At 48.3% G+C, this 115343-nt stretch carries 79 protein-coding genes and 1 tRNA gene (1 of these 80 only partly in view); 31 read left to right on the plus strand and 49 right to left on the minus strand.

Features of this window, described 5'->3' with window-relative positions; genetic code table 11:
• Positions 1-244: 244 nt before the first annotated feature.
• From HMPREF9944_RS02745 to HMPREF9944_RS02820, 15 genes are all read right to left on the minus strand, one after another.
• Positions 245-315 (minus strand) — tRNA-Gln (locus tag HMPREF9944_RS02745).
• Between the two features lie 73 nt (positions 316-388).
• The gene (locus HMPREF9944_RS02750; protein WP_008564313.1) at positions 389-1087 is read right to left on the minus strand and encodes a DUF4919 domain-containing protein; all 699 of its coding nucleotides are present in this window, start codon (positions 1085-1087) and stop codon (positions 389-391) included.
• Positions 1088-1179: 92 nt separating this feature from the next.
• Positions 1180-2481 carry a tyrosine--tRNA ligase gene (gene tyrS / locus HMPREF9944_RS02755; protein WP_008564314.1) on the minus strand — a complete coding sequence of 434 codons (1302 nt, stop codon included), beginning with the start codon at positions 2479-2481 and terminating at the stop codon, positions 1180-1182.
• 88 nt (positions 2482-2569) lie between these two features.
• Positions 2570-2821: a membrane protein insertion efficiency factor YidD gene (yidD, locus tag HMPREF9944_RS02760; protein WP_008564315.1), complete on the minus strand. Its 252-nt coding sequence runs from the start codon at positions 2819-2821 to the stop codon at positions 2570-2572.
• Entirely contained in the window at positions 2818-3219 is a 402-nt protein-coding gene (gene rnpA / locus HMPREF9944_RS02765) for a ribonuclease P protein component (RefSeq protein ID WP_008564316.1), read from the minus strand. Before rnpA ends, yidD begins: the two co-directional genes overlap by 4 nt.
• A gap of 17 nt (positions 3220-3236) precedes the next feature.
• Positions 3237-3983: a uroporphyrinogen-III synthase gene (locus HMPREF9944_RS02770; protein ID WP_008564317.1), complete on the minus strand. Its 747-nt coding sequence runs from the start codon at positions 3981-3983 to the stop codon at positions 3237-3239.
• Positions 3984-3989: 6 nt separating this feature from the next.
• Positions 3990-5009: a DUF4271 domain-containing protein gene (locus HMPREF9944_RS02775; protein ID WP_008564318.1), complete on the minus strand. Its 1020-nt coding sequence runs from the start codon at positions 5007-5009 to the stop codon at positions 3990-3992.
• 59 nt (positions 5010-5068) lie between these two features.
• Positions 5069-6325, minus strand: a complete 1257-nt coding sequence (gene metK / locus HMPREF9944_RS02780) for a methionine adenosyltransferase (protein WP_008564319.1) — start codon at positions 6323-6325, stop codon at positions 5069-5071.
• A 173-nt stretch (positions 6326-6498) separates the two neighbouring features.
• Entirely contained in the window at positions 6499-7626 is a 1128-nt protein-coding gene (locus tag HMPREF9944_RS02785; protein ID WP_008564320.1) for a hypothetical protein, read from the minus strand.
• A 446-nt stretch (positions 7627-8072) separates the two neighbouring features.
• A complete protein-coding gene (locus HMPREF9944_RS02790) occupies positions 8073-8876 on the minus strand; it encodes a gluconate 5-dehydrogenase (protein WP_008564321.1) in 804 nt (267 codons plus the stop codon).
• A 986-nt stretch (positions 8877-9862) separates the two neighbouring features.
• A complete protein-coding gene (gene rnc, locus HMPREF9944_RS02800; RefSeq protein WP_008564323.1) occupies positions 9863-10942 on the minus strand; it encodes a ribonuclease III in 1080 nt (359 codons plus the stop codon).
• Entirely contained in the window at positions 10932-12194 is a 1263-nt protein-coding gene (fabF, locus tag HMPREF9944_RS02805; RefSeq protein ID WP_008564324.1) for a beta-ketoacyl-ACP synthase II, read from the minus strand. Before fabF ends, rnc begins: the two co-directional genes overlap by 11 nt.
• 117 nt (positions 12195-12311) lie before the next feature.
• On the minus strand, positions 12312-12548 hold the full coding sequence (locus HMPREF9944_RS02810; protein ID WP_008564325.1) for an acyl carrier protein: 237 nt from the start codon (positions 12546-12548) through the stop codon (positions 12312-12314).
• 219 nt (positions 12549-12767) lie between these two features.
• On the minus strand, positions 12768-13805 hold the full coding sequence (locus HMPREF9944_RS02815; protein ID WP_008564326.1) for a glycosyltransferase family 9 protein: 1038 nt from the start codon (positions 13803-13805) through the stop codon (positions 12768-12770).
• Between the two features lie 77 nt (positions 13806-13882).
• A complete protein-coding gene (locus HMPREF9944_RS02820) occupies positions 13883-14485 on the minus strand; it encodes a DUF4254 domain-containing protein (RefSeq protein ID WP_008564327.1) in 603 nt (200 codons plus the stop codon).
• 729 nt (positions 14486-15214) lie between these two features.
• Here HMPREF9944_RS02820 and HMPREF9944_RS02825 point away from each other — a divergent pair.
• The 3 genes from HMPREF9944_RS02825 to mutS all read left to right on the plus strand — a co-directional run bounded on the left by HMPREF9944_RS02825 (position 15215) and on the right by mutS (position 18600).
• Positions 15215-15505 (plus strand): type II toxin-antitoxin system RelE/ParE family toxin, encoded by a 291-nt coding sequence (locus HMPREF9944_RS02825; RefSeq protein WP_238315295.1) that lies wholly within the window; start codon positions 15215-15217, stop codon positions 15503-15505.
• A 2-nt stretch (positions 15506-15507) separates the two neighbouring features.
• The gene (locus HMPREF9944_RS02830) at positions 15508-15819 is read left to right on the plus strand and encodes a helix-turn-helix domain-containing protein (RefSeq protein WP_044113324.1); all 312 of its coding nucleotides are present in this window, start codon (positions 15508-15510) and stop codon (positions 15817-15819) included.
• Positions 15820-15936: 117 nt separating this feature from the next.
• Positions 15937-18600, plus strand: coding sequence for a DNA mismatch repair protein MutS (gene mutS / locus HMPREF9944_RS02835; RefSeq protein WP_008564331.1), 2664 nt, complete (start codon positions 15937-15939; stop codon positions 18598-18600).
• A gap of 372 nt (positions 18601-18972) precedes the next feature.
• Here mutS and HMPREF9944_RS02840 read toward each other — a convergent pair whose 3' ends face one another.
• The 5 genes from HMPREF9944_RS02840 to rpoN all read right to left on the minus strand — a co-directional run bounded on the left by HMPREF9944_RS02840 (position 18973) and on the right by rpoN (position 24769).
• Positions 18973-19929 carry an aldo/keto reductase gene (locus HMPREF9944_RS02840; protein WP_008564333.1) on the minus strand — a complete coding sequence of 319 codons (957 nt, stop codon included), beginning with the start codon at positions 19927-19929 and terminating at the stop codon, positions 18973-18975.
• 46 nt (positions 19930-19975) lie between these two features.
• Positions 19976-21835, minus strand: a complete 1860-nt coding sequence (locus HMPREF9944_RS02845) for a 4-hydroxy-3-methylbut-2-en-1-yl diphosphate synthase (RefSeq protein ID WP_008564334.1) — start codon at positions 21833-21835, stop codon at positions 19976-19978.
• A gap of 26 nt (positions 21836-21861) precedes the next feature.
• Positions 21862-22368: a 5-(carboxyamino)imidazole ribonucleotide mutase gene (gene purE / locus HMPREF9944_RS02850; RefSeq protein ID WP_008564335.1), complete on the minus strand. Its 507-nt coding sequence runs from the start codon at positions 22366-22368 to the stop codon at positions 21862-21864.
• Between the two features lie 45 nt (positions 22369-22413).
• Positions 22414-23031: a phosphatase PAP2 family protein gene (locus tag HMPREF9944_RS02855; RefSeq protein ID WP_008564336.1), complete on the minus strand. Its 618-nt coding sequence runs from the start codon at positions 23029-23031 to the stop codon at positions 22414-22416.
• A 226-nt stretch (positions 23032-23257) separates the two neighbouring features.
• A complete protein-coding gene (rpoN, locus tag HMPREF9944_RS02860; RefSeq protein WP_044113264.1) occupies positions 23258-24769 on the minus strand; it encodes an RNA polymerase factor sigma-54 in 1512 nt (503 codons plus the stop codon).
• Between the two features lie 917 nt (positions 24770-25686).
• Here rpoN and HMPREF9944_RS02865 point away from each other — a divergent pair.
• From HMPREF9944_RS02865 to HMPREF9944_RS02875, 3 genes are all read left to right on the plus strand, one after another.
• Complete coding sequence (locus HMPREF9944_RS02865) at positions 25687-26958, plus strand: histidine-type phosphatase (protein WP_008564340.1); 1272 nt, start codon at positions 25687-25689, stop codon at positions 26956-26958.
• A 226-nt stretch (positions 26959-27184) separates the two neighbouring features.
• The gene (locus HMPREF9944_RS02870) at positions 27185-28657 is read left to right on the plus strand and encodes an alkaline phosphatase family protein (RefSeq protein WP_008564341.1); all 1473 of its coding nucleotides are present in this window, start codon (positions 27185-27187) and stop codon (positions 28655-28657) included.
• Between the two features lie 38 nt (positions 28658-28695).
• On the plus strand, positions 28696-29421 hold the full coding sequence (locus tag HMPREF9944_RS02875; RefSeq protein ID WP_008564342.1) for a nitroreductase family protein: 726 nt from the start codon (positions 28696-28698) through the stop codon (positions 29419-29421).
• Positions 29422-29470: 49 nt separating this feature from the next.
• Here the strand turns inward: HMPREF9944_RS02875 and polA are convergent, their stop codons facing one another.
• On the minus strand, positions 29471-32233 hold the full coding sequence (gene polA, locus HMPREF9944_RS02880; RefSeq protein ID WP_008564343.1) for a DNA polymerase I: 2763 nt from the start codon (positions 32231-32233) through the stop codon (positions 29471-29473).
• 104 nt (positions 32234-32337) lie between these two features.
• Here polA and HMPREF9944_RS02885 point away from each other — a divergent pair, with 104 nt between their 5' ends.
• A complete protein-coding gene (locus HMPREF9944_RS02885) occupies positions 32338-33315 on the plus strand; it encodes a polyprenyl synthetase family protein (protein WP_008564344.1) in 978 nt (325 codons plus the stop codon).
• A 680-nt stretch (positions 33316-33995) separates the two neighbouring features.
• Here HMPREF9944_RS02885 and HMPREF9944_RS02890 read toward each other — a convergent pair.
• The 7 genes from HMPREF9944_RS02890 to mnmG form a co-directional block, all read right to left on the minus strand.
• Positions 33996-35348: a WG repeat-containing protein gene (locus HMPREF9944_RS02890; RefSeq protein WP_008564345.1), complete on the minus strand. Its 1353-nt coding sequence runs from the start codon at positions 35346-35348 to the stop codon at positions 33996-33998.
• 99 nt (positions 35349-35447) lie between these two features.
• On the minus strand, positions 35448-36389 hold the full coding sequence (gene deoC, locus HMPREF9944_RS02895) for a deoxyribose-phosphate aldolase (protein ID WP_008564346.1): 942 nt from the start codon (positions 36387-36389) through the stop codon (positions 35448-35450).
• Between the two features lie 19 nt (positions 36390-36408).
• A complete protein-coding gene (locus HMPREF9944_RS02900; protein ID WP_008564347.1) occupies positions 36409-36732 on the minus strand; it encodes a nucleotide pyrophosphohydrolase in 324 nt (107 codons plus the stop codon).
• 254 nt (positions 36733-36986) lie between these two features.
• Complete coding sequence (gene dtd, locus HMPREF9944_RS02905; protein WP_008564348.1) at positions 36987-37439, minus strand: D-aminoacyl-tRNA deacylase; 453 nt, start codon at positions 37437-37439, stop codon at positions 36987-36989.
• A 19-nt stretch (positions 37440-37458) separates the two neighbouring features.
• Positions 37459-39306: an excinuclease ABC subunit UvrC gene (gene uvrC / locus HMPREF9944_RS02910; RefSeq protein ID WP_008564349.1), complete on the minus strand. Its 1848-nt coding sequence runs from the start codon at positions 39304-39306 to the stop codon at positions 37459-37461.
• 74 nt (positions 39307-39380) lie between these two features.
• Positions 39381-39911: an adenine phosphoribosyltransferase gene (locus HMPREF9944_RS02915; RefSeq protein WP_008564350.1), complete on the minus strand. Its 531-nt coding sequence runs from the start codon at positions 39909-39911 to the stop codon at positions 39381-39383.
• Between the two features lie 164 nt (positions 39912-40075).
• Complete coding sequence (gene mnmG / locus HMPREF9944_RS02920; RefSeq protein ID WP_044113266.1) at positions 40076-41950, minus strand: tRNA uridine-5-carboxymethylaminomethyl(34) synthesis enzyme MnmG; 1875 nt, start codon at positions 41948-41950, stop codon at positions 40076-40078.
• Positions 41951-42197: 247 nt separating this feature from the next.
• On the opposite strand from mnmG, the gene HMPREF9944_RS02925 reads away from it, so the two are divergent.
• Genes HMPREF9944_RS02925 through HMPREF9944_RS02935 form a run of 3 tightly spaced genes read left to right on the plus strand, consistent with a single transcriptional unit; the run spans position 42198 to position 45670 of the window.
• Positions 42198-42884, plus strand: coding sequence for a succinate dehydrogenase/fumarate reductase cytochrome b subunit (locus tag HMPREF9944_RS02925; RefSeq protein ID WP_008564352.1), 687 nt, complete (start codon positions 42198-42200; stop codon positions 42882-42884).
• Between the two features lie 38 nt (positions 42885-42922).
• Positions 42923-44905 (plus strand): fumarate reductase/succinate dehydrogenase flavoprotein subunit, encoded by a 1983-nt coding sequence (locus tag HMPREF9944_RS02930; protein ID WP_008564354.1) that lies wholly within the window; start codon positions 42923-42925, stop codon positions 44903-44905.
• A 6-nt stretch (positions 44906-44911) separates the two neighbouring features.
• Complete coding sequence (locus HMPREF9944_RS02935; protein ID WP_008564356.1) at positions 44912-45670, plus strand: succinate dehydrogenase/fumarate reductase iron-sulfur subunit; 759 nt, start codon at positions 44912-44914, stop codon at positions 45668-45670.
• Between the two features lie 608 nt (positions 45671-46278).
• Here HMPREF9944_RS02935 and HMPREF9944_RS02945 read toward each other — a convergent pair.
• Positions 46279-46884, minus strand: coding sequence for a hypothetical protein (locus tag HMPREF9944_RS02945; protein ID WP_008564358.1), 606 nt, complete (start codon positions 46882-46884; stop codon positions 46279-46281).
• A gap of 251 nt (positions 46885-47135) precedes the next feature.
• On the opposite strand from HMPREF9944_RS02945, the gene HMPREF9944_RS02955 reads away from it, so the two are divergent.
• The 13 genes from HMPREF9944_RS02955 to HMPREF9944_RS03015 all read left to right on the plus strand — a co-directional run bounded on the left by HMPREF9944_RS02955 (position 47136) and on the right by HMPREF9944_RS03015 (position 72356).
• A complete protein-coding gene (locus tag HMPREF9944_RS02955) occupies positions 47136-49079 on the plus strand; it encodes a sialate O-acetylesterase (RefSeq protein ID WP_008564359.1) in 1944 nt (647 codons plus the stop codon).
• A gap of 87 nt (positions 49080-49166) precedes the next feature.
• Entirely contained in the window at positions 49167-51716 is a 2550-nt protein-coding gene (locus HMPREF9944_RS02960) for a glycosyl hydrolase 115 family protein (protein WP_008564360.1), read from the plus strand.
• Between the two features lie 147 nt (positions 51717-51863).
• On the plus strand, positions 51864-53942 hold the full coding sequence (locus tag HMPREF9944_RS02965) for a cellulase family glycosylhydrolase (RefSeq protein ID WP_008564361.1): 2079 nt from the start codon (positions 51864-51866) through the stop codon (positions 53940-53942).
• 122 nt (positions 53943-54064) lie between these two features.
• The gene (gene xyl3A / locus HMPREF9944_RS02970) at positions 54065-56641 is read left to right on the plus strand and encodes a xylan 1,4-beta-xylosidase (RefSeq protein ID WP_008564362.1); all 2577 of its coding nucleotides are present in this window, start codon (positions 54065-54067) and stop codon (positions 56639-56641) included.
• Positions 56642-56775: 134 nt separating this feature from the next.
• Positions 56776-59922: a SusC/RagA family TonB-linked outer membrane protein gene (locus HMPREF9944_RS02975; RefSeq protein ID WP_008564363.1), complete on the plus strand. Its 3147-nt coding sequence runs from the start codon at positions 56776-56778 to the stop codon at positions 59920-59922.
• A gap of 19 nt (positions 59923-59941) precedes the next feature.
• Entirely contained in the window at positions 59942-61882 is a 1941-nt protein-coding gene (locus tag HMPREF9944_RS02980; RefSeq protein ID WP_044113274.1) for a RagB/SusD family nutrient uptake outer membrane protein, read from the plus strand.
• A 376-nt stretch (positions 61883-62258) separates the two neighbouring features.
• A complete protein-coding gene (locus HMPREF9944_RS02985) occupies positions 62259-65126 on the plus strand; it encodes a SusC/RagA family TonB-linked outer membrane protein (RefSeq protein ID WP_008564365.1) in 2868 nt (955 codons plus the stop codon).
• A 25-nt stretch (positions 65127-65151) separates the two neighbouring features.
• Positions 65152-66957 carry a RagB/SusD family nutrient uptake outer membrane protein gene (locus tag HMPREF9944_RS02990; RefSeq protein ID WP_008564366.1) on the plus strand — a complete coding sequence of 602 codons (1806 nt, stop codon included), beginning with the start codon at positions 65152-65154 and terminating at the stop codon, positions 66955-66957.
• Between the two features lie 18 nt (positions 66958-66975).
• Entirely contained in the window at positions 66976-68043 is a 1068-nt protein-coding gene (locus tag HMPREF9944_RS02995; RefSeq protein WP_008564367.1) for a DUF5627 domain-containing protein, read from the plus strand.
• A gap of 31 nt (positions 68044-68074) precedes the next feature.
• The gene (locus HMPREF9944_RS03000) at positions 68075-70258 is read left to right on the plus strand and encodes an endo-1,4-beta-xylanase (protein ID WP_008564369.1); all 2184 of its coding nucleotides are present in this window, start codon (positions 68075-68077) and stop codon (positions 70256-70258) included.
• 267 nt (positions 70259-70525) lie between these two features.
• Entirely contained in the window at positions 70526-71122 is a 597-nt protein-coding gene (locus tag HMPREF9944_RS03005) for a sugar O-acetyltransferase (protein WP_008564370.1), read from the plus strand.
• Positions 71123-71236: 114 nt separating this feature from the next.
• Positions 71237-72049, plus strand: a complete 813-nt coding sequence (locus tag HMPREF9944_RS03010; protein ID WP_008564371.1) for a hypothetical protein — start codon at positions 71237-71239, stop codon at positions 72047-72049.
• Positions 72036-72356, plus strand: coding sequence for an MGMT family protein (locus tag HMPREF9944_RS03015; RefSeq protein WP_008564372.1), 321 nt, complete (start codon positions 72036-72038; stop codon positions 72354-72356). The genes HMPREF9944_RS03010 and HMPREF9944_RS03015 overlap by 14 nt, the downstream gene beginning before the upstream one ends.
• 403 nt (positions 72357-72759) lie before the next feature.
• Here the strand turns inward: HMPREF9944_RS03015 and pckA are convergent, their stop codons facing one another.
• On the minus strand, positions 72760-74373 hold the full coding sequence (gene pckA / locus HMPREF9944_RS03025) for a phosphoenolpyruvate carboxykinase (ATP) (protein WP_008564374.1): 1614 nt from the start codon (positions 74371-74373) through the stop codon (positions 72760-72762).
• A gap of 242 nt (positions 74374-74615) precedes the next feature.
• Here pckA and upp point away from each other — a divergent pair, with 242 nt between their 5' ends.
• Both upp and HMPREF9944_RS03035 read left to right on the plus strand, forming a co-directional pair.
• Entirely contained in the window at positions 74616-75275 is a 660-nt protein-coding gene (gene upp / locus HMPREF9944_RS03030; RefSeq protein ID WP_008564375.1) for a uracil phosphoribosyltransferase, read from the plus strand.
• Between the two features lie 363 nt (positions 75276-75638).
• The gene (locus HMPREF9944_RS03035; protein ID WP_008564376.1) at positions 75639-76868 is read left to right on the plus strand and encodes an anaerobic sulfatase-maturation protein; all 1230 of its coding nucleotides are present in this window, start codon (positions 75639-75641) and stop codon (positions 76866-76868) included.
• 550 nt (positions 76869-77418) lie between these two features.
• Here the strand turns inward: HMPREF9944_RS03035 and HMPREF9944_RS03040 are convergent.
• From HMPREF9944_RS03040 to HMPREF9944_RS03065, 6 genes are all read right to left on the minus strand, one after another.
• Positions 77419-79752 carry a glycoside hydrolase family 3 N-terminal domain-containing protein gene (locus HMPREF9944_RS03040; protein WP_008564377.1) on the minus strand — a complete coding sequence of 778 codons (2334 nt, stop codon included), beginning with the start codon at positions 79750-79752 and terminating at the stop codon, positions 77419-77421.
• Between the two features lie 14 nt (positions 79753-79766).
• A complete protein-coding gene (locus HMPREF9944_RS03045) occupies positions 79767-81992 on the minus strand; it encodes a cellulase family glycosylhydrolase (RefSeq protein WP_008564378.1) in 2226 nt (741 codons plus the stop codon).
• 24 nt (positions 81993-82016) lie between these two features.
• A complete protein-coding gene (locus tag HMPREF9944_RS03050; RefSeq protein WP_008564379.1) occupies positions 82017-82406 on the minus strand; it encodes a hypothetical protein in 390 nt (129 codons plus the stop codon).
• Positions 82407-82466: 60 nt separating this feature from the next.
• On the minus strand, positions 82467-84086 hold the full coding sequence (locus tag HMPREF9944_RS03055) for a SusD/RagB family nutrient-binding outer membrane lipoprotein (RefSeq protein ID WP_008564380.1): 1620 nt from the start codon (positions 84084-84086) through the stop codon (positions 82467-82469).
• Between the two features lie 15 nt (positions 84087-84101).
• Complete coding sequence (locus tag HMPREF9944_RS03060; RefSeq protein WP_008564381.1) at positions 84102-87266, minus strand: SusC/RagA family TonB-linked outer membrane protein; 3165 nt, start codon at positions 87264-87266, stop codon at positions 84102-84104.
• A gap of 741 nt (positions 87267-88007) precedes the next feature.
• Entirely contained in the window at positions 88008-88367 is a 360-nt protein-coding gene (locus HMPREF9944_RS03065; protein ID WP_044113277.1) for a hypothetical protein, read from the minus strand.
• A gap of 76 nt (positions 88368-88443) precedes the next feature.
• On the opposite strand from HMPREF9944_RS03065, the gene HMPREF9944_RS03070 reads away from it, so the two are divergent.
• On the plus strand, positions 88444-92478 hold the full coding sequence (locus HMPREF9944_RS03070) for a hybrid sensor histidine kinase/response regulator transcription factor (protein WP_008564383.1): 4035 nt from the start codon (positions 88444-88446) through the stop codon (positions 92476-92478).
• Positions 92479-92833: 355 nt separating this feature from the next.
• Here the strand turns inward: HMPREF9944_RS03070 and HMPREF9944_RS03075 are convergent, their stop codons facing one another.
• From HMPREF9944_RS03075 to HMPREF9944_RS03110, 8 genes are all read right to left on the minus strand, one after another.
• Positions 92834-93394 carry a hypothetical protein gene (locus HMPREF9944_RS03075; RefSeq protein ID WP_008564384.1) on the minus strand — a complete coding sequence of 187 codons (561 nt, stop codon included), beginning with the start codon at positions 93392-93394 and terminating at the stop codon, positions 92834-92836.
• Between the two features lie 4 nt (positions 93395-93398).
• Positions 93399-94736 carry an argininosuccinate lyase gene (gene argH, locus HMPREF9944_RS03080; RefSeq protein ID WP_008564385.1) on the minus strand — a complete coding sequence of 446 codons (1338 nt, stop codon included), beginning with the start codon at positions 94734-94736 and terminating at the stop codon, positions 93399-93401.
• A gap of 205 nt (positions 94737-94941) precedes the next feature.
• The gene (locus tag HMPREF9944_RS03085) at positions 94942-95352 is read right to left on the minus strand and encodes a hypothetical protein (RefSeq protein ID WP_008564386.1); all 411 of its coding nucleotides are present in this window, start codon (positions 95350-95352) and stop codon (positions 94942-94944) included.
• Positions 95353-95515: 163 nt separating this feature from the next.
• Entirely contained in the window at positions 95516-96154 is a 639-nt protein-coding gene (pyrE, locus tag HMPREF9944_RS03090) for an orotate phosphoribosyltransferase (protein ID WP_008564387.1), read from the minus strand.
• A gap of 106 nt (positions 96155-96260) precedes the next feature.
• Positions 96261-96791: a hypothetical protein gene (locus tag HMPREF9944_RS03095; RefSeq protein ID WP_008564388.1), complete on the minus strand. Its 531-nt coding sequence runs from the start codon at positions 96789-96791 to the stop codon at positions 96261-96263.
• Positions 96792-96820: 29 nt separating this feature from the next.
• Positions 96821-97906 carry a Gfo/Idh/MocA family oxidoreductase gene (locus HMPREF9944_RS03100; RefSeq protein ID WP_008564389.1) on the minus strand — a complete coding sequence of 362 codons (1086 nt, stop codon included), beginning with the start codon at positions 97904-97906 and terminating at the stop codon, positions 96821-96823.
• 5 nt (positions 97907-97911) lie between these two features.
• Positions 97912-98979 carry a radical SAM protein gene (locus tag HMPREF9944_RS03105; RefSeq protein WP_008564390.1) on the minus strand — a complete coding sequence of 356 codons (1068 nt, stop codon included), beginning with the start codon at positions 98977-98979 and terminating at the stop codon, positions 97912-97914.
• Between the two features lie 91 nt (positions 98980-99070).
• Positions 99071-100738, minus strand: a complete 1668-nt coding sequence (locus HMPREF9944_RS03110) for a sigma-70 family RNA polymerase sigma factor (protein WP_008564391.1) — start codon at positions 100736-100738, stop codon at positions 99071-99073.
• A gap of 392 nt (positions 100739-101130) precedes the next feature.
• On the opposite strand from HMPREF9944_RS03110, the gene HMPREF9944_RS03115 reads away from it, so the two are divergent.
• From HMPREF9944_RS03115 to HMPREF9944_RS13100, 4 genes are all read left to right on the plus strand, one after another.
• Positions 101131-103392, plus strand: coding sequence for a thiol protease/hemagglutinin PrtT (locus HMPREF9944_RS03115; RefSeq protein ID WP_008564392.1), 2262 nt, complete (start codon positions 101131-101133; stop codon positions 103390-103392).
• An 836-nt stretch (positions 103393-104228) separates the two neighbouring features.
• On the plus strand, positions 104229-106046 hold the full coding sequence (gene argS / locus HMPREF9944_RS03120) for an arginine--tRNA ligase (protein WP_008564393.1): 1818 nt from the start codon (positions 104229-104231) through the stop codon (positions 106044-106046).
• 190 nt (positions 106047-106236) lie between these two features.
• Complete coding sequence (locus tag HMPREF9944_RS03125; RefSeq protein ID WP_044113281.1) at positions 106237-107169, plus strand: DUF559 domain-containing protein; 933 nt, start codon at positions 106237-106239, stop codon at positions 107167-107169.
• 213 nt (positions 107170-107382) lie between these two features.
• Positions 107383-107520, plus strand: a complete 138-nt coding sequence (locus tag HMPREF9944_RS13100; protein WP_172633972.1) for a hypothetical protein — start codon at positions 107383-107385, stop codon at positions 107518-107520.
• A 6-nt stretch (positions 107521-107526) separates the two neighbouring features.
• On the opposite strand, the gene rpsT is transcribed toward HMPREF9944_RS13100, so the two are convergent.
• Entirely contained in the window at positions 107527-107781 is a 255-nt protein-coding gene (gene rpsT / locus HMPREF9944_RS03130) for a 30S ribosomal protein S20 (RefSeq protein WP_008564396.1), read from the minus strand.
• A 217-nt stretch (positions 107782-107998) separates the two neighbouring features.
• Here rpsT and recO point away from each other — a divergent pair, with 217 nt between their 5' ends.
• Positions 107999-108718 (plus strand): DNA repair protein RecO, encoded by a 720-nt coding sequence (recO, locus tag HMPREF9944_RS03135; RefSeq protein WP_008564397.1) that lies wholly within the window; start codon positions 107999-108001, stop codon positions 108716-108718.
• A 20-nt stretch (positions 108719-108738) separates the two neighbouring features.
• On the opposite strand, the gene HMPREF9944_RS03140 is transcribed toward recO, so the two are convergent.
• The 4 genes from HMPREF9944_RS03140 to HMPREF9944_RS03155 form a co-directional block, all read right to left on the minus strand.
• Positions 108739-110289 carry a DUF6850 family outer membrane beta-barrel protein gene (locus tag HMPREF9944_RS03140; protein ID WP_008564398.1) on the minus strand — a complete coding sequence of 517 codons (1551 nt, stop codon included), beginning with the start codon at positions 110287-110289 and terminating at the stop codon, positions 108739-108741.
• A complete protein-coding gene (locus HMPREF9944_RS03145) occupies positions 110279-111553 on the minus strand; it encodes a DUF4876 domain-containing protein (RefSeq protein WP_008564399.1) in 1275 nt (424 codons plus the stop codon). The genes HMPREF9944_RS03140 and HMPREF9944_RS03145 overlap by 11 nt, the downstream gene beginning before the upstream one ends.
• A 96-nt stretch (positions 111554-111649) precedes the next feature.
• Positions 111650-114418, minus strand: coding sequence for a TonB-dependent receptor (locus HMPREF9944_RS03150; protein WP_008564400.1), 2769 nt, complete (start codon positions 114416-114418; stop codon positions 111650-111652).
• Positions 114419-115047: 629 nt separating this feature from the next.
• Positions 115048-115343, minus strand: partial view of a RagB/SusD family nutrient uptake outer membrane protein gene (locus tag HMPREF9944_RS03155; RefSeq protein ID WP_044113283.1) — the final stretch only. 1345 nt of this gene lie beyond the right edge of the window; the window shows 296 of its 1641 coding nt (coding positions 1346-1641); the start codon falls outside the window, past its right edge; the stop codon is at positions 115048-115050.

The raw sequence follows: 115343 nt of genomic DNA on the forward strand, positions 1-115343 counted from the left end.
TTCAAAGCAAATCGGTATATGATAGCAGGGAAGCAAGTAGCACATTTGCTGCATAAACAACGAAGCCCCGATGCGGTTTATCCCTTACCTCCTTCTTGTTTGTCCCCATCATTTATCAAGTGGGCTAACATCAAACGTCAATTCCTCCTCATGAATTCTTGAATGGGCCATCAATATAGGCCAAACAGCGGGGTAAAACGAAAAGCGTCGGATGATTGAAAACTCCATCTTCCGACGCTTTTTGTTGTCCCAGGCGGACTCGAACCACCACTGACAGAACCAAAAACTGTAGTGCTACCATTACACCATAGGACAATCTGCGCGCAAAGGTAGTGGTTTTTTCGCCTACCACCAAATTTTCAGCCGACTTTTTGCGGCTCCTTGCCCGTTACTTTCCCTTGAAAAGCAACGTCAGAAGCTCCATCTCGCGCGTGATATCGAAGTGAATGGTGGACTTATCATAGCGTTCGCTCACCCCACCAAGCGTGAGAATGTCGCAATGTCCCACCAATGCTTGCCCCTTGACACGTTGTATTCCAAGGTATTCGCGCAGTAAATGATATTCATCGGGCACTGATGTGACCACGAAAGGATGCGCATGTGAGCCGTCACCCGTGGCGGCAATAGCCTCAAGAAGCCGCTGGAAAACGAGCAAAGCGCCGTAACCTGTGTTCTTGGGAACAGGCGTATCTGTTGCAAAAGGCCAGCCATCGCGGCACAATTGGGCTTTGACAAGCAGGGCAGAGAGGTTGAGCGGATTCACAGCAAGCACTTTATCAGCCAGCTGAATGGCTTTGGCTGTTTCTTTATTCTGCAGGGCTTTATTCATTTTCTGCTCGTTGGCGTTTTCCTTTCCAAGGCTGATATAGCTCTGACCGCAGTAGGCCAGCACGCATTCCGCCATGGTCGGTGGCTGCTCGGGCGTTGGGGTTGCGACCCTTTCCACCAGCAATCGTATGCTGTCGGGACGCGAAGTGCAAAGCTGTTCGATATGTTTCCAGTCGGGCGTGATATAGTTTTTGGACGCCTGCGCCATGCTTGTGAGGGCGAGAATGAGGAACAACGAAGTGATAAATGGCCGTTTCATGTCGTGAAATTCAGGTTTATGGGACAAAGATATAAAAAAATCTGCAAGGTAATGTGCCCTGCAGACTTTTTTATCGTCATACAAATGAAATCTTATTTGACCGTGATAAGATAGTAATTCTTCTTACCTCGCTGCACAAGGAGATATTTTTCGTCGATGAGGTCGGCAACCGTTACGGGGCGATCGAAGGTATCGAGCTTTTCTTTATTGAGGCTCACGCCACCCCCTTTGACCAATTTTCGCATCTCACTCTTACTGGGGAAGATGTCCATTCCCTCTTGATTGAACACGTCTACAGCCGGTGAACCCAGCAAGGAGCGGTCAATGGTGTAGTGAGGTACGTCGTTGAAGACATCGTTGAGCGTTGCTTCGTCGAGCCGTTCCAAGCTTTCTTTGGTGGCTTTCCCAAAGAGTATGTTGCTGGCGGCAATGGCCATGTCGAGGTCTTCCTTTGAATGAACCATCGTTGTGACCTCTTCTGCGAGTCGTTTTTGGAGTGTTCGGCGGCCCGGGTCCTGCAGATGGTCGGCCACAAGCGCCTCAATGGTCTCCTTATCAAGGTCGGTAAAGATCTTGATATAGCGTTGGGCATCGTCGTCACTGACGTTGAGCCAGAACTGATAGAAGGCATATGGCGTCGTTCGATTGCGGTCGAGCCACACGTTTCCACTCTCTGTTTTGCCGAATTTCCGTCCATCTGCCTTCGTAATCAACGGACAGGTGAGACAGAAAGCCTCGGCTTCATTGCCCAAAGTGCGGCGAATCAGTTCGGTTCCCGTGGTCATATTGCCCCATTGGTCATTGCCTCCGAGCTGCAAACGCACGCCATGATGCTGATAGAGATAAAGGAAATCGTAGCCCTGAAGCAGCTGATAGGTGAACTCGGTGAACGAAAGTCCGTCGTGAGCTTCGCCGTTCAAGCGCTTCTGTACGCTGTCTTTGGCCATCATGTAGTTGACGGTGATGTGCTTGCCCACCTCTCTTGCAAAGTCAAGAAAGGTAAACTCCTTCATCCAATCGTAGTTATTGACCAGCTCAGCCTTGTTGGGTTCGCTGCCATCGAAGTCAAGAAACTTTGCAACTTGCCTCTTGATGGCCTCTTGATTGTGGTATAATGTCTCGGAATCCAGCAGGTTTCGCTCCTGACTTTTACCCGAAGGGTCGCCTATCATGCCTGTTGCGCCACCCACAAGCAAGTAAGGTTTATGGCCGCAACGCTGCAAATGGCGCAGCATCATGATGCCGCAAAGGTGGCCGATGTGCAGGGAATCGGCGGTTGGGTCGGTGCCCAAGTAAGCCGAAACCATGTGACTTTGCAGATACTCTTCCGTTCCCGGCATGATTTGTGCCAGCATACCACGCCATTTCAGCTCTTCAACGAAATTCTTTATCATGTTTTTTCCAATTAAAAACGCGGGAAGTTGCTTTCCAATCTATCCCACATTGTTTATTTATATGCTTGTCGGGGGCTGCTCACAGCACTTATGGCACGGGGTCATAACCGCTTCCGCCCCATGGATTGCACCTCAGAATGCGCCACACGGCCAATGCCAATCCCTTGAAAGGGCCGTGCTTCAGCAGTGCTTGTCGGGCGTATTCGGAGCACGTTGGCGTGAACCTGCACGACGGAGGTGTGAGGGGTGAGATGACATGTTGGTAGAACCAAACGGGCAACAGCAACAACCATACGAGGAGTTTCATTGCACCTTGCCATATCGTTTTAGCCATGTTCATAGCTTTTCACCAATGCGTTGCAACAGATTGACAACCTTTCGGGTGACGATTTCCGACGATTGGAGCTTGTCATCGAGCCAGATGAAGGCCATTACCATGCTTTTTCCGTCTTCCATTTTATCGGCCACGAACTGGCGATTTCGGCGATATGCCTCCCTTATCTGACGCTTTACGCGATTGCGTTTAACGGCTTGTTTGAAGCATTTCTTAGGCACACTGACCAGTAATTGCGTCTTGGGAAGCCGTTGTGGGCCATCTTCCGTCATTAGCATATAGACCACGCGTAACGGGAAGGCTGACATGGAGTGGCTTTTTCCGCCATTAAAGAGCCTGTCAATGGTCTTTTTACTACTGACGCGCTCCTCTTTGGGCAGTCTTTCCGAGTGAATCGTGACCATATCCACCTGTTAGGCTTTTATTTTTGCGCTTCCAAATAAGCCTTCAAGGCCGCCGTCATCGAGGGATATTCCTTACTGGGCGCCACAAGGTCGATGTGCAAGCCTTGCGCTTCCACCTCTTTGGCCGTCGCAGGCCCGAATGCAGCAATCTTAATGTCGCCTTGTTCGAAATCAGGGAAGTTCTTTTTGAGTGCTTTAACGCCCGTCGGACTGAAGAACACCACCATATCGTAGTCGAAAGCGGTCTTTTCTGCGGCCGAGAAGTCGTTGCTTACCGTGCTATACATCACACATTCGCTGTGTTTCAGCTTCTTATTGTCGAGCACATTCTTGATGTCATCATTGTGAACACTGCTCAATGGCACGAGATATTTCTCGTTCTTGTGCTTCAACATCAGCGGTATCAGCCCGTCAATCTTACCATTTGTGCCGAAAAAGACCTTGCGTTTGCGATACTGAACATACTTCTGTATGTAGAGAGCAACAGTCTCTATGAGGCAGAAATACTTCATATCTTCGGGTATAGTGATGCGTAATTCCTTGGCTAATTTGAAATAATTGTCGATAGCATGACGCGAAGTGAACACCACTGCCGTGTGATCAAGCAGGCTAATCTTCTGCTGTCTGAATTCTTTAGAGGAGATTCCTTCAACCTTAAAGAATGGTCTGAACACCATTTCCGTGCCATATTCCCGCGCAATGTCATAGTAAGGTGACTTGTCACTGGCTGGTTTTGGTTGAGAAATCAAAATCTTCTTTATCATTATATCCTAAAAATTGATTTTCAAATATGCGTTAATTGTTGCCAAGGTTCCCCATAAAGCGAGCACAGGCATGACTTCAAGGGTGCAAAAGTACAAAATATTCTGCACATAACTTCCGTTTTGTTTGAAAAAGATAAGATAGCTCTTGCAGAACAACATGATTTTAAGTAGGACGATAACCACAAAGGTATAGACCATAGCATGGTCTACTTGGAGACCGAAATAGGCCACCAATGTGCTCGCAGGGAATAGCAACAGGCCCTCTATCGACACGATAAAGAGAATCGACTTGAGCCATTGTTCGTTCCGCTTACGGTCGAAAAAGGTCAGATTGGTCACCGTGTAAATCACTATCTTCAATAGGAAATAAACCAGAAACGCACCAGAGAACCACCCGATTACTTGGTATTGGTCGACGATAAACGTGTCGCTAAGGGTGGCACGTGTGTGAAAAAAGAACAGCAACGCCAGCTGAAGACACGTCTGAAGCATCAAGAAAAACTGGAAACGAAGCTCGCTTGCCGTCTCAGTAACGGCCGTTGTCTCGCCGTGTTGCACGTAGAAGAAGTGCTTTGCCTGCCGTCCGATGAAGCCACGCGACTTTCTGAAGGCCACTATACCAATGACAAAGCAAGCCAAAAGAAGCCCCGTTATCACGTTGTCCGCTGCAACGGAATACGGAATGGGGTCTCCTGCAACGCCCATTCGCCCACCCGGTAGCTCAGGATGGAACAAAGGGGAACGCGAAAAGAATGATTCTTTGTAGTATTTCGGGAGACTCACGTCCCGCCAGCTCTTCCCTACGGGCTGACCCGGCAGGTGTAGCGTGTCAGGACGGCTGCTCCAATGAATCTCGCTCGGCTTGATATGGGCCTGAATGGCCGAATCTTGTTGGGCCGGCGTGGCGTTCTTGGGCAGCCAACTCAGCACTTCGGCCGGCGTAGGTTGCCGATGTACGAGCGCTTCGGCCTCGGGAACACCTTCCGACAGTGCTGCTTGTGCGATGGAATCTCCTTGTTGTATCATTCTATTATGATGAAAAAGGGACGGAAACACGCGCTTTCCGTCTCTTTCGGTACATGAATTTACAGATTAAATGCCTGTTTAATGTCGGCCACACGGTCGAGTTTCTCCCACGTGAACAGCTCCACATCGATGGTTTTCGGCTCATGATACCTGCTAGTAAAGGTCTTTTTCACCACTTCATTACGTCTTCCCATGTGTCCATAGGCTGCCGTTTCCAAATACATCGGCTGTCTCAGCTTCAACATACGCTCAATAGCGTGCGGACGGAGGTCGAACAGTCGTTCAATTTGCCTTGCAATCTCGCCATCGCTCATCTTTACGTTGCTCCGACCATAGGTATCGACATACACACTGACCGGTTTAGCCACGCCAATAGCGTAAGCCAACTGCACAAGCATCTCGTCTGCGACGCCCGCCGCTACCATATTCTTGGCGATATAGCGTGCAGCATAGGCCGCAGAGCGGTCAACCTTCGACGGATCTTTACCCGAAAAGGCTCCTCCACCGTGTGCTCCTTTGCCGCCATATGTATCAACTATGATCTTACGGCCTGTAAGTCCGGTGTCACCATGCGGACCTCCGATGACAAACTTACCCGTCGGGTTGACGAGATACTTGATATTGTCATTGAACAAGGCTAATACTTTCTCGCCTAAACGGCTTTTCACGCGCGGAATAAGAATGTTGATGACGTCTTCTTTGATTTTATTGAGCATAGCTTCATCATCATTGAGGAACGCATCATGCTGTGTACTCACGACAATCGTGTCGATTCGTTGCGGAATACCAGCGTCGTTGTATTCAATCGTCACTTGACTCTTGGCGTCGGGGCGTAGATAAGGCATCAATTTGCCCTCGTGACGGATTTCGGCCAGCGTACGCATCAGCAAATGTGACAGATAAAGCGACACAGGCATGTAGTCCTCGGTTTCGATAGTGGCATAACCAAACATCATTCCTTGGTCTCCTGCCCCTTGTTCGTCTTCATTTTGTCGGCTCACACCACGATTGATATCATCGCTCTGCTCGTGAATGGCCGTCAAAATGCCGCATGAATTGCCGTCAAACTGATACTCTGCCTTGGTATAACCAATCTTTTTGATGGTGTTTCGGGCGATGGTTTGCAGGTCGATATACTCCTTTGAGCGCACTTCGCCCATGATAACAACTTGTCCCGTGGTGCAAAACGTCTCGATGGCGCAGTGAGATTGCGCGTCGTAAGCCAGAAACTGGTCGAGCAATGCGTCCGAAATTTGGTCGGAAACCTTGTCAGGATGTCCCTCGGACACTGACTCTGAAGAGAATAAATAACTCATTTTCCATTACTTTTTAGCGTGGAACAACACCAAGTAACCGTAAAATCAGAGAGGATTTTGCAGTTTTAGCATTTTTTTATGTGGTTGCAAGCAGCCAAATTTTTCCACAATTGTTATACATAATCTATTAACTTGCTTGCAAAGTTACAAACTATTTTCCATATTGCAAAGGCTTATTGGCGAAAAATAGACACGACTTTGAAGTCTGTATAAGTGTTGAGTTTATTGGAGGGGATATAAAGTCCGTGATCAAATTCACCCACTTTGCTTGCGTCCGAAGCTGAAAATGTTTCCTTATAATCAAACATTCGAATCACTTTAGTGGGTGCACTGTCCGACGACATCAGTCCCCAACCGGCTCCACCCGTGGCAAGTACCACTGCAGCTCCACCAATAACACGTCCGATACTGCCTGCAATGCGCCCCACTTTATGCCTTGTTCGGGTGTAAAGTTCACTTCCTCCGTCAATGATTTTCAGCTTTGTCGGGTTGTTCACATTGTCGGCAATGGCATAACTTTCGGCACGTTTGGAAATCAATTTGGCCAATTTGTCAGTGATAACATTGTCATTGTCGCGCCGATAATTGTTGCGCAGGATTACTTCTTGCCCGTTTGGCAGATAGAAAGTAAAGTGATAACGGTTCAAGAGCCGGTCGGTTTTCTGTTCATCTTTGCGCATCGAGATGAGCGAAAAGGTGGAAATATACATCTTAGCAAAGCGGTTTGTATTCTCATTTGAGTAGAGATAAACCGTAGCTGCACGCATATAGCTGTTGTTTTCAGCCGGAATCAGCTTCTTCCCTATCGCTATCTTATAGTCAAAAAGCGGCCGCATCTCGCCCAAATGTTTGAAGAGTGCGTTGATGATTTCCGTCTCGTTACGGCTGTTGAGCTCTTGAAATTGCCGTTTGGTTGCCTTGCTTTCCAATGCAGTTCGTGCCACTTCGCCTTCTCCTTTGGCCACCATTGCCGCTGAAAGTTGCGAGAGATTGACGGCTGCACGCATCACAACGAAGAACGATTTGTCGGATAATTCCTCGCAATAAAGGTCAACTTGCCTCCCTGCCTGCACGGGCGAACTGGATTGCGGCTTGCTTGATTTGACGTTATTATCCTGTTGTTGTGCGTGCAGAAGCACATCGTGGGCCTGATCGGAAGCCATTTTCAGGGCCAAATTAACGGCAGCTGTCTTTGAAGAAGCATGGGTTGAGACGATGATGGATTGATATTGGTCGGCCGAAAAACCGAAAATGGGGAGTAAAGCCAATAGGCCTGCAATTAAAAATCGGTTGTGTTTCATTACGTTTTGTTCTTTATTGTACAGCGAAACAGGGACTTTGCACTGCTGAATACACCCTATGTCGCTGTAATCCTGATACGAATACGTTTGCAAAGTTATGATTTTTATGCCTTTCCACCAAGGAGTTTACCCAAAAATCTATGGTTACCAGCCCTCTACCCCTGCCATTTCATATTTAAATAGAGTTGATACAAAAGGAAACAACAGTGGTCAGACGCACAGGCCGTGTGCTCCTATACCCTCACGAAAGCCGTTTGATAGTACATAAAAAATGCAATAAGCATGTAGGGACACACGAATTGTGCGTCCCTACATCAAAATTGAAAAACATATACACGTGAATTATTGAGCGGACGCACGGTTCGTGCGTCCCTACATGCGGTCAAACGGTTTATCATATTGGCCTGATTACGGCCTGATTTCCGCACTCCTTGCTCCTCGTGGCCTTACGGTTGCTTGCCAATGTAGGCCAAGATGCCGCCGTCCACATAGAGAATATGGCCATTCACAAAGTCGCTGGCGTCAGAAGCCAAGAAAACGGCCGGTCCCATCAGGTCTTCAGGCGTTCCCCAACGTGCAGCCGGGGTCTTACTGATGATGAATCGGTCGAAAGGATGGCGGCTTCCGTCGGGTTGTTTCTGGCGAAGTGGAGCGGTTTGTGGCGTAGCTATGTAGCCCGGACCAATACCGTTGCACTGTATGTTGTGCTCGCCGAACTCCGAACATATATTGCGTGTGAGCATTTTCAGGCCGCCTTTGGCTGCCGCATACGCGCTGACTGTCTCGCGACCCAGCTCACTCATCATCGAACAAATATTGATAATCTTTCCGTGTCCCTTTCGTTTCATACCCGGAATGACGGCTTTTGAGACGATAAAAGGAGCGTTGAGGTCGATGTCTATCACCTGTCTGAAGTCCTCCACGCTCATCTCTTCCATCGGAATACGCTTGATGATGCCGGCGTTGTTGACGAGAATATCAATCGTTCCGAGCTCTTTTTCAATCGTATTGACGAGCGTTTTAACCTGCGATTCGTCGGTGACATCGGCAATATATCCGCGGGCATCGATGCCTTTGGCCTTGTAGTCGGCCAACGCTTGCGCAAGATGTTGCTCACTACGACAGTTGAATGCCACCTTTGCCCCAGCCTTTGCGTAGGCCTCAGCAATGGCAAATCCGATGCCATAAGCACCACCTGTGACCAAAGCCACCTTACCTTCTAAAGAGAATTTTTTTGAAAATGTGTCCATGATTTGTTTTTGTTTCGAGTTATTCGTAATATTTCTGCAAATATATATCATTTATTTTAAAATCTTGCCATAAATGAATGGAAATTTGTTTTGTAAAAAAATGTGCGCTAATTTTAACACTTCGGAGTGCCATGAAATAGAAATTAAAAGCAAGAATGACCGACCTCCGAACTCAATTATCCGTTTTTTACAAGCCGTTTTCCATCGTTTTACTTTTCCGTTCTCCTCATCGCAGTTGGCAATATCAGCCATATCGTCGTGCAATATCACCCACTTTACCGCGCAATATGGCTGACATTGTGCGGTAATATGGCTGATATTGGTTTTCAATATGATGTATGTAGGGACGCACGGCTCGTGCGTCCGCTCCCCGCTTCAGTTAACAATACACAAGTAAACGGGTGGACAAGTTAAATGCTCGTATGCATGTAGGGACGCACGGTCCGTGCGTCCGCTCATTAAACCACATGTATATACCTTTCAATGTTGATGGAACGGACGTACGAGCCGTGCGTCCCTACATGCTTATCATGACCGTATTACATAGGAAAATGATTGAAATAACCACACAAAACGACTGATTTCAGCTTGCAAAGTCCATACAATCGGTCTGCAAAACAGCGAGTTTTGCTTCGCAGATTGCATTGTTTTATTCAATCATTTGGTTTTTAATGGTTTATAAAAGCGTAAAATACGGCTTCTATTCCTAATCATCTGTGCTTCCGTTTCAAATACGCGAGTTATGCGAAAGCGTTTGTAAAAGAAAATCATAAAATCAAGATTATAGTTCCATATACTCATTTTTGATTTCCACCCCACCCCATTTTAATGGGAAAATAAACTGATTTGCACCCTATTTTACCTTCATTTTCTTCGCAAAAAAATAGAAAAAGCCATAAAATACGGCTATATTTTATGGCTTCTTCTATTGGTATCGCTATTTTATTTCATTCGGAAACGGAATAAAACAGCCCGTTTGAATATACTTATTCTTTGAAAGCGGCGGCTTCGGCAGCAGCAATGATTTCTTCATCGCTCTGCTTTCGCGCACTGATGTCGCTCAAATCGAACTCGTCTTTATCCTTTTCGGGTTTTTGTTCTGCCGATTCTTTCTCGGTTTTGTACATGGGTGAACGACGACGGTTGCGACTTGGCCTGTCCTCATAAACGGTTTCGCGGAACACGTTTTCGTGTTTTTCCTCCGGAAGTTTGTCATCTTTGCTTTGAGGAATGATGAAATTGTCGGCCTCATCCGTGCTCGGCACGTTCTCAACCGGCTCTTCTTCCATCTTTGTGCGGTCGGCTTTGGCAACGAATACGGCGTCAATGAACTTCGGTTCTTTGCGCAATCGCTCTAAAGTAAGCTTGCTGGCGAGTTGCTGACTCTCTTTTTTGCTGTAGCCAACACCGTTGCATCCGTCTACACCTTCAATGACAACCCGATAGTTGAACATCGGACTTCCGTTCTTGTCTTTACCTTGTTCGAGGATATTAAAGTCGAGACGAACGCGGTTTTTCTGGCTCCATTCGATGAGTTTGCTCTTGAAATTCACCTCTTTGTAGGCCACTTTGTCGATGTTAATCATCTGAGCAAGGATGCGGTTCTTCATAAAACGCATGCAAGCATCATAGCCCTTGTCGAGATAAATGGCCCCAACAAGTGCCTCAAAAGCATTGCCTCCCATGTAATTATTATGTGAAGAGCTACGCCCATTGCTAAGGATTAATCGGCTAATTCCAAGCTCTTTGGCCAGCTTATTCAGCGTTTCTCGCTGCACAAGTTTGGAGCGTGTGTTGGTAAGAAAGCCCTCTCTCTTACCCGGAAAGTGCTGGTAAACGATGTCACCTACAATGGCATCGAGGATAGCATCACCCAAAAACTCAAGTCGTTCGTTGTTAACTGGCTTCCCTTTTGCATTGCGTCGCATCACACTTTTATGCATTAATGCCAGCTTATAGTAGCTGATATCGTGTGGAAAAAAGCCGAGAATGGAACGTAAAGACGAATAAAGCTCCTTCTCTTTTCGGAAAGGAAGCCTTATTCTATCAATGATATTATTCAGCATATTTCTTGAAAACAACGCAGCAGTTATGTCCTCCAAAGCCGAAAGTGTTGCTCAATGCCGCACGCACTTCACGCTTTTGAGCCTTGTTGAAAGTGAAGTTTAATTTGTAATCCAGTTGCTCATCGTCGTCACCTTCTGCGTGATTGATGGTCGGAGGCACTATGTTATGCTTCACACTCAGCACACAAACCATCGCTTCAACAGCTCCTGCAGCACCCAAAAGGTGGCCGGTCATGCTCTTTGTTGAACTGATATTGAGTTCATAGGCATGGGCTCCAAAGACGTCTTTTATGGCTTTTGCCTCTGAAATATCACCCACTGGAGTAGACGTTCCATGCACGTTGATGTAGTCAATGTCCTCAGGTTGCAAGCCAGCATCCTTGAGTGCGTTCATCATAACAAGCTTTGCACCGAGGCCTTCCGGGTGAGAAGCGGTGATATGATGGGCGTCGGCACTTGCTCCTTCGCCTACCATTTCGGCGTAAATCCTTGCACCTCGTGCCTTTGCATGGTCCATTTCTTCGAGTATTAAACAGCCCGCTCCCTCTCCCATCACGAAACCATCGCGGCTTGCACTAAAGGGACGGCTCGCATGTTCGGGGTCTTCATTGCGCGTAGATAAGGCATGCATGGCGTTAAAACCGCCCACTCCGCATTCGCAGATGGCTGCTTCTGCACCGCCACTTACAATGATATCGGCCTTTCCCAAGCGGATAAGATTGAACGCATCAGCTAAAGCATTGCTCGAAGATGCGCAAGCACTGGTCGTAGTATAGTTGGGACCGTGGAACCCATACTGTATACTTATCTGCCCAGCAGCTATATCTGCAATCATTTTCGGTATGAAAAAGGGATTGAATTTAGGTCCATCAGCAACGTGTTGTCCGTAATATGTCACCTCATCTTGGAAAGTTTGAATGCCACCGATGCCCACTCCGTAGACCACACCGATACGGTTTAGATCCTCTTTCTCCAAATCGAGACCGGCATCTTTGATGCCTTGAGCGGCACTTACCATTGCCAATTGACAATAACGGTCCATCTTTCGGGCCTCTTTACGGTCGATATAGTCATTCAAATTCAAGTCTTTTACCTCGCAGGCAAACTTGGTTTTAAACAATGTTGTATCGAAATGGGTGATTGGTGCAGCTCCACTCTTGCCTTCAAGCAGGTTTTTCCAAGTCTCTTCTGGCGTGTTACCAACCGGTGTAACAGCTCCCAAACCTGTTACTACTACTCTTTTTAATTCCATATATATAAAAAATTGATTAGGGATTAGGGATTAGTGACCGGGCACAACAGGTTGTAACCCAATCCTTAATCACTAATCCCTAATCTTATGATTTGCAAAATAATCTAAGCTATCCTATTACTTTGCGTTTTCTTCGATGTACTTAATAGCATCACCTACAGTCTGAATGGTCTCTGCTTTGTCGTCAGGAATAGAGATACCAAACTCTTTTTCGAACTCCATAATCAGCTCTACGGTATCCAAAGAGTCTGCACCAAGATCGTTTGTGAAGCTTGCTTCGGGCTTAACTTCAGCCTCGTCAACACCGAGTTTGTCTACGATAATAGCTTTAACCTTGCTTTCAATTTCTGCCATAATAGTTAATTTTAAAATGATTATAAATTAATTTCTTAATGAAAAACTGCGTGCAAAGGAACAAATTTATTTTCAATTCCGCAAATATTTTATACAAAAAAGCACCTTACCTTGCACAAATACCCCCACATTGTGCAATAAATCACGCGTTTTTTCCATTTTTATTCCGTTATAATAGCCATGATTTTCCAATGTATATTGTCAATAATAGATGCCTTTTTAATCGAAAATACGTTGCACATGTACCACAATTTGTTCGTAATCGATATCGTTCATGCAAGCATAATCGCCTCGGAAACAAGGCTTATTGCCATAAACGGAACAGGGACGGCAGGGCATATCCAACTGAACGGCATCTGTTTTGCGTTGGTTCCAGCCCATGAAACCGGCGAAAGGATGCGTGGCTCCCCAGACACTTACCACTCTTGTGCCTACCAACGAGGCCAAGTGCATGTTGCCACTATCCATGCTTAACATCACATCTAAATGGCTCATGAGTATCAATTCGTCGCCTATTCCGTTCAAAAGTGCCGAAGCATTCATGCAATTGGCATAGTTCTTGGCCCACGCATCAAGCACTTCTCGCTCTTTCCCGCCACCACCAAAAAGGAAAATACGACAGGAAGGGTAAAGCTGAATGAGCTTTTCAATAACCTTTTCCATCTTTTCCAAGGGATAAATCTTACCCTTATGGGCAGCAAACGGGGCAATACCTATCCACCGCTGGAACTCCTTTTTCTCGCCTATTACAGTCGGAAGCCGACGCAGATTTCCCCCTTCGGTAGGGAAAACCGACTGAAAATCCAACTTTACGGGATAGCCCAAACGGGCCAATACCGCTGCATAGTTTTCAAAAGATGTGGGCTGCTGTACTTTTACTTTATCTTTTTTCCGACACAACAGTCGCTTTCCTTTGCGGTGTTTATCGATATGTGCCACGCGGAAACCACCGAGGAAGAAACGCAACCGCAGGTATTTTGTGCGCAACACATCATGGAAATCGGCTACATCGGTGAAGTTTTTTGCCAACAATCTGCGATAAAGTGCATTCAAACCGTTAAAACCTTGATATTCGTTTTTAATGTCGGCAGCCATGAAACGAATGTTATCGAGTCCTTCAAAGAATGGACGAGCAAACGGTTTGCTCAACACTGTAACACGAAGATCAGGATATTGGTGTGCCAACGAAGCCACAACGGGAAGCATCATGGCTACATCGCCCATGGCAGAAAAGCGGATAATGAGAAGATGTTTCATCGTATCAGACCCCTATTTCCTGCATGTTGCAGGGTGATTGGGTTAACATATCAATGTTTCGGCTATGTTTCTACCTCCTATTTCTTATATAACACGGGGTTCGTATCGGCATCGTTATACATCTTCATCTGCCGATATACCTTCATATATTTCCTACCTGCCGCAATATCCTCAAGCAATTGGTCGATGGCCGTACTTAAATCAACCTGCTGCTCCATTAAAACAGCCAGCTTAGCCTTGCACTTTTCAATGTGTTCGGCTGTGGCATCGGTACGCTCAGCCTGCTCTTTCATATGGTAAATCTTCAAGGCAAGAATGCTCAAACGGTCCACTGCCCAAGCCGGACTCTCCGTATTGATGCGTGCATTTGGCTGAACTTTCACCTCTTTATATAAGTCTCTGAAATACGAATCAATCTGTTCTACCAAGTCAGTTCGGTCTTGATTGCTCTTATCGATGCGTCTTTTGAGAGTCAAAGCCTCTGCAGGATCAATCCTGGGATCGCGGATTATGTCTTCAAAATGCCACTGAACGGTATCTATCCAACACTTCAGATAGAGGCGATTTTCAATGGTTCCCTCTTTAAAAGGGTTACAAATAGGGGCATTGATGTAGTCTTTTACGTGATAATCACCAATGGCTTGATTGAATATCTTGTTGCAATGTTGTGTGAAAGACATATGATTACTATCTATTTTACACTTAGGTTAATACTGCAAAAATAGATATTTATTTTCATAATCACAAATATTTATCCACAATAAGTGTTGATAAGCCTGCTGAAAAAGCATAGATAATCTTGTTTATAACTTGATTGTTATTCACAACCTTCCCCCCTCCCCCATAAATCTCGTGGATATCAACCCTCTTATACAGCAGTTTTCTTTTGCTTTTCCACGTTTTCAGCATTGAAATATTTATCAACTTATCAAATCATACCTATTCCGTCATTTAAGTGGAAAAGCTATATATGCCATTGATATTCATTGAAAAATAATCAATAATAGCGTTGATAACCGCTTATTTGATGTTGATAATGAAACAAGCAAATTATTCCTTGACTTTTTATCGACATATCCACACCCATTATTCTTACTCTTTTATTTTCTTTCTTTTAAAATATTGAAATATAAAAAGAATAAAGCGCCGGGCGTATCTTTCTAAAAATACAATACAAAGCTATAGTTAATGCTTTATAATTCCTATATCGTTTTGATTAAGTTTCCGTAACTTTGTAATCTCACCTCCTGTTGTCTAACTTTAAATGATAAACAAATAAAAGAATAATATAATTATGGAATAAATATATTCCATATTGTTTTGAGATATAAAATGAATTATTTACTTTTGCAATGGAACAATTAAGGGAAATATTCTACTCTGAATCGTACGAAACTTACTATAAGAAGTTGGATAAAAAGCTTCAAGAAAAGTTTGATTATGTGTCACATATAATAAGAACACAGCCTGTTGTAAATAGTAAGTTCGTTAAGAAGCTGGAAGGAAGTGACTTCTATGAGGCACGAATATCAATGGGAAGTAATGAATATCGTACTATTCTCTTTGCAATAGATGCTGAAAGTTTTAATCAATGTTCATGTGTTTTGTATTTGAATTCTTTTCAAAAGAAAGATAAAAAGCAATATAAAAGCGAAATAAAGAAAGCTGAAAAAATAATTAAAAACTATATGGAGGAATGATAATGATAACATTAAATAGAGACAAATTGGCTAAGTTGCGAACTTCAAGTGAGTATTTTAATGAGAAATATGGCGTGGAAGGAACACCTAAACGAAAGGATTTTGAAGCGCGTGCCAATACTTATTACTATGCCGAACTGCTGAGAGAGCAACGTAAAGCACAAAAACTTACACAACAACAATTGGCAGAAAAGATAGGAAAAAAACGAGAATATATCTCGCAAATCGAGCGAGGTAACAGCGATATGCAACTATCTACCTTCCTACAAATAGCCAATGCGTTGGGTTTAAGGTTTGCGATGGTCGTCGGTTGAATGGCTTTAAACTTCAAAAGACTATCAATCGTTAACGCTTCCTAAATTATATTCCCTTTCAATTGAATTTCAGTAATTTTGTACATTCAATGGAATTCAATCATTACGCGATAGATTATGGCAGCAAACGATAAGGGCCTGACGCCCATGATGAAGCAGTTTTTCTCGATGAAAGCCAAGCATCCCGGTGCATTGATGCTGTTTCGTTGTGGCGATTTCTATGAAACTTATGGCGAAGATGCCGTGGTTTCGGCGGGCATCTTGGGCATCACGCTGACCAAACGTAATAATTCTGCTGAGAATTCAGTGGAGATGGCGGGATTTCCTCATCATGCCTTGGACACTTATCTGCCTAAACTGATTCGTGCCGGCAAGCGTGTTGCCATCTGTGATCAGCTGGAAGACCCGAAAAAAAAGCGTGAACAAATCAAGGGAAAGAAGGGTCTTACGGAGATGGATAAGATGGTTAAGCGTGGCATTACAGAGCTTGTGACGCCCGGAGTAGCTATGACTGACACCGTATTGAACTACAAAGAGAACAATTTTCTGGCTGCCGTGCACTTCGGAAAGGCTTCTTGCGGCGTGAGTTTCTTGGACATTTCGACGGGAGAATTCCTCACAGGAGAAGGCTCATACGACTATGTTGAGAAGATGTTGGGCAACTTTCAGCCCAAAGAAGTGCTCTACAACCGTGAGCATAAAAAGGATTTTGAACGCTTTTTTGGTACGAAATACTGCGTGTTTGAAATGGATGACTGGGTCTTTTCCGACCAAAGTGCACACCAAAAACTGCTGAAACATTTCGGAACAAAGTCGCTCAAAGGCTTCGGTGTAGACCATTTGAAGAACGGAATCATTGCAAGTGGAGCCGTATTGGAGTATCTTGAACTGACCCAACACACACATATTAACCACATCACTTCGCTATCTCGCATCGAAGAAGAGAAGTATGTGCGTCTCGATCGCTTTACAATTCGCTCGTTAGAACTGGTGTCTCCGATGCAAGAAGACGGCAGTTCACTACTCAATGTCATTGATAAAACGGTCACAGCTATGGGCGGCCGAATGCTCAGGCGCTGGCTTGTTTTCCCCTTAAAAGACGTATTTCCCATCACAGAACGGCTGGATATCGTCGACTATTTCTTCCAAAAACCGGAGTTCAGGCAGCTTATTAACGAGCAACTTCACCGTGTGGGAGACCTCGAACGCATTATATCTAAGGTGGCAGTTGGACGTGTTTCGCCGCGCGAAGTGGTTCAGTTAAGGAATGCACTTGACGCTGTTAGGCCCATCAAAGAGGCTTGTCTTTATGCCGAAAATGAGGCTTTGAAGCGCATAGGAGAGCAGCTGAACCTCTGTGAAAGCATCAAAAATCGAATCGAAAAAGAGATACAACCCGACCCTCCGCAGCTGATTGCGAAGGGCGATGTCATAGCCGATGGTTGCAATGAAGAGCTGGATGAGCTGCGTGCTTTAAGCAAAAACAGTAAGGATTACGTGCTGAATATTCAGGAAAGAGAGGCAGAAAAGACGGGAATAACAAGCTTAAAAGTGGGTTATAACAATGTTTTCGGCTATTATCTTGAGGTACGTAACACCTTTAAAAGCAAGGTTCCCAACACATGGGTACGCAAACAGACACTGGCGCAGGCCGAACGGTACATCACACAAGAGCTTAAAGAATACGAAGACAAGATACTCGGTGCCGACGAGAAAATTCTTGCGTTGGAAGCACGCCTGTTCAGTGAGCTGATATTGGCCATGCAAGACTTCATTCCGCAGATTCAAATCAATGCAAACCTGTTGGCACGCATCGATTGTCTGCTGAGTTTCGCCAAAACGTCTGAAGATAACGGTTATATCCGACCTGTCATAGACGACAGCGAGGTGATAGATATCCGTCAAGGTCGCCATCCTGTGATTGAAACCCAGCTGCCTTTGGGCGAGCGTTATGTGCCCAATGACGTCTATCTTGACACGGAAAAGCAGCAAGTGATGATGATAACGGGGCCTAATATGGCCGGAAAATCGGCGTTACTTCGCCAAACGGCCCTCATTGTTTTGCTTGCTCAAGTGGGTTGTTTCGTCCCTGCTGAGCGGGCAAATATCGGACTTGTGGACAAAATATTCACGCGCGTAGGAGCCAGCGACAACATTTCGTTGGGCGAATCCACGTTCATGGTCGAGATGACTGAGGCTTCTAACATCCTTAACAACGTGTCTTCAAAGAGTCTTGTGCTGTTCGATGAGTTGGGAAGAGGCACAAGTACCTACGATGGTATCAGCATTGCGTGGGCCATTGTGGAGTATCTTCACGAACAACCTAAGGCACGTGCGCGCACACTTTTCGCCACACACTATCATGAACTCAATGAGATGGAAAAGAACTTCCATCGCATTAAAAATTATAACGTGAGCGTGAAAGAGATAGATGGCAAGATTATCTTCCTGCGCAAGCTGATGAAAGGTGGCAGCGAACACAGTTTCGGCATTCATGTGGCTGAGATTGCGGGCATGCCACGCTCAATAGTGAAGCGAGCCAACGTGATATTGAAGGAATTGGAGGCCGATAATGCCGGCGTAGGACGTGCAGGAAAGCCTAATACAGCCAAGATAGCAGAGCACAGAGAGGGCATGGAACTGAGCTTTTTCCGCCTTGATGACCCTGTATTAGAGCAAATTCGCGACGAAATCCTCGGCCTCGATGTGAACAATCTCACGCCTGTTGAGGCCCTTAACAAGCTCAACGACATCAAAAAAATATTGAACGGGAAGGCCTGAACACCCGTTTTTTCCATTCTAATGAATGGAGATGGAGTGGTTTATGGGTTCCTATTGGATTGCAACCAAATTTATCCTGCTTTTTTGTTTCATTCATCTTGCGATTTAATCCCAGCTATTTTGCCGTGTAATTTCAGCCATATTACACGCTAATATGACCCATTTTAGCGCGCAAAATGGGCCATATTAAAAAGCAAGATGCAAGTCGTTGATTATCAATATCGCCGTTACCTCAAACTGTTCGAATGCATGTAGGGACACACGGCTCGTGCGTCCGCTCTATTAATCTTATGCATTTATTTATTATTCCCCTTGAGCGGACGCACGAGCCGTGCGTCCCTACATACCGAACAACAATCATTGAAATGCAAACTAATTCTTATTTTGACGGTTATAAGCTGCTTTCATATTCTTTTCAAGCTGTTCTACCGAACTGGCACCTACGATGACGCTCGTCACTCCCTCTTGTTCGAGCACCCAATCAAGGGCTCTTTCGGCCAAGGAAAGTCCGTTTTCAGTGGCTTCCTTATTCCATTCGTGCAATTGATGCAGCAATTCGGGTGTCAATGCGTCGTGCTTTAAGAACTTTTCTTTGGCCATTCTGCTGTCAGTAGGTATGTTTCCATGAAGATAACGGTCAGTGAGTAGGCCTTGAGCCAATGGAGAAAAGCCGATAAAACCAATGTTTTTATGTTTGCAATAGTCGAGAATACCGTTGTCGATGACCTCCTTGTTAAGCATATTGAGCCTTCCTTGATAGATCAGTAGGGGCACATCGCGTTGTGACAAGTATTGATTTGCAAATTCAAATGCTTTCAATGGCCAACGACTGATGCCTAAATAACGCGCTTTTCCCTGTTTAACGATGTCTACCATGGCCTGCAACGTCTCTTCCATGGGCGTGTTCGGGTCGAAACGGTGGCTGTAAAAGAGGTCTACATGGTCGAGATGCATTCGCTGAAGACTTTGTTCAAGGCTCGCCATGAGGTGCTTTCGCGAGCCCCAATTACCGTATGGACCGGGCCACATGTCGTATCCTGCCTTCGTAGCAATGAAGAGTTCATCGCGATAAGGCCTGAAACTGTCGTCCATCAAACGTCCCATTGTCTCTTCGGCTGAGCCATATGAAGGTCCATAGTTGTTGGCCAAATCGAAATGAATGATGCCATGATCGAAGGCATAATGGGCAATTTGGCGGCTTCTTTCATAGGAATCGATGGCTCCGAAGTTGTGCCAAAAGCCCAAAGAAAGCTTAGGTAGCAAGATACCACTCATGCCGCAACGACGGTAAATGTCGTGTGTATAGCGTGAAACGTCAGCTGTGTACATGTTTGTTTCGTTTTGATGGACAATAAAAATGATGGGTTTAGGCCTTTTATTCGGCAGGCGTTCCTTGTTTGTTTTGGGCTCTGTCCTTCCGAATGAGGGCCAACAAGTGCTCTACGGCCACTTCTTGTGGAATGTTTTTCTCCACACAAACCTGTTTTCTGTATAGACTTACGCGGTTGATTCCTGCGCCTACGTAACCGTAATCGGCGTCGGCCATCTCGCCGGGACCGTTGACTATACAGCCCATAATACCTATTTTGAGTCCTTTCATGTCCTTGGTAGCTTCGCGAATGCGGGCAATCGTCTCGCGAAGTTCATAGAGCGTGCGTCCACAACCAGGGCAACTGATGTATTCGGTCTTGCTGGTTCGGAGGCGAGCTGCCTGCAAAATGCCGAATGAAGTGTCGGTGATGACGCTTTGAGAGAGGTCGCCATCGTTCATCAACCACAGTCCGTCGGTGAGTCCATCAATCATTAATGCGCCCATGTCTGCTGCCGCTTCGAGTTGAAAATCGCTCTTTTCGGCCGCTGTGTGCCGGTACATTTGGGCGAAGACGACGGGATTATGAACACCGTTCTCCCACATTTCGTGCACCAAGGCCCGCTGTTCTGCCGTCTTGTTTTGATGATTACTCGTGCAAACGACCACGATTTCGGGGTGCAGTTTAAGGCAAGTAAGATATTCATCTGTTGGTGTTCCGAATTGCAAAACAAGGAACTTTAGGTCGGCTTTCACCATACCTATGAACGGAATTGCAGTCACCGGGAAGATAGGATAGACGTTTGTTGTGTCGTTAAGTGCCATATATTGGTCGTAATCGAGAATGTATTTGCATCCTTTCTTACGCGCTTTCAGCTCCTGACCTACGTAGATATAATCTGCTTCCTGCTTGTTTTCGCTCGGTGAAGAAGCGATGACAACGGGCACATTGCTGCCACCTATGCCACAAACGGCACGGGTGAAGCGACGTTCGGGCTGCAACCAATTGAAGCTTTTTGCCTGCGTTCCGGGCACAAGAAGGTGGCCTTCGCGTCGCCCGATGTATTCAACAAGATGACGGGCAACAGGTATTTCGGCTGCAGGTTCCTCGCTTAGACTCACCCGAATGGTGTCTCCGATGCCGTCAGCCAGCAGCGCTCCGATGCCAACAGCACTCTTTATGCGTCCATCTTCTCCCTCTCCTGCCTCGGTAACGCCCAGATGTAGCGGGTACTTTATGCCCTCTTTTGCCATGCGATCTACCAGCAATCGCACTGCAAGAACCATGATAACGGTGTTCGATGACTTGATAGATATGACCACATTATCAAAGGATTCGCGTTTGCAAATGCGTAAGAATTCCATGCAACTCTCCACGATTCCCGCAGGTGTATCGCCGTAACGGTTGCGTATTCTGTCGCTTAAACTGCCGTGATTTACGCCAATTCGTACTGCAGTATGGTTGGCTTTACAGATGTTAAGGAATGGAACAAAGCGGTCATCTATCTTGTTTAACTCCGTAGCATAGGCCTCATCGGTGTACTCATGCACGATGAATTTGCGGGCAGGATCAACGTAATTGCCCGGATTAATGCGTACTTTCTCGGCGTAAAGTGCAGCAACATCGGCCACATTCGGGTTGAAATGAACGTCGGCAACCAATGGTGTTTGGTAGCCATCAGCACGCAGTTGCGCATTGATATGCTTCAGATTTTCGGCTTCGCGCGTGCCTTGTGTGGTCAAACGCACCAGTTCTCCGCCCGCTTCGATAATCTCTTCGGCCTGTCGGACGCATGCTTCCGTGTCGTTGGTGTTGGTGGTTGTCATGCTTTGCACGCGTATGGGGAACTCACTCCCCATATCAATGGCACCCACATGTACGGTGGTTGTTTCCCGTCGTTTGTATTGAAATAAGTCGATATTCATAAGATTGGTAGCTTGCTACGGCCGCTCTAATTACACTTATACTCGTATTTCACTGCCTTCAGCTTCTCATTTGCCTGCTCAATCTTATCACCTAAGACTGCTTTCCAAGCGTCGATCTTGGCTGCAATGGCCTCATCTGTGAGGGCAATCATCTGAGTTGCGAGGATAGCGGCATTCTGTGCGGCGTTCACTCCCACTGTTGCAACGGGAATACCCGGCGGCATTTGAATGATAGAAAGCATGGCATCGAGTCCGTCGAGCATGCCTTTTATAGGCACACCGATGACAGGAAGCGGCGTAGAAGCAGCGATAACGCCGGGCAAGGCAGCCGACATTCCGGCCGCAGCAATAATGACTTTAATGCCTCTTTGCTTGGCATTGCGGGCGAAAGTCTCTACGGCTTCGGGCGTACGGTGGGCAGAAAGTGCGTTCACTTCAAACGGAATAGCATTATCGTTGAGCCATTTACAGGCTTTTTCCATAACAGGCATGTCGCTTGTGCTGCCCATGATGATACTGATGATAGGTGTCATAATTGTATTGTTTTGATGAGTTTATTATTTACTTTCATTGATTTTCTATACCATGGCGATTGTCAGAAAGGCGAGAACGCAGCCGATAAACCACCCGACCACTATCTGTGAGAGCGAGTGTTGGCGTAACATCATGCGACTGGTGCCCACGATTCCCGAGAGAAAAAGAGTCAAACAGAACCACCAAATGGGGTCGAAGGTGAAGATAATGGCAAAGGCAAGCAGCGCACCTGTTACACCTCCGATGGCAGCTTCATGCACTGAGACCTTCCACCACGTGTTGATGAGGGCACAAACTACCTGTATTAACACGGCAGCCACAAGGATACTGCCCATGAAATGAGGGATATGAGCCATGCTCATAAGGTAGTAGCACACCGAATAGCACACGATAGAGATGACATAAGGCACCATTCTTCGCTCCCGAACGATAAGGTCGAACGGCTTCCATCCTTGATAATGGCGGTAAAGACGTATTAAAAAAGTGGGCAAAAGTATGGTGAACAGATAGACAAGACCCAGCACCGTGAGTTTGTACCCCCATGGCATGAGACCCAAATAACTGAAGAGAAACAACGCGGCAAGGCCCACCATGGGCAGGTAGAACGGTGTGAATACCATGCTGATGACGCGTGCTGCCAATATAATGTCTTTTTCTTTCATAGAATGGAGGCCTCCCCCGGCCCCTCCAAAGGAGGGGAGTGTGAGCTTGATGTTATTTATTGATAGACGATATAAGTTTCCTTCGATTCAAAACAAGGGTAGAGAACGAGCTTAAAGCCTGTTTTTTGTTTGTTATTATCAGTCATTGTTTGTTTTCAATTGTTTTTTCTTATGCGAAAATCCGACTGTTTCGGGTCTCCCCTCCTTTGGAGGGGTTGGGGGAGGTTCACCCTCTTCTCAATCTTGCCACGGGTATATTGAGTTGCTCCCTGTACTTTGCTATCGTGCGACGGGCTATCGGGAAGCCTTTTTCTTTCATCAGTTTGGTCAGTGCTTCGTCGCTTAACGGCTTACTTTTGTCCTCTTTTTCGATGACGGCTTTCAGGGCCATTTTTATCTTTCGCGTTGACATTTCCTCACCTTCTTCCGTGGTATAGGAGTCAGTAAAGAAGAAACGGAGGGGGAAAGTGCCCCATTTTGTCTGTGCATATTTGACGTTACTCACCCTACTTACGGTCGAAATGTCGAGTCCGGTCTTGTCGGCAATGTCCTTAAGTATCATAGGTCGCAGCTCGCTCTCGTCACCTTCTTGGAAGAAGCGCCTTTGCCAGTCGATGATGGCCTGCATGGTGAGCGTCAAAGTGCGGCGGCGTTGCTTTATAGCCTCAATGAAACCCTGTGCCTTGGCCACTTTTTCTTTGGCGTAGAGTAGGGCCTCTTTGGTTTGTCGGCTCATGCTTTTCTTGTTGTCGCGATAGGCTTTTACCATCTCGTTGAATGCAGGTGAGACTTTTAATTCGGGGATATTGCCTTGGTTGAGCGTGAAGGTCACCGTGCCGTCATCGTCGGTATCGATGATAAAATCGGGCGTTATCTGTTGCATATTGCGTCCTTCGGTCTCACCAAGTGAGGCTCCCGGCTTCGGATTCAGCTTGTGAATTTCGCGTTGAAGCGTCTCTGTTTGCGTGTCGTTCAGCCCAAGTTGCAACTTGATTTTATCCCAATGCTTCTTCTTGAAGGCTTCGAAACACTCTTTGAAAACGCGCTCCATGGCATCTAACAAGCGGTCGTTACGGCCATCTTCGCGCATTCGCTCCACTTGAAGCAGCAAACATTCTTGCAACGAGCGTGCTCCGATGCCCGCAGGGTCCATGCTTTGGAGTAGTTTTAACAGCTTTTCGAGTTCTGGTTCGCTGATGTCGATGTTGTGATAGATGGCAAGTTCGTCGCCAATCGTACCCAAATCCTTGCGCAGAAGTCCGTCGTCATCAAGGCTACCGATAAGATATTCCATCACGGCATGCTCTTTTTCGGTAAGCATGAGCATGTCCATTTGCTCCTTCAGTTTATCATAGAACGACGTTGTATCGCCGTAAACGGTCTCTTCATAGTCGGCATTATCATGGTTGTTGGCGTAGGGTAGGGGCATGGCATCATCACCTTCGATGCCTTCCAAGACCGAATCAAGGGCGTCCTGCCGCTCTTCTTTCTCGTTGAGGCTATCGAAATCGTCGGCTTCATTACCGTTTTCAAGTTCGTTTTCTCCCTCGTTTTCGGTCTGTCCCAAGTCATTTTCGGCCTTTTCCAAGGCCGGATTGTCATCGAGTTCAGCGTTGATATTCTCCTCAAGTTCGGTCAATGGCATCTCCAGCAGGTGCACTTGCAGCATCTGTTGCTGCGAGAGTCGCATCTGTTGTACCAGCTTTTGTTCCTGCGTTTGTATGAGTTTTTGAGCCATGATGTATGGAGATAGCCTTCAACACTTGCAAAGATAGAGATTATCATAGACAAATCAAAGCAAAAAGAGAAATAATTAAAAGTCTGTTTCCATCTTCTTTTCGATACATACGCGCTTGTTTGCCGATGCAATGTGGTGGTAAACAAGGCGCGAAAGAAGTGAGGAAGAAGACCTTTTTGTAAATATTCTCTCCCTGTTTTTAACACTTCGGGGACTGCTGAAATAGAAACGGAAGAGCAAAAAACCGGGTATTTCGTTGCAAGAATGCGCAGGCCGTTTTCTTGTTTCGCGGCCTTTGGAATACCATTTTCGCCATTTTGCGTTGCCATTTCACCTATTTTGCATCGCTATCTCAGTTGTTTTGCATCGCTATCTCAGTCATTTTACCTTGTTATTTCAGCCATTTCACCTTGTAAACCCACCCATATTGCTTCGCTTTTTGCCTGTGATTGCGCTTCGTTTCTTTTCGAATTGTGCAATTATTTGATGGTCAATAATTTGCAACTTGGCGAATATGGCGCGTATTTGTAGCCGAGGAGGCATTGGTTCTAAATGTGCGAGCTATGCGGAAGTATTTGTAAAGGAATTTAAAACCCACCCCCTACCCCTCCCAAAGGGAGGGGAGAGCGAGTTTGAGGAGTCTCCTTTGGTTTCTTAAAAGGAGGGAAGACGGAGTCCACATACGTGAAGCTGCGGGGAATGTAGGGACGCACGGCTCGTGCGTCCGCTCAAACAATCTCATAAAACCAAGTAATTCACATTCCTATTACATCACCTTGAGCGGACGCACGAGCCGTGCGTCCCTACATACGAAAGCCTTTCAAGCTCGCTCTCCCCTCCTTTGGAGGGGTCGGGGGAGCCTTTTTCTTTTTTATATATTGTATAATATGGCAAAAATTGCTTATCTTTGTAAGCGTATGAAAAGGAAAATCGTTATTATTTCGCTGATGGCGCTCTGCCTCGGCAGCTTTGCACAACAGGCAAAGCAGGACTTCAAGGCCGACAGGCTGCTGTCGGCGAGTAATTATCTGGCCTATCCCGGTCCGCTTCAAAAGACACTCACGCCCGCACCGAAGGGCTATGTGCCGTTCTATTTGAGCCATTACGGACGACATGGCAGCCGTTGGCTCATCGGTAACCGCGATTATCAACGACCCGTTCGCTGGCTTGAAAGGGCCGACTCGCTTGGAAAACTCACACCGAAAGGGCAGGAGGTGCTCGCCAAACTGCGCCGTATTAGTGAGGCCGCTCGTGGTCGTGACGGCGAATTGACACAGCTTGGGGCCGAGCAACACCGTGGAATTGCCGAGCGAATGATGCGGAATTTCCCCGAGATTTTCAAGGGAAAGACCCATGTTGACGCCAAGAGTACGACGGTGATTCGTTGCATTCTGAGCATGGAAAACGCGTTGCAGCAACTCGCGCGCATGAATCCTGCGTTGGAAATCAGCCACGATGCCAGCCATCACGACATGTATTACATGAACCACGAGGACACTGCTCTCTTCAAAACACGCATGCCCAAGGAGGTGAAAGCCACGTTCGAGGCTTTCAGAAAACGCCATTTTCATCCCGAACGTGTGATGCGTTTGCTCTTCAACGACGATGATTACTGGCAGAAACAAGTGGATTTTGGGAAGCTGTATGAGTTGCTTTTCAAACAAGCGGCTAATCTTCAGAGTACCGAACTGCGCCATTCAATGTCGCTTTATGACCTTTTTAACGATGACGAAATCTATGATATTTGGCAGGTAGGTAACGCATGGTGGTACATAAACTTTGGGCCTTCGCCACTCAACGGCGGCCGCCAACCGACTTCACAGCGCTATCTTTTGCGGAAGATTGTCAGTGAGGCTGACAGCTGTTTGCGCCTGAATCACCCCGGAGCAACGCTGCGTTACGGTCACGATACGATGGTGATGCCGCTGACATGTCTGCTGGGTTTGGACGGAACAGGGGTGCAAGTGGCCGACTTGGAGCAGCTTCCTGCAATCGGATGGAGCGACTATCGCATCTTTCCCATGGCCTGCAACCTGCAGTTTGTGTTCTATCGGAAGGCGGGAAGTGACGACATTTTGGTGAAAATATTGCGCAATGAGAACGAAGCAAAGCTGCCCATTAAGACCGATCTTTACCCATATTATCATTGGAAAGACGTGAGGGCGTATTGCGAAAGAGTGAGTCAGTAGACAAAAGGCCCACCCCCAGCCCCTCCCGAGGGGAGGGGAGAGCGAGCTTGAAAGGCCTTTTTGCGATGTAGGGACGTAGGGTTCGTGTGTCCGCTCCATGTGAATAACCCCCTTGAATGGCCTGCTTGGTGAATGTAGCGTGTTGAGCGGACGCACGAGCTGTGCGTCCCTACATGCAAACGGAGGCTAAGGCCAATTATAGAAAATACTAAAATCAATAAAAACAATGAAGAAATCACTTCTTATTTTGCTGCTGATGGTCTGTCCGTTCTTGGGTCATGCGCAGGTGAGCCGGCCCAAATTGGTAGTCGGAATCGTGGTCGACCAAATGCGGTGGGACTATTTTTACTATTACAACCGAGAGTTTTGTGCGGGCGGTTTCAAGCGTCTTTTGAGCGAAGGTTATCGCTGTCAGAACACAATGGTACCTTATATTCCCACCGTTACGGCCATTGGTCACTCGAGTATCTACACAGGTAGCGTTCCGGCTTTGACGGGAATACTCGGCAACAGCTTCTTTATCAATGGCGAAAAAGCCTATTGTTGCGGTGACGACAGCGTAGAAACGGTGGGCAGTAAAAGCAAGGAAGGGAAGATGTCTCCACGCAGATTGTTGGCTTCAACGATAGGCGATGAGTTGAAACTTGCTACGGATTTCAAGTCGAAAGTGGTGGGGGTGGCTCTCAAAGACCGTGCCGCAATCTTGCCGGCAGGCCATTGTGCCGACGCAGCCTACTGGTGGGACTCGAGTGAAGGCCGCTTCATCACGAGTACATACTACATGAACAAGTTGCCTGCGTGGGTGGAACAATTCAACAAGGCGCACCAACAAAAGAAAGGATTTGACGTGAAAAGTACGCCGAAGGGTATCACGTTGACCTTCGATATGGCCGAGGCTGCCCTGAAGAATGAGCGGCTGGGGCAGGGAACGGAGACCGATATGCTGACCGTGAGCATCTCTTCTACCGACATTATCGGCCACATTTACAGTACGCGCGGGCCCGAAATCCACGATGCCTACATTCAGTTGGACCGCGAACTTGACCGTTTTTTCAACACACTTGATGCGCAGTTGGGGCGTGGGAACTATCTTGTTTTCCTCACGGCTGACCATGGTGGTGCGCATAATCCTAATTTTATGCGAGCCAATAAGCTGCCTGCGGGAGGCTTTGAAGGCTGGACTTTGGTCAAAAAACTGAACAAGGAACTGCAGCAGGCAATGGGGACAACGGCAAATCTTGTGCTGGGTGAGAACGCATTGCGCGTTTATCTTGACCACAAAAGTATTGCCGAAGCAGGTCTTGATTTGCAGAAAGTGAAGGCCGAGGCCAAGCGGTTATTAGAACAAAAGCCTCATATTGCCTTTGTTGCCGACTATGAAAGTGTAGCTACACAACCTATTCCGCAACCCATTCGCGACCGGATCATCAACGGATATAGTCGTGAACGTGGGGGAGATCTGCTCATTGTGACTCAACCGGGCTGGATAAACAGCGTGTCGGACAGCAACTATAAGGGGACGAACCACGGTTTGTGGAACCCCGACGACAGTCATATCCCACTCGTGTTCATGGGGTGGGGCATCACGAAAGGGGAGACATTCCGCCCCACAAGTATGGCAGACATTGCACCGACCGTGTGTGGTTTGCTCCGTATTCAGATGCCCAATGCCTGTGTGGGCAATGCCATTCTGCCGTGAGTGTTCATTATTTCAACAAGATATAATTAGAATAAGAAATGAGTTTACAAGAGATTTTGAATCATAGGCGGGCCGTTCGGCATTTCGACTCGGTTAAACCGATCGATGAAACGACGGTGAAAAAGTGTATAGAATTGGCAAGTTTGGCTCCTACAAGCTCCAATCTGCAGCTTTGGGAGGCCTATCATGTGACCGATAAGCAGGTGTTGGAGCAATTGGTACCAGCTTGTCTGGACCAAAAAACGGCCCGTTCGGCACAGCAAATCGTAGTGTTTGTGACTCGTCAAGACCGGTATAAGCAGCACGCAAAGGCTGTGCTTGCCTTTGAAGAAGGCAATGTCAGGCGCAATAGTCCGGCCGAAAGGCAGGACAAACGCATCAAGGATAAGGCCATGTATTATGGGAAATTGATACCGTTTACCTATTCCCGGTGCCTCGGTTTGTGGGGACTTGTGCGCAAAGGGCTGGCACAATGCATCGGACTTTTCCGACCGATGACGCGCCAAATGAGCGAAGGCGACGTGCGAGTCAGCGTGCATAAGAGTTGTGCCTTGGTGGCCCAGACGTTTATGTTGGCCATGAGTGAAGCCGGATATGACACATGTCCGCTCGAAGGTTTCGACAGTTGGCGCGTGAAAAAGGCTTTAAAATTGCCCTATAACACGGAGATAAACATGGTGATTACCTGCGGAATACGCGTTCCGAGCGGCGTTTGGGGCGAACGTTTCCGCCTGCCTTTCGAAGAAACCTACCACAAAGTGTAATGTATCGTTCAGTCTCTTTCTACATGACTCACTTCACATTACACATTCATCAGTGGGCTTCGAGCCAGTTTTTTCCCCAACCTGCATCGACGGTCAGGGGCACTTTGAGTGTGTAGGCACCTTGCATTTCCTCCAAAACAATCTGCTCTACGCGTTCCTTTTCATCGGGATAGACAGAGAAGTTGAGTTCGTCGTGCACCTGAAGAATCATCTTTGACCGAATGTTTTCAGCCTTGAAGCGACGCCAAATGCGTATCATGGCAAGCTTGATGATGTCGGCTTCGGAGCCTTGGATAGGTGCATTGATGGCGTTTCGCTCTGCAAATCCGCGCACGGTGCCATTCTTTGACAGGATATCGGGCAGGTAACGGCGACGTCCGAACAGCGTTTCTGCATAGCCTTTTCGGCGAGCTTGCTCTTTAGCTTGCTCCATAAAAGCACGCACTTTGGGGAAGGTTGCGAAGTAATCCTCTATGAGTTTGCGAGCTTCATTGTTGTCAATTCCCATGCGTTGTGCCAGCCCATAGGTGGTAATTCCATAGATAATACCGAAGTTAGCTTGCTTGGCTTGCTTCCTTTCCGCAGCCGAAACGTCTTCCATTTTCTTGTGTTTTATCTTTGCAGCTGTGGCAGCATGGATGTCAAAACCCTCGCGGAAAGCTTCTATCATGTTGGCATCTTCGCTGAGATGTGCCATGATTCTGAGTTCTATTTGTGAGTAGTCTGCGGAGAAAAATAGGCAATCTTGCTCTGCAATAAAGCACTTTCTGATTTCCTTTCCGTCCTCACTTCGCACCGGAATATTCTGTAAATTAGGGTCGCTGGACGACAATCTTCCCGTGGAAGTGAGGGCTTGATTGAATGAAGTATGAATGTGTCCGGTGCGTTTATTGATAAGTTTTGGGAGCGCATCGACGTAAGTTCCGAGCAGTTTTTTCAGGCCCCTGTAGTCCAATATGTCTGCAACGATGGGGTGTTTTGTGCGAAGTGACTGCAGAACTTCCTCGTTTGTGACGTACTGTCCCGTCTTTGTTCGCTTCGGTTTCTCCATGATATTGAGCTTCCCAAAGAGGACTTCTCCCACCTGTTTTGGGCTGGATATGTTGAAAGTCTCACCCGCTTTGGCATAGATATGTTGCTCAAGAAGGTTCATTCTTTCAGTGAAAATGACCGACGTTTCGCGCAAGGCTGCGGTGTCGATGCGCACACCTTGGCGTTCCATATCGGCCAAAACGGGCACAAGGGGCATCTCTATATTCCAGAACAAGTCCTCGGTTCCCGTCTCTTTCAGCTTGGGTTCGAGCACGTTTTTCAGCTGAAGTGTGATGTCGGCGTCCTCTGCTCCGTATGCATAAACGTCTTTCGGGTCGAGTTCGCGCATTGACTTTTGATGCTTTCCGTGCGGACCTATGAGTTCATCAATATGGATGGTCTTGTAGTGAAGCAGCGTTTCGGCAAGGTAATCCATGTTGTGATGCAACTCGGGTTGCACGACATAGTGGGCCAACATCGTGTCGAACATCTTGCCTTGCAGCGTGACTCCGTAGTTCATCAGCACCATATAGTCGTACTTAATATTCTGTCCTATCTTCAAAATCGATGGGTCTTCGTAGATTGGTTTAAAGATATTAACATATTGCAACGCCTCTTCACGGTCGTTAGGAATAGCAACATAAAACGCTTGATGTGCTTCTACGGCGAAGCATAAGCCTACTAATTCGGCGTCGATTGGGCTGAGTGAAGTCGTTTCCGTGTCTAAACTAAGGACCTGTTTTGTCCTGAAAAAGTCACAAAGTTTGCGTGCTTCATCTTGATTATCAATGAGTTTATAATCGTGTTTTACGGTTTTAATGCTCTCAAAACTTGTATTTTCAGAACTAACTTGCCCATCGGTCGGATTTACGGCAAACAAATCGAGTTGCGGATTAATAGATTTTGGCTTTTGTTCAGCTTTGTTTAAGATTTTGTTCGCAAGCGTTTTGAATTCCAATTCAGCAAAGATTTCACCCAGTTTCTCCTCATCGGGCGATTGAAGTTTCAGTTCATCGAGATGGAGTTCCATAGGAACATCGGTCCGAATTGTGGCAAGGAACTTCGACATCTTAATGTCTTCGACTGCATTTTCCACCTTTTCACGCATCTTACCCTTCAGTTGATCGACATGCAAAATGAGTGATTCTGTCGAGCCAAACTCATTGATCAGCTTCACAGCTGTCTTCTCTCCGATCCCCGGACAACCAGGGAAATTGTCGGCAGAATCACCCATTAAGGCCAGCAAATCAATGACTTGTGCAGGCGTAGAGATGCCATATTTCTCTGCAATCTCATGTTCACCAATCACGTCATATCCGCCACCATGACGCGGACGATACATGAAAACGTTCTTCCGGATAAGTTGTCCGTAGTCCTTATCCGGCGTGAGCATGTAGGTTTCCACATTCTTTTCGGCGGCCTTGATGGCTAAGGTTCCGATTACATCATCGGCTTCGAAGCCGTCAGCTTGCAGGATAGGGATATGGAACGCCCGCAGGATTTCCTTGATAATCGGCACACTTTGTGTGATATCTTCAGGCGTTTCCTGTCGCTGGGCCTTATAAGCAGGGAAGGCTTCATGGCGGAAGGTCTTTCCGTGGTCGAATGCTACACCGAGGTAATCCGGCCGTTCTTTCGTGATGATTTCATGCAGCGTGTTGACGAAACCGAGTATGGCCGAGGTGTTGAGTCCCTTGGAATTGATGCGCGGCGCACGGATTAAAGCATAATAAGACCTGAATATCAACGCATAAGCGTCCAATAAGAATAGTTTGCTCATAGGTGTTTTGTTTGGTGTAAAATTACAAAAAAATTGGCATTAATCCTTGGTTTTGGCATCAATCCCGTAAAAAATGAGTATTTTTGTATCAAATTTAAGGAAGCATGGACCATTTATCTCTTATTAAACAGCCTATTTTTGGAGAGCTCGATGATTTTGTTTCGCTCTTCAATCAGTCGCTTTCGCACGACGATGGCATGTTGGCTCAGGTGTTGACTCACATTCGACAGCGGGGCGGGAAGCGTATGCGGCCGATGCTTATCCTGTTGATGGCCAAGAATTTTGGCCGAGTTTCCGGCACAACCTTGCATGCAGCGGTGGGCTTAGAGCTGCTCCATACGGCGAGTCTTGTGCATGATGACGTCGTTGATGAGAGTAGTGAGCGACGCGGTCAGGCCAGTGTTAACGCGTTATATGATAACAAAGTGAGTGTCTTAGTGGGTGATTTTATTCTTTCAACCGCCCTACTTTACGTCTCAAAAACACATTCCGAGGCTATCGTCAGACGCCTTTCCGAACTCGGACGTACGCTGTCTGACGGTGAAATCCTGCAATTAACGAACATTCAAAACAAGGAGATTACCGAAGAAGCTTACTACGAAATCATTCGCAGAAAGACTGCCGCTTTGTTCGAAGCCTGCGCAGCTATCGGTGCAGAGAGTGCCGGAGCGCGGCACGAAGACGTGGAGGCTGCAAAGCAATTCGGGCAAAATCTCGGTATTATCTTCCAGATAAGAGATGACATTTTCGACTATTACGACTCGAAGGAAATAGGAAAACCGACGGGAAACGACATGCTCGAAGGGAAGTTGACCCTGCCCGTTATCCACGCATTAAACGCAACTTGCGATGCCGATATGCTGGCTATTGCGCGTAAAGTAAAGGTGCGCGAGGTGTCGCAGGCTGAGATTGACCGCCTTGTTGCGTTCACCAAGGCCAACGGGGGCATTGAATATGCCGACCAACAGATGTGGAGTTTCCATGCCGATTGCATGAGATTCATTGACGAAAGGGTGGAGGATAGCGCCATAAAAATGGCTTTAAAAGCCTATCTTGACTTTGTAATTGAGCGGAAGAGCTGAGGAAGCCCCTCCCCCGACCCCTCCCCGAAGCGGGAGAGGAGTAGAATGCCTTGCCGATAGAGTGGGTTTTGCGTGGTAAGGTTAGTGTTGCTTCTTGGTAGTTTGAATTAGATTGATAATCAACGATTTATATTTGCATTCCAATCTCAGCCATTTTAGCGTGTAAAATGGGTGAAATTGGCGTGCAAAGTGGGTGAGATTGTGCGGTGAAGTGGCTGATATTGGAAAGCGGAAACATTTATATTGAAGTATGACGTGCATGCAATTTGCATGTAGGGACGCACGGCTCGTGCGTCCGCTTCATTAGAAATGAAAAGTAAATCGGTTTTTGGAAAACCATTCACGTGGGGCAAGTCTCCCATTTCAGTCGGCTTCGCCGAGAAATCTCACAAATCTATCCAAATCTTTCAAATCGTTTTGCATATCAATAGCTGTTAGATTTGTTTCGATTTGTAGGATTTCTGCCCGTATGGCACTCTTTTTTCCTCATCATTTATATGGGCTTATCGAAATGGACGCACGGGCCGTGCGTCCCTACATGCCTCTTGCCTGCAAATCATCTTGATAATAGGACTAATCTTAAAGGTCAAAGTTCAATGTTCAAAGTTCAAAGCCAAGGTCCCTACATACGCATGGGCAATCAATTTGTTCACTTGTTTACGCGTTAACTGTCAACTGAATTATTTGATTTCTCGCAGCTGATAATCCAGTTTCTTAATGGTTTCACCCGTCGTTGGATCGGATATGTCGATGTGATCTTTAAGGTCTTCGATGCGGTTGGAGGTCATTCCATAGCGCAATTTGTTTTGAAGGTCGACGATGGCGTATTGATTTTGTTTCTTGACGATGAAGAGATTGGGGTTTTCGGTAGTAGTGATTTTGTCGTAACCATAGGGGATAACCTGTTTATCCTCACGGTTGATGAGGGCCGTTTGCTGGTCTTTGGTGACGATGAAGTGTTCATCATCGTTGAGTCCTACCACGGAATTATATTTGAAAGGCAGGAGAATTTGCATGGAATTGAAGTCGACAACTGTTTCAAAAACGTCTTTATAGAGGTAGAGATAATGGTTGGTGAGCTCGCTTTCGTCATAGAATAGGTTGAGTGCAAGGCTCTTTTTGTCCATGTCGTAGAGCTGTTTTCCACTCTCGGACGACAGTTCTATGATGTTGAAAAGATAGGTAGGCTTGATGTTTTCGTATCGAAATGGGACGATAGTTTTGTTGTTCAGATCGATGATGCCATAGCGATTGTCTTTGCAGGCAATGAGATATGTGATACTATCCGGAAGAATAAACGCCAATTTTTCCAGTGGATTATCGTATTGAGGCATGATGATAGAACGTCCATTTCTATTGAGTAGTCCCCACAAATCACCCCTTCTATAGTTGTAGTATAGGATTGTTGCAAAACCTTTTTGGATTCCTATGGGTTCACGGTCATCGATAGTGACGCCTTTAATGATGTTTTCGGTATTGAAAAGATATTCAGGTGCGTTGTCTTTCATCATGACGAAGTAGTCGTTGGAATTGTATGTGATGTCGTCATATCGGGGTTCTATGATGAAATCTCCATCGCTGTTGCAGATGCCATACTTATTGTTTTTCACGATAAAGTAGCGCTTTCCGTCTTCAGAATACTTGTCTGTTGGTTTGATTCTTTGGTAGATTGGTGCCAAGATTTGCTTGCCCTCGTCGGTGTACAGGCCCAGTTTGTTGTCCTTGGTGACGAGGAAAAAGACGTAATCAACAAGGGAAATGTTACTGAATTCGAGGGGAAGTAGTTGTTTGGTGTTATTGTATGTTCCTTTTTTCCCGTCTTTTTTGACGATGAAATAGCCCAAATAGCGTTTCGAAATCGTTTCGGCATTGGTGATAATGGGCTTATGATTAGTGCCAATTAGGCTGTATTTACCATTGGATTGGCGGACGATTACAGCGTCTCCTTTATATTTCTTGATGGCTATCCGGGCTTGTGACTGTGTTGACAAGAGGGCTGCAAGGGCAAGAGTGAGGGCGATTTTCTTTTCCATTATCAGAATATTGCGAGGTTAGGGTAGGGAGGTTGCGTTTGAAGAAGGCAGAAACGCCTTCCTTTCTACTGCAGAAAGGAAGGCGTTTCGAGCCGTTTTTTAGAAGAATTTGGTTTCTTTCCCGAGGATTTCGCTGAGCAGGAGGTTGGTCAAGCGGCTGGTTCCCATGCGGAACCACTTGTTAGTGAGCCATTGTTCGCCAAGGACTTGCTGCACGATGGTGTAGTAGATGATGGCATCCATGACCGTGTTGATGCCGCCGGCAGGCTTGAAACCGATTTGAATGCCGGTCTTTTCGTGATATGCTTTGATGGCCTGACACATTACGTATGCGGCTTCGGGCGTCGCACTTACCTTCTCCTTACCGGTCGAAGTCTTGATGTAATCGGCCCCGGCATACATGGATAGCAAGGCAGCCTTCTTGATATTGCTGGCTGTTTCGAGGTCGCCGGTTTCGAGAATCACCTTCATCGGGGCGGCTCCACAGGCTTGTTTCATCTCCGAAATGTCGTCGCAAACGCCCTCATAGTCGCCACTTAGGAACTTGCCTACGGGCAGAACGATGTCTATTTCAGTGGCCCCGTCGGCCACAGCCAGCTGTGTTTCAGCCACTTTTACCTCCATTCGGGCCTGTGAGGAGGGGAAGTTGCCGCACACGTTGGTGATTTCTACGCCGTCGACCTCAAGACTTTTGGACACCAATTCGGTGAAAACGGGATAGACGCAAACGGCTGCAACGTGGGGAATGTCGGGATATTCGCGGTCGAAACGGTTGACCTTTTCCACCATGCGAAGCACTTTCTCCTCGGTGTCTGTGGTGCTGAGCGTGGTGAGTTCAATGCTTCCGAAGAGGAACTTCTTTACATTGAGGGTGTCGTTCTGCGGCACTTTCTCCTCAATAATCTGCTTTACGGTAGCCTGAACTTCGGCATCATTGAGGTTAGTTTCGTACATTTCAAGGGCTTTTTCATATTTGCTCTTGTCGTTGTTTTGCGTGTTTTCGCCTTCGTTTTGCGGCAAAATGGTCTTTGTGTATGTCATATTGTGTGTTGATTGATTGTTATTTCAGCTTATTGTTGTTCAGATGGCGGTCATGATCGCGTAAGGTTTTCTTGTCAAAACTCTTTTGCAGTTCGGTCGTGAGGTCCACTCCGGTTTGGTTGGCAAGGCAGATGAGCACCCAAAGTACGTCGGCCATTTCTTCACCAAGGTTGGCTTTCTCACCCGTTTTGAAGCTTTGTTCGCCGTATTTTCGGGCGATGACACGTGCCAGTTCGCCCACTTCTTCGGTGAGGCACGCCATGTTTGTGAGCTCATTGAAGTAGCGTACGCCATAAGTTTTAATCCATTCGTCGACGGATTGCTGTGCTTCTTTAAGGGTCATAGTGGTGTAATATAAAATACCTCGCCTTAAATAGCCTCACTCTCAGCCCCTTTCTGGAGAGAAAAGGGAGTGATATGCTTGCTAACTTGAGGTTATTTTATGGTTTTATACTCGTTTATTGTGACTTTTATAAGTTTGATATCGTTTCCAAATAAATGGAATATTCGTTCGCTTCTTTTATTTTTTATCTTTCATTTCCATTGGAAAAATCATATTATTCTCCTCCCTTTTCGGGGCGAGATTAGCAGAGAGGCTTACTCTCTCGCCTTACTATCCATGCAAATCGTGACGGGACCGTCGTTGATGAGTGCCACTTTCATGTCGGCTCCAAAGCTTCCTGTGGCGACGTTTCGACCGAGTTGGGCAGACAGTTTGGTACAGAAAAAGTTGTAGAGTGGCACGGATATGTCGTGTGTTGCGGCCCGAATCCATGACGGTCTGTTGCCTTTTTTGTAGCTTGCAAGCAGGGTGAACTGCGAAACAACAAGAATTTCACCTTGTATATCCATGATGGATAGGTTCATAACGCCTTGTTCATCGTCGAAGATTCTAAGGCCTATTATTTTGTGAATCAGCCAGTTAGCGTCGTCTTTTGTGTCGTTTTGCTCGATACCGACCAAGATAACGTAGCCCTTACCGATAGCTGCCGTGACCTGATTGTCGATGGTTACGGAGGCGTTGGTGGTACATTGAATGACGATTCTCATAGGGCAAATATACTAAAAATTATTTTGTTTCGGCTGTTTCCGGGTGAAAATGTTGATAAACGAGGGTGCCTTTCGCCTTTCCTAATATAGATATAATGGTTTGATTATCAGCTGCTTGTATCTGTTTCACGCTCTTTAGTTGCTTTAACAAAGCCTCTTTGCCTTTCGGACCGAGTCCTTTGATGTCGTCAAGTTCGCTATGTAGTGCGTGTTTTGAGCGTTTGTTGCGATGGAAAGTGATGGCGTAGCGGTGCACTTCGTCTTGTATTTGGGTGAGCACCTTAAAAAGTTCGCTCTTTATATCGAGTCCGATGGTCTGCGGAGGTTGGCCGTAAAGCAGTTCGTTCGTGCGGTGGCGGTTGTCTTTAGCGAGTCCGGCAATGGGGATATCAAGGTGGAGTTCGCCTTCAATAACAGCTCTGACGACGTCCATTTGTCCTTTCCCTCCGTCGGTAATGATGAGGTCGGGCAGGGGTTGCTGCTCTTTTAACATGCGACGATAGTGGCGACGGACGACTTCTTGCATGGAGGCATAGTCATCAGGTCCCGTAACTGTCTTGATATTATACTTGCGATAGTCCTTGCGAGAGGGTTTCATTTTCTTGTAAACAATGCAGCCTGCCACGGCATCTGTGCCCGAAATGTTGCTGTTGTCGAAGCATTCTATGTGATAAGGTAGCTTGGGAAGTTTAAGTTTGTTTTGCAGTTCCTTCATCAATCGGGTCTGTCTTTGCTCGGGATTGAGCTTCTCTGCCTGTTTCAACCGGTCGAACTTATATTGCTTCCCGTTCATTTCTGAGAGTTCAAGAAGGTGTTTTTTGTCACCTTTCTTAGGGATAATGAAGTCTGCATCTTTCATTCTCCACTCCATATCAAACGGAACAATGATTTCTTTGGCATGGCTGTTGAAACGCTCTCTTATATCAGGTATGGCCGTAATCAAGAGTTCTTCGTCACTCTCTTCCAGCTTTCTTTTATACTCGAATGTGAAGCTTTGGTTGATGGTTCCCTTGCGAACGTGTATATAATTAATGTAGGCATTCCGCCTATTGTCATCATCTACGATGGTGAATACGTCCACATCGTCAATCGTGTGACTGACGACTTCGCTCTTAGAAACAAAGTCATTGAGGAGTGATATCTTTCTTTTTAGGTCTTGAGCAACCTCAAATTTCAGGCATTCGGCATTCTTTATCATCAGCTCATAAAGTCGTTTTCCGACCTCACGTGTGTTTCCTTTGAGGATTTCGCGAGCTTGATTCATGTTCTCCTGATAGTCTTCATAACTCTGTTTGCTGATACATGGAGCATCACAATTGTGGATATGGTATTCTAAACACGGCTTGTATTTACCTTGTTGTATGCCTTCTTTTGTAATAGGTTGGTGGCAGGTGCGTGGCTTGTAAAGCTGTTTGATGATGTCAAGAATGGCATTCATGCTTCCGATATGTGGGAAGGGGCCATAGTAAGTTCCATAATTTTTGTTGATAGTTCGGGTCTTAAATATCCGCGGAAAGTATTCGTTGGTGATGCAAATACTTGGATATGTCTTTCCATCTTTAAGTAAAACGTTGTACCGCGGATTGTATTTTTTGATCAAACTGTTCTCAAGTAGGAGTGCATCTTCCTCTGTATTGACAACCGTATAGCTGATGTCTCGGATTTTAGATACCAGCACTTTTGTCTTAAATCGGTCCACTTCTTTATGAAAGTAAGAGGAGACACGCTGCTTAAGTCGCTTAGCCTTGCCCACATATATAATAATGTGGTCCTCATCATAAAACTGATAACTGCCCGGTTTGTCAGGCATATTGAGTACGATGTTCTTCAAATAGGCCAGCCTTTTTTCGTTTTCTTCGTATGTCATACCTGTACATTTCCTTTATATAAAGGGGAAGATTAGAATCTTGTTTCACGTGAAACGGACGTGATTTGTACTTTCTAAAACTTCAATAATGATGTTATTTCTACATCTTTGTCAAAGAGCTTTCGGCTATTCGGGAATTCTGAAGAAAGTTCTATAATGAAATTGCAATAGATTTTCTTTGGGTGGAACTTCTTAACAAGGTTACATGCGGCCTTCATCGTGCCTCCTGTTGCGAGTAAATCGTCGTGGAGAAGAATGGTGTCTTTCTCACTTATGGCATCTTTATGAATTTCTATAGTGTCTATTCCGTACTCTTTAGCATAACTTTCTTGAACGGTTTCACAAGGTAACTTGCCGGGTTTTCTACACAATACGATGCCTGCACCTAATTTAACTGCAACAGCTGAGGACATGACGAAGCCTCGGCTTTCTATCCCAACGATTTTTGTTATCTCTTTATCTTTATAAAGTTTAAACATCTCGTTAGTGATTTCGTTTAAGGCTTCCGGGCTTTTAAATAAGGTAGTAACGTCTCTGAAGTTGACACCTTTAATTGGCCAATCCGGAATGCAACGCAGATGGTCTAATAATAATTGGTTGTTCATGTTCTATTTTTATTATTTTCTTGTTTTGTCTTCTGTTAGTTCTGCTGCTTTAAGCATTTTGTGAATGTCTAATTTTCATTATATCAGAGTTTTATTTGTTGTTCGGTTTCACGTGAAACGCAATTATTGCATATCAATCTTACTTTTATTCTTGTTGAAAATGTTTAGCGTCCTAATAGTATTAAGAGTACATTAATGTCACTTGGAGATACTCCGGGAATTCTGCTTGCTTGTGCTAATGTCTCTGGATTAATCTTTTCAAGTTTCTGTCTTCCCTCTGTTGAAATCTCATGTAGCTCTTTGTATCTGAAACGTCCCTTGATTTTGATGTTCTCTAATCTGTGCATCTTGTCGGCGATAGCTTTTTCTCGCTCAATATATCCTTTGTATTTTATCCGGATCTCTGCTGCTTCTGCAATTTCTTCTTTTCTGTTTTCTGGTAGAGTCATAGCTCTTTTAAGTGCAGGTATACTGTCAGATAGATTTTGAAGTGATAGCTGAGGACGTGCGATTAGGTCCGAAAGTTTACACCCGGCACGGAGAGGTGTTGTTCCTAATGCTTCTAATCTGGGATTGATTTCTTTTGGTTTGATAGGATATTCCATACAAAAACAAATCAAGCACTTAATGGCTTCTTCCTTTTGTAGCCACCAATCATAACGGTCACGTTTGGCTATTCCTAGGTTATATGCCATTTCTGTGAGACGTGCATCTGCATCGTCCTGGCGCAAAAGAATGCGATATTCGGCTCGAGAAGTAAACATTCGATAGGGTTCGTCTACACCTTTGGTGGTTAAATCATCAATAAGAACCCCAATATAGCTTTGATCTCTTTGCATAATGAGGGGTTTCCCACCGCTACAATGTATAGCTGCATTGATACCAGCAGCGATTCCTTGACCGCCAGCCTCTTCATATCCAGTGGTTCCATTTACTTGGCCCGCAAAGAACAATCCGTTTAGAACCTTAGATTCCAACGAGTGTTTTAATTGTGTGGGGTCGAAGTAATCATATTCAATGGCATAGCCTGGACGATATATTTTGGCTTCGCGCAATGCTGGTATCTGATGAATAGCATTTAATTGAATCTCCATCGGCATACTCGATGAAAAACCGTTCAAATACATTTCATTGGTGTTTTCACCTTCCGGTTCAAGGAACAAAGGATGTTGTTCTTTCTCAGGGAATGTTATCAGTTTTGTTTCGATTGATGGACAATAACGTGGGCCCGTACTTTGAATTTGTCCGTTGAAAAGGGGCGAATATAGGAGTCCTTTCTGTAAAACTTCGTGTACATTACTATTAGTATAGGTTGTCCAACAGGGTAATTGGTGGAGTTTTCTCTGTTCACTCGTCATATAGCTGAACTGATGGAAATCGGAATCCCCTTGTTGTTCTTCCATATCTTCAAAGTGTACACTTCGTTTATCAATTCTTACCGGGGTCCCTGTCTTCATTCGGGCGGCCCGAATGCCCCAACGTGTAATGCTCTCTGTGAAGCGATGGACCGCAGGTTCTGCGCAGCGCCCGCCTTCAATCATTTTTTTTCCTATATGCATCAATCCGTTAAGAAACGTTCCTGCGGTAATAACGATGCTTTTTGCATGGAATTCGGCACCCCAGATGGTTTTTATGCCTATAGCTTCGTTGTTTTTAACAATAAGTTCGTTAGCTTGGTCTTGCCAAATGTCGAGATTTTCGGTACAATCAAGTGTGGAACGCCATTCCCAAATATACTTTCCTCTATCACATTGTGCTCGTGGGCTCCATACGGCAGGGCCTTTTCCGATGTTCAGCATTCGGAATTGAATTGCTGTCCTGTCTGTTATTATTCCCATTTGACCCCCTAAAGCATCTATCTCTCTAACGATTTGGCCCTTTGCAATCCCACCTATTGCAGGATTACAGCTCATTTGACCTATCTTATTCATGTCCATTGTTATCAAACATGTATGAGCTCCCATTTTCGCAGAAGCTGTCGCAGCTTCACATCCGGCATGACCGCCCCCGATAACAATTACATCATAATTAAAAAGCATGTGAATTCTGTATGTATATTTTTCGCAAAAGTAAGAAATTAAATTGGATTTTTTATGAAATCGCTTTGAATTATCACTAAAATATAGTATTTTTGCACTGTATTTTAGGGGATAATTTACCCCTCATAAAGGTATGTCCTACCTAATATAAGGTATTAAGGAAGATAATTTTTCTATTTGTGCGCTCAAGATTATAAAATAATCCGATTATATTTTAAGTAGTTAAATAATTAAAAATCAATCATTTATGTGGTTAATCAATTCATCTATTGGTAGAAAAGTAGTGATGTCCGTGACCGGAATGGCACTGATTCTATTCATGACATTCCACTGTTGCATGAACATTGTTGCGCTTTTCTCCGGAGAGGCTTACAACATGGTCTGCAAATTACTGGGCGCCAATTGGTATGCTGTTGTGGCTACGGCTGGCTTGGGTGCACTGGCGGTTTGTCACATTGTTTATGCATTCTTGTTAACGGCACAGAACCGTCGTGCTCGTGGCGCAGAGCGTTATGCTGTCACTGAAAGACCGGATAAAGTAGAGTGGGCCAGTCAGAACATGCTTGTTCTTGGCATCATTGTTTTATTAGGGCTTGCACTTCATCTTTTCAATTTTTGGTACAACATGATGTTTGCAGAGCTTGTTGGTATGCATACTGCACTTGAACCTACCGATGGTTTTGGTCTGATAGTGGAAACTTTCAAGAACAAACTCTATGTCGTTCTTTACATTATTTGGATTGTAGCACTGTGGTTCCATCTCTCTCACGGTTTTTGGAGTGCCATGCAGACCATTGGCATCAATGGTAAGGTGTGGTTTGAGCGTTGGAAGATCATCGGAATTGTTTATGTAACATTGTTGATGCTCGCTTTTCTTGTTGTAGTTCTTGCATTTGCTTTTGGTCGTGCGCCAAGCTTATGCTGTGCTGCATAATAGCAATCTAATTATGAAAAAATTAATTCGGAACAATCATGACTAAGACATTAAATTCCAGAATACCCGAAGGACCGGTAGCAGAGAAATGGACTAACTATAAAGCTCATCAGCGGTTGGTTAATCCAAAGAACAAATTGAAGTTGGATGTTATCGTTGTTGGAACGGGACTTGCCGGTGCAAGTGCTGCAGCTTCTCTTGGTGAGATGGGCTTCAACGTGCTGAACTTCTGCATACAAGACTCTCCTCGTCGCGCACACTCTATCGCTGCGCAGGGCGGTATCAATGCCGCTAAGAACTATCAGAATGACGGCGACTCGATTTATCGCCTATTCTATGATACAGTTAAAGGCGGAGACTATCGTGCACGCGAGGCTAACGTATATCGTTTGGCTGAAGTTTCAAACGACATCATCGACCAATGCGTCGCACAAGGCGTACCTTTTGCACGTGAATACGGTGGTATGCTGGCCAACCGTTCGTTCGGTGGAGCACAAGTAAGCCGTACTTTTTATGCCAAAGGGCAGACAGGCCAGCAATTGCTGCTGGGTGCTTACTCTTCATTGAGTGCACAGATTCAAGCAGGAAAGGTGAAACTCTTCGCCCGTTACGAAATGGAAGATGTCGTTATCGTTGATGGTCACGCGCGTGGTATCATAGCTAAGAACCTTGTTACGGGCGAACTCGAACGCTTTACGGCCAATGCTGTGGTCATTGCTACAGGCGGTTACGGTAATGCCTATTTCCTTTCGACCAATGCCATGGGCTGTAACTGTACGGCGGCTATCCAATGCTATCGCAAGGGAGCCTATATGGCCAATCCATCTTATGTCCAAATCCACCCGACCTGCATTCCTGTGCATGGCGATAAGCAGTCCAAGCTGACCTTGATGTCAGAGTCTCTGCGTAATGATGGGCGTATTTGGGTTCCAAAGAAACTTGAAGATGCGAAAGCTTTGCAGGCCGGCACGAAGAAAGGCTCGGATATACCTGAGGAAGATCGCGACTATTACTTGGAACGTCGCTATCCTGCATTTGGTAATCTCGTTCCCCGTGATGTGGCTTCTCGTGCAGCTAAGGAGCGTTGCGACCATGGTTTCGGTGTCAATAACACCGGTTTGGCCGTGTTCCTCGACTTCTCTGAGTCTATCAACCGGCTTGGTATTGATGTTATTCTCCAGCGTTATGGCAACCTCTTCGATATGTATGAGGAAATCACCGACGTTAATCCGGGCGAACTTGCCAACGAAATCAATGGCGTGAAATACTATAACCCCATGATGATCTTCCCTGCCATTCACTATACAATGGGTGGTATTTGGGTCGATTATGAGTTGATGACCACCGTCCCGGGCCTGTTCTCCATCGGCGAGTGCAACTTCTCTGACCACGGAGCCAACCGTTTAGGTGCATCAGCTTTGATGCAAGGATTGGCCGATGGCTACTTCGTTCTGCCTTACACCATTCAGAACTATCTCGCTGATCAGGCACTTTGGGGTAAAATTCCAACGGATCATCCCGAGTTTGATGAGGCAGAGAAAGCCGTTCGTGCTGAAATCGACCGTTTGATGAGCATTCAAGGCAAGCGTTCTGTTGACTCTATTCACAAAGAACTTGGTCATATCATGTGGGAACACGTAGGTATGGGACGCACCAAGGAGGGACTTGAAGAAGGATTAAAGCTATTGAAAGCACTTCGTGAAGAGTTCAATACCAACCTTTTTATACCCGGTAAGAAAGAAGGACTCAATATCGAGCTCGACAAGGCTATCCATCTTCGCGACTTTATTCTTATGGGTGAGCTTGTTGCCTACGACGCACTCCATCGTGAAGAAAGCTGCGGCGGACACTTCCGTGAGGAGCATCAGACCGAAGAAGGAGAGGCCAAGCGCGACGACGAACACTTCTTCTATGTCGGTTGTTGGGAATATCAAGGCGATGACACCAAGGCTCCAGAGCTCATCAAGGAACCTCTCGAGTATGAGGCAATTAAGGTACAAACACGTAACTATAAGAATTAAACGATTATGGCAAAGAACATATCATTCACAATCAAGTATTGGAAACAGAACGGTCCTAAGGAACAGGGACATTTCGATACACGCGAGATGAAGAATATCCCGGATGACACCTCATTCCTTGAGATGCTCGACATCTTGAACGAAGAACTTATCGCCGAAGGACAAGAACCTTTCGTCTTCGACCACGACTGTCGCGAGGGCATTTGCGGTATGTGCTCGCTTTACATCAACGGAACTCCGCACGGAAAGACTGAGCGTGGCGCCACAACCTGCCAGCTCTACATGCGTCGTTTCAATGATGGCGATGTCATTACCGTAGAACCTTGGCGCTCGGCAGGCTTCCCTGTCATCAAAGACTGCATGGTTGACCGGTCTGCTTTCGACAAGATCATTCAGGCCGGAGGCTACACTTCCATTCGAACGGGGCAGGCTCAAGATGCCAATGCCATTCTTATTGCCAAGGAAAATGCTGACGAAGCCATGGATTGCGCCACGTGTATCGGCTGCGCAGCCTGTGTTGCTGCCTGCAAAAACGGCTCAGCTATGCTCTTTGTAAGCTCCAAAGTAAGCCAGTTGGCCCTCCTTCCTCAAGGCAAACCCGAGGCTGCAAGGCGTGCAAAGTCAATGGTAGCCAGAATGGACGAGCTGGGGTTCGGCAACTGTACCAATACGCGTGCCTGCGAAGCTGTTTGTCCTAAGAACGAAAGGATAGCCAACATCGCCCGCTTGAACCGCGAGTTCATCAAGGCAAAGTTCAACGATTAGGCCTCGTTCCGCCTCGCTTTCCGAAGCGTTGGCGGGCTTATGATAAAAGAGGATGTGCCATTTTTCCGGCCATCCTCTTTCTTTTTTCCAACCGTTTGAATGCTTTTCTCCGCTCCCATGTTTCCATCTTGCATTTCAGGGGCTCCCATTCTGCTTTTCAATATCAGCCATTTCATCGTGTAATATCAGCCATATTGTGCGGTAAAATGGCCCATATTGCACGGTAAAGTGGCTGATATTGAAACGCAAGACATAAGTCATTGATTATCAACGAAGCTGGCATCATAATCTGTTTATACGCATGTAGGGACGCACGGTTCGTGCGTCCGTTCGTGTTTCAGTTGACAGTTGACGCGTAAACGGGTGGACAAATTAATTATTTATGCGCATGTAGGGACGCACAGCTCGTGCGTCCGTTCAACACGGCCTGTTTATAGCCCGATTACTATCCACTTGTTAACCCGTTTATTCGCCCATTTGTCCACTCACTCCGTTTGAGCGGACGTACGAACCGTACGTCCCTACATACCGAATAACAATCAACTTGTCCACTTGTTTACTTGTCTACTGTCAACAGAAACAATGGGTTTCGCGTGTTCCTTGGCTGTTTATGGCTCCGGCGCAACGAATTTTACGGGGCGAATAAGCTCACGTAACGGCTTGATATTGAGCTTGAAGAGGTCGAAAGCAAAGCGGGCTTGGTCTCGTTTATGCTCAACCATGATGCGAACCACGTTTTTCTCTTCGAGAACACCAGTGTTGGGAACAAGCAGTTGATAGACTTTCTTGTAGTATTCTTGTTGATTGCAGGCGTCCATACGCAAGCAAACGAAGACGATTTTGCCATCAATCAGGAAGTAATGATTAGGATATATGTCATCAATCGACCATTCTCCACCCTCGAAAGCCTCGCGATAAGCGGGGTGAAAATAGAACACATCGTTGTTAATGCTCACGCCGTTTGTCGGCGTTCCCCGGTCTTCATACAAGTAAGAACAACTCAATATGAATGCTTTTTGCTTGGGAAAGAAGCCTACAGCCTGATGAATGAGTTTCAGAAAAGCTGGCTTCATGTGCGTGGTGTCCACGCGTTCCAAGCTGTCCAACAAGCTCTTTTGCTGGGTTTCTTGCGTGTCAGCCTTGCAAGCCACCCACAATAGAATGGAAAAAAGACCGATGAAAAGGGCGAAAATGGCAGTTTTGTGTCGTTTCATAAGCATGACGGTTTAGTAATATGACAAAGATAAGTTTTCTTTCTGACAAATCCAAATCGGTCGTATGGTTTGTTTTGTGGCAGCAGGCTCGCTTTCTTCTTGCATCATCGGGCGCATCCTGCACGCAACTTTCGTTCATTCTCTTTCCCCCGATGATGTTACAAACAAAAAAGAATGTGCTACATCAGGGCTTGACAGATTGGAAAATAAAATCTATTTTTGCAAAATGAAGGTTTAATAATCATCCTAATATGAAAAGAAAAGCATTCTCTTTACGGCGCATGTTGGTTTGCGTTTTGTTGTCAATCACGGCTTTGACCGCACGTGCGGCAGCCGATCCCGACTTCTACATCTTCCTTTGTTTCGGACAATCCAACATGGAAGGCGCGGCAAAAATCGAGCCGCAAGACCTTGTGGGCATCGACAGTCGCTTTCAAATGATGGCGGCAGTGGACAACAATCGGTTGGGTAGGAAAATGGGTCAGTGGTATACGGCCGTTCCACCGCTTTGTCGGGAAAACACGGGACTGACTCCGATAGACTATTTCGGCCGGACGATGGTGGAACATCTGCCAAAAAATATCCGAATAGGCGTTATCAACGTAGCAATCGGCGGATGTCATATCGAAACATTCATGCGCGACTCCGTTGCCAACTATGTTCGAACCCGTGCACCGCAATGGATGAAGGGCATGCTCAAGGCTTATGGCGACAATCCATACGACAGATTGGTCGAACTTGCACGTAAAGCACAGCAAGTTGGCGTCATTAAAGGGATTCTTTTGCATCAGGGAGAGTCGAACACAGGCGATAAAACGTGGCCCGGAAAGGTGGCTTTCGTCTATCATCAGCTCATTGCCGACCTGCAACTCAAGGCGGAAGACGTGCCATTGTTGGCCGGAGAAGTGGTCAGAGCCGATGGTCGGGGCAAGTGTATTTCCATGAATCCCATCATTGATGCGCTGCCCCAGACCATTCATACGGCCCATGTCATCTCTTCCGAAGGCTGCACCAGCGGCCCCGATGACTTGCATTTCGGTGCCGAAGGCTATCGGGAACTGGGCAGACGCTATGCTTCGAAGATGCTTTCGCTCTTGGGTTATCCGATATATAAGGCTGTCGACATCCCGAAAGATGCCGTTGTGGCTGCTACGGCCGTGCCGGGAAACGACTTTCCGAAGCTGGATACGGCGCGACGTGGCTATTTTCGGCTGAATGCCCCATCGGCAAAAAGCGTGAAAGTGGACATCTGCGGTAAGAAATATGACCTGCAACGCGATGAAAAGGGCGTCTGGACAGGGGTTACCGAACCGCTTGTCGTGGGCTTCCATTACTATTTCTTCTGGGTAGATGGCGTGCAAGTGACCGATCCGGCAAGTGAAACTTTCTTCGGATGTTGCCGCCAGTCGAGTGGAATAGAGGTTCCCGAAGGCCGTGAAGGCGACTATTATCGTCCGCAACAAGGCGTTGCCAAGGGGCAAGTTCGGTCGGTGCAATATTTTGCTACGTCCACTCAAGCGTGGCGAAGGGCGATGGTTTACACGCCGGCCGACTATGAAAAAGGCAAAAAGCGTTATCCTGTTCTTTATCTGCAGCATGGAATGGGTGAAGATGAGACAGGTTGGAGTCGTCAAGGGCTGATGCAAAACATCATGGACAACATGATCGCAAAAGGAGAAGCCGTTCCGATGATTGTTGTCATGGAAAGTGGCGACCTGAAAGCGCCTTTCCGCGGCGGAAGCAGGGATGTGGAACACAGTACTTACGGCGCATCGTTCTATAAAGTGCTGCTTTCCGACCTCATTCCCATGATAGATAACACGTTCCGCACCCAATCCGACCGCGAACATCGAGCCATGGCAGGACTTTCGTGGGGTGGACATCAGACCTTTGATGTGGTTTTCACCAACCTTGACAAGTTCGCTTATGCCGGCAGTTTCAGCGGCGCCATCTTCGGATTGGACGTCAACAAGACCTATAATGGCATTTTTTCACGGCCGAATGAGGTGAACAGCAAGCTGCACTGCCTTTTCTTGGGCTACGGAACAGATGAAAACATGGGTACGGCCAAACTGATTGACTACTTGGGGGCGGCCGGAATAAAGGTCGACAGCTATGTTTCCAAGGGTACCGGCCACGAATGGTTGACATGGAGAAGGTGCTTGAAAGCATTTGCAGGCAAGTTATTTAAATAGGGAAAAAACCGATTTCATCGCAAATATTTGCAGAAAAATCTGCAGCATGAGGCGTTTTGAACAGCAATGGCTATTAAATAAAAACATATGAAGCAACTTAAACAACAATATTTCAGGCCAGTTCTCCCTCTTTTTCGGGAGCATCGGGCCGGACTTCTGGCTTGTCTTGGCTGCCTGTGCCTTCTTTTTTCAGCCCTTCCGCTTGCTGCTGCCGACCGCTTTGTCAGCTTTTCAAATGGTGACTTCCTGTTGAACGAAGGCGGGAAAGTGGGCATTTTTGTCGATGAAACCGATCAAAAAGGCATTTCTTTGGCGGCACATAACCTCGCAGAAGACCTGAAAAAGGTGTGTGGAGCACAGGTTGTTTTCACCGAAGCAGCGGCTGCCCGCATCGTCATCGGCTCCATCGGACACTCCAAAGCCATCGATAAACTCATCAAAGAAAAGCGACTGAATGGGGCTTTATTGCGTGGAAAACGGGAGAAATTTATACTGCAACGCATCGGAAAACAACTGATCATAGCCGGTAGCGGCCGTCGTGGAACGATCTATGGTATCTATGAATTGTCGCAACAAATGGGTGTTTCTCCGTGGTATGATTGGGCAGATGTGCCCATAGAAAGGCATGATAAAATATATATTTCGGCCGGGATTTATACGGACGGAGAGCCTGCCGTGCGCTATCGCGGCCTCTTTTTAAATGACGAAGCGCCCTGTCTGACCTCGTGGGTGAAGCATACTTACGGCACCGACTATGGCGATCATCGCTTCTATGCACGCGTGTTTGAGCTCCTGCTGCGGTTGAAAGGCAACATGCTTTGGCCTGCCATGTGGGGTTGGGCATTCTATGCCGACGACCCGGAAAACAGCAAAACGGCCGATGAAATGGGTATTATCATCGGTACATCGCACCATGAACCGATGGCACGCAACCATCAGGAATGGGCTAGAAAACGCAAAGAATACGGTGCATGGAACTACCAAACGAATCAAAACGTGCTGGATCAGTTTTTCCGCGAAGGCATCCGGCGCAAGGGAAAAGAGGATATCGTGACGATAGGCATGCGGGGTGACGGCGACGAAGCGATGAGTGCAGCGGCCGATACAAGGCTTCTTGAACGCATCGTCAGTAATCAACGCCGCATCATCAGGGAGGTTTCGGGGCGTCCGGCCGGTGAAACACCGCAGGTGTGGGCCTTATATAAAGAGGTATTGGAGTATTATGATAAGGGCATGCGCGTGCCGGATGACGTCACCATCATGCTGTGTGACGACAATTGGGGCAACGTGCGCAGGGTGCCAAATGAACGGGAACGCAAGCACAAAGGAGGCTGGGGACTCTATTATCACGTTGATTATGTGGGTGCACCCCGCAATACCAAGTGGCTCAATGTGATCCCGACACAGCACATGTTTGAGCAACTTCAGCTCGCTTATCAGTACGGATTGGACCGCATTTGGATATTGAATGTGGGCGACTTGAAGCCTATGGAGTATCCCATTTCACTATTCATAGACATGGCATGGAACCCAAATGAATTTGCCATTTCGGCCATTACCGACCACACTTTGCGCTTTTGTGCAGAGCAATTCGGCGACAGTCAGGCCCCTGAAGCGGCCCGCATTCTGAACCTGTTGAACAAATATAACGGGCGCATCACGGCCGAAATGCTCGATAAAGACACTTATAATCTGGCCACGGGTGAGTGGAAAACGGTCGTCGGTCAGTACGAACAATTGGAGATGGAAGCCCTGCGTCAGTTCATCACTTTGCGTCCCGAGCAGCGAGATGCCTATCAACAATTGATTTTGTTTCCGCTGCAAGCGATGGGAAACCTCTATAACATGTACTATGCACAAGCCATGAATCATCGGCTTTATGCACGTAACGACCCCGACGCAAACCTTTGGGCCGACCGTTGTGAGGCTGCTTTCAAGCGTGATTCCATGCTTTGCCGGGCTTACAATCGGGATATTTCGGGCGGCAAATGGAACGGAATGATGACGCAGAAACATATCGGTTACACGAGTTGGAACGATGATTTCGCCCACGACATGCAGCCGAAACTCTACCGCATCAGCGACACTTCGGCCGGTGGTTTCAGCTTTGTCGGCCGGCAAGGTGTCGTTTCGATGGAGGCCGAACACTATCATACTGCCACCGATGCAGCACGGGCCAAATGGACAATCATTCCCTTTATGGGGCGCACTTGCAGTGGAATTACGCTCACGCCTTACACGGAAAGCGTTGCCGGTGCACGGCTTTCTTATCGTTTCTCGATGCCTGATTGCACCACCGACAGTATGAAGATACACGTCGTTGTGAAGTCTACTTTGGACTATCTGAACAAAGGCAGCCTCACGTATACCGTGAAATTAGACGATGAAATGGGCGAAAACGTGCGGTTCAATGCCCGCCTGAACGAGAAGCCGGAGAATATCTACAGCATCTATTATCCCACGGTTGCCCGTCGGGTTATCGAACATGTCGTGACACTTCCCGTCAAAAAGGCCGATTGGCACATGCTGACGCTTGAGCCGTCAGATCCAGCCATCGTGTTTGAAAAGGTGATCGTAGACTACGGAGGCTATCAGACTTCCTATCTCTTCATGGAAGAAAGTGACCACAGACGCTGAAAATGCTTGACGGAACAGAATGCGAGAACGCACAAAATCCATGGGGCGCAGCATCCGATTCAAGTCGTATGAGCGCCGTCAGGGAGCCGGTTTGTATCGTTTCGGGCTTTCTTTTCAATGATAACTTTGATGAAATACCAATGGTTTATGACGCATCGTAGATTTCTGATGGCGGTGGTTTTTATCGGTTTCACCGCTTTTCCATCGGTTGCACAAATGCCTCGACCGCTGCCTTCACTCCATGTTGAGGGCCGAAACATGGTCGACAGACATGGCAACAAAGTGTTGCTTCATGGCGTGATGGATACACCTCATCCCTATTTCAATGGCGGAAGATGGGGTTGGAATATTGATGACAGCAGCGTTCCGGCCTGTCTGAACTATTTTGAAAAGCTCTTTCGGGGCCTGACCGATGCTTCCCAGGGCGCTTATTGCAATGTGTTCCGCCTGCATCTCGACCCTTGTTGGACCAATGATCCGACCAAACCGCTTGTCGGAAAAAAGGGCGAAGAGAACATTTCGCAGTTCAGTGCCGACCGACTCCGGCGCTATTTGCAATCGCTTTATATCCCCTTGATACAGAAAGCCATGGCGCATGGGCTCTATGTCGTGGTGCGTCCGCCGGGCGTCTGCCCTCATGAAATCCGTGTAGGCGATGCTTATCAGCAATATCTAACGACGGTTTGGGACATCGTTTCGCGTGAAGCTGTCGTTCAGCAATATGCCGGTCAGATTTCATTAGAGCTGGCCAATGAGCCCGTAGTCGTTAAGGATGCGACGGGAAATGCGTCGGATCATGCGCTGCGCGACTTCTTTCAACCCATCGTTGACAAGATTCGCGGCAACGGATTTAAGGGTATTCTTTGGATTCCCGGCAGCAGTTGGCAGGGCAATTACGTGGGTTATGCCCGCCATCCCATCACGGATGACAACTTTGGCTATGCCGTTCACGACTATCCCGGCTGGTATGGTATGAGCGACGAACGGCCAAATGCCGAAGAAGGTATACGCCGGTTTAAAGGTCTTGTGCCCGTTGTCGAGACCCGACCTGTCATGATTACAGAGGTGGATTGGAGCCCCGAAAAGGCGGGAGAAGGCCATTATGACGAGCATGGAAAATGGGTGAAGGCCAATTACGGCACGTGGGCTACGGCCTCAACAAGCAAATGGGGCGTTGCTTATAAGCGAATGATCGACCATTATGGCAACATATCCATGACGCTTTCGGGCACGGGTTGCTATCTCGATATTGATGAATTGGTTGGCAAAGGACGTGTGGCTGCAGCCTTTGGCGAACTGAAAGAAGCCTGCGGTGCGGCTTGCATGGGGTGGTATAAAGCCTACAACACCACCGCAAAACCCTATCCCGACGACTATGTGTTCAGTGCTGCCGAACGCCGAATCGACAGTATATGCTGGGTATTGAAAGACACCTTGCTCATGCCGGGCGATTCCTATCATGCACCGCTTACGCTTTTCTTCCCCGGCGGAAGAAGCGTGGAAGTATTGCCGAAAGCCATTCAATATACCGTTTCGGCACCCGATGTCGTGGGGATAACGGATGGGGTAATCCATGCAAAAAGCGATGGAACCGCACAAATCACGGCCGTTTATACGACCGAAACCGGTGAGACGTTATCGCGAAAGATAACCGTTCGGGTGCAGATGTTCTCGTTTGAAGCCTCGGCCATAAGGACGGATATTTTCGATCATGGCACGTATGACGAGACCAAACGAGTCTTCCAGCCCGGCAAATGGGGGCAGATGGGGTGGCAGTTCGATGGCGGCATCGGGCTTTCGAAGCATTATCTGGTGTTGAAACTCGACAAACCGCAGACCTGCGGCGCCAAATTGATGCTGTTCCCTCAACAAAGTATTTGGGGAGACAGCTATGAGATTGCGTTGGAAAACAAGACGACTATCGTTGTAGACCTGACCAAGGAAAAGACCAAACAGGGCAAGGTGCTTGGCCACACACCTATTTATATCGTGAGCTTATGGGGCAACGGAGCAGGAGAAATAGACGTAAACAACCTCTATCTGACCGATAATGCCGACGATATGCCCACGGCTATCACCCCCATTGTCAATGCAAATCCCGACTTCACCGACGTTTATAACCTTTATGGAATACGTGTGCGTTCGCACGTTTCCACCGAGATTGCCACCGCGGGGCTTCCTCCCGGCATCTATATTGCAGGCGGGAAGAAAGTGGTGGTGAGGTAAATCAGGGTGCAGTTGCCTTCCCTTTCGTTCGTTCGATTATGCAAACAAGGTGCGACAAAGGGTGATGGCGACACGAAGGAAAATTCAACTTTTCGTATTCAATCATTATTTTCATAGCAACCATGAACAAAATCAAGACCATTCTTTTGTCGTTCGTGACCGTGATGACGGCATCATCGGCATTGGCGCAGCCGTCGCTAACCGGCATGGCGTATCCGTATCAGAATCCAAACCTTAGCGCCTTGACACGCGCACAGGATTTGTTGAGTCGCTTAACCCTTGAAGAAAAAGCCCTGTTGATGCTTGATGAGTCGCCGGCCATACCGCGGTTGGGCATCAAGAAATTCTTTTGGTGGAGCGAAGCCTTGCATGGTGCGGCCAACATGGGCAACGTGACCGTGTTTCCCGAGCCCATTGCGATGGCGGCTTCGTTCAATGATGCACTGTTATATAAGGTGTTTAGCGCAGCAAGTGATGAGATGCGGGCTCAGTATCATCATCGAATAAGGAACGGAGGCGAGGATGAAAAGTTCCATAGTCTGTCGGTTTGGACACCCAATGTGAATATTTTTCGCGACCCACGATGGGGACGTGGACAGGAAACCTACGGTGAAGATCCCTATCTGACGGCTGTGATGGGAACGGCGGTTGTGCGTGGTTTACAAGGACCTGAAGACAGTAAGTATCGCAAACTATGGGCTTGTGCAAAGCATTATGCCGTGCACAGCGGGCCCGAATATACGCGTCACACGGCCAATCTGAACAATGTGTCGCCGCGTGATCTGTGGGAAACCTATCTTCCCGCATTCAAAACGCTCGTTGAGGAAGCCAAGGTGCGCGAGGTGATGTGTGCTTATCAGGCACTCGATGACGAACCTTGTTGCGGAAACAGCCGACTGCTGCAGCAAATTCTGCGCGACGAGTGGGGCTTTCAGTACTTGGTAGTGAGCGATTGCGGTGCCGTGAGTGACATTTGGCAGAACCACAAGACCTCAAGTGATGCTGTTCATGCCACAGCCAAGGCCGCACTGGCCGGAACCGACGTGGAATGCGGTTTCAACTACACCTATAAGTGTATTCCCGAAGCTGTGCAGCGCGGCCTGATCAGCGAGAAGGAGGTCGACAAACATGTGCTTCGTCTGCTTGAAGGGCGTTTCGACCTTGGCGAAATGGACGACCCGGCGCTTGTTCCATGGTCGAAAATCCCTTATTCTGTAATGGATAGCAAGGCTCACCGCCAACTTTCGCTCGATATGGCACGCCAATCTATCGTGCTGTTGCAGAACAAGCAAAACATGCTTCCACTGAAGAAAAACAACGAACGCATCGCTGTGATCGGCCCGAATGCCGATAATGTGCCGATGATGTGGGGCAATTACAACGGTACCCCCAACCGTACGGTGACCATCCTTGACGGTATACGGGCCAAGCATAAGAACGTGAAATACATCAAAGGCTGCGATCTTACCGACACAATGGTGGTCGATCCGTTGTTTGATGCATGCATGATAGCCGGCAAACGCGGGCTACGTGGTATCTTTTGGAACAATACAACGATGACCGGGAAACCTGTTACGACACAATATTATCATGGTGAAGTGGCTGCAACGACAGCCGGTATGCACAGCTTTGCGCCCGGTGTAAAAGTAGAAGGCTTCTCGGCCAAATATGAAACCGTGCTGCGATCAAAGCGTGATGGCGAGGCCGTTTTGAAAGTAGAAGGGTGTGGCGACTTTGAAGTATGGGTCAATGGCAAGCAGATGCAGCACCAACACACATGGCGAACAACACCGACTCGTACACCTATTCAGCTTGAGGCCGGCAAAGACTATCGCATAGAAGTGCGCTTTACCTATGTGAATACATGGGGTGCAAACATTCGAATCAATATCGGAACCGAGCGACCTATTGACTACCAGGAAGTCATTCGGGCATTGAAGGGCATTGAAAAAGTGGTCTTTGTAGGTGGTATCTCACCTGCTTTGGAAGGCGAAGAAATGCCTGTGGACATACCGGGGTTCAAGGGAGGAGACCGAACAGACATCGAACTTCCACGTGTTCAGCGGGATTTCATCAAGGCCCTTCACGCTGCAGGCAAGCAGCTTGTCTATGTGAACTGTTCGGGGTCGGCTATTGCTCTGGAGCCGGAAACCACAGCCTGCGACGCCATTGTACAGGCATGGTATGCCGGGCAAGAGGGCGGAACGGCCGTTGCCGATGTGCTCTTCGGCGATTATAATCCTTCGGGAAAACTGCCCGTCACCTTCTATAAGAACAGTAATCAGCTGCCCGATTACGAGAATTACAGCATGAAAGGGCGCACTTATCGTTATTTCTCCGACCCGCTCTTTGCTTTTGGTCATGGCCTTAGCTATACAACGTTCAATATGGGAACGGCTGAAATCATCAAAAAGGCTGATTCCATCGTGGTGCGTATTCCCGTAGAAAACGTTGGCAGTAAGGACGGAACAGAGACCGTTTTACTGTATATCAAGAACCATCAGGACCCGAACGGGCCGATAAAATCACTGCGCGGCTTCAGTCGTGTCTTTGTGAAAGCCGGACATAAGGCCGTAGCAGAGCTTTTATTGACACGTAAGTCGTTTGAGTTCTTTGACGAAAACACAAATACCGTGCATTTCAAGGAAGGAAATTACGATTTGCTGTATGGTGACAAACGCGTCGAAATAAGAATGTAGTGACCCTAAACCCTTGCATAACATTCATTTTGTTACATGGCGCAAAATGAATGTTACAATACCATGTATGCTGTTAAAAAGGTATTGAATATCTTTGCAAATGTGAAATCTAATTCTAACCTAATAATTAAAAAATGAGACAAGTACACAGACTTTTTCAACGCTTTTCGCTGATCGTGGCCATGCTGTTCGCGTCGATTGTGGCGGCTTTGGCGCAAAACACCATTCGCGGAACGGTCTCAGACGCCGGAGGTGAACCGTTGATCGGGGCCACTGTTGTCATGAAAGGAAAGCCTTCTGTTGCCGCTGTCACCGATTTTGACGGTAATTTTGAGCTGAAGACGCCGGCTAAAAAGGTCACACTCGTTGTTTCTTACGTGGGAATGGTCACCAAGGAGGTTGTCGTTGTCGATGGACATGCGGCAAAAATCGTCCTGAAAGACGACGATCACACCCTTCAAGAGACCGTTATCGTAGGCTACGGCCAGCAGAAGAAGGCCAGTGTCGTGGGTTCTATCACCCAAACAACGGGGGCTGTGTTGGAACGTGCGGCAGGTGTGAGCGACATCGGAGCCGCTTTGACGGGCAATCTTCCCGGCGTTGTCACCATACAAGGCAACGGTATGCCCGGAGAAGAGGAGCCCCAGATCATCATTCGCGGCTCCAGCACATGGAACGGCAGCGACCCTTTGGTGCTGGTTGACGGCATCGAACGCCCAATGAGCAGTGTCGACATCGCTTCGGTGGCCAATATCTCTGTGTTGAAAGATGCATCTGCGACGGCCGTTTACGGTGTAAAGGGAGCCAACGGCGTTATTCTTATCACGACAAAGCGCGGCACAGAGGGCAAAGCAAAGATAGATGTGGGCTTCAATGCCACGTTGAAAGCCCCCTCGAAGCTACCGAACAAATACGATTCATACGATGCTTTGATGCTTCGCAACCGGGCCGTGGAGCACGAACTGGGTGTTTCTCCCGAGTCATGGTCGTATGTTCGTCCGCAATCCTTTATCGATAACTACCGAAATCAATCAACCTTGGAGCAACGTGAGCGTTATGCGAACGTAGATTGGCAGGACGCGCTGTTCAAAAAGTCCACGATGTCTTACAATACGAATGTGAACATCAGTGGGGGCACCAAGTTTGTGAAGTATTTTGCGTCAGCCGACTTCGTACATGAGGGAGATTTGTTCCGAGAATACGACAACGGGCGCAACTATAAGGCGGGTTACGGTTACAACCGCATCAATGTTCGCAGCAATCTTGACTTTCAAATCACGAATACCACAACGCTTCGGGCCAACATTTCGGGCTCCAATGGCGTGAAGAAGTCACCATGGAGCAACTCGGTGAACAGTGAATGGCAGATAGGACAGCAGTGGGCGGGTGCCTATAACATTGCACCAGACGTGTTCCTGCCCAAGTATGCCGATGGGTCTTGGGGCTTTTATCCCAATGCCTCTAATGTTTCGAACTCCGCGCAAAGCCTTTCTATCGGCGGTGTACGCCAAATGACGACGACACGCATCAATACAGACTTCACACTTGAGCAGAAATTGGACTTCATAACCAAGGGCCTGAATGCCCGAGGAACGGTTTCTTGGGACAATATCTTCGTGGAAACAGGTCGCGGCATCAACGACCTTTACAACACGTCTCCCACAAAATACATCGATCCGGAGACCGGAAAGGTAACCATCGGCAAGGAACTTGAAGGCAATAATAAGTTTGATTGGCAGCAAGGAGTCAACTGGTCGACCGAAGGAGGCACTGTAGATAACAACGCAACTGTGCGTAATCTCTACTATCAGCTGCAATTAAACTGGGCAAGAAGGTTCAGATTGCATGACATTTCGGCCATGGGACTGTTCTCGCGTCAGGAGAATGCGCGCGGAAGCGTGATGCCTACCTACCGAGAAGACTGGGCTTTCCGTGCCACCTACAACTATGCGGGTCGCTATTTCATCGAGTATAACGGCGCATACAACGGTTCTGAGAAGTTCGGTAAGGACAATCGCTTCGCATTCTTCAGCTCCGGGGCTCTCGGTTGGACGGTTACGGAAGAGAAGTTCATGGACCGGCTCCGCGAAAAAGGCCTCATTGACTTGCTGAAGTTGCGTGCTTCGTACGGCGAAATCGGCGACGATAACATCGGAGATCCATTCGATTCTTCGCGACGGTGGCTTTATATGAGCCAATGGGGCTATGGTGGGCACACAACAATGGACCTTGACCACACCGAAAGCATCTATACTTGGTATCGACAGAGCGCACTTGGCAACGAGAAAGTGAGGTGGGAGACCGTTCGAAAGACCAACTTTGGCTTGGATTATGGCTTCTTGGGCGGTCTGATTGCAGGCTCCATAGACTTCTTCTGCGACCGTCGTAACGACATTCTCATTTTCGGTAGCGGCCGTTCCGTGCCAGATTATTTCGGAACCACGGCTCCGACCATCAACAAGGGCAAGGTGCGAACGACGGGTTATGAGCTTGAGATAAGGCTCAACAAGAAGTGGACGAACGGCTTGCGCCTGTGGGGAAACTTCAATATGACCCATGCTAAGAACAAGGTGCTGCTCAAAGACGACCCAATTTTGCGGCCGGCCTATCAGAAAGACGCCGGGTTTGCCATGGGACAGTACCGCTCTTACCTCGATAGAGGCTTCATTAACAACATCGACGACCTTATCGGTTCGCCCGCACATGAGTCGAATGACAACCATAGACTCGTGGGTGACTACTACATTGCCGACTTCAACGGCGACGGAATCATTGACAATAAGGACGCGGCGCCAGTGGGTTACAGTGCTTCCCCAATGAACACCTACAACGCAACGATAGGTTTTGAGTGGAAAGGACTGTCGGCCATGGCACAGTTCTATGGTGTTACCGACGTCACCCGCGACGTTACGCTGACCAGTTTCGGCAATAAGCTGAACAATGTCTATGACACTGGCACTTGGTGGAGCAAGGATTCGCCCGATGCCGACGTCATTGTGCCGCGATGGGGAGCCAATCAATCGAGCTATAGCAATGGAACGCAGTTCCTTTATGACGGCTCTTATGTTCGTTTGAAGAACGTTGAAGTGGCTTATACATGGACCAATGGCTGGATAAAGCACTTGGGTATCAACTATCTCAAGCTCTATTTGAACGGTAATAACCTTTGGCTTTGGACGCGAATGCCTGACGATCGCGAGGCAAACCTCGGGGGCGGAGGCTATCTCGGCGCCTATCCTACCGTCAGACGCTTCAATGTCGGCGTTAAATTCTCATTGTAGTATTAAACAAAACAGACAAATGAAAACGAATATAAAAACCATTTTGATGTTGATATGCGCCTTGTTTGCACTCAACACGGCGTTGGTTTCTTGCGAAGACTACTTGGATAAGGAGCCCGACTCAACCGTTTCGCCCGACGATGCCTTTGTCAACTTTCGCAATTTCCAGGGTTTCGTGGAAGAAATCTACAATTGTATCCCCGATAAAGAGAAATGTAACTGGTGTCCGTCGTGGAATTGGGGCGATGATGAGGTCTTTAATCCCGAGGCCGACAGCCGAATGACGCATCAAGTTGACCTTGGTAACTTCCGTGCATGGGAGACTACGGGCAACTGGCTCTATAAGACTGGGAGCAATCCCACCTCAACCAACAAGTTTGAACACTCGCTTTGGCCACACGCATGGTACTGTATTAGAAAGGCAAACCTTGGCCTGAAGAAGCTCGACAAGCTGGTTGCGGCTTCCAAAGAAGAGAAAGATATGATCGCAGGTCAGCTTTATTTCTTCCGTGCTTGGTGGCATACGGAGCTCATGCAGTACTTCGGAGGCCTCCCTTACGTTGACGTTTACTTGGATGCCAATGCAGATCTCAACCTTCCGAGGCTTTCTTACCAAGCTTGTGCCGACAAGGCTGCGGCCGATTTCCGCCGAGCTGCCGACCTACTTCCCGTCAATTGGGACCGCACGAGTGCAGGGGCTGCGACGCAAGGTAAGAACGATTTGCGCATCAATAAGGTCATGGCCCTTGGCTATTTGGGTAAGACTTACTTGTGGGCGGCAAGCCCTTTGATGAAGAACGGGGCGCAATTGGGGGCCTCGAAGAACGGGAAAACCTACGACTATGACCAAGCTTATGCTGCGAAAGCGGCCGAAGCCTTCGGTGAATTGCTGAACCTGACGGAGTCGGGGCAGGCACCTTACGCGCTGGCCCAGTTCAAATATAAGGACATTTACAACCATGAGAGGGTCTCAGGTGCCACAAGTTGCTTCTCAGACATCTTCTATACGACCAAACAGAACTGGAAAATGCCCGGCTCAGTCGAGGCCATTTTCCGCGGACCTTCAGCAGATTACAACGGATCGAACTGGAATACGTCCAAAGTATTCGGGCCGAAGGTCGATAAAGTCGTTGCCCACGACAACGTAATCCATCAACCTACGGCCAATCTTGTAGAGATGTATGGCATGGCTAACGGCCTTCCGATCACTGATCCCGCCTCGGGTTTCGACCCAAATCGCCCATTTAAGGACCGAGATCCACGCTTTTACCACGACATTGTCTTTGATGGTTTCAAGTATCTCAATGGAACGCCCGGCCAATATGCCCGATTACAGTATTGCGAACTCTTCACCGGAGGTAGCATGCGCCCTGTGGCAAACGCCAGCCGGACAGGATATTTCATTCAGAAATTGGTGCCCCACACTTGCAATGAGGTTGACAGAACCTATGATTGGGGCGGAAATCTGCACTGTTATCTGCCTTATATGCGACTCGCCGACATCTATTTGATGTACGCAGAAGCCTGTGCTGCCATGGGAGGTGCCACGGGTAAGGCCTCTAATTTCAATAAGACGGCCGCCGATGCCATCAATACACTGCGCGATCGTGTAGGGGCTGGCCATGTAGGGAGCGCATACTTGGCCAACAAAAACAGGTTCATGGACGAAGTCCGCCGTGAACGTGCCGTCGAACTCTCCTTTGAAGGCTTCCGATTCAACGACTTACAGCGATGGTTACTCCTTACGGAAGCTCCCTATAATGAGAAGTATTCGCAGGAATTCGACCGTGTTGAGGCCTCTGATTTCTACAAGACACACGACCCAAAGGACGCACGTGTGGCCAATTACCGCAAGGAATTGATTCTCACCCGCGACTTCGATACGAAGCATTATTGGTTCCCTTTGCCCATCAAAGAGAGCTATTACTATCCCGAACTCTATCAGAATCCGGGTTGGTGACACCATCGTTTTACGTTTATTTCCATCTGCCGACCGACAAAAAGAAATGAGACCGAAAACCCATAAAAAGACCCTTCGCAGCCACCTGCGCCCGAACCGCGAAACAAGCTGGGCCACACTGCGTTGCAAAATGGGCCATATTGCGCGCCAATATCAGCCATATTACACGGTGAAATGGGCCATATTGCACGGTAAAATGACCCATATTGCAAGCCGATGTGCAAGGCATTGGTTATCAAGCTGCTGCACATCGAAGGATAAGGGCTGCAGCGTTGGTTCCGTTTCTTGCTCGTCCGCGGGACATTTCTCCCCGAACAGGCCGTCTCCGTCTGCCGGAAATCCATTTTAAGTAGCACAAAACAGAAGAAAAGACCCTATGAATCTGAAAATCAAATCATGTAAATCGAAGTTCCTGCTGGCAGGTCTTGTTGCGTTGGTTCCTGTCGGCATCGACGCCAAGCCAGCCACAACGTCTGCGAACGACACGGCCGATGCCAATAAGGAAATGGTGCAGGTGACCTATCGCAAGGTAGGCAGGCGGGATATCCTTGGCGGTGTGGCCGTTGTTGACGTGGCCCAACTGTTGAAAAAGAACTATATTACCTACAGTCTTGACAACATGCAGGGCTATATCGGCGGTTTCAACGGCAATTCCCTTTGGGGAATGGACAGCAACAACGCCGGTTATCTGGTGTTGGTTGACGGTGTTCCCCGCGATGCCACCAACGTTATGCCGAGCGAAATCAGCCAGATCACCTTCCTGAAAGGCGCACAGGCGGTCGTACTCTATGGCAGTAAGGCGGCCAAGGGTGCCGTGCTTATCACGACAAAGCGCGGGAATAACGACGGACTGAAGGTAGAAGTGCAGGCCAACACGGGCCTGAATGTGGCGAAATCTTTCCCCGAATACCTCGGTTCGGCAGAGTATATGACGCTCTATAACGAGGCGCGCGCCAACGACGGCCTGGCTCCTCTCTATTCATCGGCCGACATTTATCATCATGCTTCGGGCCTTAACCCCTATCGTTACCCTAATATCGATTATTATTCTTCGGATTATATCCGCAAGATGTACGCCCGTCACGAGGCAATTGCAGAGATTAGCGGTGGTGGAAAGCGTGCCCGCTTCTACAGTAACATTAATTACTATCGCAGCGGCGACTATTTTAAGTTCGGAGAAGCCCGTAATAACCACGTTTCTCGGTTCAGCGTGCGTGGCAATGTCGATGTAAACATCAGCGACGACATCAAGGCTTGGGTCAATTCCAATGCAACTTTCTACGATTCCAGCACGGCTAAGGGCGATTATTGGGGCGTTGCGTCGACCATGCGGCCCAACTTCCCACAGAACGCCTATCCTTTGATACCGAAAGACATGGTAGATCCGCATGCAAAGGCCGCATGGGACCTGCTGAGTGTAGCCAAATTGATTGACGATAAGTATTTCCTTGCGGGCTCACAGGCCAATGCTTCGTCGCTGTTCGGCGATATTTATGCCGCAGGAAAGCGCAAATGGACAAGTCGTCAGTTCCAGTTTGACACGGGACTTAACATCGGTTTGGGGAAAGTATTGCCGGGATTGTCTTTCGAAACACGGTTCGCCGTGGATTATGCCACCGCTTATACGACGTCGTTCGACAACAGTTACGCCGTCTATATCCCCACATGGTCGCATCATAACGGCAAGGACGTCGTCGTCGGACTGAAGAAAGAGGGCGAAGACAAGCGTTCGGGCAATCAGAACATCAGCGGTAGCACCGATAACCAGACGATGTTGTTCGCAGCACAGCTCAACTACGCCAATACCTTCAGCAACGTGAACAATGTTTCAGCCATGTTGATTGCCTCAGGCTACCAACAAGCGAAGTCAGGTCAGTATCATAAGACCTCAAGTGCCAACATGGCGTTCGATGCTTCCTATAACTTCATGCAGAAGTATTACGCAGATTGGGGCCTTGCGGCCATACATTCGGCGCAATTGGCACCCGGTCATCGCGAGGCTTTCTCCCCTTCTCTGACGTTAGGTTGGCGACTTAAGCGCGAAAGTTTCCTGAAAACGGTCGATGCCATTGATGATATGATGCTGAGTTTTTCGGGAAGTATCATCAATGAAGACATTGATTTGGCCCGCGGAGACGTGCGTTACTATCTCTATAAAGGCATTTGGACGTCGGATAATGGCTACAATTGGTATGATGGTTCGCAAGACAAGTACACCTATTCCAAGCGAGGTGAGAACGAAGACCTTGGCTTTATCAAGCGCAAAGAGCTTTCTTTGAGTCTTAAAACCTCGTTGTGGGGGCACTTTGTTACGCTTGATGCCAACTTCTTCATCAATTCCATGGAGGGCTATCTCATTGATTCGCCCACCTTCTTCCCCTCACATTTGAACACAAGTTACCCCAAAGGGTCTTTCATGCCCGTGCTGAACTACAACAACAACCGCCGCATTGGCTTTGATTTCGCCCTGAACTTCAACCGGAAGTTCGGCGAAACGGAACTCTCACTCGGCCTTACGGGCACCTATTATGACACGAAAGCCACGAAGGTTGATGAGAATAACGTTGAAACCTATCAGAACCGGCAGGGCAAACCGATAGACGGTATCTGGGGATATCGGTGCGCCGGTTTCTTCCAAAGCGAAGCTGAGATCGCAACATCGCCCGACCAAAGCAAGCTCGGCAGCACTGTCAGGCCCGGCGACCTGAAGTATGTAGACGTAAACCATGATGGTAAGATCGATAACTACGACCAAGTGTATCTTGGTAAAGGGGGATGGTATGGTGCTCCTTTCACTTTGGGCGTGAACTTCACGGCCAAGTGGCGCGGTTTCACGTTCTTTGCGCTCGGTGTGGGCAACTTCGGCGCGCATGGTGTGAAGAACTCCTCCTATTATTGGGTGCGCGAGGCCGGCAAGTACTCTGCCGTCGTTCGCAACCGTTGGACTCCTGAAACCGCAGCTACGGCAACTTATCCCCGACTATCGACGCTTTCGGGCAGCAATAACTTTGTAACTTCCGACTTTTGGCTGTATAAAACCGATGCATTCCGCTTGGCAAAGGTTCAAATCACCTATGATTTGCCACGCCGTTTGTTTGCTTCGACATGGGTGAAAGGCTTGTCTGCATTCGTCAGCGGGGCCAATCTGCTCACCATTTCGGGTGAGCGTGAGGTGCTGGAGCTGAATGTTGGCAGCGCACCGCAGGCACGTTACTACAATATCGGGGTGAAAGCGACTTTCTGATGAAATGAAATTAAAAACAAAAGCTATGAAAATAAAGAAGCTATTTCTATTGACGGCGTTGGCATTCAGCTTGGTTTCGTGTTCCGATTTGTTTGAGCCTGCACAGGAAAACAACCGGGGTTTGGACGAAATCTACAACGAACCGACTTATGCCCAAGGGCTGTTGGGCTACGGATACGCCATGTTGCCCTACAATACCAAGAGCGTGACGGACATTGCCACTGATGATGCGGTGAGTAATGACCTTTCTAACGGTTATTTGAAGATGGCTACGGGTGCTTGGGCAGCCAATAACGACCCGATGTCTCAATGGACCAATCGCCGGGCCTGCATACAATACCTGAATATTTTCTTGGAACAGGCAGACAAAGTGAACTGGGCTAAAGACGAAAAAGCCCGAAAGATGTACTGTGATAGCCGTAAAGGCGAGGCTTATGCCTTGAGAGCGCTCAACATGTACTTCTTGTTAATGAACCATGGTGGCTGGGATGCCGATGGGAAACTGCTCGGTGTGCCGAACTTAACGGCCTCAGAGAAACCCTCGGATGACTTCAATAAGGCACGTAACACGTTCCAAGAGTGTCTCAATCAGATTTATAACGACTTGGAAGAAGCCGGGAAATTGCTCCCACTCGACTATAACGACCTGACGAATGACGCCGATGTTCCGGCCAAATATAAGGCCATCGGCGTTCAGACGGCAGGCGAATACAATCGCGTTTTCGGCGCAATCATGCGCGGACGTATCAGTGGTCGCATCGCAGAAGCCATTTGTTCGCAGGCCTCTTTGCTTGCTGCCAGTCCGGCATTTGCTGCAGGTACGACCGTCAACTACGCCAAAGCGGCCGACGATGCAGCCAAAGTGCTTGACCGTATAGGCGGTGTGAGCGGCATATCGCCCACGGGTAACAAATGGTTTGCACAGACTTCGGAGATTGATAACCTTGGATCGGGTGCCGTTCCACAGGAGATTCTTTGGCGAGGAAGCCGTACAAACGGTGATGAAGACTGGAACCTTGGTCTGAATCAAGAGGCCGATAACTTTCCACCAAGCCTTTATGGCAAGGGAAGAATCAATCCGACGCAGAACTTGGTTGATGCTTTTCCGACCGTTACGGGCTATCCCATCGCCGATAGTCGTGGAGGCTATGATGCCGGTAAGCCTTATGAGAACCGCGATCCACGCCTCGATATGTACGTTATCCATGATGGTAGCAAATATAAAGGAAAGGAAATCAAAACCGATATCACAACCACTGGCAACGATGATGGCTTGAACAAGGTGAGTAATTCCACGCGAACGGGTTACTATATGAAGAAACTTCTGCGTGAAGATTGCGACCCTAACCCGAATTCCAAGAACGCTAAGTATCACTATCCCGTGTATATTCGCTACACAGAGCTGTTCCTTAACTATGCCGAAGCAGCCAATGAGGCGTGGGGTCCCAAGGGTTCGGGGTCGCATGGTTATTCTGCTTACGATGTCATCAAGGCCATTCGCGACCGCGCAGGAATTACCGATGTAGCCTATCTCAATGAGTGTGCGGCCGATAAAGGCAAGATGCGCGAACTGATTCGCAATGAACGACGCCTCGAACTCTGCTTTGAAAACAAGCGATTTGCCGACCTTCGCCGTTGGAAAGCACCCATCGACGTGGCTGCCGGTGGCGTGCAAATCAAGAAAGATGGCGGAACAACGACGTATAAAGCCTTCAAAGTGGAAGACAGAAACTATAAGGAGTATATGTATTATGGGCCGATTCCGCAGACAGAAATACAAAAATGGACGAACCTCCGCCAGAATAAAGGCTGGGAACTGAACAACAAATAATGCTTAAACTTCAAGAAAATGAAAGTAAACAACTATATCTCAATCACCTTGATGGCTGCTTTCGCCTTGGTTCTTGGCGCTTGTAAGAACGGAGAACCGGAGTTCCCGGACTACGAAGGCGGCACTTCTGTGTACTTTGCACGCCAAAATGTCGTGCGTAATATCGTGCTGGGGAACGATGAAACCAGGGATAATACCGACGATAATAACCATGTTTTCTATATTGTTTCAACGATGGGAGGGGCCTATCACGGCCGGAATATCACGTTGGAGACAGCAGTTGACAACTCACTTTGCGACCATCTCTATTTCGAAGATGGAGTTACGCCCGTTAAACCCATGCCCGAGAGCTATTATACCATTCCTTCAACCACCGTATCTTACAACGGAAGTTTCCAAGGACGCTTGCAGGTGAAGCTGACGGACGCGTTTTTCAACGACCCGGACGCTGTAAAAGAGACCTATGTTATCCCGATTCTTATCAAGAATCAGGTGGGAGCAGACCGCATTCTTGCCGGAACGCCAACGATAAAAGGCGCAACTCCCCCAAGAACAAAGGCGAGTTCATGGAACATTAAGCCCAAGGATTACGTGCTTTATTGCGTGAAATACATGAATAAATGGGCCGGATTCTATCTCCGTCGCGGCGAAGATAAAATCACTGTCAATGGAAATACGACGACAAAAGTAAGGAAAGGCGCCTCAATAGAGAAGGATGAGGTGTGTCAACTCACGACAATGGCTTTGAAAACATGCCTGTTTCCAGTCTCTGTCAACAAGATTGTAAAGGACATTCACGGCCATGATGTCGTCCAAGCTGCAACATGTAGGCTGAAACTCACATTCGATGAGAACGGAAATTGCACGGTTTCTTCCGCAACGTCGGGCATGACAGCCACCGGAACGGGCAAGTTCGTCGTGAAGGGTGCGAAGATGGCTTGGGGAAACAAGGACCGTGACCAGCTTACACTCGCCTATAAGGTCGACTTCGGCGATAATGTCACGATGGAAAGCAAGGACACTTTCGTTGCTCAGACGCGGGGTAATACGAACGGTGTGATTACCTTTGCCCCGCAGTATAAGTAACTTCCTTTCGGGAAATAATAAGAACAAGATGATGAAACTAAGGAAATTGAATATCGGTTTGGGAACAATCGCACTCGCAGTCTTGGCTTCTTGCGCCGAAGATAAGTTCTCTACATACACAACCGACATGCCCCAGGACTTGGCCGACTATCAGTATTTGAACGATTATGAGCCTTTGAAGAACTATATCGAGCAGGCAAAGGCGGCAGGAAAGTGCAATCCAGACTTCAAATTGGGCGTGGCATTGGAGGCAACTGACTTCAATAAGCGCGAATTAAGCTATAGTTTGGCGACAAGTAACTTCATGGAGCTGACCACTGGCAATGCAATGAAGTACGCTTCTTGCGTGAAAGAAGACGGAAGCATGGACTTCTCAACGGTGAAGGAGTTCGTTTCCAACGCAAAGGAGGCCGGACTGACCGTCTATGGCCATACGCTTGCGTGGCATTCCCAGCAAAACAACAAGTATCTCAATAAACTGATTGCCGACAAAGAGCTTCCTCCGGCTTCAGACAACCCGGGATTGGTCATCAAGGCAGGTGCACCCAAGGCCAATGTCTGGGATGCTGAGATCTATTATGACTTAGATGCACCGCTGAAAGCCGGGAAAACCTACAAACTCTCATTGAATGTAAGAGCAACGAACGCAGGAAAGATAGACTTTTGGCCGGGAAAGAAGAACGGAACCGACACACAATACGGGGCAGGTTCCATCATGTTGACCAACGATGCGGCTGACCATACACTCTCTTTCACGCCAAATGCCGACATCGAACGGCTGAGGTTCTGTTTCGGAAAGGTGGGCGGCACGATCTATTTCGACAATGTTGTGTTGAAAGCACAGGGCGACAGCAAGAACCTTATTGTAAATTCGACGTTTGATGGGGAAGATTTGTCGCATTGGACAAAGGCTTCGTGGCAGGACTTCACTTATATGAGAGGCAATGTGGCGGCCGCCGCGTCTGTCGACATTGAAACCGAGGTCTATAAGCAGACATATACGGACGGACCTTTCCCCTTTTACAATATGGGTTGCACGCCTCCTGTCGTCAATGGGAGCATTCATTTCGTCCCAACGGGGGCTTGGTCGCAGTTCTTTGTGGCTACGGGTATTGCGCTGACCGAGGGAAATTACATGCTTCATCTTGACCTTACGGCTTCCAAAGCGGCCTCCGGTGTGCAGCTGACCATTCAAAATGGCTGGGGAGCGAGCGCACAATCGATTACCCTTAGCGTTCCCGTTGAGGCGGGACATCACGATGTGAAGCTGTCGGTTCCGGGCATCGTGGGTGGTAATTACGATGTAATTCTCAAGCCACAGACGGCAGATGCCACGCTTGACTTAAAGACAGTAAAAGTTTGTTCAGTGAAGAAAGCCAACACTGTTCCGCTTACTGACAACGAGAAAAAGGCCATTCTGACGACAGCCATGGGCACATGGATTGACAAAATGATGGAAGCTGTCGACGGTTACGTGACGGCATGGGACGTTGTCAATGAACCTATCTCCGGAAAAGACAAGGATGGCGACGGATGGTACGACCTTCAGTCGGCTAAGCGCGGCACTGTGTCGCCTGATGACGCCAAGAACAACTTCTATTGGCAGGACTATTTGGGCGATATCGACTATGTCCGGACAGCCGTTGCTGCTGCCCGTAGGTGCTTTGCTGCCCACAATGGCGATGCCGCTAAGCTGAAACTCTTCATCAACGACTATAACCTTGAGTCGGATTGGGACGACAACAAGAAGCTCAAAAGCCTGATTCATTGGATTGAAGAATGGGAGAAAGACGGCAAAACGAGGATAGATGGCATCGGAAGTCAGATGCACGTGTCGTTCTCGGCCGACCCTAATACGCAGAAGAAAAAGGAAGAACATGTGGTGAAAATGCTGCAACTGATGGCCAAATCGGGTAAGCTCGTCAAGATTTCCGAGCTGGATATGGGCTATAATGACGCTGCGGGACAGCCTATTATGACTGAAAATCTGACGGAAGAGCAGCATAAACAGATGCGTGACTACTATAAATTCATCGTCGGACAGTACTTCAAAATCGTCCCATTAGCCCAACAATACGGCATTACACAGTGGTGTATCACAGACGCTCCCAAGAGTTCAAGCTGGCGAGGTGGCGAACCTACGGGCCTATGGAACGCCAACTTCCTCCGCAAACACACCTATGCCGGCTTCGCAGACGGCTTGCGTGGGGAATGAAAAGCCCACCCCCTGCCCCTCCCAAGGGAGGGGAGTGCGGGCTTGCGGAGGTTTCCAAACAACATAACCTATGTCATTCTATGCAGGAAAGTGATGTCCGTGACTGCCAAACGCACAATGCGAAGGGCCTCGGTCACCTATAACAACAAAATCTTTTTAAGGCATACCGACGTCAGTTTCCTGCTTCCAATCCCGTTTTTTCTTTGATTGAGTCCTGTTGTTCTTCAAATAAAAGTCGTAATTTTGCGGTCATAAACATCGTAACCTATGTACGACGAATGGAATAAAATGTTGTGCGGAGCACCTTATAATGCCACCGATCCGTATTTTTATGAGCGACTTCTCAAGACAAAAGAGTTGATTCTGCACTACAATCAGCTGCCTCCCAGCGATTCAAAAAGTCGTGAAAAGGCCCTTAAAGACCTTTTCGGGCACTGTGGAGTAAGGCCCGTTGTCAACTCACCTTTCTGTTGTGACTTTGGTTGCAACATCAGTGTAGGCGACTATTTCTTTGCCAATTTCTACCTTACCATACTTGATGAGGCGAAAGTCTCCATCGGAAATCATGTCTATATAGGCCCTAACGTGAGCCTATATACGGCTTGTCACCCCACAGATCCAGTGGAACGGCGTAACGGAATAGAGTGGGCTTGCCCCATAACCATTGGGAACGACGTATGGATAGGGGGCAGTGTGACCGTCTTTCCGGGCGTAACCATCGGTCATGGCAGCACGATTGGGGCCGGTTCGGTGGTCATTCAGGACATTCCCGACGGCTCGGTTGCCGTGGGAAATCCCTGCCGTGTGGTCAAAACGGTGGCTTATTCGCCGGCCGATGCCCTGCAAAACGCCTCGCAGGAATAAAGTAATGGGACGAAACTTAGCGGTATCAACGGGCAGACACGTTGAAGTTAACGTCGCAAGCATAGAATAATGAAATGAAATACAGGCAATATAAATGATAAAAAGTAAGGAAAAATGAACCCGATAAAAGCTTTTCTTTGCGTCGTCTGCTGCCTTTCGGCCTCCAACGGTATGGCTTCCGGCAACCCAAATGGCGCACCCAAGCACTGGGCTTTGCAGGCGAGCTTCGGTGGAACGACCCTCGCTGACGACACATCCGATGGGCAAGACTTCTATATAGGCGACGAAGAAGGCAACTATTTCGCCCTTTCGGCCGACTATTATCTCAATCCTCACCTCGCTTTGACAGGTAACCTCTACTACGAACAGGACGGTATTGCCACGCAATATGCCTCAGGTATCGGGCTAAAAAAGGTGAACATGCTCGGTCTGGAGGGCGGCATCAAGTGGTATTTCTGCCCACAAAAATGGGTTGTTCAGCCTCATATCGGTGGCTTAATACAGACAAATTTCCTCAATTTGAAGCGCATGCAAGGCAGTGAAACCCATGTGTTGCAACAGGCATATCCCGGCAGTCACGTCCAAATGAACTACGATGTGCAGTGCCCGGCCATTGCCCTGAAACCTAAAATCGGCGTGGATATCCGCATCATCAGCTCCGTTTCGCTCTGCTTCGCCTACGACATCGGCTTCGGATTGGGCGGACATCACCGTGCCAACATGCGGTTTCTAGACCTTCCGTTCACGGGGCAAACATGCCAATATCAGGCAGACAACATTCGGACAACTGTCAGTTTGGGACTCAAAATTGACTTCCCGACGAGGCCAGTCTCCGGAAAAACGGTCAACAACCTATTCATGATTCTGAGCGCATGGCTTGAATCTAAGTCGCAGAACCGCTCAACTTTCTCCCATGGCTCATTTTGATTTCGAACTATTCCGGCAGGAAGTGGCGAATATCGTCAGCCAAATTCCGCGCGGATATGTGCTCACCTACGGTCGGATAGCGTGTCTCTCGGGCTATCCTTTGCATGCCCGTCAGGTGGGACGTGCGCTACACGGCATGACCGATAAGGCTATTCCGTGCCACAGGGTGGTGGACAGTGTGGGTCGAACTGCCCCCAACTGGCCCGCTCAACGGACACTGCTCGCTGCTGAAAACGTGTGCTTCAAGGCCAATGGTAATGTCGACCTGCGCCATTCGCAATGGGATTACGAGGCCGAGGAAGTCTGATTCGGAACCGATCGCCGCAAAATTAAAATTCAACACGCCTTCTCCTCGTTTTTTATTTCAGCTATATTACGCGCTAATCTCAGTCATTTTAGCGTGTAATATGGGTGAGATTGCGCGGTAAAATGGGTGAGATTGGAGTGCAGGAAGTAAGTAATTGATTTTCAATATAGTTGAAATCTTTTCTTTGATGAACTTATGCAATAAGTTTTCCCACTCGTTATGGATTTTCAATTGAATTGAAACGATTTCCATCTTTGTTTATTTTGTTCCGCCAACTCGGCCGGAAAACCGGTCGAAATGCAAAAAAAGACCTTGCAACGGTTGCCCATTGCAAGGTCTGATAACTGTGGTCTCCGTGTTTCCCTCCATTGAAAAGGGGTGGAGGAGACCTCGAATTGAATGCTTAGAGCTGCGGACCTGCGGCTACGAGTGCCTTACCTGCAGCGTTGCTCTCATACTTTTTGAAGTTCTTAATGAAGCGAGCAGCCAGGTCTTTAGCCTTTTCTTCCCACTGAGCAGCGTCAGTATAGGTGTCACGTGGGTCAAGAATGTTTGTTGCAACGCCTTCGAGCTTCGTAGGAACAACGAAATTGAAGTACGGAATGGTCTTTGTTGGAGCGCTATCGATAGAATGATTCAAGATAGCATCAATGATTCCGCGCGTGTCGCGAATGGAAATGCGCTTTCCAGTGCCGTTCCAACCGGTGTTGACCAAGTAAGCCTTGGCACCGCTCTTATTCATCTTCTTCACCAATTCCTCTGCATATTTCGTCGGATGAAGCTCAAGGAAGGCTTGACCGAAGCAGGCAGAGAAAGTCGGTGTGGGCTCTGTGATGCCGCGTTCTGTGCCGGCCAACTTGGCAGTGAAGCCTGAAAGGAAGTAGTATTTGGTCTGTTCTGCGCTCAAAATCGATACAGGAGGCAACACACCGAAAGCGTCTGCAGAAAGGAAGATCACCTGCTTTGCAGCCGGACCCTGCGACAATGGACGCTGAATGTTCTTGATGTGGTAGATAGGATAAGAGACACGGGTGTTCTCGGTCACGCTCTTGTCGGTGAAATCAATCTTTCCTTCCTTGCTAACTGTTACGTTTTCAAGCAGAGCATCGCGGGTAATGGCACCGTAGATGTCTGGTTCTGACTCCTTATCAAGGTTGATTACCTTTGCATAGCAGCCACCTTCGTAGTTGAAGACGCCCTTGTCGTCCCAGCCATGTTCGTCGTCTCCGATGAGTTTACGCTTGGGATCGGTAGACAAAGTGGTCTTTCCTGTACCCGACAGACCGAAGAATATAGCGGTGTTCTCGCCATTCATGTCGGTGTTTGCAGAGCAGTGCATCGACGCCATGCCCTTCAATGGCAAGAAATAGTTCATCATTGAGAACATACCTTTCTTCATTTCGCCACCGTACCATGTGTTGATAATCACCTGTTCCTTGGAAGTTACGTTGAAAACAACAGCTGTCTCGGAGTGCAATCCCAGCTCTTTCCAATTCTCAACCTTGGCCTTTGATGCGTTGTAAACAATGAAATCGGGCTCTTGTTCGAAGTCGGCTTCGCTCTGAGGACGGATAAACATGTTGGTTACAAAGTGAGCCTGCCATGCCACCTCAACGATAAAGCGCACCTTCATGCGTGTATCTTTGTGGGTACCGCAGAAGCCATCTACGACAAAAAGACGCTTATTGGACAGCTCTTTCTTTGCAATCTCTTTCACAGCAGCCCATGCTTCCTTGCTTGCACGGTGATTATCGTTGTGATATTCCTCAGAATCCCACCAAACGGTATCGTGTGAAGTCTCGTCATCCACGATAAACTTGTCCTTAGGTGAGCGACCTGTGTAGATACCTGTCATGACATTGATGGCGCCGAGCTCTGTTTCGTGGCCAACCTCAAAACCTTCGAGACCTTCTTTCGTCTCTTCATTGAACAAAACTTCGTAAGAAGGATTGTAAAGTACCTCTTTGGTACCTGTAATACCATACTTTTCGAGTACGGATTTGTCAAACTTTGCCATTTTTCAAATGTATTTAAGTTGTGAAATATAAGTTTGTATACGCTTCAATTTTAGCTTTTCCGACGGCAAAGATAAAGAAAAAAAATATAGCTTCCAACTTTAGGTGCGTAAAAATATGGGCTCTTCAATCCTTTTAGGTTAAAGATATTAAAAAACAACGGCACAGAAACGGATTTGCAAAACTCACTTTACAAAAGATAAATAGAATTCCATAACTTTGCAAAAATCATTCAAAACGACCTATGAAAATTGTAAATTTCTCCGAGAAAAACAGCATCATCAACCAGTATATGGCTGAAATCAGAGACGTGAATTATCAGAAAAACCGACTCCTTTTCCGCAATAATATCATGCGAATCGGCGAGTTCGAGGCTTTTGAACTATCGAAAACACTTGACTATGAGGCTCAAGATATCACTACACCTTTGGGTATTTCCAAGGTGAACGTGCCCACAGACAAGATTGTTTTGGCTACGATTTTCCGCGCCGGACTGCCTTTTCACAACGGATTCCTCAACGTTTTCGACCACGCCGGCAATGCTTTCGTGAGCGCCTATCGTGAATATAAGGATGCCGAACACCACGAAGTGGGTATCCACATCGAATATCTTGCCACGCCGAACATCGACGGTAAGAACCTCATCATAGCCGATCCGATGCTCGCAACGGGTGGAAGCATGGAGCTGGGTTACAAGGCTTTCCTCACAAAAGGAACGCCGAAGCAAATCCATGTGTGCTGTATCATCGCCTCTCCTGAGGGTATTGCGCACATAAAAAAGACATTTCCCGAAGATAAGACAACCATTTGGTGCGCCGCTATCGACCCCGGAATGAACGAACACAAGTATATCGTGCCCGGATTTGGCGACGCCGGCGACCTGTGTTACGGGGATAAGCTGTAGGGGGAGCCTCCCCAGGCCCCTCCAAAGGAGGGGAGGGCGAGCTTGCAACAAGGTTATGAGAAACAAGAATAATGCGATTGATAATCAATAACTTACATATCGCGTTACAATCTCAGCCATTTTACTGCGCAATGTCAGCCATATTAGACGCTAAAATGGGTGAGATTGGCGCGTAATATAGCTGAAGTTGTATTGCTATATAGCTGGGGTGGCTTTCAACGCAAGTGGGTTCGATTTACTGGCCAGCCCATTCGCTCTCCCTTTTGCAAGGAGTGGGGTGGCTTTTTGCCGCTTTTTGGCATTGCTTTCTTGCGTATTACACGATAAATCCATACCTTTGCGGGCGAGAAAACCACGACACACATGAACACCATTGCACCTTTCGGACGACCCATGTACATGATGCTCAAGCCCGCAGGTTCGCTTTGTAACCTGCGATGCAAGTATTGTTACTATCTGGAAAAGGGAAAACTCTACGCCGACCGACGCAATCATGTCATCACAGATGAGCTTTTGGAGAAGTTCATCAAGGAATATATCGAGGCCCAAACCACCCCTCAAGTGCTCTTCACATGGCACGGCGGCGAAACATTGATGCGGCCCTTGGCCTTCTATCAGCGTGCCATCAAACTGCAACAAGCTTATGCCGGGGGCCGACAAATAGCCAATTGCATTCAAACCAATGCCACTTTACTCAACGATGCGTGGTGCCGTTTCTTCAAAGAAAACAATTTCTTGGTGGGTGTTTCCATTGACGGACCACAGGAGTTTCACGACGAATACCGGAAAACGGCCACGGGAAAGCCTTCCTTCCGACAGGTGATGAGGGGCATAGACCTGCTCAACAAGCACGGCGTTGAATGGAATGCGCTGGCCGTTGTCAATGATTTCAATGCCGATTATCCGCTGGATTGCTATCGCTTTTTCAAAGAGATTGACTGCCATTATATCCAATTTACGCCCATTGTGGAGCGCATTATAGCACGCAACGACGGCCTGAAACTGGCCCCGGGCATGCAGGAAGGCGGCACGATTGCACCCTTTTCGGTCACGCCGGAACAGTGGGGCAGCTTCCTATGTGCCGTCTTTGACGAGTGGGTGAGGCATGATGTGGGTGACTATTTCGTGCAACTTTTCGACGCAACGCTGGCAAATTGGGTCGGAGTTCCACCCGGAGTGTGCACCATGGCCAAGGAATGTGGCCACGCAGGTGTGATGGAATACAACGGAGATGTATTCTCTTGCGACCACTTTGTCTATCCCGAACACCGGTTGGGTAACCTCAATCGGCAGACAATCTTCGAGATGATGAACAGCGAAAAACAGCAGACTTTTGCGCAGATGAAGCGTCGTTTGCTACCAAGACAGTGTAAGGAGTGCCGTTTTCTCTTTGCCTGTAACGGCGAATGTCCCAAGAATCGCTTCACGCGCGACCGCTTCGGAGACCCCGGCCTCAACTATCTCTGCACAGGCTATCACCGCTTTTTCGCGCATGTGGCGCCCTATATGGACTTTATGAAGAACGAACTTGACAACCAACGCTCCCCGGCCAACGTGATGAACCAAGTATTTACGGAGGGTAGCACGCCCTGAATAGGAATTCTTTTCAGCCATTTTGCGACGTAATATGAACGTATTACGAACGGGTTGCACGCATGTAGGGACGCACGGTTCGTGCGTCCACTCTAACAATCGTGCATTTGTGTTTCATTCTCCTTGAGCGGACGCACGGACCGTGCGTCCCTACATGCCTCTTGTCAGCAATTCATCTTATCGTTCCAGCTAATCATAAAGTTCAAAGTCCAAAGTTCAAACTTCAAAGTCAAAAACCTCAAAGGTCAATGTTCAAGGTTCAAACTTCAAAGTCAGCAAATCATAAAGTTCAAAGTCCAAAGTTCAAACTTCAAAGTCAGCAAATCATAAAGTTCAAAGTTCAAACTTCAAAGTCAAAAACCTCAAAGGTCAATGTTCAAGGTTCAAACTTCAAAGTCAGCAAATCATAAAGTTCAAAGTCCAAAGTTCAAACTTCAAAGTCAGCAAATCATAAAGTTCAAAGTCCAAAGTTCAAACTTCAAAGTCAGCAAATCATAAAGTTCAAAGTTCAATGGTCAAACTTCAAAGTCAAATTCCCTACATTTCAATCTTACTGTGCAGATGACGCAACCGTGGCGTTCGTGCCCACCGTTAAGCGCAGGGATTGCAGGTCTTCTTTCCTTGATGAGCTGCCCACCATAAGAGTGAAGGTGCCCGGTTCCACGCCGTATTTCATGGCTGCATCGTAATAAGAGAGCGATTCGGGCGTGATGAGGAACGTAACCGTCTTGGTTTCGCCGGCTTTCAAGGCTATTCTTTCAAATCCTTTCAGCTCTTTCACGGGTCGCGTGGCCGAACTATAGTCGTCACGGACATAAAGTTGCACCACTTCTTCGGCATCAATCGTTCCCGTATTGGTGACATCGACGCTAACGCGGGCACTGTCGCCAACGGAGATGGCCGAGGTTGACAGGCGAGGACGCGAATAGCGGAAAGTGGTGTAGCTCAGTCCGTAGCCGAAAGCATAGAGTGGGGCCGTCGTTCCGGTTGCATACGGGAAGCGATAGGCGCTTTTCTTGTGGTTGTAATAGCAGCCGATCTGTCCGGCATTGCGCGGTATCGTGATGGGAAGTTTCGCCGATGGCGACACTTTCCCATAGAGAATCTCTGCCAAGGCCTGCCCTCCGAGCAGTCCGGGTTCCCATGCTTCAACGATTGCAGGGACGTTATTGGCTATCCATTCGGTAGAAAGCGGACGCCCGTTGACCAATATCACGATGGTAGGCACGCCTGTTGCCACGACAGCCTCAACAAGTTGCTGCTGCATTCCGGGCAACGATAGTTCGTATCTGTCGCTGTTTTCACCGCAAGTTTTCTCTTTCCAGTGATACCGCATGGAGTTTTCTCCCACCACAAGTATGGCTAATTCCGACGCTTTTGCACGCTTCACGGCCTCTTCGATCTGCGGTTTTGTGAGCGAACGCACGTTGCGTCCGACATCAAGATAGTCGATTTGGGCATCCGGTTCCTGCGCTTTGATGCCTTCCAATACCGTGATGACGTTCTCTTCGGGCTGCTCAAAGCTCCAGTCTCCCAGCGTAGATTGATTGTCAGCATTGTGCCCTGTGATGAAAATCCTGCTGAAACGGCCTCGCCGAAGCGGCAACATCTGGTTCTCATTCTTCAGCAACACGATGCTCCGCCGGGCCATGTCGAGTGCCGTCTGCCGGTGTTCGGCGGTCAATACGGCCTTCGGAATGGCCTTGATATCTACGAATGGCTGCTCGAAAAGACCCAGATCGAACTTCAACTTCAGGATTTCGGCCACCCTGTCGTCTATGTTCTTCGGATTGATTTTCCCCTCCTCGACGGCCCTGATGATGCATTCTCCAAAGCCGGGGCCATGCATGTGGACATCTATCCCTGCCGCTTGCCCCATGAGATAAGCCTCTTCTTTGGTGGGAACGACGGTATGTAGCGTGCTCATGCGCTCAACATCCAGCCAATCGCTGACGATAATGCCCTTGAACCCCAGCTCTTTTCGAAGCAAATCGTTCAAAAGCCAGCGGTTGCCATGGCAGGGAATGCCGCTCAAATCGTTGTGTGAAGGCATGAGCGACATGACACCGGCATCAATGCACTTGATAAACGGGGGCAAAAATACCTCGCGTAGCATGCGTTCCGACATGTCTGCCGGCGAACCATTGATGCCGTTAGTCGTCAGACTGCCGCCAACGAAATGCTTCATGCATGCCAATACCTTGTCTTGTCCTTGCAATTTGGAGGTTTGCAAGCCGCGAACGGTGGCGCTTCCCATGCAGCCTGACAGATAAGGGTCCTCACCGAACGTCTCACCTACGCGTCCCCAACGCGGGTCGCGGGCTATTTCTACGTTCGGAGCAAAGGCCCATTGCACGCCACATGCGCGAAGTTCAACGGCCGTTTGGCGCGACATGCGCTCTATCAGACTTGGAGAAAAGGTCGCAGCCTGCCCGATTGGCGTGGGATAAACCGTGGCTCCGCGATACAATCCATTGCCATGCATGGCGTCGATGGCGATGAACAGTGGGATTTTCAGCCTGCTTTGCCGGGCTAACTGCTGCAGATAATTGGCCTCTTCGGCTGTGACAACGTGGAGAAAAGAGCCTATCAAGCCCTTTCTTGTCATCTCGCGGATACGCTCAACCGTGTAACCGGGATAGAAACCTGAGGCATCACTCGTCTCCAATTCCTGCAAAGTGAGCGCCTGTTGTGCGCCTATCATGTGGCTGATGCCCACATATTGGCACATTTGTGCAACCTTTTCTTCGAGTGTCATGCGGCTCATCAGGTCCTTGACACGCTGTTCTGTCGGAAGTTTCGCATTGGTATAGTCGGGCTTTTTCGCTGCTGAAGCATTGCCGGCAAAGCCCAATGACAAGAATATCAATATCAGTTTATACATAAATTTGGTGTTGTTTATCGAACGACATATTTCTTTCCGCCTTGGATATAAATGGTTCCGGCGAGCTGTTTGCGGGGGACTCTGATGCCCTGAAGCGTATAAATGGCATCTTTATCGGCCGAACGGGCCGTTTGATGGCAGCCAGTTCGTTGGTCAATATGCGTGGTCGGACCGTCGGGCGTGCCGAGAACGTGCATCTCCCACAGGCTTGCTCCCCAAGAAGAAGAGCCGCTTTTCAGTTGTTTCAGCTTGATATACCGTGCCTTAACGGGGACGTCCAAGACATGAGGGTCGGGGAAATAACTGCCAGCGGCAATGTCGTTGGAGACATAAGTGCGCCGGTATTCGCCGAGATGTTTCTTTTGTGAGATGACAGGTGCCGTGCTCCATTGCGGCGTTCCGTCAGGGTTCGCCTCTGTTGCTACGTATATTTCATACTGTTTCGCGTAGTTTTCCCACAGTGGACAAATCATATTGACGGCATAGATGCGTCCCAAATCGACCCACCAGTCGCATTCTCCGACATTCTTTCCAGCTCCCCAGCGCGTATTATACGTGCCATCGATGGCCTTATCCGCCCCATAAGTCCCGCTGTTGTTGTCGGTTGCGTAGGCTTTGACGGCGGGATTGTTCTTCAAAGAAGCGATGTTCAGGCGTTCCCAGTCTGTCTGTGCATTCACGATATAGGCATCATTGATTTTCGATACCTCGGGGGTAACAAAGCCAAAGCCGCCTTGAAAGTTCCAAAGGCAATGGCCGATGCCGTATTCCCGACAGATTTGAGCGACGTCTTCCAGCCATTTCAGTCTGCTTTGTCGGGGCGTTCGGTTATAGCATCCAAACTCTCCGCACCACACTTGCAGCCCTAATGACTGGGCTTTGTCAATGGCTTGCTTCATCAAAGTCTTCAATATTGCTTTGTCAAATGTGCGTCCTTCGCTGGCAACGGCAGCCTGATCGGCAGGGCTTAATGCATTGAAATCGTCGTCAGTTACAGCCAATCCGGGGTATTGTATGGGCACCGTGAGATGGGCAAATGCGCTCAACCATGAGGCTTGATAGTGGGTAATCAAATGAGGATTGTAGAAATGGAACGTCAGAATGATGTTCTTATCGCCCGAAGGTACTTCTAAATGGGAGAATTCTTTGACGTTGTTCCATAGGTTACTCCCGATAATAACCTTGCGAAGTGGCTCTTCTTTGCGTATTTCGGCCAGCGTTTTGGCGGCCAAACGGTTCCAGTCTGCGGCCGTGGGAGCTGTAGGTTCGTTGAGAAGTTCATAGGCCAATAGGTCTTCGGGATAGTGTTTCAGTTCACTTTGCAGCTGCTTCCACAGACCGATGAAGTGCTGTTGGGCCTCAACGCTGCTCCACAAGTTTTGCTTAACGGCCGTCTGATAGCTGCTATGACTGCTACTGAAGGCCACATCGTCAATCCATAGCTCAGCCATTTCATTGTCGGGGCGTATCGTTATGCGTGTGATTTTCTTCCCTTCCAACTTATGATAGGGCGAAACATCAGCCTCTATCCAATGGTCTTTCACCTTTACGTCATAGCCGAGGTAGGCGGTTGTGCCGTCTTCTGCCTCAAACTTGAACGTGATATAGCCCGTCTTGCTCTTGCGAACCTTGAAACGGAGATACTTGAACTGTGAAGAACCGACGCTGATATTCACCTCTTTCCGCTCCGTTCCTTTCCAGTTGCTGTTCTCCGTCAGGCTGACATGAAGCACTTTCCGGCTCTTATTGCTGCCCGTGGCATCGGGGTTGTCGACGACTTCCACCTTAATGCCGCTGCTACTGTTAGGTTTCCACTTGCCGATAAGGCCGTCTTCAAAGTCGTCGATGAAGCTTTCTGCACCTCCACCGAAGTCGTGTTCCTTAATAATATGAAGGTCGACGACGGCTTTCATGTGGTGTTTCTCAATCCAACTGAGGGCTGTATGGAGACGGGCGAAGCTTTCAGCGTTTTTACTTCCGTCCGTATTGAACAGTTGGCACTCGTCAACGGGAAGCCGAACATGGTCGAATTGCAAGGCAGACAGCATCTCTACGTCTTTCTCTTTGAACGAGACATTCGCCTTTTGTGACAGCCAATCGCCGATATTCACACCTTGTTTCAGACGGAAAGCATCGGCTTTTTGGGCCAAACCTTTCGAAGAATAACTGCACATTAGCCCCAAAAAGCACATGCCCACTGCATATTTCAGCAGGCAATGTGATACATGTTTTCGATTCATACGCATTATTTCAACAAGTAAAGTTTAAGAAGTCGGTTCCACAACACTGATAATGGCTTCGCGAACCGTTTCATATTTGGGTGTCTTCACAACCAATTTGATATTGAATTTGCCCTGTGTCGTGGGCACATACGTGTAACCTATGCCCCGATGCACCTCCACTCCGTCGACATACCATATCCCTTCACAACACCGTGAAGGCGTATATTGAACTCTTATCTCCAAGGGTTTGTCTTGTGGCGTGCTGAATTCGCCGAGCGTTCCGTCAGCTTTCTTCTCGGGCCATTGGCCGAATATGCGTGGATATTCATCTTCCGTGAGTTCCGGAGTGTCTGTTTCATCGTTGCTACAACCAGCAAACAAACCGCCTATCATCATTAGGCTGAACACAATATATATAAAATGTCTCATCATTATTTGTTTTTAAGGGTTATTCTTCCTTTCGTTTCATCATACCATTTGGTCTATCTTTGATCATTGGTCCCACCATACAGGTTTGTTCCAATCGTCGGTTCCGCCCATTCGATCTATGGCTTCGTTATAGTGAACCTTGTTGTAGGAACTCTCAAAGATAGGATAACAGAGGCGCAATGGGGTGGTTTGCGAGTCAATGCACTTGGCTCCGTAGTCCGGCGACGGCTTCAATACGGGGTAACCGCTCCTACGCCAGTTGGCATATCCCTCCCATGGATTGTTGAAATGCAGGATCCACAGTTGCGTATTGATTTTTTCTAACTGGTCCTCCAAGTCGGTTGACACGTTATTATGCCTGATATAGCGGTCTATATCCCTGTCTTTAAAGGCATCAGCCCCATAGTTTTCCAAGAAATGGAACGCTGCTTTCACACCTTGAGCATAAAGCTTTTCGACCGTTTCGCTGCTCATTTCGCTTCCCCAACGCGCCACGGCTTCGGCCTCCAACAGCTTGGTTTCGGCGGCAGTCATAATGACTCCGGGCGACGTTAGCTTCAAGAATATGTTGTTGATTTGCGGCCGACACTCTTTCATCAAGTACTTCTTGACCTGTTTACTCCAATATCCACTGGGCCATTTCTCATAATGAAAGTAGCCTGGGTCAACAGGTTGGAACTTGGCTTTCGGTGTATTGATCATCTCATCGGTGATGTCTGCACGCCCAAATGGCTTATTAGGCGAGCTTTGATCGTAGTTACGGCAGTAAACGAACTGCCGGGGGTCCTTCGTTTTACCTAAATAATTGAAGAAAGTGGAGCAGATATACATCGTAGGATGGTCCTCACGACCTCTCATTAACTGTGATAAACCGTTGCGACGATACTCATCATTGGTCCAATCAAAGCTGTCATAGACATACCTGACGAGTGCTTCTTCCTTGTCAGATGCAATCAATCCGCCGCTATTGTGCAGGGCTTTGCTTGCTTCTTCCTTGGCCAAGTCAGGCGCAACGTTCACCATTCGCATGGCATAACGCAGATGTAGCGCGTTGGCCAGCTTCTTCCATAGGCCGACATCGCCGTTATAGATGAGGTCGCCCGTCACTTTCAATGGCTGATTTTCGTCAAGAGAGTCGTTGGCCACCTGCAATTCGTTCATGAAATCCTTGTAGATATCCTCCTGACGGTCGAACTTTGGCTGCACGATACCATTGATATAGCCACGCCCGGCCTCTGTGTAAGGCACGTCACCATATAGGTCTGTGATGATACCGGAGACGAAAACCTTGAACACCCGCGCCATATAATAGAGGTTACGTTGGTCGCTTTCGCGCGTATGGTCAATGATGTCAACCAGATTCTTCACCGTCATGGGATACATTTGCTCGTAGATAGAGCCCATATATTTGTCATCTTTCAGGTAATGACCACCATAATTGGTCACTCCCCAGTCTCCCATTAGATACTGACAAAAGGGCATTGCGTACTTCAAAGCCGTCTCCTGCCATATCCAATAGCCCCAAACTTGGGCCTCACATTGCGAGAGTTGATAATTAGGGTCTGTATCCGGCGACTTCGCAGGGTTGGTATTCAATTCGTCGAAAGCGCTGTCGCTGCATGATTCCAGCGTCATAGCCAGCATACAAAGCAAAGATACGGAGATTCGATATATTGTTTTCATAATCATTTCAATTGGTTAGAATTTGAGATTTACGTTCAATCCGAAACTTCTTCTTGAAGGAAGCGAGCCGAATTCAAGTCCCATGCCGGTCCCGTTGTTGTAGTTGGAGTCGGGATCGATGTTGGGAACGTTCTTATAAATATTGAAAAGGTTACGCGCAACGAATGAAATCGAGAGCGAATTGACCACCTTTCCCAACATTTGCTTGGGGAAAGCGTACGACAAGGTCAGCTCCCTCAGCTTGACATATGAGTTATCATAGATGAATGGACGGGCCGTTTGTGTGGTCACGTACGACCAATATTCCTGCGGATTGACGTAGATGTCATTCGGTTTATAGGTACCGTCGGCCTGCTTGATCACGCCCTTGGCGATGTATCCTCCTGTGGGTTTCCACTTCTTGGGGGCCACTCCGGCAGCCAATCGCTTCTCTTCCGATCGATACCAGCCCTCTCTTCCCTCGAGCGTTTCCTTGTGTTTACCCGTGCTGTAGGCCGAACGGGCCGACATGGAATAGAGGTCAGCCCCCACTTTCACGTCAAAAATGGCCCCAAGAGAGATGTTCTTGTAGCGGAAGTTGGTTGTCAGTCCGCCCGTCCAGTCCCATGTTGCATTGCCTAAGACCTTGAGGTCGTCGGTCATTTTGGGCAATCCCGTCGTCCCATCGATGATGATATCGCCGTTTTCATTGCGTAGGAAGTCCTTTCCCATGATGCAACCGTAGTTCTCACCCACCTTTGCAACGACCTTCACACCAAGCCATCGGGCCGAAGCCAGCTCGAATTCGTCAATCCCGTTGGCTAATCTTTTCACCTTATTTGCATTCTTTGCGAAGTTAATATTCAGGTCCCAACTGAAGTCTTTCAGCACTATTGGCCGCGTATTCAGCACGAGTTCGATGCCTCGGTTCTCAATATCTCCGGCATTGATCAGCTGGTATCGGTAGCCCGAACCATACGAAGTGTTCATTCGAAGGATTTGATCTCGGCTGTGTTGGTTGTAATATGTGAAGTCAATTCCTATTCGGTTGTTGAGGAACTTCAGCTCAAATCCCAGCTCCATAGAGTTGGTCATGGTTGGTTTCAGGTCTCTATTGGGTATCACATCGCCCGAGATAGAAGCCATAGGAAAGCTTCCGAAGCTGTTAGGAGCCATCTCATAGATGTTCTTTAGCATGTAAGGATTGGTGTCATTTCCCACTTTTGCCCACGAAGCTCTTACCTTTCCGTAGGGTAATATGGCCTTGTTTATGTGGAAAAACTCCGAGAATAAGAAGCTTCCCGAGGCCGAAGGATACCAATAAACATTGTTATTTACCGGAAGCGTTGACGAGCAATCGCCTCGCAATGTCATGTCTAAGAACGCGAAATTGTCGTAAGCCAGATTGACACTTCCATAGAGAGAGTTGATTTGTTTGCGGTAAGTATCCTCCTTATTTACCTTTTCTGTGAAGCTTTGAAGGGCTTTTGTGCTACGCATAATCATGTTTTGTGCGGTCACGATATGGGTCTCATTGTCCACCTTATAGATGTTTCCTCCGAGCGTAGCACCATAATCCCATTTCTTATATTTGTCTTTATAGATGGCCAAAAGTTCTGCCGTATGCATCCGGTTCTGATAATTCTTGCGCTCGAACCAGCCGCGTTCACGCCCCGGAGACGTAGGATAAGCAAACTCTTCAAAGGTGAAATAGTTGATATCCGCACCGAGCGTGGCCTGCAAGGTCAGCTGTTTAAGGGGGCGATATCTGAGGATTGCCGACCCTTTATAGTTATCTTTCTTCGACTCGTTCGTCATTTTATGGAGCACCCAATAGGGGTTGATGTTGTAAACATCGCCGTTGTTCCAATTGTAATACTCCCCTTTGGCGTCCTCATAGTTATGTTTGAGCCACGCTTGGTCAAAGGTCGTGGAGAGCGTCATCAGGTTCTTTGCCACATTGGCACGGTGATCGGCCACCGCAGGACGGTTCGTTACGCGCTCTCGAGTGTAAGTAACTTTGAAGTCCAAGTCGACATATTTCGTGATATTTGTATTGGTTCTGAGGTTCAAAGTGTTGCGCGCCATGTGCGTTTTAGGCAGAAGATCCCGGTCTCTCATGTCGGTATAGGTCACACGCAGGCCCGTTTTGCCCGTCTTCTTGTTGACGATGAGCGAGTTGGATGTGTTGATTCCCGTGCGGAAAAAGCCGTCGATGTTGTTCTTGACAGCGACATACGGACGCGCCACACCGTCAAAATAGGTCAGATAAAGGCCCGGATCGAGGCGCGGCCCCCAGTTCCTGTTAGACGAGAAACGGTCGTCTGTCATCGTGATGCGGCCGTCGGAACCTTGTCCGAACTTGTATTGTACGTCGTTCCATTTCGTGAGTTGTGTCTCAAAAGTGGTCGTACTGTTCAGCTCAACCGAGAAGTCTTTCTTCGTATCTGCCCGCTTTGTCGTGATGAGAATAACGCCGTGAGAGGCCCTACTGCCGTATAAAGCCGAGGCAGCCGGCCCTTTCAGCACCGAAATGTTCTCAATATCGTCGGGGTTGATGCTTGAGATTCCGTCGCCAAGGTCGTAACCTCCCCACTGATCGGAGCTGTCGAAGTTGGTGTTATCCATGGGAACGCCGTCGATGACATACAGTGGTTGGTTGTTACCCGTAAGCTCCGTACTGCCTCGAAGGATTACTCTTGTGGAACCAGATGGCCCGGTTGCCGTTTGACTGACGGTGAGTCCGGCCACTTTTCCGGCCAACGAGTTGATGACATTCGGCTCTTTTGCCTTCTGAAGTTCGCGTCCGTTGATTTCGCCTAACGAATATCCCAATGCTTTACGGTCGCGCTTGATGCCTAAAGCAGTAACGACAACCTCGCCCAACCGCTTGGTATCTTCCGTCAACGTAATCTTTAACGGCTTGTTTCCAGCTGTTTTCACTTCCTGTGTGACGTATCCGATGTAACTCACTACAAGCACTGCGCCCGGAGTTGCATTGATACTGAAACGTCCTTCCGCATTGGTTATCGTTCCGTTGTTGGTACCTTTGACCATGATGCTGGCCCCGATGATCGGCTCATTGCCTGCATCTGTCACCTGACCTTTGATGGGTTGTGTCGGCGTCTGGGCCTGTACGCCATTCCCGAATAGCGAGAATAGAGTCAGAAACATGAGAAAAAGGAAAAAATGTTTTTTCATAAGCAGATATTATTTTTTAAGTATGGTCTTGTCATTCTGCGTATATTTAACGCCGATGTTTGCCCCAAAGTTCTGAAAAACCAATGACACAGACCTTGAAAATCTGTCGGAAAATCTTTAAAATATATCGGAAAAAGATGCAGAAATCATTTAACAAGTGACTCAAAATGCTTGAAGTATTCGCTAACGCTTTTCCATTTACCGGCAAATAAGCGCATTTCATTACATAATAAAACTGATTGGAAGATGTAGGGACGCACGGTCTGTGCGTCCGCTCAAGGAGAATGAAACACAAATGCACGATTGTTAGGACGGACGCACGGGCCGTGCGTCCCTACATGCCTCTTGTCAACAGTTCATCTTATCATTTTGCTAATCATAAAGTTCAAAGTTCAAAGTTCAATATTCAAAGTCAAGGTCCCTGCATGTATTCGAACGGTTTGCAATCTCAGCCATATTGCGTGGTAATCTCAGCCATTTTAGCGTGTAATATGGCTGACATTCAATAGTAAAATGGCTGAGATTGAAACGCAGGATATAAGTTGTTGATTTCCAATGTCAAAGACCTTGAATTTTTATTCTCCTAACCACAAACGGTATATTGATGAAAATCGTAGAATACCCAAGAATATTTTATAAATCAATAGGACTTATTTCCTTTTATATTATTCTCTGGTGTTTTTTATATACCGCTTGCGGTTAGGCGATAAAAAACCTTTCATTGGGAATTAGGAAAACCTTTCATTGGAAGAAAACGCAACGCCCTTGGCGTTGATCTCTTGCTCGTTGCTCGGTGACAGGGTTGACGTGCAACGTCAACCCTGCCCTATAAACAACGAAACCGCGATGCGTTTTGCTATATACGTATTGGGAATGCAGAACATAAAGAGAGGATAAACAACGAAATTCCGGTGGGGTTTGCTCCTCAAAACGCTCTTGTTCGCCCTTATGGTTTGTCAAGTAAGTCAAAAAAACAACAGGCAAGTAGTTCTCATCAGCGCATGTTGGTCTTTGCCTCCCTTGTCTTTCGTCAAAAACCAACAGCAAGTATCTCTCATTGACATTCCTTTGCCCCCTTTCCTGCCCCATCTTTTCCATCATAACCCCACTTTTAGTCCTCCTTTTTGCCTGCAGTTACGAAAAAAAGCGTAATTTTGTGACAACCAGTTTCAATACAATGAAAAAATACTTGCTGTGTTTTCTCTTGTCATGTTCACTCGTTTCGGGGGCCCGACCCACGCTCCGGAGCGACATGTTCCGCTGCTATCAGCTCTCTTCCGACCGCGGATTGAGCAGCGACAGAGTGTTTTCGCTGTGCCGTGATAGCTGGGGACGCATGTGGATAGCCACCAAATCGGGTGTCGATTGCTACGATGGAACGCGCATACGTAACTACCGCTTGTTCGGAACCGGGGTGATTGAAGACGACATGGGCCATAAGATCAGGCTCTGTAAACCGGCAGAAAGCGGCGTGACGGCCTATACCAATGCCGGGAAAATCTTCCGTTTCGACCCCTATGCCGACCGTTTTCGCCTGCTGGCCGACTTGGGAAAGCAGCTGCGGCGGCCCATCTATCTCTACAGTCTGACCGTGGACGGGACACAGGCTTACGCTTGTACGTCGGAAGGTGTCTATAAAATCAGTGCCGGTTGGAAGCATATCAGCCGCATACATCATGCAAAAACCGCCGATATTGCCCTTGATTCTGCCTTCATCTACATGGCCACGGACGAGGGATTGTACCGTTTGCCCAAGACAGGAAAGCGTGGCGGAGGGTGGATTTTCAGCGGCGTCAACGTGCAAACGGTCTTTCTCGACCGACAGACGGGGCTGCTCTGGGCCGGCACAAAGCATCAAGGTGTGTTGCTTTATGACCGCCGGAAAGGGCGACGCATTGCTGCATTGAGTCTCGAAAACCTGCCCGATAAGACCTGTAGAAGCATATCGGGCTATGACAAACAAACGTTGTTGCTCGGCATAGACGGCGAAGGTGTCTATGCGGCACGGCGAAACGGCACCGCTGCATGGAAGCTGTTGAGCACGGAAGGCAGTGCCGACACGCGCCTGATGTCGAATGATATCTACGATGTGCTGGGCGATGGCAACGGAAATATATGGATTGGGAAATACACAGAGGGCGTAACGGTGTGCAATCTCCTGCGGGCACACTATCAAACCGTGCAGCATGAGTCGGGCAACGGGCAGAGTCTCGTCAACAACCACGTGAATGCCGTGCTCGAAGATGGGCGGGGCGACCTTTGGTTTGCTACCGACGACGGTATCAGTATCCGTTCCGTTGCAGGCACATGGCGGCATCTTTATCCCGGGAAGGTGTTCCTGACGCTGTGCAGGGGAGCCCAAAATGACGTGTGGGCCGGCAGCTATGGCTTCGGATTATGGCAGATAGACGGCGGTGGAAACCTGTTGACAAGGCTCACAACTGCCAACTCCCGGCTCACCACGAACAGGATATACGCTGTTTATAGAGACCGTTTGGACAACCTATGGATAGGCGGTCACAAGGGCGACTTGGTCAGATTGTCGTCCGATAGAGCCGTACGTAGCTATCCGGTAGACTTCGTTCACCACATCACGGAGGCGGATAAGCACACCTTGGCCTTTGCCACTGCCAATGGTTTCTACACGATTGACATGCAAGGAAACGGACTTCAAAGGCACTTCGACTATCCCAAACGCTACGGAGTGAGGAGCAATAGCTACATCAACTTCATCTTTCCGATGGGCAAAAGCCTGTGGTTGGCCACGGATGGTGGAGGACTTGTGTGCCTGAACCTGCAGACGAAGCATGCCAAAGTCTATACAACGGCCGACGGACTGCCCTCGAACGACGTCTACACTGTGGCCGTTGACAAGCGAAACAGGGTGTGGGTGAGCACCGATCACGGCCTTGCCTACATGCCATACGGCAGGAATGCCGCCACAAAGTTCGCCTCGTTGAGCACGCTCAATGAGCAGGTGGCCAACTATAAGCCTGCCGCTTTTGCGCAATTAGCCGACGGTAGGTTCCTCTACGGAAGCAACAACGGGGCCATTGCCTTCAATCCTGTCGACTTCGGTAACTATCATTACCGCGCACCCTTGCGGATTTACGGGTTCAGCGTGACCCATCCTTCGGGTAAGAACGACCGCCGACGTGACGCAGAAGTGAACCGAATGCTCCTCAGGGACAGGGATATCCGATTGGCATACGATGAAAACATTTTTACGATATCATTCACCTCGGTTTCCTTTCAATACCAAAATGACATGCTTTATACCTACCGTATGGAGCATTTCGACCGCAACTGGTCTCCTCCTTCGCGTGCAACCGACGTGCGATATACCAACCTTCCGCCCGGAAACTACGTCTTCCACGTGCGCAGCATCAGCCGGAATACCGGCAAACAGATAGGTGAAGCGCGGCTGATGATACACATTTCGCGCCCTTGGTGGACTACGCTTTGGGCATGGCTGGCCTATCTTCTGTTCGCTTCATTGGTCTTCTACAGCCTTTGGCGCAACTATATGGGACGGCTCGAAAGGGAGAATTTCAAGAACAAACTGCAGTTCTTCGTCAACACCGCCCATGACATACGAACGCCGGTGACGCTGATTATCAACCCGCTAAGGGACTTGTACAAACGCCAAAGCCTTGCCCTTGAAGACCAAAAGCTGCTGTCTTTGGCCCTAAACAGCGCACGGGACCTTCATCATTTCACCACCGAACTGCTCGATTTTCAGAAGATGGACCTCCATACATCGGGAAGAAAGCAGATGAAAGTGGCCCTCTGCGACCTGAAATCCTGCCTGAAAGAGATTGCAGGAAGCTGTGCCTCGCTGTTCGAAGAAAAGGAAATACGCGTGCGATTGATGGTTCCTGAAGAGGAAGTTTGGGTGTGGATGAACCGCGAAAAGATAAACCATGTATTATATAATGTGGTGGTCAATGCCGTAAAATACAACCGTCGCGGTGGAAAAATCATCATCAGGCTTTCCAAAAGCAAGCATCAGGCCGTCATTGCCGTGCGCGATACGGGCATAGGCATACCACAACGGTCGCAGAAAAAGCTCTTTTCGCTGTTCTATAGGGCCGACAACGTGGCCGAAACGGGCCAAAGCGGCAATGGAATAGGACTGGCCTTTGCCCGCGAAATCATGCGAATGCACAAGGGAGACATCACATTTAGCAGTACAGAAGGGAAAGGAACGACTTTCTTTATCGTCTTTCCAAGGAAGAACAAGCACCGGGAGTCGCTTCGATTGTTGCCGCCACTGACCGCCGAAACGGCTGCCCTCCCCCCTCAAAAAGATGAAGACCACGGTCCCGAAGCGGCCTTTTCCGTGCATCAACCGGCTACAATTGAAGGCGAGTGCGACCATGAAAGCAACCCGAACCGGAAGCGGTTGATGATCATTGAGGATAATGATGCGCTGCGTTTCTACCTGCATCGTATCTTCGAAGCTGACTATCAGGTCATTGACATGCCCGAAGGAGACAGCGCCCTCGCTTATTTGGAACAGCACATGGTTGATTTTATCATCAGTGATGTGATGATGCCAGGGATACAAGGCGACATATTGTGTCGCAAAATCAAGACTTCTGTGGCGACATCGCATATCCCTGTCGTCCTGCTTACGGCCAAAGTGGGGCGCGAAGACGCCATGAAAGGACTCGACAGTGGGGCCGATGACTACATTCCGAAGCCGTTTGACTCGGAAATGCTTAAAGCCAAAGTGCGCAACAGAATGAACAGTCAGCGGCAACTGCGCGAACATATCGTGCAGCAGTACCGATTGGAGCATGGAACGGCTACCGCCTCGCGGACTGAAAACGTGGGAAGCTACCCCGAACTGAACGAAATCGACCGTCAATTCCTTGACCGTTGCATGGCATACGTCACGGAAAACATGCACGAAACCGACTTCAACATCACCTCCCTTTGTCGGGAAATCGCCGTGAGCCGCACCGTGTTGTATGAGAAACTCAAGGCCCTGACCGGGAAATCACCCGGAGACTTCATCACGATTCTGCGCATGCAAAAGGCCGCCGAACTGCTGCAAAGGGGCGAAACGATACAAGATGTGGCCGTAAAAATAGGACTTTCAGATGCCAACTACTTCAGTACGGCTTTCAAAAAGCATTACGGTGTGCCGCCAAGTAAATACAAGAAGGAGCCGACGACGGCGGATGGTACGTACAAAACACCATAGATAGGTTCAAATCCACTTGGGTATTCGCATGCGTTTCAGCTGACGGTAGACGCGTAAACAGGTAAACAAGTTAATTGTTTACACGCATGTAGGGACGCACGGTCTGTGCGTCCGCTCTAACAATCGTGCATTTGTGTTTGATTCTCCTTGCGCGGACGCACGGACCGTGCGTCCCTACATGCCTCAAAGCATGCAAATCATTTTTTAACATAGCAAATCCCAAAGTTCAATATTCAAACTTCAATGTTCAAAGTCAAAGTCCCTACATGCTTATTCCGGGCATAATGGATTGCTAATGGGTGAATATCGTGGGTCGAAATGAAGGGAAAGGTAGGGAACGACAGGTATTTTGGCATCAATTCACGGTCAGTGTTCCATACGGTCCCGTGGTTTGTGCACGGTAACGCGTGAGCGGTTTGCCCCGTTCCCCGCTGATAACGAGTCCTCCGGCATTAAGGTTATAGCGGCGTTTGCACACGTTACAGTCGGCAATGCCGCCCGAAGCGAGTTGTAAGGGCTTGCTTTTAAGTGGGAAAACATCGGGGTTGAAGCAGTTGGGACACTCCAAATCGTAGGCATAAAAGGTTGGCGGATCGTTCAGATTGCCATAACCAACAATGAGACCATTGTTGATTCCGAGCACCCGGGTGCGCTGTTTGTCGCGGTCGTTGAGGAGCGTTTCCTTGGTTTGCCCGTTGCTGTTGGTGAACACATAACAGAGAATGCCGCCCGTGTTCTGCAATCTTACCGTGCAAAACATACCGCTATGGGGCGTCATTGCCTCAGCCAAGCGGGGATTTTGGTGGACATTGTTCTCGAACATGAAATAAGGTCGGAAGTTGCTGTATTCGTTTTGAACGTCACCGCAACCGGTCAGCCACAGGAAAGCAGCCAAGAGAGAAATCCATTTCTTCATTTTTTTATTCCAACAGCTTTCGTTCGGCTTCGGTCATACGCTCAAAATGGAAGCCTTTCAGGGTTTCGTTCATCAGTTGTTCTATCCGGTCGTTGCAGAGATTGCCGATACTTCCCTCGTGAGTATGGCGGACATGACGGTCGGCTTTGAAGGTTCCGGTCTCGATTTCCAGCCCCACTTGCTTATAAGCATCGCGGAACGGCGTGCCCGAAGCAGCCCTTCGGTTGACCTCTTCGACCGAGAAAATCGGGTCGTACATCGGGTTCTCCAAGATGTTTTCGTTCACTTCCATTCGGTTAATGATGTAGGCTGTCATCTGCAGGCAGTCTTTCAGTTCGTCGAAAGCAGGCAGAAAGACCTCTTTGATGACCTGAAGGTCGCGAAAATAGCCTGTGGGAAGGTTGTTCATCATCAGCATAATCTGTTGCGGAAGCGCCTGAATCTTGTTGCTTTTTGCCCGAATAAGCTCGAAGACATCGGGGTTCTTCTTGTGCGGCATGATGCTACTTCCGGTGGTACATTCCTTGGGAAGTCTGACAAAACCGAAGTTCTGACAGTTGAACAGACAGGCATCAAAGGCCAGTTTTGACAGCGTTCCGGCCAGGGAAGCCATGGCAAAGGCCACATTGCGCTCCGTTTTTCCGCGCCCCATTTGGGCATATACCACGTTATAGTTCATGGAATCGAAGCCCAATAGTTGGGTAGTCATCGTGCGGTCAAGTGGGAACGATGAGCCATATCCGGCCGCCGAGCCCAGCGGGTTACGGTTGGTGAGCCGGTAGGCTGCTTGCAAGAAGAGCATATCATCGGTCAGACTCTCGGCATAGGCACCGAACCAAAGGCCGAAACTGCTGGGCATGGCAATCTGAAGATGCGTATAACCGGGCATCAACACGGTTTGATAGCGGTTGCTTTTCACTATCAATTCGTCGAAAAGCAGTTTTACTTGGTCTACGATTTCCTTGAGTTCGTGGCGCGTAAAAAGCTTCAAATCGACGAGCACTTGGTCGTTTCGGCTGCGTCCCGAATGAATTTTCTTGCCCATGTCGCCCAACTTGCGGGTGAGCATCAGCTCCACTTGCGAATGAACGTCCTCCACTCCGTCTTCAATCTCAAATGTTCCGGCCTCGCAAAGGGCGTAGATGCGTTTGAGTTCGGCCAAGAGTGGCGTCAGTTCTCGCTGCTCCAAGAGTCCGATATGGGCGAGCATGGTGATGTGGGCCATTGATCCAAGCACATCGTATTTGGCAAGATAGCGGTCCATCTCGCGGTCGTTACCCACCGTGAACCGCTCGATTTCACGGTTCACCTCAAAGTTTTTTTCCCAAAGTTTGTTAGACATAAGCGGAACCTCTGCACAACTGCCTACCTCTAAACCCCATATAGGGTCCCCTAAATACCCACCCCGACCCTCCCGAAGGGAGGGAGTACGTATTAGCGTAAGCTATTTTGGTCTTTATTATTTTTGATATTTCAAGTAAATTCTTCCCCAATAGACCTTCGCAAACAACCACTCCCTCCCTTCGGGAGGGCTGGGGTGGGTGTCCTCATTCATACTTTATCGCCTGCAATGCATCGGCAATCTTCTCAATTCCTTCTTTTAAGGGTTTCGAAACCATGCCTTTGATAAAGGGATTGAGGTCGGCCTTGATGGTGAGTTTCATCTTACTGCGTTGCTCATCCATGGGAAGAATCCGTATCCAGAAGTTGAATGGGAGCGGACTTTCGGCCGTTTCGAACTTGATGCACTTGGGTTCTTCGCGCTCAATGATGTGCAGTTTCACGGCACCCATGGGCGTTGTGATGGCAATGGAGTCGGTATCGAACGTCAGTCCGTTGAGTTTGTCTGCGGGCAGGCGGTCTTTTACCCTGTCGATATTGCTCAAATCGCTCAGCAAGTTGTATACGCTTTGCTGCGAATAGTCTATTTGTCGGATTGTACTTTCAAATGTTGTCATGAGATATAATGTGGACTATGGAGTGTTGAATGAGGATTGTTGTTAATGAGAAATGTTGAACGTGAAGTGAGAAATGAGGTGTGTAGCGTTGCATTCATACACAAATCTGAAGCTTTCATTCCTCATTTTACATAAAAATCATTACACATTCAATCAATAACATTCAAAACTCTTTTTTCCAATTAGCCGGGTCTTTGCGCCACTCGTGCAGCACATCAATGTCGCTTTCGGCGATATAGCCCGTGGACAGAGCCTCGGCAACCACGTGTTCGTAGTCGGTGAGCGTGACAAGTTTCACGTCGGCTTTCTTGAAAGCGGCCTCGGCAACGGGGAAGCCATAGGTATAGCTGGCCACCATACCGATGACCTCACAGGCATTCCGGCGGATAGCGTCTACCGCTTTCAGGCTGCTTCCACCGGTAGAAACCAAGTCTTCCACGACAACCACTTTCATGTTGGGCTTCAATTCGCCCTCTATGAGGTTCTCCAAGCCGTGGTCTTTCGGTTTGGAACGGACATAAACGAAAGGCAAATTCAGTGCATCGGCTACCAACGCGCCCTGTGCAATGGCCCCAGTGGCCACACCTGCGATGGCTTCCACGTCGGGAAAGTGCTCCAATATCTTGTGTACCAGCTCCAACTTCACGTAGTTGCGCAGCACGGGATAAGACAATGTCTTGCGATTGTCGCAATAGAACGGTGAACTCCAGCCCGATGCCCATGTAAAAGGATTGTTTGGCTGCAGCTTGATGGCTTTCACCTTCAGCAACTTTGATGCAAATTCTTTCTTTAGTTTGTCCATTATAGTCCGGTTTTTGGTGATAACTCGTTGCAAAGTTAGTTTATTTTATGTCACATTGCAAATTTTATGCGCTAATTTTATAACCGGACATTCTCGCAAATTGGCTTTATTTCTCCCGCAACATCATTTCGGGATAGAGCTTCACGCTCGTTTTCTTGCCCGCAAAAAGGTTGACTTCGCCCTTGTATGCAAGGTCGTTTTCATCGTATTTCATGTCGGATTGTGCATAATACACGTACAAATCGTAGTTTCCGGGGGCCGTTATATTCATCTTGAAATCCACATTATATTTGCAAATGCAGTCAAGTGGCGCCTCGACAGGGTTGTTATACACGAGCAGAATCAGTCGATTGGCTTGATTGACGCAGTTCACATAAATCTTTTTTACACCGCAGTTGCCCTTTACATCTTCAAGTCTACACCGGGCAACACCGTCTTTTCCCAACTCCATATTCAGTGTGGTGGGTTGTTCATACTGTGCAGCAAAGAAGTCGGGCCGCGTTTCTGTCTTCGATAAAGCCGTTTTGCAAGGCGTATTCGACATGTCGTAAACCTTAAAAGCTTCAAGAACAATGTTCTCAGATGAGCATGCCGACAAGCCGATAAGACCTATCAGACCAATAAAAATCTTTTTCATCATGATGGATTTATTAAGTTATCAATGTATTATATAAACGTAAATCTCTTTCTTTCCTTGCCTGTATATGCTCTTATTTCTGCCATTAACGCATAAACAAGCCTGATACTTTCAAGGCCGAACGCATTGTTTGCTTCGCTTCGACCTTCAACACTGTCGGCAAAAGTCTCGATTTCGGAGAGGAATCCTTGCGAAACGAGCTGATTGTTGCTTATGGTGGGCACGAAACCGTTACGACCGTAGAGGCTGACAACAGGCGTATTGCGTCGGAAGACTTTCTCCATCGGAACGCCGAACACCGAAGATGAACAGGGAATGAAATTGAGTTGCTCCATTCGGTCCAGCACATAGTGGCCTTTATTCGTATTGATGCTTAGTCGCTCTTGGGCATGTTGCCATGAATAAGCCGTAGAAAGCTCAAGCATTCCCGTTACCCCTCGGTGTTCTAAGATAAGGAACAAGGTCTGTCCGCCACCTTTGCAAGCTATCGTTTCGGCTGATTTCACCTTGGCTTGGCCAAAAAGGAATGTGACATAATCAAGCGGATGGATAAACAATTCGAGTAGGGCATCGCCCTCAGGATAGTGTCCGGTCAAGTAGCGGTAATGATAATGGTGTGTGTATTCACTTTTCAACCGCTTCAAAAGGATTTGTGTAGCGGGTGCAAACCGCCTTTGAAAACCCACGACGACAGCCGCCGGGCCATACAGTTTGGCGCTATCCGTCAACGCATTCAGTTCGTTTTCGGTCTCACAAGGTGGTTTTTCGATGAATAAAGCCTTGCCGGTTTTGATGACTTCGCTTGCAATTTGGAAATGAAACTGTGGTCGGGTGGCCACGAAAACACCTGCAATGGATTTGTCATTCAATAGGTCTTGCAGAGAGGTCGTACCCTTGATGCCGCCGTATTTCCTTGAAATCAGCGCGGCTTTGCGCTCCGATGTGCAGCAAACATACTTCAACGGCAATTGAAGATACTGTATGGCGGGTAGCAGATTGGCCGTGCAATGACTGCCGAAGCCCACGAGTGCATATTCACAGGCATAGACTTTGTCGAGTTCACGCATGCTACGCAAGTGCTTGTATCGGCCGACGAGTTTGTCTAAATATCCCATATTCGTTATGTTGTTAAGTGTTTGAAATGCTTTTTGTAGGTCGTTTTGTCGTCCGTTGTCCATTGGTATGGGCCGTAAAACCATGCTATCATGCGCTTGGGGAGCACACTTTCCAAGTTTCTCAGCAGGATAATGTCGAACTTCCGATGGTAGTTTATCCAACAACGGTTGCACTCCTTGGAATGCCGGCATTGGATATTACAACTCGTTCGCGCGTTGAATATCTCGTCAAGTGACTGCTTGTGAATGTTTCCCAAGGCCACATTGAGGTTCTGACATAGCGGGACATCACCGTTAGAATGAATCACCAATTCGTTAAAAATGCTGTGACAACGAAGCTTCAGTCGGCCGTTTTTCCACTCATCATACAAGGCAACGAAGTCGAAGTTCTCGTTGGTTTGGTGTATAGATGGCGGTATTTGTCGGATAAAATCGGTGTTATTGGCTTCCAATAAGCCTTTTGTTGTGTCGAAGAACGACATGGTGCTGTAGATACCGATACGTACATCAACCCCTTGTTTCTTTGCAATATCAATCACATATGCCATATCTTCGAACGTATTCCACGGCGAAAGGCAGAACATCAACGACACAGGAACACTGTCTTTGCAGGCTTTTAGCACCTTAATCACCTTGTCGTAGCCATCGCACCCACGCATGTTTTGATAAGTGTTTCGGTTACCGTCGAGCGACAGATAGAGGTGTTTGGGCCGGTGATTCCTCACGGCAGAAATCACTTTCTCGGCCGCAAGACCATTCGACAGCAGTGTATATTCGGGGTGATGCACATCGAACCAGCTCAGAATCTCGTCGGCTTCGGGGTGCAAGATGAACTCTCCACCCTCCAAACCCACCACGGTGTGCTTCGTGATACACTTGCTATTCATGATTGCAATGATATCTTTCAGGCGCAGATGTTCTGTCGGTTTCTTCCAAATGGAGCAGTGCTTGCAGCGCGATTGACAGCTTGTCGTGGCGTAAATCATTAACGAAGTGAGCTTTTTGTGCCGTTTGCGCAATATATTGTTTGCAAAAACGATTCCATTATGAATATAGTCGTAAAAAGTGTACATCTTTCTCTTTCGGTTCTTCTATGATAAAGAGTCGGAATCTGGAGAAAGACTGCGTCCGATTTATGACTTTTTCCTTGCTAATCCTTGCCGTCTACCACGTAAATCGCAGGCCGAAGGGCACGGAAATCATCAGCGGGTGCTCCGTGCGATAGGTCTCGAGGCCACTACCATTACCGAAATAGTAGAACAGGTTGGGCTCGAAATAGAAGCTGAATGGGCGGAATAGCTTGTATTGCACGCCGACACCGAGGTTCAACGACCACTGACAACGGGCGTTGATGTTGCCTTTGAGCGTGTAGGAAGAGTCGGCCGTGACGACATATTTCTTTTGGATTGAACTGTAGACCGGCATCTCGAAGGTCACACCGCCCGTCGTATAGGCGTAGAAACGCCCCTTGCTCCACAGGCGATAAGTGAGCCTTAGCGGTATGCCCACATAGCTTATCCTTTGCGTTTTCAGGAGGGTTGCACGGTGGAACTCGCTCTCGAAGTCGGATTTCAGCCGCGTGTAGGTCAGTCCCGTACCGAAAGTCCAGTGCGAATTCAGCTGTTTGCTGACCGAAAGGGCGAGGGTCCTCGGACGATGATGGTGTGCCTTTTCGCCCAAAGTACTGCCGTTAAAAGCATTGTTCTGTGCGATCCATCTCAGTTTTGCCCGCTCCACGGAGTCCATTAGTGCATTGTTGCGAATCAGATAGTCCTCATAATCGGCCCAAGAATGGAGCTTTGCCGTGGCACCGCCATTGGCATAGTCCACCACGGAGAGGTAGTTCAGTCGAGCAGCAGCCCCGTTTGCGTCGGCATTCGACGCATATCCGAGATTGAACGTCCATGGATAGTGTCGCCGAGAGCCGATGTCGGGGGCCGTATTTCCGTGCAATGCCATCATCTTGTCTTTGAAACGCGGTGCAAGACGGAGTAGTGAGTCTGCCGATCCGAGGTCTTTCGGCATGCTTTTCGGCAGAGAATCCGTGCGGAAGGCTATGTGCATGCTGTCCCTTTCGGGGCAGATGTCTGTGGTTTTGCTGGTCGTCTTTACCGCTATATGGCGCAGGTTGGCGTCAGTATAGGCGGGAGTGACGTATCGGGGCGGCTCCGTGCTCGGCTTTGATGGACCGGATGTTGGCTTCGGATGTGCTTTACCGAGACTTCTCCGTGCCGGTTTTTCCTCCGAAATCCCGCCGTTTCGCTCTCTTGTCACAAAATAAACATACAACGGAATGAGCACGGGCAGCAAGAACAGCTTCCAATAAGCGCTCAATAATGTGCGCAACAGCTTCTTAGCACGGGCCAACTGCGACGACGAACTGTGCGGGTTGATGCCGAGAAGTTGCCCGATCTCTTGATGAGAAAGACCCTCCAACACCGAGAGTTTGAATACTTCCCGACTTCCATTCGGCAGCTTTTCGATGGCCGAAAGCAAGGTGTCAAGTTCTATTTCTTGTGATTCTTCGCCATTATCTTCCTGCTTTTCGATGGCAGCTTGCGAAAGGGAAACGATGTCTTTGTCGGCATTTTGAAGATATTTCAAGCAGAGGTTCTTCACGATGGCGGTCATCCAGCCCTCCAATTTCGCCTCGTCTTTCAGGTCGGGCAGGGCCGTAAAGATGATGATAAAGGCGTCGTGCAGAGCGTCTTCGGCTACATGTTCGTCTTTCATATAGTGCCGACAAACGGCAAGAAGCCTGTCGGCATAAGTCGTATAGAGTTCTCCGAGGGCCTGTTTGTCCCCGTTTTTGCAAGCATCAATCCGTATCATGCGATTTTCAACAAGAAATATCCATTTGGAATAAGAGTCGGGTTGTGTGGAAAGACTGCACGGTTTAACGTTTTTTTGTATGGGGACATCAAATCATTATAGCTGTTACAAAGCTAAATAAAAAAGCGGAAAGGCGAGCAAAAGACGTGGGAAAAACAGCCGATTGCACAGGCTTTCGTGATAATACTTGCTGAAATCATTGCCGGAATGAACTATTTTCCCTACCTTTGCCGGCGATTATCATCATTTGAACATGTTTTTTAACCGGTGATAGTTGATTGTAAGGATACGAAAAATGACTCCCTTGAACGGCTCGCAGGCCCGATACACACCGTTAGACAGGCTGCGAACGAGGGAAAAACAAACAATATTGAACTAAAACATTCAGGACAATGCAACAAAAGAACCCAACAAACAACAGCTTCATGAAGCCTTCACGCCTCGCATGCGTGCTTTCGGCCCTCTTGTTTTCAATCTTTTTGCCGGTGCATGCCAAGCAGGTTTCAGTGAAACAAGCTTTCGATATCGCGCGAAAATACATCACTCCCGACCGCCGAAAGGCCGTTGTGCCGCATACACGAGGCGGGAACGGTGCAGAAGCGTCGCCCTTTTATGTCTTCAACGACGTGCATGGTAAAGGCTATGTTGTCGTTTCCGGAGACGATGCCATGGGCGAATTGCTTGCCTATAGCGACGGGGGAACGTTGGATACGCTCAATGCTAACCCCGGTGTGAAGCTCTTGTTGCAGGCCTATCGCGAGCGTTTTGTACAGCTGCAACAGCAACCCGAAGCCGCACAACCGGCCATACGAACGCGTTCCGCACAGCAAACAGTAGCTCCGTTGCTGACGACCAAGTGGAATCAAATCTATCCTTACAACAAAATCGTAGGCTATCCATACACCGGTTGCGTGGCTACAGCGATGGCACAAATCATGTTTTACCACAAATGGCCGGTGCAAGGACGTGGCGAAGTCACTTATACCGTGGTGTCGGACGATGAAGAGAAGCACGTTGACTTCACCAAATCACACTACGATTGGGCTCACATGAAGAACGTCTATGACTATCATCACCCCTCAACCAACGTCGAAAAAGACGCCGTGGCACTGCTGATGAACGACGCCGGCATGGCCACCAAGACGCAATATAACCTGGGTTCGAGCGGAGCTTATAATGAAGCAGCCGAGCACGCCCTGCAAGTGAACTTCGATTATACGACAGCTTTCGTGAGAAGGGCTGATGAAGGAACGGCAGGATTTACTGAAGTCGTGCGCCAAGAACTGCTCAAAGGCTATCCGGTCTACCTTGCCGGGTCGTATAGTGTGGGCTCTTCGGGCCATGCATGGGTGACCGACGGCGTGGACGAGCGTGGATTGTTCCACATGAACTTTGGTTGGGGCGGTCAAAGTGACGGCTATTTCTCGCTGACGGCAGCCGATGTGTCGCAGAGCGGCAGTGAGTTCGGCGGCCGTCCGCTTACTTTCAAAGTCGGACTGATAGCCATTCTCGCCCATCCCAACAGATCGGGAGAGAAACCGATAGACCCTTCGCTGCTGGCAGACAGTCCGAAGCTGAAGTTTACGCCAGAAGGAGCCCTCAATTTGCCCACCGGTCATGCCAAAACCTTTAGCGTTCAGAACATGCCGGCCGTGGAAATGGTTTACTTTATCAATAAAGGTAAAGGGTTCAAAGGCGACGTCGGCGTCGGAATCTACGACATGGAAGGCAAGTTGATCACCCCTTGTCCGTCCGACGACCATGCAAACGGCGGGTTCACGCAGCGCGTATTCGGCACCTATGACAATGGTGTGATGCAGCGCGACAACGTGATTGTCACCCCACAGCAGATAAAAATCGACCTCACCGAGGCCATCAAACAAGGCAACGGCTACTATCAGCTGCTCCCCATCTGCGTTCCTAAGAAAGAAGATGGTAGCTGGGGCGAGTGGACCCGCATGAAACTGGCACCCCGAATGGTGATTGAGATTAACAACGGCACGGTGCGCGTGGCCGAAGAAGACTATATTGATGCCGGTTTCCAGCTTGCCGAGCAACCTTCAGTGGCGCGCATTAAGCCCGGAACCGAAGAAAAAGTGAACTTCTACGTCAGAAACAAGGGCGGATTGGAGCGTACTTGCTATGCCAAACTCCAGTTGCTCAATGCCGACGGCACTGTGGCAATGGAAGTCCGCCGCGAACAAAAGACCGATTTCACGGGCTTTGACGCCACGTTGTTGCCCTTCACGGTCAGCATTCCGGCCACGTTTACCGAAGGAAAATACACCGTTAAGCTCGTATTGATAGAGGACAATGCCAGCGGAATCGACGACCCTGCGGCCAATCACTATGCCGTGGGCAAGGTTTATGACAAGGACGACACCTTCATCGACATATCGAAGCTGACCACCGCCATCGAAAACGCGGCCGTTTCAGGCTTCAAGCTGACCACCGACGGTAATATGGTCACCCTGCAAGGCAACCGTTTGCAATGGGCTAAGCTCTTCGACCTCAACGGAAGGCTGATGAAGCACGTCGATGCAGCCGCACCTGCACGCCTCGCTCTCCCGATTTCCGACCTTGCACCGGGCGTTTATCTCATTCAGGTTGCCGACAACGGACGTGTTCTTACCCGCCGTTTCGTGAAGCCGTAACGACATTGCATCGTCACATGCCCCATGTGGCAAACCGTTTAAACGTATGAACGGACGCACAACTCGTGCGTCCATTCACGTTTTAGTTGACAGTTGACGCGTAAACGGGTAGACAAGTTGATTGTTTATGCGCATGTAGGGACGCACGGCCCGTGTGTCCGCTCTAACGGCCTGTTTATAGCCCGATTACTGCCCGCTTGTCAACCTGTTTACTCCGCTCACTTGTCCACTTACTTTGCTTGGGCGGACGCACGAGCCGTGCGTCCCTACAATCTCCTCGCAGCCATTCTGCAATCCGATTTCAGCCATATTGCACGCTAATCTCAGTCATTTTAGCGTGCAATATGGCTGAGATTGCATGGTAATATGACTGAAATTGAAAAGCAAGGCATAAGTCGTTGATTATCAAAAGGGTTGAAACCGAGAATTGTTTGGACAACTGTAGGGACGCACGGCCTGTGCGTCCACTGCCGTTTCAGTTGACAAGCAAACGAGTAAGCCGGGAAACAAGTTGATTGTTACACTGCGTGTAGGGACGAACGGTCTGTGCGTCCGCTCCAACGGCTTGTTTATAGCCCGATTACTGCCCGCTTGTCAATCTGTTTACTCCGTTCACTTGTTCACTTACTCTGCTTGGGCGGACGCATGAGCCGTGCGTCCCTACATCTCCATCGTAGCCATTTCGCCATGCAATCCCGCCTCTATTGCGCGATAACATGATTGATGTCATTTTCTTATTCCACTCCCGTAAAACACCTAAAACGTTTTATTTATTTTGCAATCTCTCCTTTTTGTTGTATTTTTGCAACTGAATTCAAACGATTATAATTACCGGTATGAACATTGAAAACGCGATATGCAACGCTGTCATCGGCGTGGTGAAGGAGCTTTACGGGCAGGAAGTGCCTGCCAAGATGGTGCAACTGCAAAAGACACGCAGCGGTTTTGAGGGCAACCTGACACTGGTTGTCTTCCCGTTCCTGAAGATTTCGAAGAAGAATCCCGAGCAGACGGCGCAGGAAATCGGCGAGGCTTTGGTGGCGAAATGCACGGCTGTGGCCACCTTCAACGTGGTGAAAGGCTTCTTGAACCTTGTGGTTGCCAAGGAAGCTTGGGTCGGGTTACTCAATGATATCAATGCCGAAGCGAGGTTCGGCGAGCGGAAAGCGACCGACAATTCGCCCTTGGTGATGGTCGAATACAGCTCGCCCAACACCAATAAACCACTGCATTTAGGCCACGTGCGCAACAATCTTCTGGGCTGGTCGCTGGCAAAAATCATGGAAGCCAACGGCAATAAGGTGGTCAAAACGAACATCGTTAACGACCGAGGTATTCATATTTGCAAGTCGATGTTGGCGTGGTTGAAGTGGGGAAACGGTGTAACACCCGAACAAGCCGGCAAGAAAGGCGACCACTTGATAGGTGATTTCTACGTGGCATTCGACCGTCATTACAAGGCCGAATGCGACGAATTGAAGGCCCGTTACATGCAGGAAGGCCTCTCGGAAGACGCTGCCATGGAGAAAGCAAAGGCCGAAGCACCCCTCATCAAAGAGGCCCGGGAGATGCTGGTGAAGTGGGAACAGGGCGACAAAGCGGTGCGTGCGCTTTGGGAAAAGATGAATAACTGGGTCTATGCCGGCTTCGATGAGACCTATAAGGCCTTGGGTGTGGGTTTCGATAAGATTTATTATGAGTCGGAAACCTACCTCGAAGGCAAGAAAAAAGTGGAGGAAGGACTCGCCAAGGGCCTCTTCTTTCGCAAGGAGGATAATAGCGTTTGGGCCGATTTGACAGCCGACGGGCTCGACCAAAAGCTGTTGCTTCGAAGCGATGGTACGTCAGTTTACATGACACAAGACATCGGAACGGCCGACATGCGCTTTAAGGATTTCCCGATAGACAAGATGATTTATGTCGTAGGAAACGAGCAAAACTATCACTTCCAAGTGCTTTCAATCTTGCTTGATCGGCTTGGTTTCAAGTGGGGCAAGGAGCTTGTGCACTTCTCCTACGGTATGGTTGAACTGCCGAACGGCAAGATGAAGAGCCGTGAAGGAACGGTTGTAGATGCCGACGAACTGATTGCTGCGATGACAGACGACGCCCGTAAGACCAGTGATGAGCTGGGAAAGTTCAAGGATATGACCGAGGAAGAGAAGCAAAACGTGGCGCGCATCGTGGGAATGGGGGCGCTGAAGTACTTCATTCTCAAGGTAGATGCCCGTAAGAACATGCTCTTCAACCCCGAAGAAAGCATCGATTTCAACGGCAATACGGGTCCTTTCATTCAATATACCTACGCGCGTATCCGTTCCATTCTGCGTAAGGCTGAGGCCGAAAACATCGCACTTCCCACGGCATTAAGCCCCGAAATGCCGCTCAACGAAAAGGAAATCGAACTCATTCAGAAGCTCAATGAGTTCGCAACAGTCGTTGAACAGGCCGGTAAGGACTACAGTCCGAGCGGCATTGCCAACTACTGTTACGAGCTGACCAAGGACTTCAACCAGTTCTATCACGACTATAGTATCCTCAATACCGACGCTGAAAACGAGCGAATCACACGTCTTGTGCTGGCCCAGAACGTGGCGAAAGTGATTAAAAACGGCATGGAATTGCTGGGAATAGAGGTGCCGGAGCGGATGTAGGGAGCCTCCCTGAGCACCAACCGAACCCAAGAAGAAAAGCCTCCCCCGGCCCCTCCGAAAGGAGGGGAGGCCAAAATTGAAAGGGGAAATAGGCTTAAAATGACTTGAAAATATACTTAATTAGATACAAATATCTCCCTACGAGTTCGCTCTCTCCTCCTTTCGGAGGGGCGGGGGGAGGCTTCCCTTTATGACTAAACACTATATCTACCAGACTGCCGATACTGTGATGTATGACAAGTTGAAGCAATATGCCAAGGAAAACAAAATGTTTTTGACAGATGCGGAGCGTGCTTTATGGGCTATACTGAAGTCAAAATCATTAGGATATAAGTTCCGCCAACAGCACATTATCGGTGACTATATCGCAGATTTCGTGTCACTTCACTATCATTTAATCATTGAAGTAGATGGCAAATACCATTTCAAAGGCGATCAACCCATTAATGATCAACTCCGAACCAACGACTTGAATCGTATGGGGTTCCAAGTGTTAAGGGTCACAAATGAAGAAGTTTTGCATGCACCTTTTCAGGTTATCAACAAAATAAAACAGGCAATTATGAATATAGAAAGTCGCTCTCGTCCCTCCAAGAAGGCGGGAATAGCGAAGTTGGAGGGGCAAATTAACCCTGAAAATAATGCTGTTAGTTCGGTCTCCCCTCCTTTCGGAGGGGCTGGGGGAGGCTTCTTGGGGGATAGGTTGCGCTTTTCCGAGGTAGAACGTAATGCTTGGGCCGTCGATGCCGCTTGTTCGGGCAATCCGGGACCAATGGAATATCAGGCTATCGACCTGCAAACGGGGGCGAGGGTGTTCCATTTCGGACCGATGCATGGCACAAACAATATCGGAGAATTCCTTGCCATCGTTCACGCTTTGGCTTTGCTCGACAAGCAGGGCGACCGTAAAAAGGTGGTTTACTCAGACAGTTACAACGCCATTCTGTGGGTACATAATAAGAAATGTAAGACGAAATTGGCGCGAACCCCACAGACCGAAGCCCTCTATCAGATTGTGGAACGGGCTGAAAACTGGCTACGTACGCACGAAATCCAGACGCGCATCATCAAATGGGAAACCAAGAAATGGGGCGAGGTTCCTGCCGATTTCGGTCGGAAATAGCGTCCATTCCCGACGAAAAAACTGATAGAACGAGCTATGCGAACGCATGTAGGGACGCACGGTTCGTGCGTCCGCTCCAACCAATCATGTATATATGCTTTCATTCCCCTTGAGTGGACGCACGAGCCGTGCGTCCCTGCAACTTATATGGGCCATATTGATGCATAAAATGGCTGAGATTGTACCGTAATATGGCTGGAATTGCGCGGCTAAATGGCTGAGATTGAAACGCAAGATGGAAGGAATGGGAGTGCACATACGCTGAAATCAAAACGGGAGTTCAGTCAAAAGGCCATAAAAAAAAGTCGCAATCTCAATGGAGACTGCGACCTGATGACTACAAATTCTTGACTGAAATCAGCCAAGTTTACTGATATGAAGTGCCAAACCCGACTTGATATTGGCTGCTTTATTGGCATGAATGATGTTGGTCTTGGCCAGCTTGTCAAGCATCTTCTGCACCACGGGATACAACTTGACTGCTTCATCCTTGTCAGTTATTGCACGTAATTTGCGAACTGCATTACGCATGGTCTTAGCGTAATATCTATTGTGAAGCGTTCTGGTCTTTGTCTGACGGATTCTCTTTAATGCTGATTTGTGATTTGCCATCTTCTGTTTTCTCTTTTAATTGATCTGTAGTCCCTAGCAGAGTCGAACTGCTCTTTAGAGAATGAAAATCTCTCGTCCTAACCGATAGACGAAGGGACCATGATGCTAATTTTTGCGGGTGCAAAGTTAGGGCTTTTTTTCCGTCCTTCCAAACTTTTAGCGAATTATTTTCAATGACATGCCGTTTTTTCATGGATTTCAATTACCTTTGTTTTCAATGATAAAGACAAGGGCTATCGTGCTGCATGCATTCAAATTCGGCGAGAACAAACTGATGGTCGAGCTGTTCACAGAGGCGCAAGGACGTGTAACTTTCGCCTCACATCTATCGAAGTCGGCCAAAGCAAGGGTGAAGAAGCAATACTTTCAGCCCTTTTCCGTGCTCGACATCGAATATGATTATCGGCAGAAAACGACCATTCAGACCTTCAACAACGTGGCGATAGCCTACCCGTTGAGTTCGATTCCCTTTGAACCTTTCAAGCTTTCGATCTCGCTTTTCCTTGCCGAATTCACCACATATGCCACACATGGCGAGCAAACCAACGTGCCCCTCTTCGGCTATATCGCCTCAAGTATCGAATGGCTCGACCGATGTAGCACTGCTTTTTCTAATTTCCACCTTGTCTATATCGTTCATCTACTGCGTTTCCTTGGCTTCTATCCCAACCTTGAAGACTATACCGAGGGGTGCTATTTCGACCTTCGAAGCGGCTGTTATGCGCCCATCATGCCTGCCCATCGCGACTTTTTGGCACCGCAGGATACGGCACTTATTGCGACATTCTCACGCATGAACTATGCCAATATGCACCTTTTCAAAATGTCACATGCCGAACGTAACCGCTTCTGCGACCTCGTTTTGGATTACTATACGCTCCACTTGCCGAAGTTCCCTGAGCTGAAATCCCTCCGTGTATTGCGCGAATTGTTTTAGAGAAAAGCCTTTCCGAGGGTTCAATAGACAACACCGAGGCTCACGCCCAACAGATATTTACGGAGCTTATCGCTTCCATACTTCTTTGTTTCCAAGCTATCATACCACGCTTTGGCATAGAGTGTGGTCGCTGTTTTCTTGATGTTGACCGGTAAATCGCAGATGATATCGAAGTGACCAAAGAAATAATTGAGTTCATAATACTTCATGTCGGGTTGCAATACCTGCTTTGCATAGTCGGTTTGACTGTTGGCTAATGCGAGTTTACTACGTGTTGAGAAACTGTAACCACCTGTCATGTTGACGCTTATCCTGCCAAGTTTGCCACCAACTTCCAAGGCGGGATTGACGCTCTCATATTGAAACTCTGATGTATGGAGCAGATATTTGTTGCTTACCGCCTTGTAATCAATCATTGCTCCCATGTAGAGCCATTCTAAAGGAACCGTGTGTTCGCTTATGCGGTAGTGCAAACCAAGGTCCAAGACCGTTACTTGATAGCGCTTCTTAAAGGAAAGTTGCGTTTCATAATGATAGGAATTGAGGCCTGTCTGCGGGTCGTTCGTGATGACAAGTTGCTGTCGGTATTCGTCGGCATAGCCCTCTTCGTAACGCGCTTTGAAGTCGATGCGTTGCGTAAAACCATTATTTGGAATCAGCGTTTGGCTCTTGAAGGCATACATATAATTGTAGTAATGGCCGGGACTGTACTTATATTGCCCCAAAACGCTCTCGCTTCCGCGTTGCAGAGTCACGCTATTGAGGGTCTTCATGTCGCCCATCGGCGCATAACCCCATGAGAGTTCGGCCCCGAAATCATGGTTCACCCACTCCCGTTGAAAGTTGCTATAGCCGCCGGTTGAGCCGTTTGCGTTCTCAAGTCCCGTCATGAAGTAGTACTTCAGCGTTGCATCTTGCTGCACAGTTGTCAGTCCGTTGATCTTTTCCTTGCGTCGGTTGTACCACCCGGCAAGCCCTATGGCATGCTTGCCAAGCTGATAAACCACCGAGGGGGTGAGCTTATAGTCGAGCAATTGCGCCCGCGAACGCGGGTCACGCAACCGACTCAGGTCGCCAAGGGCATAATCAAGGCGGGCCCCGAAGTGCCATTTTCCAAAGCTACTTGTGCCTATTGCAGCCGTGAGTTCCATGTCCTGATGGTCGTAACGCCCGGGAACAGACGAGCCGGAAAAGTAAGGATTGCTGTTATAAGGGCGCATCACGTCGGCCCATGCACGGTCTTTCGTGCGACCATTATTGAATGCGAAGCGGCCATAACCATAGAGATAGTTATTGATTTGCTGATGACTTTCGGTCGAAAATTGCAGGTTGTGGGTCGAAGTTCCCTCTTGTGCGCGGTAGAAATCGCCTCCCGTATAGCTGTAATCTAAGCCGGCCAAGCCCCGGTTGGGCGTCTTGTCGAGTCCCAATCCCGCTGCATTCGCGGTGTTATGCCACAGCAATTCGTTGTCGAGTTGGGCGTAGGTTCCGTGGTCCATCGGCTTTTGCTCCTGTGCAATGGCCGGAACGGCCATCAAAGCAAGTGATATTAACAGGTTCTTATTCATCATATTCGCGGATATTGATGGTTGTTGAAAGCTTGAAATCATTCAAAGAGTTGTTCGTATCCTGCAAGATGCGGTGCCCGTCCTTGCCTTTTCGCGTCGAAGTCTTGCGGTAAACCACTTCTCCGTTATAGCCATTAACGGCACTGATCGTGGTATATCCGCCGTCGATGTCATTGTAGAGATGCTTCGTGGCGACGTCGGCTCCGCCGCTTTTGCTGTTGTATTTCAGGATATCCACGCCGTCAATGACATAGCGTTTGGGCACTGCCAGCCACAGACTGCCCTTGGTTTTGCCATAAGAATAAACCTTATCGAACTTCGTAACGTCCTTTTCCGTGCGGAAAATCACGACACCACAGGGGCCACTTTGCAGCAAATTCATGTTCGGAATCTTATCAAATGAGGAGAATTTCTGCTCTAATGCGGGCGTTGAAGGGTTGTTAACGATTCTCCCCGTGGGGAATTTTGCCTCGTAATCTGCCGTAAGTAAGTTGCGTTCCGTCGCCACTTTGGCCGTGTGGTCGATGGCACTGTTGGTGATGACAAGGCTTTCTCCCGGTTTCAAAGCATGTGCCTTGTCGGCCGGAATGCGGAACACCTGCTTACAAACCACGACACTATCGCTGAACTTCTCGTGCAGATTATCAAGCGTATAGGCCGGGGCTGCGTTGCTTTCCAACAGTCCGATGTAAAGCCCGGCCACGTTTATGGCCTTGTCACTTTGGTTATATAGCTCGATGAACTGGCCTGCCAAGTAGTTCTTTTTGTTGGCATCTTTTGAGCCGGCATAGTAGATTTTGCCAATGACCAACGAACGGTTGATGGCCAAAACGGTTGGGAGTGCGATGGTTTCTTCGCCTTTGACGAGCCGGTTGTTGAGGTTTCCCGACACCACGGCGCCCTCGTTGACCACGTTGTCGCCCGTTGCGGCGGCATATTCAGCCTGCGTCAGTTCCCAAGATGCTGAGACGGTGTAGACATCGGGCACGATATTGCTGAACGAAGCCACCCCTTCGGCATCGGTGGTTGACGTGAGTCGACTGCCGTTTTGGGCCATGAGAACCACCGTCCGGCCCTCCAAACCGCTGTTGCTTGTGAACTCTTCGGGTAGTGTCAGCCTCACTTTGGCTGACACGGTCGTTGCTTCATCGCTGTAATCCACGCATGATCCGAGGCCGAAAGCCAGCATCATGGCACATAATGTCAGCCACTTTGATTTGAAGGAAAGGCTTTTTTTCTTGCTTGTTTGACGATATTTATTCTTCATATTCCGTATGCTTGTTTTTGTTTTGTATCATTCTCAAAGTCTATTTGCAGTTAACTCCTTCCCTTTTCGGATAGGGTTAGGGAGAGAGGCGCTCTATTACAGATTGAAATACAGCTCCACACCGTAACTGAAACTTCCCGTGTTGCGTTGCACGAGTGTCGATGTGGTGTTTCCTTTCTGGTAAGGTTCGTAGTAAATCAGGTTATTCACGTAGAGACTCAAGCCACCCAATTTGCCCAGTTCCTTGGTAAGGCGCCCCGAAAGGTTCCATGTTATCGGCGTTTTCACAGGCACTGCATCGCTGGCCTTGATGGTCATATCGCTCAATTTGATGTGGTTTACAGCCGGAGCCGTGGCATAATAGTTGCCTTGCATGTCGAGATAGCCGCGCATCATGTCGGCCGTAATCTCATGATAAGCCAAATCCTGCGTGATGAAACCAATGGGATTCTTCGTCGCCGTGTAGTCAAATTGGTAGTCATACCAAATAGCTTGCGCCGTGAACGAGGCTACCATGCGCAGTCGGGGAATGTTGGTCACGAGGCGAAGTGTGTTGATGAAGCGACGATATGTATTCTTATCGAGTCCCGACGGATAGACCAATTTATAGGGAGTCAGCCCGTATGACGCGTATTCCGTGGGCAGAAAGGCCGGCGGAACACTGTGGCTGTTGAGCCCATTGTCCCACGTTTGTGTCTCAGAATAGGCTCCGCTGAAGAACAAAGAGGTGTTGATGGGCTTGATGACGCCAAGATCGAAGTCGAGTTCGAGGCCTTTATTGACCGTCACATTGTCGTTGCCTACGCCGCCAACCGACATGAATACCACGTCACGACGGGCGGGATTGCCAAGGTCGACCATGGTCTGATGGCCCATACTTGGCGTGAGTCCGTGCGTCAAGTCGTAGAAATTACTCTCATAGGTGGTGTAGCTGGTGAGCGCACTGAAGCCGTTCGGTGTTTTGTCGCGATAGGCCAAGAAGCTCAACTTGCGGTTTCCGGGCAGTTTGAAGTCGAGTCCCAGCTCTATCTTCGTGGTCGTTGCATTCTTCACCCGGTTGTTATTGACGCGAACGGCCTGCGTGTGATACATCAAAAGCTGCCCCGCCGGGTTGTTTTGCGGCATATAATTGGCCGCAACCCTGTCGTCATACTTCACGTCGGGATAGAGATAATCAAGCCCGGGTGCCTTACTGTTGAGACCGATTCCACCGCGAATATCAAGCCATTCCACTGCCGTGAACTGCAAATTGAGGCGCGGTGAGAGGGCTGTCGTGGCCACATGGCCGAACGGTTGCTGGCTCGTGAAGCGCAAACCGAGGTTGGCCCGCAGGCGATTCACCTTGTTCATGGCCCACGAAAAGTTGTCTTCTGCGTAGGCAGAAAGCTGATGCAACGCGGGGACATCGCTGAAAGCGCGGGGCCGTCCGTTGCTGTTGGGCGTGTAGGGAAGTCGGTCATCGGCGTTGTAATAGCCGCGTCCGCTGTTCCAGTTGAGCCGGTATTCAGCACCAAGTTTGAAACTTTGGTGCGTCTTTCCGGTCTTCAAGAAGAAGTTATCGTTTACTTTTGCGAAGAAATTCCCTGGCCGACTCTCGGTAACTCCCGTGGCCAAGTAGCTCTGGGTGGCCCAAGGCACGAGGTAATAGCCCGACTCCCGCGCCGTAAGAATGGGCAGCAAGCCCGAGCTGACAGGCACGATACGGCTGTTGCGCGTGTCGAGTTTCGAGGCAGTTACGCCAAGTGTATAAGACAAGGTGCGCATCATGGGCATGTTAAAGCTGATGCGTCCGTTGTGCGTCAGGCCGAACGTGTAATTCTTATCGCTGTTCTCCGTGCCGTCATTCACGGCATCCGGGTCCTTTCCATTCCAGTCGTTGGCATAGAGAAGACGTAGTTTCGTGTCGGTGTGCCACCGTTTCGAGAAGTCCAATCCATAGCCCATGTTGAGCGTGTAACGCCCATACGAGCGCGTTTTCTGTCGAGGATCGCCCCAAGCCTTGGCGTAATCGAAGTTGAAATTCACTATCCCGGTCTTCCATTTAAAACCTTTTCCGAGCGAATAGTTCTGCAATGCGGGGTTAATCTTGCCCTTGAACTGCCACGGAGTGACCCCCGCTTTGGAGTGAACGATGACAAGTCCGCTCGTCAAATCGCCGTATTCGGCCGACGGAATGCCCCGTATCACCTCCACATTCTCGATATTGTCGGCACTGATTTGGCGCAGGTCGGTACCCACAAAGGCCGTACTTGAGAAGCCTCCTTGCGTCATTGTGGCATTGTTCGACATGGGCATTCCGTCGACAATGATGCTCGATCCGAAGGCACTTGTATTGTTGTTGACCAGCGTTCTCAGCTGAAGATTGTGCTGTTGTGTCAGGTCTTGGTTGCCCATCTTGCTGCCCGGAAGTAGCTGCATGACGTCGGCAAGCGACGAAGCCTGCAAATGGTCGATGGCCTGACGGCCGATAACGCTTGTCGTAGAGGCCCCCGACGACTTGCGTTGTGCCGTGACCACCACCTCTTTCAAGGCCAACGAAGAAGGCGTCATCACGGCTTTAAGGTCCAAGTCGCGACCTACTTCCACCGTAGTCTGGTATTTCTCGAACCCCACGTAGCTGATTTCCAGCGTGTATTTCCCCCGCGGGACATTCGCGAAAACGGCCTTTCCGTCGATGTTGGTCACCGTGTATGCGCCCAAAGGTTGGAGGTAACAGCTGGCCATCATGATGCTTTCGCCCGACCCTTTCTCTGAAACCGTGAGCCTCACGGCATAGTGTTCGTCCCCGGTTTTGGGCTGTGCAGATGCCGTTGCTGCAACCATGACGTTGAGCAACAGCAGCAATCGTGCAATTCCTTTCTTCATGTTATCTGTCTGAATTTGATTTCAAAAGCTCTTGTTTCTACCTATTCATCGTGCCGCAAAGGTATTAAAAGAACTTAAAAGCAGCAATACCTAAGCCTTGGTATTTTAGTTTCCGAGGCCGAAGCAGCCGAGGTTGCAGCCTTTTATCAGGTATGTGGCATCGGCAGAACCGTATCTTTTCGCCATGAGATACGGTTCTTTCTCTCATGAGATACGGATTGTTTTCTCATGAGATACGGTTCGTTTCGGTTTATCACCATGGTGAGAAGACCTTATCACCGTGGTGATAAGACTTTATCTCCATGGTGATAAGGTTGTTTCTCCATGGAGATAACGCGATTACTCCTATTGCTCTTGACTGTTTCTCCTATATCTCTTGATGGTTCCTCCTATAGCTCTTGATGTTCTTTCCTATATTTCATGATGCTCCTTCCTGTTGTTCGTGACATTGGAAACCTGCTTTGGCTCTCTCGAAAGGGGGAGAATGAAGTTGCAAATAGTCGGGACGCCTCGCCTTCGGAGGGACTGGGGGAGGCTTCTATGACCGGCCGGGCCGGCAAAGGGCATGAATGAAAAAGGCCAACCTCGTGGGAGGTTGGCCGATAAGGGGCGGAGGCAGGGGCCTGCGGTTATGCTTTCGATTGCGGATAGCCGGGGTTCTGCTTCCAAGATGGGTTGAGATTAAGTATCTTATAGTAAAGCGGGAAGATGCGACGCGTCTTCTCGAAGTTCGCATTCGGGTTGCTTCTGTAGTGCGGGAAGAACTCGTCTTCGAAGTGTCCGAAGCGAATCATGTCGTTGCGACGCCAGTTTTCGTTCATAAACTCGCGGCCGCGCTCCTCGTAGATGTCCTGTAAGGTGGGCACATGTGTGAGCAATGGGGCGTGGACATAGGCGCGGATTTGATTGAACAGGGCTTGGGCTG

Origin of the sequence: Segatella maculosa OT 289 (genome assembly GCF_000243015.1) — a bacterium.
Taxonomy (GTDB): Bacteria; Bacteroidota; Bacteroidia; order Bacteroidales; family Bacteroidaceae; genus Prevotella; species Prevotella maculosa.

Excerpts from the sequence above, each read along its gene's own strand:
- mutS (WP_008564331.1), top strand. The coding sequence starts at position 15,937 with ATGGCAGCAAACGATAAGGGCCTGACGCCCATGATGAAGCAGTTTTTC.
- tyrS (WP_008564314.1), bottom strand. The coding sequence starts at position 2,481 with ATGATAAAGAATTTCGTTGAAGAGCTGAAATGGCGTGGTATGCTGGCA.
- HMPREF9944_RS03150 (WP_008564400.1), bottom strand. The coding sequence starts at position 114,418 with ATGAAGAAAGGAATTGCACGATTGCTGCTGTTGCTCAACGTCATGGTT.
- HMPREF9944_RS03040 (WP_008564377.1), bottom strand. The coding sequence starts at position 79,752 with ATGTATAAACTGATATTGATATTCTTGTCATTGGGCTTTGCCGGCAAT.
- HMPREF9944_RS02965 (WP_008564361.1), top strand. The coding sequence starts at position 51,864 with ATGACGCATCGTAGATTTCTGATGGCGGTGGTTTTTATCGGTTTCACC.
- HMPREF9944_RS03070 (WP_008564383.1), top strand. The coding sequence starts at position 88,444 with ATGAAAAAATACTTGCTGTGTTTTCTCTTGTCATGTTCACTCGTTTCG.
- HMPREF9944_RS03050 (WP_008564379.1), bottom strand. The coding sequence starts at position 82,406 with ATGATGAGACATTTTATATATATTGTGTTCAGCCTAATGATGATAGGC.
- rnpA (WP_008564316.1), bottom strand. The coding sequence starts at position 3,219 with ATGGTCACGATTCACTCGGAAAGACTGCCCAAAGAGGAGCGCGTCAGT.
- xyl3A (WP_008564362.1), top strand. The coding sequence starts at position 54,065 with ATGAACAAAATCAAGACCATTCTTTTGTCGTTCGTGACCGTGATGACG.
- dtd (WP_008564348.1), bottom strand. The coding sequence starts at position 37,439 with ATGAGAATCGTCATTCAATGTACCACCAACGCCTCCGTAACCATCGAC.
- HMPREF9944_RS02845 (WP_008564334.1), bottom strand. The coding sequence starts at position 21,835 with ATGAATATCGACTTATTTCAATACAAACGACGGGAAACAACCACCGTA.
- argH (WP_008564385.1), bottom strand. The coding sequence starts at position 94,736 with ATGTCTAACAAACTTTGGGAAAAAAACTTTGAGGTGAACCGTGAAATC.
- HMPREF9944_RS03055 (WP_008564380.1), bottom strand. The coding sequence starts at position 84,086 with ATGAAAACAATATATCGAATCTCCGTATCTTTGCTTTGTATGCTGGCT.
- HMPREF9944_RS02875 (WP_008564342.1), top strand. The coding sequence starts at position 28,696 with ATGAGTTTACAAGAGATTTTGAATCATAGGCGGGCCGTTCGGCATTTC.
- yidD (WP_008564315.1), bottom strand. The coding sequence starts at position 2,821 with ATGAACATGGCTAAAACGATATGGCAAGGTGCAATGAAACTCCTCGTA.
- HMPREF9944_RS02855 (WP_008564336.1), bottom strand. The coding sequence starts at position 23,031 with ATGAAAGAAAAAGACATTATATTGGCAGCACGCGTCATCAGCATGGTA.
- HMPREF9944_RS03095 (WP_008564388.1), bottom strand. The coding sequence starts at position 96,791 with ATGAAAAAGATTTTTATTGGTCTGATAGGTCTTATCGGCTTGTCGGCA.
- mnmG (WP_044113266.1), bottom strand. The coding sequence starts at position 41,950 with ATGCTTTTTAATTATGATGTAATTGTTATCGGGGGCGGTCATGCCGGA.
- HMPREF9944_RS02770 (WP_008564317.1), bottom strand. The coding sequence starts at position 3,983 with ATGATAAAGAAGATTTTGATTTCTCAACCAAAACCAGCCAGTGACAAG.
- HMPREF9944_RS02830 (WP_044113324.1), top strand. The coding sequence starts at position 15,508 with ATGATAACATTAAATAGAGACAAATTGGCTAAGTTGCGAACTTCAAGT.
- HMPREF9944_RS03140 (WP_008564398.1), bottom strand. The coding sequence starts at position 110,289 with ATGATGAATAAGAACCTGTTAATATCACTTGCTTTGATGGCCGTTCCG.
- HMPREF9944_RS02980 (WP_044113274.1), top strand. The coding sequence starts at position 59,942 with ATGAAAACGAATATAAAAACCATTTTGATGTTGATATGCGCCTTGTTT.
- HMPREF9944_RS03145 (WP_008564399.1), bottom strand. The coding sequence starts at position 111,553 with ATGAAGAATAAATATCGTCAAACAAGCAAGAAAAAAAGCCTTTCCTTC.
- HMPREF9944_RS03125 (WP_044113281.1), top strand. The coding sequence starts at position 106,237 with ATGACTAAACACTATATCTACCAGACTGCCGATACTGTGATGTATGAC.
- HMPREF9944_RS03075 (WP_008564384.1), bottom strand. The coding sequence starts at position 93,394 with ATGAAGAAATGGATTTCTCTCTTGGCTGCTTTCCTGTGGCTGACCGGT.
- argS (WP_008564393.1), top strand. The coding sequence starts at position 104,229 with ATGAACATTGAAAACGCGATATGCAACGCTGTCATCGGCGTGGTGAAG.
- HMPREF9944_RS02870 (WP_008564341.1), top strand. The coding sequence starts at position 27,185 with ATGAAGAAATCACTTCTTATTTTGCTGCTGATGGTCTGTCCGTTCTTG.
- HMPREF9944_RS03065 (WP_044113277.1), bottom strand. The coding sequence starts at position 88,367 with ATGATGGAAAAGATGGGGCAGGAAAGGGGGCAAAGGAATGTCAATGAG.
- HMPREF9944_RS03105 (WP_008564390.1), bottom strand. The coding sequence starts at position 98,979 with ATGTACACTTTTTACGACTATATTCATAATGGAATCGTTTTTGCAAAC.
- HMPREF9944_RS02750 (WP_008564313.1), bottom strand. The coding sequence starts at position 1,087 with ATGAAACGGCCATTTATCACTTCGTTGTTCCTCATTCTCGCCCTCACA.
- rpsT (WP_008564396.1), bottom strand. The coding sequence starts at position 107,781 with ATGGCAAATCACAAATCAGCATTAAAGAGAATCCGTCAGACAAAGACC.
- HMPREF9944_RS02995 (WP_008564367.1), top strand. The coding sequence starts at position 66,976 with ATGAAAGTAAACAACTATATCTCAATCACCTTGATGGCTGCTTTCGCC.
- HMPREF9944_RS02985 (WP_008564365.1), top strand. The coding sequence starts at position 62,259 with ATGAATCTGAAAATCAAATCATGTAAATCGAAGTTCCTGCTGGCAGGT.
- HMPREF9944_RS03085 (WP_008564386.1), bottom strand. The coding sequence starts at position 95,352 with ATGACAACATTTGAAAGTACAATCCGACAAATAGACTATTCGCAGCAA.
- HMPREF9944_RS02915 (WP_008564350.1), bottom strand. The coding sequence starts at position 39,911 with ATGAACAACCAATTATTATTAGACCATCTGCGTTGCATTCCGGATTGG.
- fabF (WP_008564324.1), bottom strand. The coding sequence starts at position 12,194 with ATGGAATTAAAAAGAGTAGTAGTAACAGGTTTGGGAGCTGTTACACCG.
- HMPREF9944_RS02865 (WP_008564340.1), top strand. The coding sequence starts at position 25,687 with ATGAAAAGGAAAATCGTTATTATTTCGCTGATGGCGCTCTGCCTCGGC.
- HMPREF9944_RS02935 (WP_008564356.1), top strand. The coding sequence starts at position 44,912 with ATGGCAAAGAACATATCATTCACAATCAAGTATTGGAAACAGAACGGT.
- HMPREF9944_RS02785 (WP_008564320.1), bottom strand. The coding sequence starts at position 7,626 with ATGAAACACAACCGATTTTTAATTGCAGGCCTATTGGCTTTACTCCCC.
- HMPREF9944_RS02960 (WP_008564360.1), top strand. The coding sequence starts at position 49,167 with ATGAAGCAACTTAAACAACAATATTTCAGGCCAGTTCTCCCTCTTTTT.
- HMPREF9944_RS03045 (WP_008564378.1), bottom strand. The coding sequence starts at position 81,992 with ATGAATCGAAAACATGTATCACATTGCCTGCTGAAATATGCAGTGGGC.
- rpoN (WP_044113264.1), bottom strand. The coding sequence starts at position 24,769 with ATGGCTCAAAAACTCATACAAACGCAGGAACAAAAGCTGGTACAACAG.
- HMPREF9944_RS02840 (WP_008564333.1), bottom strand. The coding sequence starts at position 19,929 with ATGTACACAGCTGACGTTTCACGCTATACACACGACATTTACCGTCGT.
- HMPREF9944_RS02820 (WP_008564327.1), bottom strand. The coding sequence starts at position 14,485 with ATGTCTTTCACACAACATTGCAACAAGATATTCAATCAAGCCATTGGT.
- pckA (WP_008564374.1), bottom strand. The coding sequence starts at position 74,373 with ATGGCAAAGTTTGACAAATCCGTACTCGAAAAGTATGGTATTACAGGT.
- pyrE (WP_008564387.1), bottom strand. The coding sequence starts at position 96,154 with ATGGACAAACTAAAGAAAGAATTTGCATCAAAGTTGCTGAAGGTGAAA.
- HMPREF9944_RS02925 (WP_008564352.1), top strand. The coding sequence starts at position 42,198 with ATGTGGTTAATCAATTCATCTATTGGTAGAAAAGTAGTGATGTCCGTG.
- HMPREF9944_RS02890 (WP_008564345.1), bottom strand. The coding sequence starts at position 35,348 with ATGGAAAAGAAAATCGCCCTCACTCTTGCCCTTGCAGCCCTCTTGTCA.
- HMPREF9944_RS03005 (WP_008564370.1), top strand. The coding sequence starts at position 70,526 with ATGTACGACGAATGGAATAAAATGTTGTGCGGAGCACCTTATAATGCC.
- HMPREF9944_RS02775 (WP_008564318.1), bottom strand. The coding sequence starts at position 5,009 with ATGATACAACAAGGAGATTCCATCGCACAAGCAGCACTGTCGGAAGGT.
- HMPREF9944_RS03060 (WP_008564381.1), bottom strand. The coding sequence starts at position 87,266 with ATGAAAAAACATTTTTTCCTTTTTCTCATGTTTCTGACTCTATTCTCG.
- purE (WP_008564335.1), bottom strand. The coding sequence starts at position 22,368 with ATGACACCTATCATCAGTATCATCATGGGCAGCACAAGCGACATGCCT.
- deoC (WP_008564346.1), bottom strand. The coding sequence starts at position 36,389 with ATGACATACACAAAGACCATTTTGCCGCAAAACGAAGGCGAAAACACG.
- upp (WP_008564375.1), top strand. The coding sequence starts at position 74,616 with ATGAAAATTGTAAATTTCTCCGAGAAAAACAGCATCATCAACCAGTAT.
- metK (WP_008564319.1), bottom strand. The coding sequence starts at position 6,325 with ATGAGTTATTTATTCTCTTCAGAGTCAGTGTCCGAGGGACATCCTGAC.
- HMPREF9944_RS02790 (WP_008564321.1), bottom strand. The coding sequence starts at position 8,876 with ATGGACACATTTTCAAAAAAATTCTCTTTAGAAGGTAAGGTGGCTTTG.
- polA (WP_008564343.1), bottom strand. The coding sequence starts at position 32,233 with ATGAGCAAACTATTCTTATTGGACGCTTATGCGTTGATATTCAGGTCT.
- HMPREF9944_RS02900 (WP_008564347.1), bottom strand. The coding sequence starts at position 36,732 with ATGACCCTTAAAGAAGCACAGCAATCCGTCGACGAATGGATTAAAACT.
- uvrC (WP_008564349.1), bottom strand. The coding sequence starts at position 39,306 with ATGACATACGAAGAAAACGAAAAAAGGCTGGCCTATTTGAAGAACATC.
- HMPREF9944_RS02815 (WP_008564326.1), bottom strand. The coding sequence starts at position 13,805 with ATGAAACATCTTCTCATTATCCGCTTTTCTGCCATGGGCGATGTAGCC.
- HMPREF9944_RS03110 (WP_008564391.1), bottom strand. The coding sequence starts at position 100,738 with ATGATACGGATTGATGCTTGCAAAAACGGGGACAAACAGGCCCTCGGA.
- HMPREF9944_RS03010 (WP_008564371.1), top strand. The coding sequence starts at position 71,237 with ATGAACCCGATAAAAGCTTTTCTTTGCGTCGTCTGCTGCCTTTCGGCC.
- HMPREF9944_RS02990 (WP_008564366.1), top strand. The coding sequence starts at position 65,152 with ATGAAAATAAAGAAGCTATTTCTATTGACGGCGTTGGCATTCAGCTTG.
- recO (WP_008564397.1), top strand. The coding sequence starts at position 107,999 with ATGATAAAGACAAGGGCTATCGTGCTGCATGCATTCAAATTCGGCGAG.
- HMPREF9944_RS02955 (WP_008564359.1), top strand. The coding sequence starts at position 47,136 with ATGAAAAGAAAAGCATTCTCTTTACGGCGCATGTTGGTTTGCGTTTTG.
- HMPREF9944_RS13100 (WP_172633972.1), top strand. The coding sequence starts at position 107,383 with ATGGCTGAGATTGAAACGCAAGATGGAAGGAATGGGAGTGCACATACG.
- HMPREF9944_RS02945 (WP_008564358.1), bottom strand. The coding sequence starts at position 46,884 with ATGAAACGACACAAAACTGCCATTTTCGCCCTTTTCATCGGTCTTTTT.
- rnc (WP_008564323.1), bottom strand. The coding sequence starts at position 10,942 with ATGCTGAATAATATCATTGATAGAATAAGGCTTCCTTTCCGAAAAGAG.
- HMPREF9944_RS02975 (WP_008564363.1), top strand. The coding sequence starts at position 56,776 with ATGAGACAAGTACACAGACTTTTTCAACGCTTTTCGCTGATCGTGGCC.
- HMPREF9944_RS03115 (WP_008564392.1), top strand. The coding sequence starts at position 101,131 with ATGCAACAAAAGAACCCAACAAACAACAGCTTCATGAAGCCTTCACGC.
- HMPREF9944_RS02930 (WP_008564354.1), top strand. The coding sequence starts at position 42,923 with ATGACTAAGACATTAAATTCCAGAATACCCGAAGGACCGGTAGCAGAG.
- HMPREF9944_RS02810 (WP_008564325.1), bottom strand. The coding sequence starts at position 12,548 with ATGGCAGAAATTGAAAGCAAGGTTAAAGCTATTATCGTAGACAAACTC.
- HMPREF9944_RS03015 (WP_008564372.1), top strand. The coding sequence starts at position 72,036 with ATGGCTCATTTTGATTTCGAACTATTCCGGCAGGAAGTGGCGAATATC.
- HMPREF9944_RS03100 (WP_008564389.1), bottom strand. The coding sequence starts at position 97,906 with ATGGGATATTTAGACAAACTCGTCGGCCGATACAAGCACTTGCGTAGC.
- HMPREF9944_RS02885 (WP_008564344.1), top strand. The coding sequence starts at position 32,338 with ATGGACCATTTATCTCTTATTAAACAGCCTATTTTTGGAGAGCTCGAT.
- HMPREF9944_RS03035 (WP_008564376.1), top strand. The coding sequence starts at position 75,639 with ATGAACACCATTGCACCTTTCGGACGACCCATGTACATGATGCTCAAG.
- HMPREF9944_RS03000 (WP_008564369.1), top strand. The coding sequence starts at position 68,075 with ATGAAACTAAGGAAATTGAATATCGGTTTGGGAACAATCGCACTCGCA.